This is a genomic window from Mycobacterium lehmannii, assembly GCF_002245535.1.
Lineage (GTDB): Bacteria > Actinomycetota > Actinomycetes > Mycobacteriales > Mycobacteriaceae > Mycobacterium > Mycobacterium lehmannii.
On the sequence record NZ_NKCN01000006.1, the window covers coordinates 114,318 to 229,479 of the forward strand.

Consider the following 115,162-nt stretch of genomic DNA (forward strand, 5'->3'; position numbering starts at 1 on the left):
GGCGAGGTCGGAGGAACCGGCGAAGGAGAACTCCACCCGAGTGCCGGGGTGGTCTTTTTCGAACTGCGCACCGATCTCGGTGAACGCCTTCTTCAGCGACGCCGCGGCGAACACCATGAGCGAATCACGTTCGGACCCTTGCCCGCATCCGGTGACCAGAGTCAAGAGCAGCGCGGCCAGAAGCAAGAGAGGCTTCACGACTGCTCCTCCCTTGCGGTCAGGCCAGGCTGGCGCGGTTGATCTTCTCCGCCGGACGCACGGTGATCGCCGCACCAAGCGGATCTCCGTCCGACATCAACGCCACGAGATCCTCCTGCTCGGAGATGGCGAGGAACCGCGAGTTGTCCGAATCCATTCTGCCGATGATGATCCCGGTGCGCACCGGCCAGTCGTAGCGAACGGAGTAGGTCTCGATCGTCGCGCGACCGTCGGGCCGCTCGGTCACCGGAACCTTCGGCAGTGCCGCGACGTCCGCGTCGAGGTTCTCGCTGTCGTTCGTCCGCCAGTCGACAGGCAGCGTCGAATAGATGCCGACCGAGTACTTGCTCATGGTGCCGCCATTTGCTCCCACGAAGCCGAAACGTCCCGGCTGATCGCGCATTTGGGAGACCGTCTCGGCGATGGCGTGCAGCGAGTAACTGTTCCCCGGGCCGCCGAAGTACGGCAGGCCGCCGGTCACAGTGAGGCCCCGCGGATCGTCTCCGTCGATGTCCAGCGCCTCGCAGGCGACATACACCGGGAAGGGAAAGCAGCTGTACAGGTCGAAGGTGGCGATGTCGTCGACACCGATCTGGGCCACCCGCAGGGCTTCTCGCACGGCGTGCACGGTCGCGGGGCTGGCGCCGAGGTCGACGCGGTCCAACAGGTCCTGCTCGGTCAGGTCCGAATGCCCGTGCAGGTATACCCATTTCTCCTCGGGCACCCCGAGTCGGCGTGCGGCCGCCACCGACATCATGATCGCGGCGGCGCCCTGGTTGACCTGATCGCGTGCCACCAGAAGACGGGGATAGGGGTCGCAGATCATCCGGTTGTCGTCGGTGACGGTGACGATCTCCTGCACTGAACGTTCGACCGGCGACGACGAAAACGGGTTCTTTGCAGCGACTTTCGACAACGGCGCGAACAGTTCGGCCATCTGCCTGCGGTATTCGGCGACGCCGAGTCCCAACCGGCTGCGACGCGCGTTGTCCAGCAGCCCGTATTGCACTGCGGCACCGGTTAATCCGTGCGATGCGGTGTACTCGGTGAAGTACTTGTGGATCTGGTGCCCGCGGTCCTCGAGCTGACCCTCGACGTGTTCGGTGAAGTCGGGTTTGGTCTGTCCTTGTTCGGCGGCGCGGCGCCAGTAGCGGGCCGTCGAACCCGGTTCGGAGCCGATCACCATCGCCACGTCGAACTCACCCGCCGCGATGGCGCTGCCCGCCTCGGTGACGAGCTTCTGCGGCCCCTGCCCGCCGACCGGTTCGAGCACGACACGGGCCGGATCGCCGCCGACGCGCCCCATCACCGACCGCGGATAGTTGTTCGACTTGCCCAGCGTCGCGGGCATCGGCCCGGAGATCTCGAACTGGCGCAGCGCGTACACCGTCTCGATGGCCTGCGCGGCCGCCGCGGCGTCGACTCCGGTGTCGGCGAGCGCGGCACGCACCGCCTCGGTCGCGAGGTCGACCGCCGACATGCCCCGATAGCCGGGATCGTCGATGCGCTCGGTGAACTGCCCGACGCCGACGATGACCGGGGTCCGGGAATCGACCATTACAGACCTCCTGACAACTGTTAGTTCGTCAGGCTAATCGAGCAGTAGAACGTGTTCCTAATCCTGCGGCGCACTTCACACCCGCGCAGGGCCTGCCACAAGCCGCGAGCGACCGCTTTTGCACACCAGACAGCGGCGTGTTGTGCACAGACACGGTCGCTCGCGCCAAAGAGAGTGGAGCGCGCGCTACAGGCTCTGCAGGATCTCCCGGGCCAGGTTGGCGGTCTCCGACGGTGTCTTGCCGACCTTGACGCCCGCGGCCTCCAGCGCTTCCTTCTTCGCGGCGGCGGTGCCCGAGGAGCCCGACACGATGGCGCCGGCGTGGCCCATGGTCTTGCCCTCCGGTGCGGTAAACCCTGCCACGTAGCCGACGACGGGCTTGCTGACGTTCTCCTTGATGTAATCGGCCGCGCGCTCTTCGGCGTCACCGCCGATCTCACCGATCATCACGATGACCTTGGTGTCGGGGTCCTTCTCGAATGCCTCGATCGCGTCGATGTGCGTGGTACCGATGACGGGGTCGCCGCCGATGCCGATGGCGGTCGAGAACCCGAAATCGCGCAGTTCGAACATCATCTGATAGGTCAGCGTGCCGGACTTCGACACCAGGCCGACCGGGCCCGGACCGGTGATGTTGGCAGGCGTGATCCCGGCCAGCGCCTCGCTGGGCGTGATGATGCCCGGGCAGTTGGGGCCGATGATGCGGGTCTTCTGCCCTTTTGCAACGTTGTAGGCCCACGCATACGCGGTGTCCTGCACCGGAATTCCCTCGGTGATGACGACCAGCAGCGGGATTTCCGCGTCGATAGCTTCGATGATCGCGTCCTTGGCGAACTTCGGCGGCACGAACACCACCGACACGTCGGCGCCGGTCTCCTTCATCGCCTCGGCGACGGAGCCGAACACCGGCAACTCGACGTCCTTGCCGTCCTTGTCCTTGTGCGAGACCGTCGTGCCGGCCTTGCGGGCGTTGACACCGCCGACCAGCTGCGTGCCGGCCTTGAGCATCAGCGCGGTGTGCTTGGTGCCTTCGCCGCCGGTGATGCCCTGGACGATGACCTTGGAGTCCTTGTTCAAAAAGATCGACATGAGGTGCGTCCCTTACTTGTTCGCCAGCTCGGCGGCTTTGTCGGCTCCGGAGTCCATGGTGTCGGCCTGAATCACCAGCGGGTGATTGGCCTCGGCCAGGATGCGGCGACCCTCTTCGACGTTGTTGCCGTCGAGACGGACCACGAGCGGCTTGTTGGCCTCGTCGCCGAGGATCTTCAGCGCGTTGACGATGCCGTTGGCGACGGCGTCGCACGAGGTGATGCCGCCGAACACGTTGACGAACACGCTCTTGACCTGCTCGTCGTTGAGGATGACGTCCAGACCCGCGGCCATCACCTCGGCCGAGGCGCCGCCGCCGATGTCGAGGAAGTTCGCCGGCTTCACGCCGTTGTGCTTCTCACCCGCGTAGGCGGTGACGTCCAGCGTCGACATCACCAGGCCCGCGCCGTTGCCGATGATGCCCACCGACCCGTCGAGCTTGACGTAGTTGAGGTCGTGCTCCTTGGCCTTGAGCTCCAGTGGATCGGTGGCGTCGCGGTCCTCGAACTCGGAGTGCTCGGGATGCCGGAAGTCGGCGTTGCCGTCGAGCGTGACCTTGCCGTCCAGCGCCAGGATCTGGTCGTCAGGAGTGCGCACCAGCGGGTTCACCTCCACCAGCGTCGCGTCTTCGCCGACGAACACCTCCCACAGCTTGGCGATCGTCACCGCGGCGGCGTCGAGCACCTCCTCGGGCAGATGGCCCTTCTTGGCGATTTCACGGGCGAACGCCTCGTCGACGCCTTTGGTCGCGTCGACGGGAATCCTGGCCAGCCGGTCCGGCTTGGTGGCGGCGACCTCTTCGATCTCCATGCCGCCCTCGACCGAGCACATCGCCAGGTACGTGCGGTTGGCGCGGTCGAGCAGGAAGGAGATGTAGTACTCCTCCGCGATGTCGCTGGCCTCGGAGACCAGCAGTTTCTTGACGATGTGGCCCTTGATGTCCAAGCCGAGGATGTTCTGGGCGTGGGTGAACGCGTCGTCGGCGGTGGCCGCGTACTTCACGCCGCCCGCCTTACCGCGGCCGCCGGTCTTGACCTGCGCCTTGACCATCACCGGCTTGCCGATCTCCTCGGCGATCGCCTTGGCGTCCTCGGCGGTGTCGGTCACCCGACCGGGTGTGGTGGGCACGTTGTGCTTGGCGAAGAGCTCTTTCGCCTGGTATTCGAAGAGGTCCATTGGCTGTGGAACGTCCCTGTCTCTAGCGCGTCGATTGCGGAGTTGTTGGGCCGAAGGCTCGGTGGAACTTTATCCACACGCCCAGAACGTGTTGGCACCGCCCACCGCTCATGTGGTAGATCTCACCAGCTCGGCTCAGTGATACAAATCACAATCTCCCGCGGAATAGGCTCTCGGCTTGCAGCCGTCGTCGCGAGTTGGTTAACGTGCCTCTGGTCTCGATAACGCTTTGGTCACGACAGGCAATCCCGCAGGCTTCTCGACAGGCAAGGACACCCCAGGTTGGCTTCGCACCGTTCGTCCGGATCTCATCGCAGATCGTCGACGAACCGGCAAATCAGCCGCCGTGCAAGCGAATCCCCCGCCGAAGTCACCGACATCATCCCGTTCAACGAGTTCGGCGATCTCGCTGACATCGACTACAGCGAGAACAGCGCGTTCGACCGCGAAGCCCAGGTCATCCACGCCCCCGAGCTCGATGACCTGACCGACACCGACGACCTCGTCCCGCTGCGTCTCGCCGTGCCATCGGAGTTCCAGTCCGGAGCCCGGTCTGGTGCAAGGCACGCGCGCCGCTCGCACGCCTACCGCGACAGCCACACCGACACCAGCGACGGCATGGACGCGACCGACGTCATCCGCATCGGCAACCGCACGCCTGCGCACCGCAAGCAGGAAGTTCCCGTCAAGGGTCGGCTGATGGTCGCCGCGATGGCCGTCGGCGCCACCGCCGCGGGCGCGTACTCGATGGCCAATGCGGCCCACGAGAAGTCCTCGGAGGCCGTCCTGGCCGTCGGCCAGTCCGCAATGGCCAACCCGGTGAGCGAGACGTCAGGCGGTATGCAGGTGGTCGCCGTGACACCGGCCGCCAGCTCGGCAATGCACACCGAGGAGATCCAGAAGGCGGCCGCATTCGCCCAGGAGCGCGCCGAGCGCGAAGCCCGGCTGCAGCGGCCGATGTTCGTGACGCCCACCACCGGCGTGTGGACGTCGGGCTTCGGTTACCGCTGGGGTGCCCTGCACGGCGGCATCGACATCGCGAACTCGATCGGCACGCCGGTGCTCGCCGCCTCCGACGGCGTGGTCATCTCGGCCGGGCCGTATGCCGGTTACGGCAACATGGTCAAGGTCCGCCACGCCGACGGCACCGTGACGCTCTACGGCCACCTCAGCTCGTGGTCGGTGGATGTCGGCCAGCGGGTGTGGGCGGGCGATCAGATCGCCAAGATGGGCAACACCGGCAACTCGACAGGCCCGCACCTGCACTTCGAGGTGCACCTGAACGGCACCGACCGCGTGGACCCCGTGGGCTGGTTGGCCAAACGCGGCCTGTCGTTCGGCAACTAGTCTGGCCGAGTGGCCAGCGACGACGATTCCGATCTGACACGCCAATCACCCCACTCCCCGTCGAGCGCGGAAACAGGCATCATTCGTCGACACCCTTCCGGTGAGATTCCGACCGGCCAGGACCCGCAGACGAGCATCATCCGGCGTCATCCGACTGGCTCGATTCCAATCGCCGGCCCGCCGACGCAGATGGCGGACGGCGGCGCCACGCAGCTGTCCGACCGCGCCGCGCCCGAGACGGCCTACATACCGCGCGCCCGCCCGGTCGCTGTCTCCCCGACGGGATCGCCGCCGGCCAACCCGAAGACCGCTATCGCCACCGCGGTCGGCAGCATCCTGACCGGATGGGCCACCGCAGTCATCGCCACCGATCTGATCACCGGCTGGTGGCGCACCGACCAATTGTTCTGCGTCGCGGTCGGCTTCCTGACCGCGATCTCGGCGGCGGCCCTCATCGCCGGGCTGATCGGACTGCTGTTGCGCCGCTGGGTGAGCCGCCTGCTGGTCATGGTGGGGTCGATGGTGGCGCTGCTGATCTTCTCCAGCCTGTTCGTGGCCGGGGCCAAGCTACCAGCCGTGGTGTATGCGATCCCGGTGTTGCCGATCGCGACCATCGTGCTCGCCGCCCTGCCCGCCACCGGACGCTGGGAGCGTTCTGGTTAGAGCTTGGTGATCGGCGCGTGGTTGTGCATCAGTTTGACCCGACCTGAGCTTCCGAAGTCGATGAGCGACATCGCCGACTCGCCGACGCCGCTCACCTCTTCCACCCGGCCCAACCCGTACTTATCGTGCGTGACCCGGTCGCCGGGCTCGAGCACCAGCAGCGGGCGCTTGCCCGCACCGGACCGCGTCGGCGACGGCCGCGGTGTCCCGAACCGGCCCGCCCCGCTCACGGGTGCGCTGAACGACGGTGTCGGGTCGGTGCGCCGCCAGTCGATCAGGTGTTGCGGAATCTCCTTGAGGAAGCGCGATTCCGGGTTGAGCATCGGTTGGCCCCATGACGAGCGGACCTTGGCTCGGCTCAGGTAGAGCCGCTGGCGCGCGCGGGTGATGCCGACGTAGGCCAACCGGCGCTCCTCGGACAGCTCGGCAGGATCGCCCAGCGCCCGCATGTGCGGGAACATGCCGTCCTCCCATCCGGTCACGAAGACGACAGGAAACTCGAGGCCCTTGGCGGTGTGCAGCGTCATCATCGTCACGACACCCGCACCGTGCTCGGGAAGCTCGTCGGCGTCGGCGACCAGTGAGACCCGTTCCAGGAACTGGGCCAGCACCCCGGTGTCGGGGATGTCCTCGTCCAGCTGCTCGTCATCGGCAAGCGCCTGCGCGTTGGCCAGGTCGGTGCTGAATTCGTGTGCAACGCTGACCAACTCGTTGAGGTTGTCCAGCCGCGCGAGATCCTGCGGATCGCTCGACGACTCGAGTTCGGCTCGATACCCGGTGCGGTCGAGCACCGCCTCGACCAACTCGCCGAGTTCACCGTCGAGGCGGCCGCGCAGATCGTCGAGCATCTCCACGAACGCCGAGATGCACTTCTCCGCACGGGAGTTGAGCATCGGCACCTTGCCCTCGGCGGCCGCCTGCAGGGCGTCGTTGAAGCTCAGGCCGGTGTTCTCGGCATACACAGCGACGCAGGCTTCGGCGCGGTCGCCGATGCCGCGGCGCGGAGTGTTCAGGATCCGACGCATGCTCACCGAGTCGCCGGGGTTGTCCAGCACCCGCAGGTACGCGACGATGTCGCGGATCTCCCTGCGTTCGTAGAACCGCACTCCCCCAACGACTTTGTAGGGGATTCCCGCACGGATGAACACCTCTTCGAGCGCGCGCGAGGAGTTGTTGGTGCGGTAGAACACCGCGACATCTGAGTAACTACCACCGTCGTCGACGAGCGCGTCGATCTCCTGGGCGACGAATCGCGCCTCGTCGTGCTCGTTGTCGGCGACATAGCCGACGATCAGCTCGCCCTCCCCCTCGTCGGTCCACAGCCGCTTCTCGCGGCGGCCGGCGTTGCGGGAGATCACCGCGTTCGCGGCGTTGAGGATGTTCTGCGTGGAGCGGTAATTCTGTTCCAGCAGAATGGTTGTGGCGTTCGGGTAGTCGCGTTCGAAATCCTCGATGTTGCGGATCGTCGCACCGCGGAACGCGTAGATCGACTGGTCGGCATCGCCCACCACGCACAGTTCGGCCGGCGGCACCCCGTCGACCGTTTCAGTTCCCACGAGTTCCCGCACCAGCACGTACTGGGCGTGGTTGGTGTCCTGGTACTCGTCGACCAGGATGTGCCGGAACCGGCGCCGGTAGTACTGCGCGATCTGCGGAAACGCCTGCAGCACAGCGACCGTCTCACCGATCAGGTCGTCGAAGTCGAGCGCGTTGGCCGCGCGCAGGCGGCGCTGATACTCGGCGTATACCTCGGCGATGATGCCGGGCAACTCCTCGCCCGCCTCCGAGGCCTCGGCCGCCGCCTGCTCCGGGCCGACCAACTCGTTCTTGTGGTTGGAGATGGCATTGGACAGCAGCCGCGGCGAATACCGCTTGGTGTCCAGGCCCATATCCTTGCCGATCATCAGCAGCAGGCGACGCGAGTCGTCAGCGTCGTAGATCGAGAAGTTCGAATTGAGGCCCTTGATCAGGGAGGCCTGGTTGCGCAGGATGCGCACGCAGGTGGAGTGAAACGTCGACACCCACATGGCGCGGGCGCGGGGCCCGACCAGGCCCACCACCCGCTCGCGCATCTCGGCGGCGGCCTTGTTGGTGAAGGTGATGGCCAGCACCTGCCCGACGCCGACGTCGCGGGCGGCCAGCAGGTAGGCGATCCTGCGGGTGAGCACGGCGGTCTTGCCCGAGCCGGCACCAGCGACGATGAGCAGCGGCGAGCCCTCGTGCAGGACGGCCTGGCGCTGCTGCGGGTTGAGCCCCTCGAGCAGTTGGTCGGATTCGGTGGCACCGTTCGGTGCGATCAGGTTCGGTGCGCTCATGTCGGTATCGAACTTACCGCCGTACAGGGACACGACCGCGGTCGAACCGCGCATCAACTCAGCGGTCGAACCGCCCACGGCTTTGCGCTGGCCCAGCGTTTGGTGGCACACTTTGTCCCGTGCTCAGCAAACAGCGATTCATCTACGGGTACCGATCCGCGGCACCCGTGGTCTAGCTGTTGCCGAGAGCTCCGCGAGGTGGTGAAACGCATGACGACCGAAACCGAGACTGTGCCCGATATCGATGACCTGCGCCGGGAGATCGACCGGCTGGACGCCGAGATTCTCGCTGCCGTGAAGCGCCGCACCGAGGTGTCGAAGTTGATCGGTCAGGCCAGGATGGCCTCCGGCGGCACGCGCCTGGTGCACAGCCGCGAGATGAAGGTCATCGAGCGCTACAGCGAACTCGGCCCCGACGGCAAAGACCTCGCGATGCTGTTGCTGCGGCTGGGCCGCGGCCGCCTCGGCCACTGACCTCCCGAGTGATCTCGGTGCACCACAAGTCGATCAGCGATCGGTAGCGCACCCAAGTCCCTAACGCAGCGCGTCGGTCAGCCACGGCGTCAACCACTCGACCGCCTCCGGCGTGGGATGCACACCGTCGCTGCGGATGCGGATCCCGTCGATCCAGTTGGTGTAGCCGCCGTTCGGGCCGAGCTTGCGGTTCAGGTCGAGCACGGTGACGTTCGAGCGGTACTTGACGGCGCTGCGCAGCAACGCGTTCCAGTCGTCGACCCGGTCGGGATCGTCCTCCGGGTACAGGCTGCCGTCGCGTTTCTCGGCACGGCGGTTGTAGGGCTCGGTCGTGACGACGACGCGCGCGCCGGTCGAGGACAGGATGTCGAGCGCGCGGTTGAGTTCGGCGCGGAGATAGGCGTCGTATGTCGGCTCGCCGATGTGGGTCCACCGGCCCTCGTTCATCCGGTCGACGACTTCCCACCGGCCCACGATCAGCAGCACCACGTCGGGCCGGTCGTGCTTGACCCGCTCCGACCACCTGCTCGGCCACGTGTCGCAGGCGGGCTTCTGGTTCAGCGTCTGGCCGACGTAGCGGTACGGTCCGCCGCGCGCGATGCCGCACCCGATCGTCGTGTAGTCGGTGAACCTCAGACCCGGTGTCTCCGGCAGGTAGCGCATCAACGTCCACGCCACCGAGTCGCCGAACACCGCGACGGTCCTGGTGTTCGGATCGCGGGCGGCGCTCCGCTCCACCGGGATCGGCACCTCCGGCGCCACCAGCGCCGCGGAGTCGATGCTCGAATCCTGAATCGGCGGGCCTGACGGCACGCCGACCGGCAGCACGGTCATCGTGATCACCGCGGCGGTGGCGGCCGTCGCACCGGCCAACGGCAGCATCGGCACGATCACCGGCCGCCAGCGCCGGATGGGCTGTTCGAGCAACCACCACGACAGCGCAGCGACCGCCAGCGTCGCCGTACACCGCACCGCGAACAGCGACCAGCCGGACCACCCGGTGCGCTCACCGTTGATCGCCAGGAAGATCGGCCAGTGCCACAGATAGACCCCGTAGGAGATCGCGCCCAGCCACACCAGCGGCCGCCACGCCAGGACCCGCGCGACCGGCCCTTCCTGATCCATCGCCACCGCACCGATCACGCAGGCGGCGGCGAGCGCGACGATGATCAGCAGGCCGTTACGGAAGTCGCCGGCGCTGCCGGTCGCCATGTGCACCGCGAACCCCAGGACGACGACACCGACGACGGACACCGCGCGGGCGACCCCCCGCAGCCATCGGGTCCTGATCACCGGCCCGGCCAGCGTCACGGTGGTCCAGTCCCGAACCAGCAGGGCGGCCGCCGCAGCGCCGACGAGCAGTGCCTGCGCGCGGGTGTCGGTGCCGAAGTAGATCCGGTTCAGCGTCCCGTCGTCGATCAACAGAATCGCCGCCGCCGCCGAGGCAATCGCCCCCGCGCCGGCGACACCCAGAACGGCCCACCGCAGATGGGTCGGGTCCCGACGACAGAAGACGAACGCGACGGCGATCAGCACCAGCGGCCAGAACAGGTAGTACTGCTCCTCGACGCCCAACGACCAGGTGTGCTGCAGCGGCGAAGGTGGTGCGCCCTGGGAGAAGTAGTCGGTGCGCTGGGCGACGAACGCCCAGTTGGCCACCCAGAAGAACGACGCGACGGCGTCGTCCCGCAGGTTGGCGATCGCCTCGGTCGAGAAGAACTCCCGCGCCGCCACCACCGCGAGCACCATCACCAGCAGGGCGGGCAGCAGCCGCCGGGCGCGACGTATCCAGAAGTCGCGCAGCCGGATTCGACCGGTGCGTGCGTGCTCGTCGAGCAGCAGCGAGGTGATCAAAAAGCCGCTGAGCACGAAGAACACGTCGACGCCGAGGAAGCCGCCGTCGACGCCGGGAATGCCGCCGTGGTCGGCGAGCACGAGTGCGACGGCGATGGCGCGGATGCCGTCGAGGGCGGGGATCTCGCCACGCCGATGCGCACGCGAGGAGGGATGTACTGACAGCGGGCGGCGATCAGCGGGCGCGACGGAGCGACGCGCATTCACTTGCGAAATCTTGCCCGTGCGAGCCGACGTGCCGCGGCAGGCGCGGCGGCGTGTCGAACTACTTCGTCAGCGCGATGTATTTCACCTCGAGGTACTCCTCGATGCCCTCGAACCCGCCCTCGCGCCCGAAGCCGGACTCCTTGACGCCGCCGAACGGCGCGGCGGGGTCGGAGACCACGCCGCGGTTGATGCCGACGATGCCGGACTCGAGGCTTTCGGCGACGCGCAGCGCGCGGTCCAGCGACTGGGTGTATATGTAGGCGGCCAGCCCGTACTCGGTGTCGTTGGCCGCGGCGACGCCCTCCTCCTCGGTGTCGAAACCGGTGATCGGCGCGACGGGGCCGAAAACCTCCTCGGACAGGATGCGGGCGCCGGCGGGCACGTCGGCCAGCACCGTGGCCGGGTAGAAGCTGCCGGGACCGTCGGGGGCGACGCCGCCGACCGCGACGGTCGCGCCCCGCGACACCGCGTCGGACACCAGATCCTCGACGGTGGCGACCTGCTTGGCGTTGATCAGCGGCCCGAGTGTGGCCGACTCGTCGATGCCCTTGCCGAGGGTGAACTCGCTCATCCGCTTGACCAGCTTGTCGGTGAACTCCGCGCGCACCGAGTTCGCGACGTGGAAACGGTTGGCCGCCGTGCACGCCTCGCCACCGTTGCGCATCTTGGCCAGGATGGCGCCCTCGACGGCGGCATCGACGTCGGCGTCGTCGAACACCACGAACGGGGCGTTGCCGCCCAGTTCCATCGACGTGCGCAGAAGTTTGTCGGCCGACTGTTTGACCAGCGTTTTGCCCACCCCGGTCGAACCGGTGAAGGTCAGCTTGCGCAACCGGCCATCGTCGATCAACGCGGCGGTGACGTCGCCGGCGTTCTTCGTCGGAAGCACCGACAGCACACCCTTGGGCAGACCCGCCTCGTCCATCAGCTTTGCCAGCAACAGCATCGTCAGCGGCGTGTCCTGCGCGGGCTTGACGATCATCGTGCACCCGGCCGCGAACGCCGGGCCGATCTTGCGGGTGCCCATCGCCAGCGGGAAGTTCCACGGCGTGATCGCATAGCAGGGCCCGACCGGTTGTTTGGTGACAAGGACACGTCCGCTGCCCGCGGGGCTCTGGGTGTAACGGCCCGCGACGCGCACCGCTTCCTCGGAGAACCAGCGGAAGAACTCGGCGCCGTAGGTGACCTCGCCCATGCTCTCGCGCAGCACCTTGCCCATCTCGAGAGTCATCAGCGTCGCGATGTCCTCGGCGCGTTCGGTGATCTTCTCGAACACCGCGCGCAGGATCTCGCCGCGCTCGCGCGAGGCGGTGGCCGCCCACTCGGCCTGCACGGCGCACGCGGCGTCGAGCGCGGCGATCGCATCGTCGGCGGTCGCGTTGGCGACGGAGGCGATCACCGAGTCGTCGGACGGGTCGAGCACATCGAAGGTGGACGCGCTCTCGCGTTCCTCACCACCGATCCACAGTCCGGTGGGCACTGACGACAACAGCTTCGCGGTATCCATAACTCTTCTGTACACCCTTGGCCATTTCGCCGCACTAGGGTCATGTTCATGAGTGCCGACTCCGACCAGATACCCGATATCACCGCGACTCCGGCGTGGCAGGCGTTGCAGCGGCATCACGGTGAGATCGGCGCGAAACACCTGCGCGAGTTGTTCGCCGAGGATCCGGCCCGCGGCACTGAGCTCGCCACGACGGTCGGCGACCTCTACATCGACTACAGCAAGCATCGGGTCACGCGCGAGACGCTGAGCCTGCTGGTGGATTTGGCCCGCGCGGCGCGCCTGGAGCAGAAGCGTGACGCGATGTTCTCCGGCGTGCACATCAACACCTCCGAGGACCGCGCCGTCCTACATACCGCCTTGCGATTGCCGCGCGGCGCCCAACTGGTCGTCGATGGGCGCAACGTCGTCGCCGACGTGCACGAGGTGCTCGACAAGATGGGTGACTTCACCGACCGGTTGCGCAGCGGCGAGTGGACCGGCGCGACGGGCGAGGCGATCAAGACCGTCGTGAACATCGGCATCGGCGGGTCGGACCTCGGACCGGCGATGGCCACCCTCGCGTTACGGCACTACGCCGACGCCGGCATCTCGGCGCGGTTCGTCTCCAACGTCGATCCTGCTGATCTGGTCGCCACCCTCGACGGGCTCGACCCTGCGACAACGCTTTTCATCGTCGCGTCGAAGACGTTCTCGACGCTCGAGACGCTGACCAACGCGACCGCGGCGCGCCGCTGGCTGACCGATGCGCTCGGAAACGCGGCGGTGTCACGGCATTTCGTGGCGGTGTCGACGAACAAGAAGCTGGTCGACGATTTCGGTATCAACACCGAGAACATGTTCGGATTCTGGGACTGGGTCGGCGGCCGGTATTCGGTCGACAGCGCGATCGGCTTGAGCGTGATGGCGGTGATCGGCCGCGAGCGGTTCGCCGAGTTCTTGTCCGGGTTCCACATTGTCGACGAGCATTTTCGCACCGCACCGCTGGAGTCCAATGTACCGGCGCTGCTCGGACTGATCGGGCTCTGGTACAACGAGTTCTTCAGCGCCGAAACCCGTGCGGTGCTGCCATATTCAAATGACCTGGCCCGCTTCGCCGCCTATCTGCAGCAGCTGACGATGGAGTCGAACGGCAAGTCGGTGCGCGCCGACGGTACGCCGGTGACCACGAACACCGGTGAGATCTTCTGGGGCGAACCGGGCACGAACGGCCAGCACGCGTTCTATCAACTGCTGCATCAGGGCACGCGTCTGGTGCCTTCCGACTTCATCGGCTTCTCACAGCCCACAGACGACCTGCCGACCGCCGATGGCAAGGGCAGCATGCACGACCTGTTGATGAGCAACTTCTTCGCCCAGACGCAGGTCCTCGCATTCGGTAAGACCGCCAAGGAGATCGCCGCCGAAGGCACTCCGCCGGATGTGGTGCCGCACAAGGTGATGCCGGGTAACCGGCCCAGCACGTCGATCCTCGCAACCCAGTTGACCCCGTCGGTGCTCGGACAGTTGATCGCACTCTACGAGCACCAGGTGTTCACCGAGGGAGTCGTCTGGGGTATCGACTCGTTCGATCAGTGGGGTGTCGAACTCGGCAAGACTCAAGCCAAGGCGCTGCTCCCGGTCATCACCGCCGACGGCTCCCCCACCGAACAGTCGGACTCCTCGACCGACGCGCTGGTGCGCCGGTACCGCAGCGAACGCGGCCGATCCGCCTGACTCAGCGTGCCGCGCGGGCCTTCACGAAGGAGCGCACACCGGCGATCAAGTACACCAGCAGCAGAACGAACATGATGGTGCTCGTGATGACGGCTGCGGGTCGCTCGGCCGTGCCCGCGAACACCTCGCCAAGACCGAACACGTTGCGTAGCGCCCCGAGCGCGGCGAGCAGCGCGATCACCAGGGCGGCGTGCATGGCGATCTTGCGGGCTTGATCGGAGCGACGCCCGATCAGGGCGGCGATGAGCAGGAGGATGCCGACGAAAGCCGGTATCAGCGCGGTGACGCTGACCGCCCCGCTGGCGAAGTACGCGATCACCCCTGTCGCGACGAGCAGTCCTCCGGTCCAGGTGGTCAGGGCGAGCATCGGGATCCTTTCTACGGCTGTCGCCGACGACTCTACCGACGCAGGGATTCTCAACGCGGTTCAGGCGTCGGGGTCGGGCCGGGACCAGCCCAGGATCATCGCCGGCGCGCAACCGCCGAACACCAGGACGGCCAACGACATCAGCGCGCCAGAGTAGGCCACGTCGGTGTCGGTGTCCTGCAGATAGATCGACGCGACGAGCAGGTAGCCGATCGGGATCAGCATCAGGTACTGGGTGATCGTCAGACCGATCGAGCGGGCGCTGTTGCGCTGCTGCACCTCGTACTCGTCGAGTGCGGCCTCCGGGGCGTCGCCCTGCCTGCCGGACACGATCTGAAGCATCGTCCACAGCGGGAGGAAGACGATGCACACCGACAGCCAGAGCAGGGGCGCCCACCGCAGCCCGAATGCGCTCAGGACGCTCACCGCCAACAGGGACGCGAACGTGATGGCCAAACCCACGACGAGAAGCCGCCGCCGGGACTGCGTGCGCCAGCCGGGAAGCAGATTCGCGTAGGTGCGCTCTCTTTTGAGGAACCGCCGGGTGCGGGACTCCTGGTAGCGGTCGAGCAACGTGTGGTCAGCCTGCGGGGTCGACGGGGACATCTCGGTCTCCTCCTTGCGATCGCGTGTTCGTGCGGTAGAGCTCGGTGGACAACGGGGTGAACTCCGTTCGGGAGAACACCGCCTCGACGGGGAGACCGAAGACATCGCAGATCCGGAATGCCAGGTCCAGGCTCGGATAGTGGTCGCCACGTTCGAGCGCGCCGACCGTCTGTGGGTTCACGTCGATCAGCTCCGCGAGCTCGGCTCGGGTCATCCGACGCTCTGCGCGCAGGACACCGATGCGGTTGTGGATGGGGAGCGTTTTGCCCCTTTTCACCGGACTCACACAACGTAGTGTTGGGAAAACCTAACAAAATGTCAAGCCTTCGGAACGTGACTAGTCGCGGGAGTGCGGATTCATACGTGACACGCCCTCGGCGGCGGACGAATCCGCACGGTCGGCGTTGTAGCCCGGATCCCTACAGAAAAGCAACGCGGCGCACGCTCAGCGAGGAGCGTGCGCCGCGTGGCTGGCGCTGGATGGAGCTAACTAGTGGTTACGGGGCAGGGATGTTGATGCAGCCGACGTTCGGCAAACATCCGCTCGCGCCACCGGGGCCGGCAGTCCCGCCGGGTCCGTTCGGAGCGAGCGACCCGCTAGCGCCACCGGGTCCGGCCGTACCGCCAGGGCCACCCGGGATTACACCGGAAGCGCCGCCGCCATCAGCGGTGCCTTGCGGGCCACCGGGGACGTTCACGTCCGCACCGCCACCGGGAGAAGCGTCGATGTTGCCGGTCACCGCACATGGGGTGCCGTCGGCATTCAGACACGGAGGAGGCGCCGGCTGCGCACCGGCCACCGGCGCGACGGCGAAGGCAACTGCCGCGGCGCCCGAGAACAACAGGGGCATCATCTTCGTCAGTTTCACGTTCATGTCCTGAGGGCTACCACGTCAGCGGCTTACTGAAACCTTCAAACTATCTCCGCCGGATGAGGGACCGGTCACAGCCTTCCGACTTGTTTCAACCCGGAAACGGTGTCCGACAGCGTTTCCTGCGGGTCGCGGTACGAGATTCCCAGTTCGGTCTCGCTGGGCGAATCGTCGGACGACGGCATCTGCGTGTAGTACTGCATCGCCGCCGCGGTGACCGGCGCGTCGAAGGGCAGGAGCGGGCCCACCACGTCGACCACCCTTCCGATGTTGCGCAACAACGTATCCGGCACCGGGTACACCCGCAGCGACGTGTTCGCCGCCTTCCCGATCATCGTCGCCAGGTCGGCGATCGGAACTCGCTTGCCGCCGGCCATATATCGGCGTGGCCCCTTGCCCGGCTCGAGCAGCGCCGCATGCAACGCAGCCAGGTCTCGAACGTCGACCACGATCCACGCGGCACCGCGGCCCGGCACCCCACGCATCTGGACCGCCGCTTGAACACCTTCTGCCGCTTCACCGAACTGGTTACCCGCCGGCGGCCCCAGCACCATGCCCGGGTACGTGATGCTCACCGGCGCACCCGCATCCTGGAGGCCTCGCGCATACTTCTCCACCTCCGCTTTCGACTTCCCGTAGCCGTCGGACCCTCCCACCACCGGGAGATCGGCATGAAGAACGCTGCAGTTGGGGTCGAACAGCGCCGTGAAGCTGGAGACGTGAATGATCGGGTCGAGGCCGCGCTCCGCGGCCACACCGAGCACGTTGTGGGCACCGTCGAGGTTGGTCCGCAGCATCTTGTCGGCCTGCCGGGGGTCCACTGAAACCATTGCTGCCGAGTGGATTACGGCGTCGCAACCATCCATCGCCGCGGCGGTCGACTCGGCGTCGGCGATGTCGCCGACGGCGTAGTCGTCGGTCGCGACGCCGATCTCCGCGGCGCTCGTCTTGAGCCGGGCCGGATCGCGAACCAGAAACCTCACCTGGTGGCCCGCATCGGCCACCGCTTTCGCCGTCCACGCCCCGACAAACCCGGTACCCCCGGTCAACAGCACCTTCATAGATACCTCCTCTAGGAACTAGCGCTGCGGGTTCCCCCAAGCGCCAGCCTCTACACGGAGGCTTAGGCGAACGGCTTCGTCAGATGCGGCGGCAGTACCCGCAGGACTCGGACCAGCGGGGCCCACGGCCACCACGGAACCGCCGCGCGTCCACTTTCGCGTTCGATCGCGGCGACCATTGCCCGCACGCCGGTTTCGTTGTCCACCATCAACGTCGTCGACTGCGATTTCGCCGTCATCTCCGACTCGATGTAACCGGGTTCGAGCACCGTGACCTTGATGGGCCCGCGCGCGTACTCCGCGCGCAGGGATTCCCCGAGCGACGACACGCCGGCCTTGCTGGCGGCGTAGGCGGCCTTGACGCCGGGCACGCCCTTGTTTCCGAGAACCGACGAAACCAGTACCAGGTGTCCACCGCCGGCTTTCTTGAAGATCTCGAGCGCGGTCTCGATCTGAACAAGTGCCGCAACGAGATTCGTTTCGATGGTGGCCTTGTTCGCCCACAGTTTGCCCGAGCCCAGCGGCGCACCCTTGCCCACGCCGGCATTGACGATGACGCGGTCGATGCCGCCGAGTTCGTCGCTGAGCTCGGCGAAGACCTTGGGCACCTGCTCGTGGTCGTTGACGTCGAGGGCTGCGACAGCGACGTTGATCCCGCGATGCCGCTCGAGCAGCTCGGCTTTGAGTTCATCGAGTCGGTCGATGCGCCGGGCACACAACGCCAGGTCACGGCCCTTTGCGGCGAACGCGCGGGCCATCCCGGCGCCCAGCCCGGAGCTCGCACCGGTGATCAGGATCTTCTGCCGACTCACCCCGACAGACTAAGCGAGGCGATCGCCGTCAGAATGGCGACATGGTTCTTGTGCGGACAGCGGCATTCCTGCTCGCGGCGCTCTGCGTCGCGCTCTCCCAGGCGGTCGCCGCCGCCCAACAGGCTCCTCCGCTGTACCGGCTGGTCGACACCGCCGCGCAGCGCCTGGCCACGGCCGACGCGGTCGCGGCCGCCAAGTGGATCAACGGCGGGCCGATCACGGACCGCCAGCGCGCCGATGCTGTCCTGGATGCCGTCGCCGCCGACGCCTCCGCGCGCGGCATCGACCAGGGGTATGTGCGCGCGATCTTCGCCGACCAGATCGACGCCACCGAGGGTGTGGAGTACACCCGCTTCGGCCAGTGGAAGTTCGACCCCGCCACCGCGCCCCGCACCGCGCCGGACCTGTCCGAGACACGTTCGCAGATCGACGAGTTCAACAAGGTCATGGTCGACGAGATTGCGCAGCAGTGGGATTCGTTGCGCGCACCAGGCTGCATGTTCGAGCTCAACAACGCCATCGACGCCGTCGCCAACGCCCGCCAGCTGGACCCGCTCTACCGGCATGCGTTGTCGGCGGCCACCCGGTCGTACTGCAAGCTCACTTGAGCAGTCGCGATAGTCGCCGGTCGGCGAGCACCTTGCCCCCCGTCTGGCACGTCGGGCAGTACTGGAAAGATTTGTCGGCGAACGACACTTCGCGCACGGTGTCCCCGCACACCGGGCACGGCAGGCCGGTTCTGGCATGCACCCGCAGCCCGGAGCGCTTCTCCCCCTTGAGCGTCGCGGCCTGCTGTCCGACCGAGCGAGTCACCGCATCGGACAGCACGCCGATCATCGCGTCGTGCAACGCCGACAGTTGCGCGTCGGTCAGCTTGGCCGCCGTCGCGAACGGCGAGATCCGCGCGACGTGCAGGATCTCGTCGCTGTAGGCGTTGCCGATCCCCGCGATCACCTTCTGGTCGGTGATCACGGTCTTGATCCGACCGCTGTTACCCGCGAGCAGCCCGGCGAGGTCGTCGGGCCCGAGCGACAGCGCGTCGGGCCCCAAGGTGGCGATGCCAGGCACCTTCGCCGGATCGTCGACCACCCACACCGCGAGCCGCTTCTGCGTGCCGGCCTCGGTGAGGTCGAAGCCCGCACCGGCGCCCGGAGTCCCTAGGTGTACGCGCAAGGCGATCGGACCCTTGCCCGGCTTCAGCGGCGCGGCCGCCAGCTTGTCCGACCACCGCAACCACCCGGCGCGCGACAGGTGGGTGATCAGGTGCAGCTCGCCGGCTTGGAGCCCGAGGTATTTACCCCACCGGTTGGCGTCGGTGACGGTCTGGCCGTGCAGCGCGGTGATCGGCGGGTCGAAGGTCTTGAGCACCGAGAACGCCGATACGTCGATGCGCCCCACCGTCTGGCCGACGGCGTGGCGGCGCAGGTGGTCGGCGAGTGCTTCGACTTCGGGAAGTTCGGGCATGGTTCCAGTGTGCCGGTCAATCGCGTCGCACGGCACCGCCGGTGACCAGCGACAGCAGCCAACTCACGATCGACAGCACGATCGCGGCCCAGATCGCCGTCCACCAGAAGTCGTCGATGTAGAGGCCCCAGTGCGTCGTGTGCTCGGTGATCCACGACGTGATCCACAACATCAACGCGTTGATGACGATGTGGATCAGGCCGAGAGTCAGGATGTAGAGCGGGATGGAGATGATCTGCACGATCGGCTTGATGATCGCGTTGACCAGACCGAAGACCACCGCGACGACGAAGATGATGCCGATTTCCTGCAGTTGCGATTCGGCCCCCACGAACCTGATTCCTGGAACGAGCAGCGTCACCACCCACAGCGCGATGCCGGTCAAAGCGGCCCGCAACAGGAACGACATCGCATTAGCCTAAACCAGTCGACGAACCAAGGGGGCAGCCGTGGATTTCGTACAGCGGACCGTGGATCTGGCACGACGAAACGTCGAGGAGGGTGGTCGGCCGTTCGCGACCGTCATCGCCAGAGACGGCGAGGTGCTGGCCGAGAGCGCCAATCAGGTTGCCCAGACGCATGATCCGACCGCACACGCCGAGATCCTGGCGATCCGGAAGGCGTGCACGAAGCTCGGCACCGAGCACCTGACCGGCGCGACCATCTACGTTCTCGCCCACCCGTGCCCGATGTGCCTGGGCTCGTTGTACTACTGCTCCCCCGACGAAGTCGTGTTTCTGACCACCCGCGACGACTACGCCCGCTACTACGTCGACGATCGAAAGTACTTCGAGCTCAACACCTTCTACGACGAATTCGCCAAGAACTGGGACGAACGGCGGCTGCCGATGCGCTACCAGCCCGAAGACGCCGCCATCGACGTCTACCGGTTGTGGATGCAGCGCAACGCCCCCGAGCGGTCCACACCCGGCTCCGGCGGCTCTTAACCGGTTGATCGCACGCAGTGGATGCGTGCAAGTAACCGGTTAAGCGGAACTCTCCGACCGCAGCAGATAGGTGTCCATGATCCAGCCGTGACGCTGCCGCGCGTCGGCGCGCATCCGAGCGATCTCGTCGCCGACATCGCCGACGGTGCCCGCCATCAGCAACTCGTCGGGTGTACCGAGATAGGCGCCCCACCAGATGCGGGTGTCGGGCGGGCACGTCAGGAACGAGCAGTCGGCGTCGAGCATCACCACCGCGCTCCCGGTCAGGCCGTGGTCGCGCAGTTGTCTGCCGGTGGTGACCAGCACCGGTTCGCCGACGTCGTTGAGGGGGATGCGATGTCGCGCGGTGAGCGCCTGGATCGCGGTGATGCCCGGGATGACGTCGTAGTCGATGTCGACATGCGTCGCGACGGTGTCCAGGATGCGCAGGGTGCTGTCGTAGAGCGACGGGTCGCCCCACGCGAGGAAGCCGCCAACGCCGTCGGGCGCGAGTTCGTTCTCGATCGCGTCGGCCCACACCCGCGCTCGCGCGGCGTGCCAGTCGGCCACCGCTTGCCGGTACGCCGGGCCGTCCGGGACGTCTCTGACCCGCGGCGGGTCGGACAGCTCGACGAAGCGGTATCCCGGCTCGCGGATGAAGCGTTGGCAGATGTGGCGCCGCAGCGCCACCAGGTCGTCCTTCGTTGATCCCTTGTCCATGGCGAAGAACACCTGAGTGTCGTTGAGCGCGGCCACCGCTTGGGCCGTGACGTGGTCGGGGTCGCCCGCGCCGATGCCGATGACGTGAATTCGACGGGTCACGCCCGCGAGTATGCCTTCAGTGTTTGCGGCCGCGCGAAAGTCGGAGCCGCCTGGCCCGCTTGGCGTCCTTCTTCTCGGCGGCCTCCTCCTTGCGTATGTTGTGGTCGTCCTTCGGTGGTAGCTGCAGCTCGTGCTCGGCGGGCAGACCGGCCTGCAGTTGACGGCCTCGCTCGACCTCGGCGTCCACCTCCGCGCCGAACAGCAGCGCCAGGTTCGTGATCCACAACCACAGAAGGAACACGATGACACCGGCCAACGCGCCGTACGTCTTGTTGTAGCTGCCGAAGTTGGCCACGTAGAGCCCGAACCCCAGCGACGCGAGGAGCCACACGACGATCGCGAGCGCCGCGCCCCCGCTGATCCATCGGAATCTCGGCTGCTGGACGTTGGGGGTGACGTAATACAGAATCGCGACCGCAAGCACGACAAAGAGCAAAATCAGCGGCCACCGAACCACGTTCCACGCCGTGACCGCCGCATCGCCCAACCCGATCGCATCGCCGAGCGCCTGGGCCACCGGTCCGCTGACCGCGAGCATGAACACCACGGCAGCCGCCATCATTAGACCGATCAGCGTCAGCAGCAGCTGCACCGGTCGCAGCTTCCACACCGGTCGGCCCTCGTCGATTTCGTAGATGCGGTTCATCGCGCGACCGAACGCACCGACGTAACCCGACGCGGTCCACAACGCACCCACGATGCCCGCCACCAACGCGAATCCGGCCGTAGGCGCATTGACGAGTTGTTCGATCGTCGGCCGCAGGGTGTCCAACGCCGACGCGGGCGCCACATCCGAGGCGATGTCGAGCAGCGCGTCCACCGTGCGCCTGCCCTGCCCGAACACGCCCAGCAACGACACCATGACCACCAGCGCGGGGAAGATCGACAGCACTGCGTAGTAGGTCAGCGCCGCGGCCAGGTCCGTGCACTCGTCTTTTTGGAACTCGCGCACCGCCTTGCGCATCGAATACAGCAGGGACGGCCGAGTGAGATCGGTCGGCGACTCGGGTTTGCGGGGGTCGTCCGGGTCAGGTGCCTGAGCGGTCCTGTCGTCCTCGTCGGTGCGCATACCACCCGATACCCCGACCCGCTCCCGGCAAACGCAACCGTTACCGCAAGTATCCGGTACCGCAGGTATTGACTGCTCGGCCCGGGCTGCCTACCTTGAATCCATGACGACTCCGGTCAGCAGCTCCCGCCCGACGCGCGAAAACTTCGCCGAACGCCTGCTCAAGGGCTCGGCCAAGAAGTCCTATGCCCCCGCCGTCGACATCGACTGGGACGCGCCCATGGACCCCGACAAATTCTTCCTGCCGCCGCACACCGTGACCCTCTTCGGCACGCCGATCTGGGACGCCATGACCCGCGAGCAGCAGATCGAGCTGTCCCGTCAGGAATTCGTGAACATTCTCTCGGCGGGAATCTGGTTCGAGAACATCCTGAATCAGGCGCTGTTGCGCGATCTGATGCACAAGGATGTGACAGCGTCGTCGACGCACTACTCCCTCACCGAACTGGGCGACGAGACGCGCCACATGGTCATGTTCGGCAAGGTGATCGAACGGATCGGCGCAGAGCCGGTACAGCCCCGCCGGTACCAGCGGATGATCATCAACGCGCTGCCACTGCTGTTTCGGGGACCGATCCTGTGGGGTGCGGCGTTGGTCGGCGAGGAGATCTTCGACGCGTTGCAACGCCAGATTCTGGAGGACCCCGACCTGCAGCCAATCGTCCTGCGCCTCATGCGCATTCACGTGACCGAGGAGGCGCGCCACATCCAGTACGCGCGCGACGGATTGCGCCGGACCAGACCGCACATGGGTGTTGTCCAGCGGTTCGTCATGAGCAACCTGCACGGGGTCGGCGGGCCGTTCTACCGCTATTTACTGACCATTCCCGTCCCGTACCGGCGCGTCGGGCTCGACCCCCGTGCCGCGCGGCGGATCGCAAGAGCCAACAAGCACCATCGAAGTCGGAAAGAGGCCGGCTTCGCACCGCTGGCAGCGTTCTTCGAAGACGTCGGCTTGATGGGACCGATCGCGCGCCGGATGTGGCGGCGCAGCGGGTTTTTGCCGCGGTGACCGAGCTGTACGACGGGGTTGCGGCCGTACGCATGCACGACACGGATCATGACGTACGGGTGCGCCTGACCGGTCACCTCGATCCGATCGACGGCCGATACCACTGGCGCGGAATGGTTTTCGACCTGCCATCCGATATGCGGCTGCCCGAGGCTGTGCGCATCTCGATCGATGACCGCACTGCCGAGGGGCAGCTGACCGAGGTGACGCCGTGGGGCACGCACTCCGTTACGGGCGTCGGCACGCCGCCGTACCCACTGGACTGCTAGCTCTCCGATTCGCGCTGCGCCTCAACGCGTTCACGTGTCGCATCCCCGCCGGGCTCACCGGCGAGCGCGGCATACACCTTGTCCGTCTTGGCTTCCGGCATCAGCGGCGGGAGCAACGGCGTCTTCGGGTCGACGACGGCCTCGATCACGGTCGGCCGGTCGGCTCCGAACGCCTCCCGCCACGCCGCCGGCGCCTGCCCGGACTCGACCACGCGCAACCCCTTCAACCCGAGCATCTCCGCGTAGTCGGCATAGGGGAACGGCGGGACATCCTGCGAAGCGGGAAAGCGCGCGTCGCCCTCCATTTCTCGTTGCTCCCAGGAGACTTCGGTCAGGTCCTGGTTGTGCAGGACCAGGATCACCATCCGTGGATCGGCCCAACCCCGCCACCGGTCGGCGATCGTGACGAGTTCGAGTAGCCCGCTCATCTGCATGGCGCCGTCACCGACCAGGGCAACGACCGGGCGCTCCGGTGCATCGAGCTTGGCCGCTATCCCGTACGGCAGCGCACACCCCATCGACGCGAGATAGCCGGACACATGCGCGGGCACACCGGGCGGCAACCGCAGGTGACGGGCATACCAGTACGTCGCAGAGCCGACATCGACGGCGACGCGAGCATTGTCCGGCAGATGGTCAGACAGTGTTCGCACGACGAATTCCGGGTTCGCCGAATCGGATTGGGCTTCGGCGCGTCCCTCGGACTCCCGCAGCCAATCGCCTGTCCATCCCTTAACCTGGTGCTGCCACTGGCGATCGGTCTTGCGGCGAACCAGGGGAGCCAGCCGCGACAACGTGTCCGCCGCATCACCGTTCAGCGCCACATCGACCGGATACTTCGCGCCCACGACCCGTGGTTCGATGTCGATCTGCACCGCGCGAGCCTGACCGGGCGCCGGATAGAACTCCGTCCACGGGTCGTTGCTTCCGACGATCAGCAAGGTGTCGCAGTTGGCCATCAGGTGTGCGCTCGCCGTCGTGCCCAGGTGTCCCATCACCCCGGTGTGCCACGGCGCCGACTCGTCGAGGACAGGCTTGCCGAGCAGCGAGGTCGTCACGCCCGCGCCGAGGAGGTCGACGAGCCGCGTGAGCTCGTCTTCGGCGCCCGCCGCGCCGCGTCCCACCAGGAGGGCAATCTTCGAGCCCTCGTTCAAAAGCTCTGCGGCACGGTCCAGGTCTGCGTCGTGCGCCACGACGTGCGCGCTGGTGTACACCGCCGCCGACGGGACCACACCGTGACTGTGCTCCAACTCCTCAGGCATCTCCGCCTTCTGGACATCGTGCGGCACGATCAGGCACGTCGGCGTGGACGTCGCCAACGCGGTGCGCATGGCGTTGTCCACCGCCATGAGCATCTGCTGCGGCGCGAACACGGTCTGGACGTACTGCGCGCATACGTCCTTGAACAATGCGTGCAGGTCGACCTCTTGCAGATAACCGCTGCCCAGCGCCGTCGACACCACTTGGCCGACGATCGCCACCACCGGACGACGGTCCAGCTTCGCGTCGTACAGGCCGGCGAGCAGATGGATCGCACCGGGGCCTTGGGTGGCCAGACAGACGCCGACCCCACCGGAGTACTTGGCATGTCCGCACGCCGCGAAGGCCGCGAGTTCCTCGTGCCGCGTCGAGACGAACTCCGGATCACCCGCCCGCGCCAGCGCACCGAGCAAGGTGTTCACGCCGTCTCCGGCGTAACCGAAGATCCGCTTCGTCCCCCACGCGCGCAACCGTGCCACCATCGCGTCCGCGACGAGCTCGGTCACCTCGTTGCTACTCGGGGTTCTCGTTGGTCAGCGCCTGGAAGCTCTTCGCCTGGCCGCGCGCCAGCGCCGCGCGCACCACGCCCACGAGCAGGCCCTGTATCGCGGCGGCGATGAAGACCTCTCGCGTCGAGCGGCTGAGGTCCTCCGGATCCGGCTCTTCGTCGTCCGGGTGCATCCGTTGCCAGATCTCGGTGAAGATCTTGCCGGCGATCAGACCGCCCGCGACGGCGCTCATCATCGACAGGGGTTTGTACATAGCTTTGGCCGCACTCACGGCGTCCAGATTCCCGATGCGCCAATACCTAAACCAAGAACTAGAACACGTTCTAGTATTTCCGAGTGCGGTTCACCTATGCCGAAGCGATGACCGATCCGACGTACTACATCCCACTGGCGCAGGCCGCGGAGGCGGCGGGCTATCACGCGATGACGATCGCCGACAGCGTCGCCTATCCGTTCGAGTCCGACTCCAGATACCCCTACACCCCCGGACGGCAGCCGCGAATTCCTCGACGGCAAGTCGTTCATCGAGGCGTTCGTGCTCGCAGGCGCGCTGAGCGCGGTCACCAGCACGCTGCGGTTCAACTTCTTCGTCCTCAAGCTCCCGATCCGGCCGCCGGCGCTGGTCGCCAAACAGGCCGGGTCGCTGGCGGCGCTGTTCGGGAACCGTCTCGGCCTGGGGGTCGGCACCAGCCCATGGCCCGAGGATTACGAGCTGATGGACGTGCCGTTCGCCAGGCGCGGCAAGCGCATGGACGAGTGCATCGAGATCATCAGGGGCCTGACCACCGGCGAGTACTTCGAGTTCCACGGCGAGTTCTACGACATCCCCAAAACGAAGATGACACCGGCGCCCACCGAACCGATCCCGATTCTCATCGGCGGGCACGCCGACGCAGCGCTCAAGCGGGCCGCGCGCAACGACGGCTGGATGCACGGCGGTGGCGACGCCGAGGAGCTGGACCGACTCCTCAAGCAGCTCAGGCAGTTTCGCGAAGACGAAGGCCGTACCGGGCCGTTCGAGATTCACGTGATCTCCGCCGACGCGTACACGCCCGACGGCATCAAACGACTCGAAGACAAAGGCGTCACCGACGTCATCGTCGGGTTCCGGATGCCCTACATCACCGGACCCGACGCGGAATCGCTCGACACCAAGATCCGTCACCTGGAGAAGTTCGCCGAGAAGGTCATCGCCAAGCTCTGACCGATTTGCGCACCGTTGAAGCGGGTAGACGACTCGCAATGCAGGGCGTCGAAGTGTCAACAGCTCCTTACGGTTCGGCAGTCGTCTTGAGCCCTCGCGGCGTGCTGGACGGCAGCACGTATCGCTCGCTGCGCGATCAGATCATCCAGACAGCGCTCGACGAACCGCAGGCAGTCTTGGTCGACATCGCCGGTATCGACGTTCCAGCCGCTTCGGCCTGGGCGGTGTTCAGCAGCGCCCGACGGCACGTCGACCGGTGGCCCGGCGTGCCCGTGGTGCTGCTGTGTGGGGATACTTCGACGCGCGCTGCCATCGATGACGCCGGCGTCACCCGCCACGTACCGGTCTTCGCCTGCGCTGGGTCCGCCATCGACCGACTCAATGCGACCAGCACGCCTCGGCTCCGCAGGCGGGCACGCGCCGAACTGCCCGCCGCACTACCCAGCCTTCAGCGAGCCAGGGAACTGAGTGCAGAGTGGCTGACGACCTGGGCCCGCACGGAGATGGTCTCGACAGTGAAGGTCGTGGTCACGACGTTGGTCGAAAACGTCCTGCAGCACACCGACAGCGCTCCCGGTCTGCGGGTGGAGTGCAGCGGTCACTCGGTGGCGGTCGCCGTCAACGACACAAGCCGCGCTCCCGCCCTGCTCAGGGAAGCGGCCACAGCCAAGGGACGACCGTCGGGGTTGCGGATCGTCGCGGCGCTCTGTCGCAGCTGGGGGAACGCGCCGACGACGTCAGGCAAGACGGTGTGGGCGGTGATCGGACCGGAGAACGTGACGCCGTGAACTGCTGCTGCTCAGCGTGATGTGCGGGCTCTGCCCGTACGTTTGTCGGTACAGCACCGCGAACCGACCCGTGTGCGCGAACCCCCACCTGGCCGCAATCTCGGTGACGGTGGCCCCTTGCGGTCCTGCTAGTAGTTCCCGGTGCGCGTAGTTCAACCGAGCCCTACGCAGATACCGAAGGGGTGTGGTGGCGAGGTGGCGCCTGAACATGTACTGCACCGCCCGGGGTGTGACGTGGACGGCTTCGGCGATATCGGCCAGGCCGATGTCCCTCTGCACATTCGCGTCGATGAACTCGATAGCACGACGAAGCAGAACCGGCTGGTGATCTGTGTGGTCGTGTGAGCACGAGCGAGGCACCCGCGCCGAGTTCGGAAACGTCGACAGCGTCACCGCGGCCAGCAGGCGCGTGGCGTGGCCGAGGATTAACGGTGTCGCCAGCGCGTCATCGGCGAGCACGTTTTCTTTCACGTACACGACCGTGTTCTTCCACAGCCGCGCTGCGGCGGCGCCGACCGGGGTCAAACGGAAGAAGCGGATCGGCCCCTCGACCTCACCGAAAGACATGCCGTTGGCTACGCCGACTACGAGCGAAGGATTCAACACGACCGCGGTCGCCCGCAGATCGTCGGAGCGTGCCACAAAGGGCAGATAAGGCTGCGACAGCAGCGCGACGTCATCCTCCGCGGCGCGGCACTCGAAGCCCTCACAGGCGCTGCTCACCCGCCCACCGGTTGGCCAGACGGCGACGACCTCGTTCGGTGCGTCGGCCCGGGCCTCCAGATGTCCAGCGACATATAGGTCGTCGATCGTCAATGGACCGACGGAGACGCGCGCGTGGCTTATCAGGACACCTTTGGACGAAGACCAAGATTGGTTAGATAGCTGTAGGCAGGCGCCGTAGGCGTCGCCAAGATACTGGTTCGCGGTTGCGGGATCGGTGATTTCGGTATGTGACCGTATGAGTGTGGGCGTGCCGGCGGCATCGGTTGTCGTCATTTTCAAGATCACCTTCAACGGGTGATGCAGTGAAGGGCTTGTGGCTGTACCCCCGGAACCTTCGACCCTACTCCTCTTTTCGTTTCTCGGATTCTGCGGACGAAAAGCGCAACCCCTTCGGTGCGGCTGCGAGTTCTGTCGCCTTACTCGGCGGATAGGAAAACCTTCCCCACTCGGCAATGAACTCTGGCGCTCTGGCGATTCCGGACATCAGGGACTCCCCGCGACGATGAAACCCGTCCCTTTTGAGCCAAGGAGCCCCATGACCGCGACAGCACCGACCGCAACCATCCGCCCTGATGAAACGGTGCGGCTGGGCCCCGGCGTTCTGCCGGTGCGGCCCCGGCCCGTACCCGTCGCTCGCCCCGAGGCCAAGACGACCCGGTTGCGTCCTGTCGCTGCGCCGACGAAGCCGCTGCCTAAGGCCGTCAGCGCCTTCGACGGCAAGACGGTCCGGCTGCGTGCCCTGGAACTGCCGGTCGTCGGCAAGGTCACCAACACCGTACGGGAGCGCTACTTGAACTTGAGCGCGGTCAAGAAGGCGCCGACCAAGTGGGACATCGCGCGGCTCTCGCTGGTGATGCTGCTGGCCTCGATGCCGATCCTGGGCATCTCGGTCGACGTGTTCGGCCTGGTTCCCCAGAACGTCACGTCGGTGGTGGTGATCGCGCTGTGCGCGGTGCTGGGCGCGCTCATCGCGTTCGCCCCGCACCGGATCGACATGATCGTGGGTCGCGGGCTGATCGCCGGCATGGTGGCCTGCATCGTCTACGACGCAGCCCGGCTGTTCGCGGTGCACGTGCTGGGGTTGATGGGCGACTTCATTCCCGTGATGGGATCTTTCGTCACCGGTGAGCCGGACACCGCGGGCAGCGCGGCCGTCGGTTACGTGTGGCGCTACATCGGCGACGGCGGCGGCCTGGGCGTGGCCTTCTTCGTCGTCGCGTTCGCGTTGGGCATCGACCGGTGGAGGAACGTCCACGCGGTGCTGGCATCGGTCGCCTTCGCGGTGTTCCCGACGTGGGCGGGGCTGATGGCGACGGTCGCGCTGGCTCCGCGCGGCGAGGAAATGATGTTCCCGCTGAGCGTCGCGACGGTGACGATCACTCTGGTCGGACACCTGATCTTCGGGCTGGTGCTGGGGCTGGCCTTCCTGAAGGCGCCACGCGGGCGGGACCGCAGCGAATGGCCCTGGCCGCCGCTGTTCGAGTCGGCCCAGGCCAAGCGGGTCATCCGCGCCTACAAGAGGTTCACCCACCGGCCGTGAGCGTTCGTCGACCAGGGACCTCCTGTCTGGGCCAGAATTGCCTGGATAGGAGGTCACCATGTCGTCCCACCTGGAAATCTCGAGACCCTCGGGGCGGGAGCTGGTGCCGCTGAGCGGTCAGCGGGTGACGCTCGGTAAGGCCTCCACCAACGCGGTGTCACTTGAGCACGACGAGACCGTCTCACGGTTGCACGCCGTTCTGGAGAACCTCGGATTCGCCTGGTCCATAAGGGATCTCGGAAGCCGCAACGGCACCTACCTGAACGGCGAGCGGATCAGCGCCGAACGCGTGCTGCGGTCCGGTGACGAGGTGCGTCTTGGCAAGTCGCGGTTGGTCTTCTGGGAGGTGAAAGACAGCGGGGACGGCAAGCTCGATGAGGAGACGGTGACCGCCCAGGCCGTCGAACCGCCGCCCCGGTTAACCCGCCGCGAACTCGATGTCCTCGTGGTGTTGTGCAGGCCCCTGGTTTCCGACGACCCGTTCCCCGAACCCGCATCGGTGCGCCGGATGGCGGGCGAGCTGTTCGTCACCGAGGCCGCGGTCAAACAGCATCTGCAGAACCTCTACGACAAGTTCGCCATCCCCGCCGAAGGCGATCGCCGGGTCCGGCTTGCCAACGAGGCGCTGCGGCGCGGCGCCGTCACGCTCGCACAACTGCGCGCTACGTGAAGTCGAGGGCCTCCACGGTGGCGACAGGTCCTTCGTGGGTCGGCCGGTCGGCGCCGCCGATGCAGTACACCGTCGAACCGACGGCGGCCACCACCTGGCCGTGCACCGGAGTCCCGATGGGCGCCGCCGTCGTCCACGTCCCGTTGGCGATGTCGTACATCTCGACCGTCGCCAGCACGCGCGTCGGCTCCTCTCCGCCCACCGCGACGATCCGGCCGTCGATGTAGGCGGCGCCGAAGCTTCCGCGGGCAGTCGGCATGTCCGTCAGCTTCTCCCACTCTCCCGACGACGGATCGAACCGCTCGAAGGCGGCGGTGTTCTCATCAGCGCTCAGTGACCGCCCTCCCACGGCGTAGACATAGCGGTCGTCGGACACCGCGGCCAGATGCTCACGCGCGGTGGGCATGTCGGCGGCCTGAGTCCAGGATTCACCGTCGAACACTTCCGTCGGTACGACGAGCTGTTTGTCGCTCTGCCCGCCGACGACCACCAGCTTGTCGCCGACGACGGCCGCCGCCGCGCCGGCACGGCCGTGCTGCAGAGCGGGGAGTTCGGTCCACTTGCCGTTGCGCAGTGCGAACACCTTGTCCGACGGCTCCCCGATGTTGTCGGTGGCGCCTCCGAGGACGACGACCTCCCCCTTGTAGGTGGCGGCTGTCGCGTGGTGCAGCCCGATCGGCAGCGACGGCGCGGGCTGCCAATCCTCCGTCTGCGCGTCGAAAGTCTCGACGGTGTCGAGGGTCTCGCCCTCACGGATACCGCCTGCAATCCAGATCTTGTCGTCGAGCACCGTCCACGCCATCATCAACCGCGCCGTCGGAGCGTCCGGAAGCGCCCGCCACTGCGCTGCCGGCTGCGGTTGGCGTGCAGGAAGTTTCAGCGACTCCGCCGACGAGGTGATCTTGCCGTCGCCGGCGCCCGTCGAGCCGCCGATCGCGTACACGCGACTGCCCACCGCGGCCACCGCCATACCGTGACGCGCGGTGCCCATGTCGGGCAGACCGGACCACGTCGTCGTCGACAGATCGAACGCGAGCACACTCTTGAGCGCTTGGCCTCCGGACATGCCGCCCACCACGACCAACCGGTCGTCGGTGGCAGCGATGCCGAAATCGCTTCGCGCTTCGGGGAGTTCGGGCAGGGCAGTCCAGGTGTCGGCGACGGAGTCGTACGCTTCGACGGCCGCCACGTCCGCGCTTCCCGTGGTGCCGCCGATCGCGTACACCAGTTTGTCGTCGGACGCCGCGCTCAGCATCTGACGCGGGGTCCGGATGGGTGCGCCGAGCTTCCAGGAGGTGCCGTCGAAGACCTCCGTGGTGTTCAGCAGCTTGCCCGCGGCGTCCACTCCGCCCGTGACGACGATCCGGTCACCGACCACGGCGGCGGCCGCGGCGGCCCGCGGTTGTAGCAGCGTCGGCAGTTCCGTCCAGCGACTGTTGACGAGGCGCCACACCCGATCGGTCGCGATCTTCGCGTCGGCCCCTTCCGTGCGCCATCCGCCGAGCACGACCGGGTTCTCCCGCCATGTCACCGCCATCGCGCGCTGCACGGGGACGGGCAGGTCCTCGCCACTTTTCCAGCTGTCGATTGCGGGGTCGTAGCCCTCGTGCCTGCCGCTAACGCGGCCATCGGCGCCGAGGCCGCCGAAGACCCAGATGGTGCCGTCGGCCTGGGTGGCGGCCACCGCGTCGCGGGCGGCGCGCGCGTCGGCGATCGGCCGCCAGGCCGGTTGTGCCTCGGCGACCTGCGGTGCGGGAGCAGCGGTTTGGTCGCCACCGGAGTCGCGCGTCCAGACGATCACGAAGACTCCGCTGACCACCAGCAGCAGTACCCCCACGATCGCGCCCGAGACGATCAGGACCCGTTTACGGTTCCACCGTCTCGGCGAAGAGGCCTCCGCTGACTCGGGCCGCACACCCGGCGACGGCTGCCAGGGCAGGCTCGTCTGACTGATGGACGCGGTGTGGGCGAACATCCCCGGCTCGGGCACGGGCCCGGCGGGTTCGCCGGACCGGGCGGGCCGCCGCGGCGGGGGCAGCGGCTCGGGTTGCGCGGATACGGACGGCTCGACGAGCTCGGAGATCGGCACCGCCTGCGTGCCTTCCGGCTGCTCCGGTGGGGCGCTCGGCTCGCCGAGCGCCATCACGTCGGCCGTCAACCCGTTGTTCCGCTGCGCCAACTGCAGTTCATGACCGAAGTCCGCAGCAGAGGCGTAGCGGTCGGCGGGCTCGCGGGCCATCGCCTTCTCCACCACGGCACACACATCGGCGGGGATGCCCTGGGGACGCAGATCCGGTATGGGCGTCGAGGTGATGCGCAGGTAGTGCGCGATGAGATCCTCGTCGTTCTTGCGCTCGTGCGGCGGCGTGCCCGCGATCAGCGCGTAGATCGAGGCGCCAAGCGAGTACACGTCGGCCTCGACGGTCGGTGGGTTGCCCTCGAGAACCTCTGGGGCGGTGTAAGACAGGGTGCCGGTGAAGAAGCCGGTGACCGTCTTGTACCCGCCGGCGATGCGGGCGGTCCCGAAGTCGCTCAGCTGTGGTTCGCCGTAATCGTTGAAGAGCACGTTGGCGGGTTTGATGTCGCGGTGCAGGGTTCCGGTCCGGTGCGCGGTTTCCAGTGCGCCACAGAGCTTCACGCCGATGCGCAGGGCCTCGGGCCATGCGATGCGGCCCTCGCGCCGCAACCGCTCCGCAAGCGATCCCTCGCGGTGGTACGGCATCACGATGAACGGCCGGTTGCTCTCGGTCACGCCGACCTGCAGGATGTTCACGATGTTCGGGTGCCCGGAGAGGGCACCCATGGCGTAGCCCTCGCGCAGGAACCGTTCCCGGTCGTCGTCGTCGAGATCGGACGCGAGCACCTTGATCGCGACGCTCCGCGCCAGCGACTGTTGATAACAGCGGTAGACGACGCCGCCGCCACCCCGGCCGATCTCGACGGCGTCGGTGAATCCGGCCGCCGCCAATTCAGTCGCTATTCCACCGGCCATGTGCCACCGCCCTCCGGTGAACTGCGGATCGTTCACTCTCAACGTACCGAGCAAGCGCGCGTCGGACGCGCGATTCCACGGTTCCGAAGGACGTCCATACTGCGGGGTACGGCGCGGCAAACACCCCTTGGATTGCGGTGGGTGGGCTTCGTCGCGCGGCGTCGCTCCGCGGCCGGGGCGAAGGCCATACTCGAGCGGTGACATCAGCCGCCGTCAGGATCGACGAGATCGAGGTTGCCGATCCGGCGGACGCATGGAGTCGGGCCGGTTTCACGATCAACGACGACGCGATCTGCCGGGTCGGCGGCGTCCGCATCCGGCTTGTCGGCCCCGAGCGCGGGCGCGGCATCGTCGGGTGGTCGTTGTGCGGCCTGCCGCCGGACGCCGTGCTCTCCGACGTCGACGGCATTCCGACGTCGAGGTCCAGCGCCGCTCGTGCCACGCCCGCTGAGCACCCGAACGGCGTCACCGCGATCGACCACGTCGTGCTGCTCTCACCCGATCTGGATCGGACCGTTCAGGCGCTCACCGCGATCGGTGTGGCCCCGCGACGGGAACGCGATGGTGAACTGGGCGGCCGGTCGATCCGCCAGATCTTCTTCCGGTTCGGCGAGGTGATCGTCGAGGTCGTCGGCTCACCGGGCACCACAAGCGAAGCGCCGTCGACGCTATGGGGGATCACCTACGTCGTCGCCGACATCGACGCGACTTCGGCGTTCTTCGGGGAGCGCACGGGGCCGGTCAAGGACGCGGTACAGCCTGGGCGCCGGATCACGACGCTCCGGCATCAGGCGTTGGGGATGTCGGTCCGGACGGCGTTGATCTCGCCGTCCGCGCGTCGCTGAGTCGACGTCTCGGGCTCGACGCTTATCCTCGTCGGGTGAGCCAGGACCCAGTCGTCATACACACCGACGGCGGCTGCAGGCCCAATCCGGGTCCCGGCGGTTGGGGCGCGGTACTGCGTCAGCGTTCGCACGTGCGGGAGATGTGCGGTGGCGACGCGCAGACGAGCAACAACCGGATGGAGCTCACCGCGCCGATCATGGCGTTGGAGGCGTTGACGCGGCCCGTCGTGGTGCACCTGTACACCGACAGCACCTATGTCCGTAACGGCATCACCAAGTGGGTGCTCGGCTGGGAACGCAACGGCTGGCTGACCGCCGCGAAGCAGCCGGTGAAGAACGTCGACCTCTGGACGAGGCTGCAATTGGCTTGCGCGCCACATCAAGTCGAGTGGTTCTGGGTGAAGGGCCATTCAGGGGTCGCCGACAACGAGTTGGCCGACCAGTTGGCGACGCGGGGAATGCAGGAAGCGCTGCGCGCACCTACTCCCAGGTGACCTCGTCGGGCTCCTTGTCGGGTCGTAACCCACGCCAACTCGGTTGACGCAGACGGTTATCCGAGGTGCGTTCGCTGTAGCGGACCTCGCCGACGAGTTCGGGCCGCACGAACGTCACACCCTTGGCGTCCTGGCGCGGAAGCCGTTCGTTGAACGGGCTCTCGTCGGTCTCCAGCGGTTTGAGGGTCTTCTTGAGTTCAGCGAGCGCTTTGTCCGTGAAACCGGTTCCGACGCGACCCACGAACTGCAGACCCCCGTCGGCCGGAATCCCGAGCATCAGCGAGCCGATCCCGCTCGAACGTCCGCCCTCCCCCTCTCGCCAGCCGGCGATCACCACTTCCTGTGTGTTCCAGACCTTGTCCTTGATCCATGCCTTCGACCGCCGCCCCGGCTGGTAAGTCGAGTCGCGTTTCTTGGCGACCACGCCCTCCCACCGCTTCTTGCGGGCGTACTCCATCGCCTCGGGGCCGTCGCCGGGCAACGGATCCGGGACGATCAGGCCGCCGCCCTCGGCGAGCGCCTCGAGTATCTTGCGACGGTCGGAGTACTTGGCGCGCAACAGGGAACGGCCGTCGAGGTGCAGGATGTCGAACGCCCAGAACTCCACGCGGGTCGACCGGGCACGGTTCTGCATCTCGGAGAAGCTCGGCACGCCGGACTCGTCGAGCGCGACGGCCTCACCGTCGATGATGACGTGGTGATCGGCGAGATCGGCTGCCACCGCCTCGAATTGGGGAAACTCGGCGGTGACGTCTCGGCCACGCCGGGAGCGCACCGTGAGCCTGCCGCGATCCGCGTCGATGATCACGCGGTAGCCGTCCCACTTACCCTCGAACGCCCACTGGTTCGCCTTGAGCTTGGCGACCGAGCCTTCCGTTGACAGCATCGGCGCGAGATCACCTGCTTGCGGGCGCTTCTGGTCCTTCATGCGGTGCGCGAGCCAGTTCTTGCCGTCGGTCTGGATCAGCGCATAGCGGCCGTCGACCTTCTTGCCGCGCAGGTTGATGATGACCTCGCCGCCCTCCGCGGCGCTGTCGGGTGGTACGTCGTTGAACTTCTCGGCCTCATAAGTGCCGGTGTCCCAGATGATCATCTTGCCGCCGCCGTACTCGCCCTTGGGGATCTCGCCGTGGAAGGTGAGGTACTCCAACGGGTGGTCCTCGGTGTGCACGGCGAGGTGGTTGACCGACGGGGTGTCGGGCAGGTTCTTCGGCACCGCCCAGCTGACCAGCACGCCGTCGCGTTCGAGCCTCAAGTCGTAGTGCAGCCGTCGGGCGTGGTGTTCCTGGATGACGAACTTGTCGTTGTTCCCCGTCTTCGGCGGCTTGTTCGGCACCGGCTCAGGGGTTTTCGACGCGTCGCGCATGCTGCGGTAGGTGGTCAGGCGATCCGGTACCGGTACCGCCTCGTCGAGCGGTGCGAGCAGGTCGCCCATCTCCTGCACCCGGTCGAGCACCTCATCGAAGTTGAGGTGCCGCAACTTCGGATCCTCGATCTCGTCCCAGGTGCGTGGTGCGGCGACCGTCGGATGTTCGCGTCCGCGAAGCGAATACGGCGCGATCGTGGTCTTGGCGCCGTTGTTCTGGCTCCAGTCGACGAAGACCTTGCCGGTGCGCACGCTCTTGGTCATGGTCGCGGTCACGCGTTTGGGCATCGTCTTCTCGAGCTGTTGTGCGACCCGCCGCGCGAGAACCGATGCACCCTGCGAGCTGATCGGTTCCTCGAGCGGGACGTACAGGTGCACCCCCTTGCTACCGCTGGTGAGCGGGAAGGTGGTCAACCCGATGTCGGTGATGAGGTCGCGCACCTCGTGAGCGACCTCGCAGAGCTGGCGAAAGTACACCCCCTCGCCGGGGTCGAGGTCGAACACGATGCGGGTCGCGGGGCCGGGCGTCGGTGGCCCGTCGTCCTTGCTTACGAACCGCCACTGCGGGACGTGCACTTCGAGCGCGGCCTGCTGCGCGATCCAGGCCAGACCCTCGGCCGTGTCGATCAGCGGATAGGTCGTCGTCCCCGAGCGATGCGTGACCGACGCGCGGTCCAACCAGTCCGGCGCCGACGAGGCGAGTTGCTTCTCGAAGAACGACGGCTCCTCGACACCGTTGGGCCAGCGCTTGCGGGTCACGGCGCGGCCCGCGATATGCGGGATCATCGCCTCGGCGATGCCGACGTAATAGTCGAACACCTCCGCTTTGGTGGTGCCCGTCGCCGGGTACAGCACCTTGTCCGGGTTGGTCAGCTTCACCCGGCCGAATCGATCCACAGTGTGAACGTATACCCGCTGCTACGTTGGATCCGTGGCGAGAATCTTCGCGGCGGTGCTGGTCGCGGTGGCTGCCCTGCTAGCGGCACCGCACGCCGCGGCAGATCCGCAGGATCTCGTCCCGCACTGCTCGGGTGACCAGACGCCGATGGACGACAACTGCCGCCCGCCGGCCCACCAGGAGTTCACCCACTCGCCCAGCGGCCTCGACCCGAATCTGCCCAGCGGCCTTGACCCAGGGAACGCGGCGGTCGTCGACTAGCGGCTAGCCCCGAATGCCACGGCTGCTAACGCCGCCGATTTCTGCGCCAGGGCTGCGATTTCGCGTTATCCACAGCCCTGCCGCAGAAATGGACGACGGGGTACGCGTTCTGTCGGCCGTCCCGTCCACGATCCGGACATGTGGCAACCGTTTCTGGGCAGCGAGGCGATCAGCGATGGCCGACTCACGCGAGGGCAACTGCGCTGGAACCACTCCGCCGTCCTGCCGCGGGTCTACCGCCCAAACGACGCTGAACGCAATATCCACTCCAATGCCGTCGCTGCGTGGCTGTGGACCGGTCGCAGAGGCGTGATCGCGGGGCGGGCCGCGGCTGCGTTCCACGGCGCAAAGTGGGTGGATGCGTCGACCCCGATCGAGGTGATCACCGCCCACACCCGCCCGCGCGAAGGCGTCATCGTCCACGAAGAACGGTTGGCACCCGATGAGTTCACCTACTTCGGGGAGATTCCCGTGACGACCCCCGCTCGGACCGCGTGGGATCTGGCTCGCCACCTTCCGCGCGACACCGCCGTCGCGCATCTGGACGCCCTGGCCGTCGCCACGGGGGTGTGCGCCGATGATGCGTTGGCGCTGAGCGATCGATACCGGGGCGCACGCGGAGTTCGTCGTGCCCGGACGGCGCTCCGCTTGATGGATGCAGGCGCGCAATCGCCCGAAGAAACCCGCCTTCGTCTTTTGCTCATCGACGCCGGATTGCCCACCCCGCGGACGCAGATCAGGCTCAGCGACGGCTACCAGGAGGCGTTTCTCGACATGGGGTACGACGATCCGATGGTCGGCCTGGACTACGACGGAGTTCACCACAGCGAGAACCGACGGCAATACGTGTATGACGTGGGTCGTGCCGCGTTCGTCGATCGCCAAGGCTGGATCGACATCCATGTGCTCAAGGAACACAGCCGGCGATACATCTTGCATCGCGTCTTCGACGCGTTCACCCGCCGTGGTTGGACCCCGCCGAAATCTGCAAGAGGGTCGCGGTGAGGCGAAAATCGCAACCCTGGTGCAGAATTCGGCGGCGCTGAAAGCCCCAGTCAGTCGATGCGTTCGCCGGTCTCCGGGTGGAACAGGTGCACGGACCCTTCCGGATGCCTGCGCAACCGCACCGTCTCGGCGAGTTTGGGCGCCGTGCGCGGATTGCAGCGCGCGACCAGCTCGACTCCCGAACCCGCGTGCGTGTAGAGGTAGGCCTCGCTGCCGAGGTCCTCGACCAGGTCGACGACGACTTCCACCCCGCCGGAGTCGGTGAGCTCCAGTTGTTCGGGCCGGATGCCGAGCGTGACCTCCGACAGGCCCGCGTCGCTCAACTTCGAAAGTCGCTCGCGCTCGAGAGGCAGCGTCGTGTCGCCGATGCGGACACCGTCGGGCGCGATCGGCAGCGTCACCAGATTCATGGCGGGTGAGCCGATGAAACCGGCCACGAACGCATTGGCCGGCCTGTCGTAGAGCTCGTTCGGGGCGGCGAACTGCTGCAGCTTGCCGAACCGCAGGACCGCGACCCTGTCCCCCATCGTCATCGCCTCGATCTGGTCGTGGGTGACGTAGACCGTCGTGGTACCGAGCCGTCGCTGCAGCGCGGCGATCTGGGTGCGGGTCTGCACGCGCAGCTTCGCGTCGAGGTTCGACAGCGGCTCGTCCATGCAGAACACCTGCGGCTCGCGCACGATGGCGCGGCCCATCGCGACGCGCTGCCGCTGTCCACCGGACAGCTTGGCGGGCTTGCGGTCGAGGAACTCCGTGAGGTCCAGGATCTTGGCCGCCTCTGCGACCTTCCTGCGCCGCTCGTCGCGCGAGACTCCACGCAGTTTCAGCGCGAAACCCATGTTCTCGGCGACGGTCTTGTTCGGGTACAGCGCGTAGTTCTGGAACACCATCGCGATGTCGCGGTCCTTGGACGGCACACCGGTCATGTCCCTGCCGCCGATCTCGATCGTGCCTTCATCGATGTCCTCCAGTCCGGCCAGCATGCGCAGGGCGGTGCTCTTGCCCGATCCGGACGGCCCGACCAGCACAACGAATTCGCCGTCGGAGATGTCGAGGTCGAGCGAATCGACCGCGAGCTTGTCCGAGCCTTCGTAGACGCAGGAGGCGTTGCGGTAAGTGATTGTTGCCATTGGTATCTCCGTGTCTCTCGTGATCGGGCCGGACGGATTACTTGATCGCGCCGAACGACAGTCCGCGCACCAGCTTGTTCTGGGCGATCCACCCGCACAGGATCACCGGCAGGGCGGCCATGGTCGCGGCCGCCGACAACACGGCCCAGTACTGACCCTCACCGGCGATGAAGCCGACGAGGTACACGGGCATGGTCTGGGCGTTCACCGCGGTCAGGTTCACCGCGAAGAAGAACTCGTTCCAGGCGAAGATCACGCAGATCAACGCCGTCGCAGCGATACCCGGCGACACCAGGGGCAGGATCACCTCGCGCACCGACCGCCACAGGCTGGCGCCGTCCAGGCTGGCCGCCTCCAGCAGTTCGCCGGGCACCTCGAGGAAGAACGACCGCATCATCCACACCGCGATCGGCAGGTTCATCGCCGTGTAGAGCACGATCAACGCCCAGATGTTGTCCAACAGCCCGATGTTGGACACGATCACATACAGCGGCAGGATCACCGCGACGACGGGCAGCATCTTGGTGCTCATGAAGAAGAACAGCGCATCCTGGGTCTTGCGGACCGGTCGCAGCGACAACGCGAATGCGGCGGGGACCCCAAGCACGAGCACGAGCAGCGTCGAAATCCCGGTTGCGAACAGCGAATTCAGCATCGCGGGCCCGATGCCCTGGTCGAAGACGGCAGAATACTGATCGAGCGTCGGGGAGAAGAACAGCTTCGGCGGGCTGGTGGCGGCGTCGGCCTCCTGCTTGAACGACGTCAACACCATCCAGAAGACCGGGAAGAAGAACCCGATCCCGACGAGCCACGCCACCAGCCCCCACGGACTGAACGTGCGGGACTTCTTCTTTTTCTTCGCGACGGGTTGCGGTGTGGCTGCGGTTTTCTCGACCGTGGTAGTCATGTCAGGCCACCTCTTCCTTCCCGGTGAACGACTTGAAGATCAACCGCAGCGCGAAGCTGGCGATGACGATCGTGAAGACGACCACCACCACTCCCATGGCCGCCGCCTGGCCGATGTCGAAGCCGAGGAACGCGCGCTGATAGATGTAGAACGGCAGGTTCGCGCTTGCGATCCCCGGTCCGCCCTGCGTCATCATGTAGATGGCATCGAACGTGTTGACCAGGAAGATCGCCCCGAGGACGACTCCCAACTCGATGAATCGCCGAAGGTGCGGCAGCGTCAACTCCCGGAAAAGCTGAAAGGCGTTCGCACCGTCGACTCGGCCGGCCTCCAGAATGTCGCGCGGCATCGACTGGAGACCGGCGAGGATCAGCAGCATCATGAACGGCGTCCACTGCCAGATCAGCATCACCATCACCATCGCCAGCGGAAACTGCCCGATCCAGTCCATCCGCTCGATCCCGACCAGCGACAGCAACCAGTTCAGGATGCCGTTGTTCGGGTCGAGGATCGTCGTCTTCCAGATCAGCGCGGCCGCAACGGGTGTGACGAGGAACGGCGTGATCAGCAACGTCCGCACGATCCCGCGGCCCAGGAACGCCCGGTCGAGCAGCAAGGCCAGGAGCAGACCGAAGAACGCGGAGATCAGCACCACCCCGACGATCAGCACCACGGTGTTGAGCGCGACGGTCCAGAACTGACTGTCCTTGGCCACCGTGACGTAGTTCTGCAATCCGATGAACTCACGTGATCCCGGGCGAACCAGGTTCCACGACAGCGTCGAGTAGTAGAGGGTGAACAGGAACGGAACCTGCGTCACGATGATCATGAAGATCAGCGCCGGCAACAGCGGACCCCGCCTACGCCAGGCTTCGGCCCGGCTCACCCCGGTTTCCTTCGCCTCCCGGATCCTGCGAACCCGTTCTGCCACCGCCGTTTCGCTGGCGCCGGCCGTGGTATCGGCGGTTACGGTCATCACTTCTCCTGATATGTCTTGCCGACGACCTCGGCGTACTGCTGCGCTTGGTCGAGCGCCTCGTTGACCGTCTTCTGACCGGCGATCGCGGCGCTGATCTGTTGGCTGACCCTGGTGCCCAGGTCCTGGAACTCAGGTATCGCCACGAACTGGATTCCGGTGTACGGAACCGGTTGCACGGTGGGCTTGTTCGGGTTGGCGTTCTGGATCGAACGCAACGTCAGCGGCCCGTAGGACCGCGAGATCTTCTCGTACTCCGGCAGTTCGGTGTAGGTGGATGTTCGGCTGCCCGGTGGGACCCTCGCCCAGCCGAGCTTCTCCCCCACCAGCTTCATGTAGTCCTTGCTCGTCATCCATGAGATGAACTTCCATGCGCCGTCGGGGTTCTTCGCCGACTTCGGGATCCCCAGCGCCCAGGTGTAGAGCCACCCGGAGTTCGGCTTCTCGGCGATGGGCGCGGGCAGATATCCGATCTTGCCGACCAGTTCCGGGTATTCCTGCGGATCTTCGAGGACCGACACCGCCGACGTGGCGTCATACCACATGGCGGTCTGGCCCTGGCCGAACAGGTTCGCGCACTCCTGGAAACCGGTGGAGGCGGCGCCCAGTTCTCCGGAGCGCTTGACCAGGTCGACGTAGAAGTTGACCGCCTTGCGCACCTCGGAGCTGTTGAGCTGTGCGTTCCACTGCTCGTCGAACCACCGCCCGCCGAACGTGTTGATCACGGTGTTCAGGGGCGCGAGCACCTCACCCCATCCCGGCTTTCCGCGAAGGCAGATTCCCGCGCGGTCACCGGATTTCAGGGTGTCGGCCCACTGCGCGACCTCCTGCCAGGTCGGCTGGTAGTCCGGTGACTGGTCGACCTCGATCCCGGCCTGTTCGAACAGGTCCTTGCGGTACATCAGAAACGACGACTCGCCGTAGAACGGGACGGCGTACATGTCGCCTTCGTACGACAGCGACTCGCGCAGCGACGAGATGAAGTCCTCCTCGTCGTACCCCGGTGTCTGCGAGGCGTATTCGGAGAGGTTCTGCAGCCAGCCGTCCTTCGCCCACTGCGGGGTCTCGAAGTTACTGATCATCACGACGTCGAACTCGCTTCCGCCCATCGCGGTCGACATGGTGATCTTGGCGCGGGCCTGGTTCTCCGAGAGCGTGACGAACTTCAGCTTCGTGCCGGGGTTGGCCGCCTCGAACTCCGACGACAGATCCCTGGCGTCGGTCATCTGCGAGTTCGACACCATGGCGATGGTGACCTGGTTGTCCGAGGCGCCCAAGCTGCCCGCTCCCGAACACCCGGAGGCCAGCACGACCCCGGACGCCGCGGCCACCGCCGCGAACCGCTTCATCATTGTCGGTCTCACCTGCGTCGTCTCCTCACTGCGCCAACAACCAACGCGCACAATCGATGTCACACACCAATAGCCGGGCCAGCCTCCCCCGCAGGACGGCCAGAGTGGCGTCGTATTTCGCGGCGCCGCTGGAGATCAGCAGCGTCTTCTCGCAGTTGCGGATGTCCTCGAGCGGCACCGACACCGCGCGCTGCTGGAGTTCGGTGTCGACGGGGACGCCGGCCGCGTCGAAGAACCGGCCGCCGATCTCACCCACCGCGCCGAGCGACTCCAACTCGTCGAGCATGCGGGTGTCGAGAAAGCTGCCCTCGAACAGGGTGGTCGACGTCGATACGGCGCCGACACCGAAGAGCATCATGTCCGCGTGCCGTCCCGCCTCCAACGTGCGGGAGATCACCGAATCGCTGCGCATCGACGCCACCGTCGACGGGTCGGCATACAGGGGTGCGGGCAGTCGTAACGTGCTCGCGCGCAACGTTTCCCCGCAGCGGCTCAAGATAAACTCGGTACCGGTCTGATAGGCCGCGGTCGACATGGCGCCGTCGAGTTGCACCACCGCGCGGCAGCTCGCCACCCCGGGAACCAACGCGTTGGCCACCGCGACCTGCTCAGGCCCCCAGGTGAACCCGAGGACGTCGCCGGGCGTGAGACGCCGCATCAGCAGCGCCGCCGCGGCCCGGCCAACGCTGGCGTATGCGACGGGCCGTCCGGTTGCGCCGATGTCGACGCCGTGGCCGGCGACCACCACCTCCGTCAGCCCGTAGCGCCGCTCGAGTTCTCGCTCATCCTCGGCGTGCAGGTCCTCACTCAGCCCGGCGGGCACGGCGATCTCGATGCGCACCAGTCCCCGGGCCTTTGCGCGGGCGATCAGTCGACCCGCAGTCGGGCGCGAGACACCCAGGCGGGCGGCGATCTCGGCCTGGGTCAATCCGTCGAGGTAGTACATCGTCGCCGCGCGCAGGGCCAGGCGGACGTCCTGCGTCGGCACCGCAGCCCCGGCGAGGTCACCGGTCGACGCTGGTGCGGTCACCGCCCTGCCCTCCTCGGACTGTGAGCATCTGCTCAGGGGTGCGATTAGATGCTCATCACGTTAACATGGTGGTGTGACGCACACAACACTCTCGCCGGACAGCCGGATGCGGGCGGCCGTGCTCGTCGAACCCGGGCGGATCGAATTGCAGGAGCGCCCTGTGCCCCGGCCCGCCCCCGGTGACGTGCTGATACAAGTCTCGTCGGTGGGTGTGTGCGGATCGGACACGCACTACTACCGGCACGGGCGAGTGGGCGGATTCGTCGTCGAGGCGCCGTTGATCCTCGGCCACGAGGCGGCGGGCACGATCGTCGACGTCGGCGAGAACGTCGACCGGACGCGCATCGGCGAACGGGTGTCGATCGAACCGCAGCGCCCCGACCCCCGCAGCGATGAAACCCGCCGCGGGCACTACAACCTGTGTCCGCACATGCGGTTCTTCGCGACCCCGCCGGTCGACGGGGCGCTGTGTGAGTACGTGACGATCGGCGCGGAATTCGCCCACCGCGTGCCGGACTCGATCTCCGATGAAGCGGCGGCGTTGTGCGAACCGCTCTCCGTCGGCATCGCCGCCGTCCGCAAGGCCGGTGTCGACGGACGGTCGCGGGTGTTGGTCACCGGGGCAGGCCCGATCGGCATCGTGGTGATCCAACTCGCGCGGGCCTACGGCGCGACGGACATCATCGTCAGCGATCCCGACGAGGCCCGTCGGCAACGGGCGATCTCGTTCGGGGCCACCGAGGTTCTGGACCCGACGACCCAGCCGATAGGCGATTTCGGGGTGGACGGATATATCGACGCCTCCGGTGCGCCGACGGCCGTGGCCGACGGCATTCGCGCGGTGCGACCCGCCGGCCGGGTGGTGTTGGTCGGCTCGGGTGCGGAGTCGATGGAGCTGCCCACGCAGCTGATCCAGAACCGTGAGCTGGTGCTGACGGGCGTCTTCCGCTACGCCAACACCTGGCCGACGGCGATCGCGCTCGTCGAGTCTGGCCAGGTCGATCTCGACGCGATGGTGACCGCCCGCTTCCCCTTGGAGCGCACCGCCGAAGCCCTCGACTCCGACCGCACGCCGGGTAGCGTGAAGTCGGTGGTGACGGTGTCATGAAACTCGACAACTCCACGCTCGCACAGCTTTCCACCGACAAGCCGACCTACGACCGATCCCAGATATCGGTCGGCATAGTGCATTTCGGAGTCGGCGGCTTTCACCGGGCGCATCAAGCGATGTACGTCGACCGACTCCTGGAGAAGGGGCTGGCCAAGGAGTGGGGCATCGCCGGCGTCGGCGTGATGCCTGCCGACCGCAGGATGGCCGACGTGATGGCCGCCCAGGACGGCCTGTACACCCTGCTGCTGGAGAAGCCCGACGGTACCCGCGAGGCGCGGGTGATCGGTTCGATCGTCGACTATCGCTACGCGCCCAATGACCCGGAAGCGGTGATCGAACTGTTGGCCGCGCCGAGCACGCGGATCGTCTCGCTGACCATCACCGAGGGCGGCTACAACATCGACAACCTCGGTGACGGCGTGAACGTCTTCGGCCTGGTGGCCGAGGCGCTGGCGCGCAGGCGCGACCGCGGCATCACCTCCCCGACGATCGTGTCGTGCGACAACATCGAGGGCAACGGCGACGTCGCCCGCCACGCGTTCACCACCTACGCCGAGCGGGTGCATCCCGGGCTCGGCGAGTGGATCGGCGCGCACACCACGTTCCCCAACTCGATGGTGGACCGCATCACACCGGTCACCACACCCGACGTGATCGACGTCGTGGCAACCGAATTCGGTATCGATGACCAATGGCCGGTGGTGGCCGAACCCTTCACGGCGTGGGTGCTCGAGGACGACTTCGCCGACGGGCGACCACCGTTGGAAGACGTGGACGTGCTGATGGTCGACGACGTCACCCCGTACGAGCTGATGAAGCTGCGGTTGCTCAACGCCGGGCACCAAAGCCTCTGTTACTTCGCGTATCTCGCGGGCTACCGGTTGGTGCACGACGCCGCGGGCGACCCGCTGTTCGCCGACTTTTTATTGGCATACATGGACGACGAGGCCACACCGACGCTCAAGCCGGTGGCCGGCATCGACCTGCCCGTCTACAAGCGCACGCTGATCGAGCGGTTCGCCAACCCGGGCGTCAAGGACACCATCGCCCGGCTGTGTTACGGCTCATCGGACCGCATTCCGAAGTGGCTGCTGCCCGTCGTCCGCGAGAACCTCCGAACGGGCGCGCCGATCCGGTTGTCGGCCGCGACGGTCGCCAGCTGGGCGCGCTACGCCGAAGGGGTCGACGAGCAGGGGCAGCCGATCGACGTGCAGGACCAGCTCGCCGACGTCCTGGTGCCGCTCGCCAGGGCTCAGCGCGACAATCCGACCGCATTCATCGAAAACACCGATCTCTTCGGCGATCTCGCCTCCGACCAGCGATTCGTCGACGCATACGTCTGGGCGCTGAACTCGCTGCACCGCGACGGCGCGCGCGCAACGCTGGAAGCGTTGATGCACAGGAACGAACCATGAGCACGGACCGTGCGCTGGTGATCGGCGAGGCGTTGATCGACATCGTCGAGCGTGGTGGCTCGACCACCGAGCACGTCGGCGGCAGCCCGCTCAACGTGGCGGTCGGGTTGGGCCGGCTGGGCCGCGGCGTCGACTTCCTGACACACATCGGCGACGACGAACGGGGGCGGCGCATCGTCGACCATGCCGAAGCATCCGGGGTGCAACTTGTCTCGGGAAGTACGGATGCGGCGAAAACCCCGACCGCGTTGGCCACGCTCGACGAGCAGGGTTCGGCGCAGTACGAGTTCGACATCGAATGGCAACTGACCGGCACACCGGAGGTCGGGCCGCCGACGGTCGTGCACACCGGTTCGATCGCGGCGATGCTCGAGCCGGGCTGCCGTGCCACCGCCGCACTGGTCGACACGTATCACCCGTCGGCCACCGTGACGTTCGATCCAAATGTGCGGCCCGCCCTGATCGAGGACGCCGATGCCGCGCGCACCCGCATCGACCGGCTCATCGAGCGCTGCCACGTGGTGAAGGCCAGCGACGAGGACATGCGGTGGCTCGACCCGGGCCGCACCCCCGAGCAGATCGCGGAGACGTGGTTGTCGCTGGGCCCGTCGATCGTCGCGGTGACGATGGGCGGGCAGGGGTCGTTCGCGCTGTGCGCGCAGGGCCTGGTGCGAGTGCCGGCGTTCGAGGTCGACGTCGTCGACACCGTGGGCGCCGGTGATGCGTACATGAGCGGTCTGATCGACGCGCTGTGGACGTTGGGGCTGCTGGGCGCCCAGCGGCGGCGTGACCTGGCGCGAATCAGCGCGGCCGACCTGACGCGTGTCCTGCGCACGGCCGCGACGTCGTCGGCGCTGACGGTCGCCCGCGCCGGCGCCGACCTGCCCGATCGCGGTAGCCGCGATGCGGCGCTGGAATCAGCCATACTGGGTTGATGCGTTCCATATGGAAGGGTTCGATCGCGTTCGGCCTGGTGAACGTGCCGGTCAAGGTCTACAGCGCGCAGCAGGACCACGACGTGAAGTTCCACCAGGTGCACGCGAAGGACAACGGGCGCATCCGGTACAGACGCGTCTGCGAGATCGACGGTGAGGAAGTCGAGTATCGCGACATCGCCCGGGCTTACGAATCCGACGACGGGCAGACGGTGATCATCACCGACGAGGACATCGCCACGCTGCCCGAGGAACGCAGCCGCGAGATCGAGGTGCTGGAATTCGTTCCCGCCTCCGACATCGACCCGATGATGTATGACCGCAGCTACTTCCTCGAGCCCGAGGGCAAGTCATCGAAGTCGTATGTGCTGTTGACCAAGACGCTCAAGGAAACCGACCGGGTCGCGATCGTGCACTTCGCATTGCGCAACAAGACGCGGCTCGCGGCGCTTCGGGTTCAGGACTTCAGCAAGCGCGACGTCATGGTGATCCAGACGCTGTTGTGGCCCGACGAGATCCGCGATCCCGACTTCCCGGTGCTGGACAAGGAAGTCGACATCAAACCGGCCGAGCTGAAGATGGCCACCCAGGTCGTCGACTCCATGACCGACGACTTCAACCCCGACCGCTACCACGACGAGTACCAGGAACAGCTGCGCGAGCTGATCCAGGCGAAACTCGAAGGCGGCGAAGCATTCACCACGGAGGAGCAGCCACAGGAACTCGACGAGACCGAGGATGTCTCCGATCTGTTGGCCAAACTCGAAGCCAGCGTGAAGGCGCGACGCGAAGGCCGCGGCGGGGCAAAGGGTTCCGACGACGACAAGCCGGCCAAGAAGTCGCCCGCGAAGAAGAGCGCCGCGAAGAAGGCCGCGAAGACGCCCGCCAAGAAAACCGCGAAGAAGTCGCCGGCCAAGAAGTCGACGGCGAAGAAGACCGCCGCCAAGAAGTAGCCGCCCGCCAGGACTCGGGGCGTCGTAGAACCACTGGTTCGCGAGACGTACACCAGGGCCGTGCTATCCGGTCCAAGCACGACCCTGGTGTACGTCTCGCGAAAATTAGAACGTGTTTCAGAAAGCCCTCACGCGCATCGTCGCGCCCTGCTACGGTTCGCCCGGCGAGGGAAGGACTCGAAACGTGATTCTTGACAGATTCCGGCTCGACGATCAGGTCGCGGTGGTCACGGGCGCCGGTCGCGGCCTGGGCGCCGCGATGGCGCTGGCATTCGCGGAAGCCGGTGCAGACGTGGTGATCGCGTCACGCACACAGTCGCAACTCGAGGAAGTCGCCGAGCAGATCAAGGGCGTCGGCCGCAGGGCGCACGTCGTGGTCGCCGACCTGGCCCACCCCGCCGACACCGCCACATTGGCCGGTGCCGCGATCGAGGCGTTCGGAAAACTAGACGTCGTCGTCAACAACGTCGGCGGCACCATGCCGAACGCACTACTGAACACCTCCACCAAGGACCTGCGCGACGCGTTCACCTTCAACGTGACCACCGCGCACGCGCTCACCACCGCGGCGGTTCCGCTGATGCTCGAGCACTCCGGCGGCGGCAGCATCATCAACATCACCTCCACGATGGGCCGGCTGGCCGGCCGGGGTTTCGCGGCCTACGGAACGGCCAAGGCCGCACTCGCCCACTACACCCGCCTGGCCGCGCTCGACCTGTGCCCGCGGATCCGGGTCAACGCGATCGCGCCGGGGTCGATCCTCACGTCGGCGCTCGACATCGTGGCCTCCAACGACGAGCTGCGTAAGCCGATGGAGCAGGCCACCCCGATGCGCCGGCTCGGCGATCCGCAGGACATCGCCGCCGCCGCGGTGTACCTGGCCTCGCCTGCAGGCAGTTATCTGACCGGTAAGACGCTGGAGGTCGACGGCGGTCTGACGGTGCCCAATCTCGACATGCCCATCCCGGATCTGTGAGAGGACTTCCATGACGATCAAAGTGGCCGCGGTCGGCACCGGCAACGTCGGCAGGCACGCGCTGACCCAGCTCATCAACGATCCGCAGTACGAGCTCACCGCTGTCTGGGTGTCGTCGGAGACCAAGGCCGGCAAGGATGCGGGTGAGCTTGCCGGACTGCAGGTCTCGACAGGCATCACCGCCACGACGGACCTCGACGCGGTACTTGCGACCCGACCCGAATGCGTGGTCTACACCGCGATGGCCGACAACCGGCTGCCCGAGGCGCTCGAGGACTACCGCCGCATCCTGGCCGCAGGCGTCAACGTCGTCGGCAGCAGCGCGGTCTTCCTGCAGTACCCGTGGGAGGTACTGCCCGACGAACTCGTCAAGCCGATCGAGGAAGCCACCCAGACGGGCGGATCGAGCGTCTTCGTCAACGGTATCGACCCCGGCTTCGCCAACGACCTGCTTCCGCTCGCGCTCGCCGGAACCTGTCAGAGCGTCGAGCAGATCCGGTGCATGGAGATCATCAACTACGACACCTACGACAGCGCCACGGTGATGTTCGACGTGATGGGCTTCGGCAAGCCGCTCGACGAGATCCCGATGCTGTTGCAGCCCGGCGTCCTGAGCTTGGCCTGGGGATCGGTGGTGAGACAGCTGGCCGCAGGACTCGGCATCGAACTCGACAAGGTGTCCGAAACCTATGTGCGCGAACCGGCTCCCGAGGATTTCGACATCGCAGCGGGCCACATCGCCAAGGGCGCCGCGGCGGCGTTGCGCTTCGAGGTCCAGGGCATCAAGGACGGCAAGGTCGCCGTCGTGCTCGAACACGTCACCCGGTTGCGCGATGACCTGCACCCGGACTGGCCGCAGCCCGCTCAGGAGGGTGGCTCGTACCGCATCGAGATCACCGGCGAACCGTCGTACACCGTCGACCTCTGCCTGAGCAGCCCGAACGGTGACCACAACCACGCCGGACTCGTCGCGACGGCCGCCCGTGTCGTCAACGCGATCCCCGCGGTCGTGGCCGCGCGGCCGGGCATCCGCACCACACTCGACTTGCCGCTGATCACCGGAAAAGGGTTGTACGCTGTGCGTTGAAGCCGGGGGTCGATCAGAATCGAGGACGTGCCTATGCGGACCACCCTTCGTTATCTCGCACCGCTGATCGCCGCCGGCGGCCTCGCCGCGGCACTCGCGGCGGCCTCACCTGCCGCCGCCGAACCGGCTCCGGCTCCGGCTCCGAACCCCACCCTGCCCCAGTGCGTCGACACCGGCGGTGCCCAGGCCATCGGCGGGTCCACCACCGAATGCGCGACGCCGGGCAACGTTTCGATCGACGCCACGCCCGCTCAGCAGGAGTACGTCGGCCCATGGGGAAGCATGTGGGAGGGCGACGGCTTCTTCTTCCCGTGACCGTTCGGGATTGACGCTCAACGTTATTCGCAGCGCTCGCCGTATACGCGGCCGCTGACCAGAAGTGCCCCTGGCCGAGGAGGCCAACCATGAAGGCCCGATTTCGTTATCTCACAGCGACTCTCGCGCTCGGCGTCATCGGTGCGTTAGCACCCGTCGCCGGCGCCGCGCCCCAGTGCACCAACATCGCCCCCAACACCACGCAGTGCCAGACCAACGGAAGTTCACAGATCGTCACGTCACCGTCGGTGCAGACCAGCCCCTACTGGGGTTGGCCGTGGGGCGGCGGCCTCGTCATCGGGCTCGGCGGCGGGCATAAATAGCCCCGCCCACCCCCGACGGCAGCGGTTTCGGCTAACCTAACTTTTCTATTCGCAACCCCGGATAGAAAGAGGGTGGGGTGGCCCAGAGCACCGACGTCAAGGCGCGCCCGAGTTGGCTGCTGCTCGGACCGGCGTTCGTCGCGGCCATCGCCTACGTCGACCCCGGCAACGTCGCCGCCAACGTCAGCGCCGGCGCCCAATTCGGTTTCCTGCTGATCTGGGTGATCGTGGCGGCCAACGCGATGGCCTGCATCGTGCAGTACCTCTCGGCCAAGCTCGGCTTGGTGACCGGCATGTCGCTGCCGGAGGCGGTCGGTAACCGGATGCGCCGCCGCACCCGGCTGACCTACTGGATGCAGGCCGAATTAGTCGCGATGGCAACCGATCTCGCCGAGGTCGTGGGCGGCGCTATCGCGCTGTATCTGCTGTTCGACCTACCGCTGCTCACGGGCGGCATCATCACCGGCGTCGTCTCGCTGGTGTTGTTGATGGTCAAGGACCGCCACGGCCAGAACTCGTTCGAACGGGTCATCACCGGACTGCTGGCAGTCATCGCGGTCGGCTTCTTGGCCAGCCTGTTCGTCGCTCCCCCGCCGCTCGACGAGGCGGCGACGGGGCTGGTGCCGAAGTTCGCGGGCACCGAGAGCGTGCTGATCGCGGCGGCGATGCTGGGCGCGACCGTGATGCCGCACGCGGTGTACCTGCACTCTGGCTTGGCCCGGGACCGGCACGGCCATCCCGACCCCGGGCCGATGCGGCGGATGCTGCTGCGAGTCACGCGCTGGGATGTCGGCATCGCGATGGTGATCGCCGGCGCGGTCAACCTGTCGATGGTGTTGGTCGCCGCGACGAACCTGCGGGGCCAGGAAAACACCGACTCGATCGAGGGTGCGCACGCCGCGGTCGGCGAGACCCTGGGGCCGACGATCGCGCTGTTGTTCGCGATCGGCCTGCTCGCCTCGGGGTTGGCGTCGTCGTCGGTCGGCGCGTACGCCGGCGCGATGATCATGCAGGGCCTGCTGCACCGCTCCATTCCGCTGGTGCTGCGCCGCCTCATCACGCTGCTGCCCGCGCTGGCAGTGTTGGCGATCGGCCTGGATCCCAGCCGGGCGCTGGTTTTGTCGCAGGTGGTGCTGTCGTTCGGGATCCCGTTCGCGCTGATTCCGCTCGTGCGGCTGACCAGCGACCGCGCCCTGATGGGCGCCGACGTCAACCATCGGGTGACGACGGCTATCGGGTGGGTCATCGCGGGCCTGATTACTCTTTTGAACGTGGTGTTGATCTATCTGACGCTGACGGGTTGATGCACACCTACTTCGCCTACGGCTCGAACCTCAACGTCCACCAGATGGCGTTGCGGTGCCCGGCCGCGGCGCATCCGCGGCCGGCGATGCTGACCGACCACGACTGGCTGATCAACGAGCGCGGCGTCGCCACGGTCGAACCGTTCCACGGGTCCGAAGTGCACGGTGTGCTGTGGCAGCTCAACGACCGCGATCTGGCGGTGCTCGACAGCGCCGAAGGCGTTCCGGTGCGTTACCGCCGCGACCGGCTCACCGTGCACACCGACGACGGGCCCGCAGAGGCGTGGGTGTACATCGACCACCGCGTCGAACCGGGTCCGCCACGACCGGGCTACCTCGAGCGCATCATCGACGGAGCCCTGCACCACGGCCTGCCATCCCGCTGGATCGATTTCCTCAAGCGGTGGGATCCGGCGCATTGGCCCGGCCGCTGCGGCCGATCCGATATCCCTGCCCCACAGTCGCTTTCGGAACTCCTGGCGCAGCCGGGCATCGTCGAGGAGCGGATCCTGCGGTCCCGCTTCGGTTTTCTTGCCATCCACGGCGGCGGCCTCGAGCAGATGACCGACGTGATCGCCGAACGCGCCGCCGACGCCGCGGGCGCCTCGCTGTACACGGTGCGCCATCCCGACCACTATCCACACCATCTGTCCTCGGCGCTGTACCTGGCGCGAGAGTCCGAACGTCTCGCGGAGTTCCTCGACCACGTCGACGTCGCGGTGTCACTGCACGGGTACGGCCGCGTCGGTCGCAGCACCCAGTTGCTCGCGGGCGGGCGCAACCGCGCACTGGCCGAGCACCTCGCCGAACACGTCGAAGTGCCTGGCTACCAAGTCATCACCGATCTCGACGCGATCCCGCGCGAACTGCGCGGGCTGCACCACGACAACCCCGTCAACCGCGTCCGCGAGGGTGGCGCGCAACTCGAGCTCACACCGCGGGTGCGCGGCATCAGCCCGCGCAGCCAACTACCCGGCGACGACGGGCTCACACCGGCGACCTCCGCGTTGGTCCAAGGGCTCGTCGCCACCGCGCAATCCTGGGAACTACGCTCGGCCTAGTGCGTATCGCAACCATCGCGGCCCTGCTTCTCCTTGTGCTGGCCGCCGCACCGGTTCATGCCCAGCCCGCCGCCGCCGACGCGACCCTCGAGCGTGCCGTCGCGGAGGAAGGTCTCGCCGGCGGGATCGTCGTGATCCGCGATGGAGCACACCTGACCCGGTACTCCGCCGGATATTCCGACCTCGACACCCAAGCCGCATTCGCACCGAACACCCACGTGCGTGTCGGTAGCATCACGAAAACCTTTGTGGCCGCGACGGTTCTGCAGCTGGTCGCCGAGGGCAGGGTCGGGCTCGACACACAGATCGAGACGTACCTGCCCGGCCGCATCCGGGGCGAGAACATCGACCCCACGGCCATCACCGTGCGCGAGCTGTTGCGCCACCAGAGCGGCCTGCCCGAATACTTCGACGACCTGACCGAACTCCCCGACCAGCCCGTGAACGGCGACCAACTGCTCGACATGGCGCTGGCCCGGCCCGCGCAGTTCGCCCCCGGCGCGACGATGAAGTACACCAACACCAACTACATCGTCGCCGGCCTGCTGATCGAGAAGGTGACCGGCAGACCGGCGACCGACGAGATCACCGCGCGAATCATCGCGCCACTGGGGCTGTTCGACACCTACTTCCCCGCGCCGGGCGAGCACGGCCTGCGGGTGCCGTTCGCCCACGGCTACGAACTGGTCGACGGCAGACGCACCGACGTCACCGACTTCAACGCCTCTGCGGCGTGGACGGCGGGCGGGTTGGTGTCGACGGACGAGGACACCACGGCGTTCATCACGGCACTGCTCGACGGGCGCGTGGTTCCCCGGCCTCAGCTCGACGAGATGATGCGGACCGTCCCCATGCCGGACGCCGACGGTCTGCTCGACTATGGGCTGGGTCTCGGGCGGGTGTCGTTGCCATGCGGCGTCACCGCGTGGGGCCACGGCGGCGACATCGCCGGGTATCACAGCTTCGCGGTCAAGACCTTCGACGGGCCTGCGATCTCGGTGACGCTGACGCAGTCGCCGGAGTCGACGGCGCCCGCCGAGGATCCGCGCGGAGATGTCCTGACGGCGCTCTACTGTCCCGCCTGAGACCGTCCGACCTGAGCACCCATCCGCCGCGCCTGCGGCTCCGAATACCTCCATGTGGATGGTTCCTACCTGTACCGCACCCGGACGGCGCATTTGCGTCGTGCGCCGGTGTACCACCATTTCGAGCATCATGGATACAGCTGGCTGGTCGACGTCGACCGGCTACCGCGGGTCCCATGGTGGCTGCGCCCCTTCGCGCGCTTCGACGCCCGCGACCACCTTCACGGCGCCCCGGGCGACTCGCTGCGCCAGCGCATCGACGCGTTCCTGTGGGATCGCGGTGTCGACCTGGGCGGCGGGCGCGTCACCGCGTTGCTGCAGGCGCGGGTGGCCGGCTACGCGTTCAACCCGGTGACGCTGTACTGGTGCCACGACACGGCAGGCGTCGTGCGCCACATCGTCGTGGAGATGCACAACCACCGCGGTGAACGGCACGCGTATCTGCTGCCGCCGAGCCCGGATGGGACGTCGATGGCGCCGAAGAGGCTGCGGGTGTCGCCGTTCAACGGCACCGACGGTCACTACCTGGTGCGCGCGCCGCACCCTGGCGACGAGGTGAACGTGACCGTATCGCTGCACCGCGGCAACGGCCCGGCGTTCATCGCCACGGTGCGTGGCGCACGCAGGCGCGCGGGTGTCGCCGAGGTGCTGCTGATGCAGGCGAAGGCCCCGCTGGCGCCGTTGATGACGGCGCTGGAGTACCGGCTCCAGCACCTCACGCTATGGCTGCGGCGTGTCCCCCTGGTGCGCGGCGCCGAAGCGGTCGGCGAAACTGTCGCTCCGACAGCAGCTTTCGTCGGCAACACCGCCAGATCGCGATATTCATGACGGTGCACACGCGGGTGGCTAGGCTACCGCTGGTGACCACGGACCTCGACGAGTTGCTTCGCCAGGTTGCCGAGGAGAACGTCGAGGCCTTCGCCACCTTCTACGACCGCACCCGTGCGCGGGTGTTCGGCCTGGTGACCCGGGTGCTGCGCGATCCCGGGTACAGCGAGGAGACCACGCAGGACGTCTACCTGCAGGTATGGCGCACCGCGGGAAGCTACGACCCTTCGGCGGGTTCCCCGCTGGCGTGGCTGATGACGCTCGCGCACCGCCGGGCGGTCGACCGGGTGCGGTCCGAGCAGGCGGCGACGCAGCGAGAGGACCGCTACGGCGCGGCCACCGTCGAACTGCCCTCCGATCACGTCGCCGATTCGGTGATCATGCGCGACGAGCGCCGCCAGGTCGCCAACTGCTTGGGATCGCTGACGGATGTGCAGCGTGAGTGCATCCAGCTGGCCTACTACGAGGGGCTGACCTACGCCCAGGTCTCCGAACGGCTGTCGGCGAACCTCGCCACCATCAAATCGCGGATGCGCGACGGCCTCCGCGGTCTCCGCAAGTGCTTGGGGATGGCATGACCGAGCCCATGGATAGCGACCTCGGCGCACTCGCGGCGCCCTACGCCCTGAACGCGATCTCCGATTCCGAACGTGAGGAAGTCGACCGCCGCGTCGCGGCCGCGCCCCCCGCCGTCGCGCAGGCCTTTGCCGAGGAAGTGCGCAATGTCCGGGAGGCCATGGCGGTCGTGTCGGCCGCCACCGCCGCCGAACCGCCTCCGCATCTGCGTGAGCGCCTACTGGCCGAGATCGGCGACGGACGAGCGGAACCGGTACGCCAGTTGCGGCCGCGTCCGACGCGTTGGCAGAAGACCGCGCTGGCCGCTGCTGCCGTGGTCGTGGTCGGCGCGGGAGCCCTGGGCGTCGGTCTGGCGCTGCGACCGGCCGACAAACCCTCGACCGCCGAGCAGGTGTTCGCCGCGCCCGACGTGCGCACCGTCTCGGGGGAGATTCCGGGCGGCGGCACCGCGACGGTGGTGTTCTCGCGCGAGAAGGATGCCGGGGTGCTGGTGATGAACAACGTCACCCCGCCGCAACCCGGCACCGTCTACCAGATGTGGCTGGTCGACGCGGAGGGTCCGCATCCTGCGGGCACTATGGACTCGCAGTCCGTGGCGCCGTCGACGACGGCCGTGCTGCCCGACCTCGGCGACTCGAGCACGCTGGCCTTCACCATCGAACCCCCGGGTGGTTCGGCGGAGCCGACCGGCGAGCCGTTCGCCGAGCTGCCTCTGGCCTAGTGGTCTGCACCGATTTCTGCGAGACGGTCGTGATTTCCGCGGAAGCACAGCCCTGGTGCAGATTTCGGCGTACCCCAGGCCGGTCGGCCTACGCTCCCGCCAGCGTCGCCTCGGCCGCCTCGGCCACGACGTCGCCCACGTCCCGGCGGCGCTGCCACGCCCGCCGCTGCCGGACGGCGCCGTTGCCCTGTTCGGTGACGCGGCGCAACTCGTCGAACACCAGGTCGTAGTCGCCAACGGCTTCGAGCGCGGGCCGTACGTGCTCGACGAGCCGGTCCAGCAGCTCTCGCGCGGGCACCCGCTGATGGCTTTCCAGCAGGTCGACCGCATCGCCGTCGAGGCCGTCGCGCGCGGACTTCCAGTACGCGGCCTTGAGCGCATGCGCGGCGAGCGGCGGTATCGGCTCGCCGCGCCGCTCATCCTCCAACGCCGTCATCACCGCGGCCCGGGTCAGCGCGGCCAGCAGGACGGTCTCGGCCGCCGTCGCCGGCACGTCGGCGACGCGCACCTCGATCGTCGGGAAGTTCTTCGACGGCCGCACATCCCAATAGACCATGCCGTCGTCGCGCATCGCGCCCGCCTGTTGCATCATCTGCACGACGGCGTCGTACTCGTCGACGGAGTCGAAGTGCGGCGGCGGGCCCGCGCTGGGCCACCGCGCCCACAGCACACTGCGCCAGCTGGCGTAGCCGGTGTCGGAGTTGCGGTAGATCGCGGAGTTCGCGCTCAGCGCCAGCAGGCTGGGCAACCAGGGCCGCAGCCGGTTGCTCACCCGGATCGCGGCTTCGCGGCTGGGCACCGCCACGTGCACGTGGCAGCCGCAGATGCCCTGCTCGTGCGCGATCATGCCGAACTTCTCGCCGATCTCCCGGTACCGCGGAGTGTCGGTGATGGGGAACTCCTGCGGAAGCGTGGGCGGCAGCCCGACGGCCAGCAGTTGGGCCCCGGCGGCGCCCGCGGCCTCGGCGGAAAGTCGGCGAAGCCGCAGCAGCTGGTCGCGCAGTTCGCGGGAGGAGGCGACCACCTCGCTGGTGGTTTCGACCTGGCAGGTGGTCAGTTCGAGTTGCAGCTTCACACCGCGCGTTACCGCCTCGCGGGCGACGGCCTCGTTGAGCGCGACAGGTTCCCCGCTCGCAGGGTCAACGAGCAGGAACTCTTCTTCGACGCCGATCGTGGGATGCGTGGCCATGGGTCAACTGGTGCCGAAATATTGATCCGGCCCGTCGGATGATTCACGACGGGCCGGATCGGGGCAATAAATCCTTCAAGTCTGGGGACTCCGATGATTCGAAGTCGGCGGCAGATGTATTGCCCGAAGCTTCTGCGCGCCAAACATCCTTTGTCGACCTGCGACCCTCCTACGATCGATCCGTGACCAAACCCTTCCGCTTCGGCGTCGGTCTGCAGGCCGCGCGCCGTCAGAAGTCGGTGCAGGACTGGGCGCGCCGTGCCGAGGACATGGGCTACGACATCGTCCACGTCGCCGACCACCTCTACACGACTGCGCCGTTCCCGATGATGACGGCAATGGCAATGGCGACCGAACGGCTCCGCGTGGGCACGTTCGTGCTCAATGCCGGCTTCTACCGGCCCGCGCTGCTGGCGCGGGAGGTGACCACGCTGCGTGATCTCAGCGGCGGGCGCTTCGACCTCGGGCTCGGCGCCGGCTATGTCAAGGAGGAGTTCGAACAGGCTGAGCTGCCGTATCCCTCGGCCGGTCAGAGAGTGGACTGGCTGCGCCACGTGACCGAGCACATGACCGAGCACGCGCCCGATGTGCCGATCCTCATCGCGGGCAACGGCGACAAGCTGTTGACGCTGGCCGCTCAGCACGCCGACATCATCGGGCTGACCGGGGGCGCCCCGATCACCGCGACGTCCGATCCGCTCGCCGACCGCATCGCGTTCGTGCGCCAAGCGGCCGGTGACCGGTTCGACGACCTCGAGCTCAACATCGCCGTCACCGCCATGCCGACCGACGATTCCGGCAGGCCCGACCTGTCGATCACGAGCCGGTTCCTCCCCCACTTGTCAGAAGAGGAGCTGCTGGCTACCCCCGCGGTGTTGTCGGGGTCGACGAGCGAGATCGCCGACACGCTGCGCGGCTACCGCGAGACGTACGGCATCAGCTACATCACCGTCCAGCAGCTGCACGCCGAGCCGTTCGCGAAGGTGATCGCCGAGCTTTAAGATTTTCGCGCTTGTGCGACAACGGATTCAACCGAGCGCACCACGAAGTCCGACCACTCCGGTTCGCGCACCGCGTCGTGGTATTCGTAGAGCTTCCACGGGCTGACGGTGTGGATCTCGCCGCGGGCGTTCTTGAAGTAGGAATGCTCGATCGACGGGTGCGACCAGACCGTCATCTTGATCGCCTCCTGTGACCGGCGACGCCAGTCGTCGGTGGCGTCGGCCTTCGGCTCGATCGAGTGCACCCCGTCGGCCAGGGCGCGCAGACACTGGCCGATGTAGCGCATCTGCAACTCGGAGTTGAAGATGAGGCTGCCGCCGTGCGCCAAATGTGTGCCAGGGCCATAGGTCAGGAAGAAGTTCGGGAAGCCGGGCACCATGATGCCTCGGTAGGCGTAGGGGCGGTCACCCCAGACGTCGCGCAGGTCGATCGGATTACCGTCGCCGTCGCGGCCGGTGATCCGCAGCGGCCACAGCACCTCGGTGGCGCGAAAACCGGTGGCGTACACGATGATATCGGCACGCCGTTCCTGACCGTCGGCGGTCACCACACCCGTCGGCGTGATCCGCTCGATCGGCGTGCGGACCAAGTCGACGTTGTCCCGGCGAAGAGTTCGCAACCAGGTGCCGTCGTCTTGCAGCGTGCGCTTACCCGTCGCGGGATAGTCCGGCAGAACCTTGGCGAGCAACTCTTCGTCGCCCTCGACCTGGGTGGTGATCCAGTCGGTGAACATCATCCGCGCGGCGGCGTTCATGTCGCTGACCGCGTAATCGCCTTGCTGGTAGGCGGGATCCACACGTGCGGCGTCCAAGCCCTTGTCGGCGCCCGGCCACAGCAGCAGGAACCGGTACCAGCGGCTGTAGAACGGCAGGTGTTCCATCGCCCAGCGGGTGCCGTCACCAACTTCCTTGTGGTACATCGGGTTCGGGAACATCCACTGGGCGGTGCGCTGGTAGACGTCGAGATGCTCGACCCGGTCGGCGATCGCGGGCGCGATCTGGAAACCGCTCGCGCCCGCGCCGATCAGCGCGACACGGCGGCCGGTGACATCGACGCCGTGGTTCCACGCCGCGGAGTGAAAGGCCGGTCCGGCGAACGTGTCAGCCCCTTCGATGTCGGGGATCTGAGGCCGGTTGAGTTGGCCGACCGCGCTGATGATCGCACGCACGGAGATTCTGGAAACCCGGCCGTTCTTCGCGCGCACGGCGACGGACCAGGCCCCCGAGTCGTCGTCCCATTCGGCCGACACCACCTCGGTCTCCCAGCGCACGTGCTCGCCGATGCCGTGTTTGTCCATCACGTCGACGAAGTACTGACGCAGCTCGGGCTGCTCGGCGAAGTAGTGGCTCCACTTGTTGCTGGGCTCGAAGCTGTAGCAGTAGAAGTGGTTGGCCACGTCGACGCGGGCGCCCGGATAGCTGTTCTCCCACCAGGTTCCGCCGGGTCCGGGGTTCTTCTCCACCACCGTGAACGGCAGGCCGGCCTGCTTGAGGCGGATGGCGGCGAGCAGCCCGGACTCGCCGCAGCCGATGACGAGCACGGGAAGCGTTGCCGCCGCGTCTGGATCGATGGGTTCGGGCTTGCGGGGGTCGACGCCGTCGAGGTCGAGTTCCTCGGTCAGCAGCGGCAGGTACTCCTCGCCGACGGGTTCGCATGCGGCCCAATACATCATCTGCTTGACGACGGACGCGTCCAGCGGTGCGGGTTCGGGGCAACCGCGGTCGCGGTAAGCGGTGATCACCTCGAGCGCCTCGGCCCTCGCCCGCACCTTGTCCTCTTCGGACATGAAGCCTTGCACCTCGTTGAGGAACAACCCGGCCTGGGCGTAGTCGCGGATGAAGCGGGTGTCGCCGGTGATGTGCACGAGGCTGAGCAACAGCGTCGGGACGCTGACGTCCTCAAGCGCCCGCTGGATTTCGTCGGTGGGCGTTGTGAACGGCGTGCCGGCGTAGCGACTGCGCACGACATCTCCTCCTGACCAGGACGGCCGCATCCAATTACGGAACTTACAGTAGCGTAATCGACCGGGGCCTCCGGCAGTGACGTTTGATTCGCAGCGCCGCGCCAGCCGGTAAGCTCCCAGCGGTCCGCCCTCGTAGCTCAGGGGATAGAGCACGGCTCTCCTAAAGCCGGTGTCGCAGGTTCGAATCCTGCCGGGGGCACTACGTGTTCTCGCAGCTCAGACGGTGTATTAGACCTCAGGTCAGCGGGGCGGACCACGTCAGGGTGGTTCCGCCGCCCGGGGCGTCCTCGACGATGAACCGCCCACCGACCTCCTCGGCGCGGGCGCGCAGGTTGGCCAACCCGCTGGGCGTCACGTCGGCGGCGATGCCACACCCGTTGTCGACGACCTCGATATGCAGATCGTCCCCAACGGTCACGCCGATCTGCAAAGTGGTGGCGTTCGCGTGCCGCACGGCGTTGCTGACCGCCTCGCGCACCACCGCTTCCGCGTGCTCGGCCAGTTTGTCGCTGACGACCGACAGCGGACCCGAGAATTTCGTTGTGGTGCGCATATCCGGGTCGGCGAACTGATCGATCGCCTCGTCGAGCCGCTGCCTCAGCGTGACACCCGGCTGAGCATGGTGCAGGTCGAAGATCGCGGTGCGGATCTCCTGGATGACCTCTTGAAGGTCATCAACACAGCCGGTGAGCCGCTCCTGCACCTCCGGCGTGCGCGCCCGTGGGATCGTCCCCTGCAATGCCAGGCCGACGGCGAACAGCCGCTGGATGACGTGATCGTGCAGGTCGCGCGCGATGCGATCGCGATCGGTCAACACGTCGAGCTCTCGCATCCGGCGCTGGGTGCTGGCCAACTGCCACGCCAACGCCGCCTGGTCGGCGAAGGCCGCCATCATGTCCATGTTCTCGTCGGTGAACGGCGACGCGCCGACCGGCCGAAGCGCAACCAGGACACCGGCGACGGCGTCGCCCACGCGCAGCGGTAGCAACAGCGCGGGACCCGTCTGGACCCCATCCACGCCGAGCCCGAGTCCCTCGAACCGCATCGGCGTGCGTTGGGTGAACGCGTGGCCAATCGGGCTATCCGCGACGGGAACCGCGTCCACATCCAGGGCGGTTCCTTCCCCCGCGGTTGCAGTGACGACCAGCTCCGTCGCTTCCATCGGCGGCGCATCGCCGTCCTCCGGAACGAACACCGCGGTCAGAGCGGCTCCGCTGAGCTGACGTGACTTCTCGGCGACCAACCGGAACACCCTCACCGGATCGGTGCCTGACAGCAGTTCGGTGCCGATGTCGCGGGTGGCCTCGATCCACGACTGCCGGTGCCTGGCCTGTTGGTAGAGCCGGGCGTTCTCGATCGCGATGCCCGCGGCCGCCGCGAGCGCCTGCACGAGGACCTCGTCGTCCTCGCTGAATGGCTGGCCACCCGCCTTCTCGGTCAGATAGAGGTTGCCGAAGACCTCCTCGCGGATGCGGATCGGCACACCGAGGAAAGTGACCATCGGCGGATGGTTCGGCGGAAAACCAACGGACACGGAATGGTGGGCGATGTTGTCGAGCCGAATCGTCTTCGGATCGTCGAGAAGCAGGCCGAGGACGCCACGCCCCTCCGGCAAGTGGCCGATCGCCGCCCGCGTTTCGTCATCGATGCCTTCGTAGACGAACTCGACGAGGTCGTGGCCATGACCCCGCACGCCCAGCGCCCCATAACGTGCGTCGACCAGCTCGATTGCGGTGTGAACGATCGTCTTGAGAGTCTGGTCCAGTTCCAACCCGGATGTCACGACGAGCATGGCGTCAAGTAGTCCGTCGAGTCGATCGCGTCCTTCGACGATCTCTTCGACGCGGTCCTGGACCTCCGAGAGCAACTCGCGAAGCCGCAACTGAGACAAGGTATCCCGAAGCGGACGCTCGCCGGCGTCTCCCCCGGATCGGGCTCTGTCCGTCACCGCTCTGCCGTCCCTCTTCGACAATCACCATCCCGCAGGGGCCGATGCTACGCGTCCGGCGTGGTCCGCACGCAAACTTGGCGGGCATGCTGGAACTGCGTAGCGGTCGACGAAGGGACGAAAGTCCCCCCGAAACGATCCCAAAGCACCTTCCCCGCCACCCGCTCTGCAACCACGATGACGGTATGGCTCGCAAGCGGTGGTTGGTCATGGAGCCCGTGGCGGGTGGAACGGCTCCGCCGTATCGCACCCGCGTGGCGGGCGCCGGCCGCCGCCTCCCCCAGACGCGGCTCCCCACTGATGCATTGATGTCCAGCACGCGTCACCGCACCCACATCAACCTCGAACGGCTCACCGGGATTCGGGAAAGGCGGGTGTCGGTCGGCGACGAGGACTCCTACAGTTTGGCGACCGCCGCTGCACTTGATTGTCTCGGCAAAGCGCACCGCGATCCCGCTTCGATCGATGTGGTGATCAGCTGCAGCATCACCAAGTTCCACGGCGGCCTGACGCAATGGGTCGAGCCGACGATGAGTAGTGCTGTCGCCCGGGCGGTCGGAGCCGATGCTGCGATGAGCTTCGACCTGTCAAACGCCTGCGCGGGGATGCTCTCGGGAGTCACCGTCGCCAACAACTGGATTCGCCAGGGAGTGTTCGAGCGCGTGCTGGTTGTGAGCGGCGAATACATCTCACAACTCGGCAAGAACGCGGCCCGCCACATCCGCACCATCATGAGCAAGGAGCTGGCATCGCTGACGCTCGGCGACGCCGGCGCCGCGCTGCTGTTGGAGCGGGCACCTGCCGGAGGCGGCGGCATCAGCTTGGCGGGATTCACCACGGTCGCGGACTACAGCCGACTGTGCCTCGGCTACCCGAAAGGCGCCGATCCCGGTGCGCGAATGTTCACTGATGCCAGGGGTATTCATCGGGCGGCGATGGACAACACCCCGATTCTGTTAGAAGAAGTACTCGATACGGCCGGCATCTCGTTACACGACATCGACCACGTCATCACCCACCAGACGTCGGCCCGCGCGATCCGTAAAGGGATGGCCCGCATGTCGGAGGTGTTCGGAGACTCCCCGCGTCACGACGCGGTGATCACCGTCGACCGATACGGCAATACCGCATCGACCACTCACACGGTTGCGCTGATCGAAGAGCTGGAGGCGCGGCACATCGAGCCGGGCGAGACGATCGCCCTCATCGCGTTGGCGTCGGGCCTGGAGATCGGCGTCGTATTGATGACTTTGGACGAGGAACTGGTGAGTCGATATGGCCACGGTAATTGACCGCGTCGAGTTGACCGAGGGGCTCTGGCGGCATCGACACAGCGCACTTCGCCTTGCGGTCAAGGCCTCTCGCGACTGCCTTCACCACGCGGAATGTCCAGCGTACGATGTCGATCTTCTCGTCAACGCGGGGATCTACCGCGACCGGAACCTCGGTGAACCGGCCTTGGCCGCCATGATCCAGCAGGATATCGGCGCCAACCCGGAGGCTCCTCACGCCGGCGCTCATGGGACGTTCTCCTTCGACGTCGTGAACGGCTCGTGCGGTGTTCTCACCGCGTTACAGGTTGTCGACGGATTCCTGCGGTCACATGCCATCGACCGTGCGCTCGTTGTCGCCAGTGATGCCGATCCAGGACACGGCCTGAGCGAACGATTCCCGTTCGCGCCGGCCGGTGGGGCGCTGCTGTGCAGCTGGACTGGCGACAATCGAGGATTCGGTCGCATACACTGGGCGAATCTCCCACAGGCGCGCGAAACATTCAATGCCACAGTGGGAATGATCGACCGGCGCAACGTCTTACGTTTCGATGTATCGGAGACGGCGGACGAGGCGTTGGCCGACGCGGCCGCAAGGGCGGCCGAACATTGCTTGAGCGCGTCGTCGATGACGGTCGACGACGTCGACGCGATCGTCGCTGCTCCCGCGCACGCTCCATACCGGACCGCCCTCGCGGCCAGGCTGAACGTCGAGCCCGAGCGGATAACCGTTTCCGGCGACACTCGTCTGCACACCGTGTCGCTCGTGGCCGCGCTTTCCGACGCCCTACGGGTGGTGCGGCCCGGCGCGCAGTTGTTGCTTGTCGCAGCGGGCGCCGGTGTCTCTGCAGGCGCGAGCCTCTATCAAGTGTGAACCTTCTCGGTTCGATCGGGCTCTTCGGGCATGAGGTGACTGTACCCGTCACGCACAACCGGGCCCTGGCACAGAGTTCCGTCCATCAGCCAAGCTCTCGCCGAATTCGACAGTGCCGCCGGCATGCAGGATGCGCGCCTCGCCGTGGCATTCCACCAGCACGGGTGCGGCATCGGCGGGCTCGGCGCTAAGCGTGGCGCTTCGGCCGAAGACCCCCAGCCGCAGCCGGTGCCCCCGATAGCGGAAGGTGAACTCCAGGTGGCCAAGCGATTTCGGCCACGATGGCCCGAGCGTGATGCGGTCGCGCCGGATCTCCAGCCCGGTGAAGCACCGCTGCAGTAGATCGATACTTCCCGCCATCGCAGCCAGGTGGATGCCCTCGGATGTTGTGCCCCCTTGGATGTCGACGATGTCGGAAGCGAGCGCCTGCCGGAAGAACTCCATCGCCTGATGCCGGTTTCCGCGAGCCAATACCCACGCGTGGACGACGGCGCTCAATGTCGAGCCGTGTGAGGTCCGCATCCGGTAGTACTCGGTGGTTCTGGGGATCTGCTCAGGAGTGAAGCGGTATCCGAGCCGGTCGAAGAGCTCGTAGAGTTCGTCGGCGGACAGCAGATAGAAGAGCATGAGGGCATCGGCCTGTTTGCATGCCCGATAGTTGTTGACGTTGTCGTTCTCGGCCTCCAAAATGCGGTCGAGCCGCTGCATGTTGTCGTACCGACTGCGGTAGCCCTCCCAGTCGAGTTCCTTGAGTTCTTCATAACCTTCGAATTGACTGATCACACCGTCATGGAAGGGCACGAACATCCGCCGGCTGACATCCTCCCAGAGTGCGAGGTCGGCGTCGCTGATGCCGAGCGTTTCCAGCAACGCAAGCCGGTAATACATCGGAATCCGTTCGAGGGCTTCAAGTGCCCTCATGATCACCCAAACCGTCATGACGTTGGTGTAGGCGTTGTTGTCGATCCCGTCGTATTCCCTTCCCGGGTAGCCGGAATGGAACTCGTCGGGTCCGATGACGCCGCGGATCACGTAGCGTTCCCTATCAGAGTCGTATTCGGCGAGGCTGACCCAGAATCGCGCGATGTCCGCGAGCATCTCGGCGCCGTAGTCGATCAGGAATCCGATGTCGCCCGTGACCTCGTAGTGCTGCCACACGTTGTAGGCGATGGCAAGCCCGATGTGGTGGGCGCGAGCGCTCGCATCTGGGTTCCACCGGCCGGATCGGGGATTGAGGTGTAGCCGCTGACTCTCCTCACGGCCGTCGCTCCCGGACTGCCACGGATACATTGCGCCCGCATAACCGGCCTCGACGGCGGCACGGCGAGCTTCGGCCAGCCGGCGGTAGCGGTACATCAACAGTGATCGGGTGACCTTGGGCAGTCGCATGTTCGTGACCGGAAAGACGAAAAGCTCGTCCCAGAACACGTGTCCCCGGTATGCCTCACCGTGGAGCCCACGAGCGGGGACGCCGACATCCAAGTCGGCGGTATGGGGCGAGAGTGTCTGCAGCAGGTGGAGTTGGTGCAGGCGCACAATGCGACGCAGGTCCGCGTCCGAACCCATCTCGATGTTGAATCGCTCCCACAGGTGCGCCCACGCCAGTTGGTGTCCCCGTTCGAGTTCGGCGTATCCACCAATCCGGCGTAGTTCACGTTCGGCCGCAGAAACCGGACCGGAAATTCCATGGTCGCGGCTGGTGTACAGAGTCACTACCTCTTCGAGGGTGACCGCTTGTCCCGCGCTGACATCCAGGGCGATATCACGCCCCACCCGCATTGAATCGACAACAAGGCGACGGGTCGACTCGATTCCGCCGCTCTGGCTGCGTACCGTGCTGCGCTTGGCGACGGCGACTTCGATGTTCGACTCGACGGTCCGCACCGCCAACAACACTGAGTTGTCAGATATCTCGCGGGTTTGGACGACGTTGACGTGCCGCGACGACAGTTCGCGATAGCGCTCGACTCCATGGTTGTGGATGTCGCCGTCGACGAGAGTGCGAAACTCGAGTCGTCCGGACCAGTCGTCGGCCTGCACTGTCGTCTGGATAGCGGCGGCGTGGGGAAGGTGCATCGCCACGAATCGGCTCTGCGACACACGGATGGTCCGCCCAGCCTGGTCGGCGAACGAGAACTCGCGCCACAGCGTTGCCCCGCGTAGGTCGATCGTGACCAGATAGGACGAGACGTCCACCTCGTCGATGTTCAGCCACGGCCCGTCGTCGATGCGAAAAGTCACCGGCAGCCAGTTCGGCAGGTTCACCAGGCTCTCGTTGTCGATCACCGATCCCGCCACCTGATCGGTCAGGCGGTTGTAGACGCCCGCGACGTAGGTCCCCGGGTAGTGAAAGTCTCCGGCACGGCATTCGGGTGCCGCTCCCCGCACGGCCATGTAGCCGTTCCCCAAGGTGCACAGCGCTTCTCGCAGTTTCTCGTCGGCTGCTTGGTAGCCACCGAACGTCAGTTTCCAGGGATCGTTCGACGTATCGCGCTCTGCGGCCAACTGGTCGGTGAGCCGTCCGAGGAATCGACACACGTGCTCTGGCCCCTCCAGGGTGAACCGCGCCGCCGATCGCCTGTCGCCCGATTCGTCGCTACGGACCGCAATGCCGATGCCCTTGTGGCGAACCGCGTCGAACGCATCTTCATCGGTCAGATCGTCACCGATGTAGATAAGTAACAGCGGCCGCGAGTCGTCGACCTGATCCACGATCCACTCCAGCGTCTTCCCCTTGTCCCAACCGACGTCGGGCCGAAGTTCAATCACCTTGCGACCGCCGCTGCTTCGTAACCTGTGATTCTGTCCCACTGTCCGTACTGCGGCGACCACTCGGTCAACATGTTCGGGCCTGACGTTGCGGTAGTGGACGGCCACCGAGAACCGCTTCTTCTCGATCACGAGCCCGTCGACACCGGCCAACCAGTCGCGCAGTTCTGCCGAAGCAGTGGCAAGGGTGCGAATCGCTTGTACCCCCGCCTCATTCTGATGATGCGAGCCGTCAGGAGCCACGAGCTCGAATCCGTGACTGCCGGCGTACCACAGCCCGGGCACGTCGACCCGCGACCGAATGTCGTCCAAACCTCGGCCGCTGATCACCGCGACCGGGCAGTGGGCGGCCAGAGACTTCAGCATCTCGCCCGCTCCGGGGATCAGGGTTGCCGCGTCGGGGTCGTTGACGATTTCAGAGATGGTTCCGTCGAAGTCCAGTAGTACCGCTGGTTGCCGGGTGTCTGCCAAGGGCGCGATCTGGCTGTAGGACAAGAGAGCGTCGGCCGTGGCAGAAAGGCGTTGATAGCCGTCGCGGACCGTCACCTCGACGAGGTCGTCAACCACCACATCGGCACCGGCACGAAGCAGCGCTGCACCGTCTTGGGCGGGGTCCACCGCGACCACCAGCCCGAATCCGCCGTCGCGGCCCGCCGTCACTCCCGCGATGTCGTCGTCGACAATGACGCAGCGTGCAGGAGCTACCCCAAGGCTTCGCGCCACGTGGTGTAGGGCGTCACGGTGTCGGCCCCCCGAATCGGGTATGTCGGGAACCGACGAACGATCGATGCATATGGCGAACAGGTCGGAACCTGTTGCCGCTCGGAAGATCGCGCTGCGATCGTCCGATGAGACGACAGCGGTTTCGATGTCGGCGGACCGGAGTTGGCGGGCCAGCTTGATGGTGGAATCGGCCACCGGCAAGCGGTCGGTCGGTGTTGTGACGGTTTCGGCCACGACGCCGTCGAGGTCGAAGATCACCGCGTCGTGGTAACGCGGGTCAACGAAGACCGGAAGCTTCATCGCCCCTCCTCCGAAAAGAGATTCGGTACTGAGGTCATCGTTTCGACGGGGCACGCGGAAGGGTCAGAAGTCACATCATCGACCGGTTAGGGACTTAGGCCCGTCCGCGGTCGGGACGTTGGTCCTCAACGTCATGGCCCTCGGATGGTACGTCGAACATGCTGTCCAGAGCAGGATGAGACCTATGGACGTTCGAGACGATCTCACCTTCATCCGCGATATCTCCGCGCTGACGATCGCCGATGCCGAAGAGGCCGGAGGCAAGGGCGCCAACATGGGCGAGCTGGTCGCCGCCAACCTGCCGGTTCCACCCGGATTCGTTCTGCTGCGGGATTGTTACCGCCAGTCCATGAGGTCCGGCGGGGTCGAAGCAGAGCTGAACGCGTTGCATCGAGAGGCGCTTGACGCCGTCGTCGACACCGCGCGGCTCACCGAGTTGTCGGAGCGCATGCAGGGCCTGGTGCACAAGGCCGGTGCCGGCGACGAGGTGCGACGGCTGATCCTGTCCGCTTACCACGGCATGGGGCCGGGCGCGGTGGTTGCGGTACGTTCCTCGGCCACTGGCGAGGACGGCGCGGACGCCTCGTTCGCGGGCATGAACGCCACCATCACCAACGTCACCGGCGACGAGGCGCTGGTGGAGGCGGTGGTGCGGTGCTGGATGTCGTTGTTTAGCCCGCGCGTCATCACCTACCGCTCGAGCCGCGGCTTCACCAGTGATCCGGCAATGGCTGTCGTCGTGCAGGAGATGGTTCATTCGGAAAAGGCCGGAGTCGCGTTCACCGCCGACCCCAGCAACGGCGCCCAGGACCGAGTGGTCATCGAGGGCGCGTTCGGTCTCGGCGAGGTCGTGGTGTCCGGAGAGGTCGAACCCGACACCTACATCGTCTCCAAGGAGACGATGCAACCCCTCGATGTCCGACTGGGTCACAAGGCGTTCAAGATCGTACGGGGCGAGGATGGGCACGATGCCGTCGTCGACCTCGACGAGTCGCAGGCCGATGCCCGCGTACTGACCGACGGGGAATTGAGATCGATAGCCGAACTGGCCATGGCGACCGAGCGGCACAACGGTTGTCCACAAGACACCGAGTGGGCGATCGCGGGGGGTAAGACCTATCTGGTTCAGGCGCGGCCGATCACCACGCTGGGCCACACCACTCCCGCCGCCGCAGACAAACACCTGGTGCTGGCCCGCGGCCTCGCCGCGGCGCCCGGGATCGCTTCGGGAAAGGTGCGGGTGCTGGAGTCACCCGACGAGGGCGCTCAGCTGCAGGAGGGCGAGATCCTCGTCGCGCAGATGACTAATCCGGACTGGTTGCCGACCATCCGACAAGCGGCGGCGCTGGTGACCGACACCGGCGGCATGACGTGCCACGCCGCAATCGTGGCTCGCGAATTGAGTGTGCCGTGCGTCGTCGGCACCCGGACTGCGACGAGAGACCTCCACGACGGTACGACGGTCACGGTCGACGGCGCCCGCGGTGAGGTGGTGTCCGGCCGGGTGCGGCCTTCGTCGACGACATCGGCGACCGAGCAGCGCTCCCCGAGCCGGCCGCACAGCGAAACCACCGGCACGAAGGTCTATGTCAACCTGGCCATGCCCGAGGCCGCCGAAACCGTTGCCGCACAAGCGGTCGACGGTGTGGGGCTGTTGCGTGCCGAATTCATGCTGACCGATGCGCTGGCCGGCCGTCATCCCCGTGACCTCATCGCCCACGGGGAGCATCGCACGCTTGTGGACAAGTTGGGGACGTCTGTCGGGCGGATCGCCGCGGCGTTCGCCCCGAGGCCGGTCATCTACCGGGCAACTGACTTCCGCACCAACGAGTTCCGGGGCCTGAAAGGCGGCGAGACCTACGAGCCGGTCGAACACAACCCGATGATCGGCTATCGCGGCTGCTACCGATATGTGAACGAGCCGGATCTGTTCGCGCTGGAACTGGAGGCGCTGGCGCGAGTCCGCGAACAGTCCCCGAATGTCGGGCTGATGATCCCGTTCGTCCGCACCAAATGGGAATTGGAGGCTTGCCTCGAGCTCGTCGATGCCAGTCCGCTCGGGCGCCAGCGCGGCCTGCACCGTTGGGTGATGGCCGAGGTGCCTTCGGTCGTGCACTGGCTTCCCGAATACATCGGGATGGGCATCGACGGTGTGTCGATCGGAAGCAACGACCTGACTCAGCTGATGCTCGGAGTCGACCGCGATTCCGATGTGTGCGCTGAGTTGTTCGACGAATCCGACCCCGCCGTTCTCGATGCCATCGGCCAGATCATCAGCACAGCAAGGAAATACGGCATTACCTCGTCACTGTGCGGTCAGGCGCCGTCCACGAACCCGGCATTCGCCGAACACCTGGTGCGGTTGGGCATCACGTCGGTATCGGTCAACCCCGATGCCGCAGATACCACCCGGCATGTCATCGCCGCAGCCGAGCGGCGGCTGCTGCTCGAAGCCGCACGGTTGAGTTGAGGCGGGCATGAAACCAGCCGACGACAAGGCCCTGAGGTGACCAAGGCGGAGCACGACGAGGAGACCGAGGAGTCGCGCGACACGATCGTGTGGGGTTTCTTCCGGTCGGAATTCGCCGGACCGATCTATGTCGACTGGCCTATCGACCGGCGCCTGGACGGCTACCTGTTACATCATGGACCGGCCGAACTTCTCATCGACGGCTCCGCCTACGACGAGTTGCTCGAGCAGGTCATGGCCAACATCGGGTTGGCGCAGCGCAAGGGCATCCTGCCACCGATCAAAGAAATCCGTCATGATTAAGCCGGTCGTGTCGATTGACGGCATCGACAGCGAACGGCTCGCTGAGGCGTCGAGCGGCGTTCGGCCATCGCCGCGGTGACGCCGGCGATGTCTGCACTTACCCGGGGGATCGGGCGTCAAACGCCGTCAACTGCTTCGCCATCACAGCCTCCGCCGACGGCCATGCGAAATATCCGGTGTGCCTCGTCCACCGAGTCCGCGAGCGGACGGGCGGTGTCGAGTCGGTGGGCTCGATCGGGGACCGCGTCGCCACCGAGCGCAACGGCGATCTGTGGTGTCGCATCCGAACTCGACGACCCTCTGGCCACCACCCGCTCAGCGGCTTCCGCCGACGACAGCGAACAGACGAAATGAACCACGGCCGATGAGGTTTCGGCAGCCAGTCGATACGCCCTCTCCTGCCGATGCGTATCGCGCCAGGTGCCGTCGAGCACGACGGTCTCACCGGCGGACAGCAGAGCGCGAGCTCGACGCAGCACCTCGTCGTAGACCGCGCGCACGTTCTCGGGTGCATACAGTCCCACACCCAGTTCGCCCGCCCGGCCCGCGATGACTCCCGACCGTTGTAGCTCGCGCCGCACCTCATCCGTAGAAATGACCCGGGCGTTCACCCGTTCGGCCAATCCGTGCGCCACCGTGGTCTTGCCGGTTCCCGGGCCGCCGCCGACGATGACCAACCCGACGGTGCACGACCGCAGGTGGGTCAGGGCGATGTCGAGATGGCGTATCGCGTCGGCCACCGCTTCCGGGTGCCCTTGATCGACGCGGATGCAGTCCACCTTCGCCCGCACCACGGCGCGGTACGCGACGCTGAAATCCCTCAAGGACCTCGGTGCGGGATCGTCAGCCCGCCGGAGGTACTCGTCGAAGAAGTTATCAGCGAGGTCCTTTCGGCCGAGGAACTCCAGGTCCATCGCGAGAAAGGCGGCATCGTCGACACCGTCGACGTAGCGCAGTCGATCGTCGAACTCGAGGCAGTCGAGCAGTACCGGACCGTCTGGCATGCAGAAGATGTCCTGTGTCTGCAGATCCCCGTGACCGTCGACGACGCGTCCCGCCGCGATCCGCTGTTCGAACAACTGGTCACGGCCGGCCAGGTACCGGTCGGCCAGGCCCGTGACCTCGCGAAGCGTCGTCTCCGGAATGACGCTGTCGACGTAACGCTCCAGCTCACCAAGATTCTGGTGCCAGCGCTCGAAAATCACGGCAGCCGTCGCTTGTTCGTCAATCTGTGGGCCGCGTAGCGCGTTTCGGTGGAACTGCGCCAACCGGTCTGCGATGGCGGTGAGGCATCCGTCGACGGGATCGCCGTTGCGTACCAGCGCGGCAAGCCGCGCGGATTCCGGGTAGCGTCGCATCACGATGACCGGTTCGGGAGGTTCACCCGGCGTGGCGAAGTGGCCCACGCCGAAATAGCTGTCCGGCGCCAACCTGCGATTCAGTTCCACTTCGCGTTGACACGCCTGCTCGCGACGTTCGCGGGTGCTGAAGTCCAGGAAGTCCGTGACGATCGCTTTCTTCGTCTTATACGCCCGGTCCCCGATGAGAGCAACCAGCCCCGTGTGGGTCTCATGGATCTCCGCGTGGAGGTTCCCGTTGCCGCTGAACGGGTCTCGGCGGGTGCTCGCGGTAACCGACGCGGTCGTCATACCTCAACCCTCTCGCAGCGACGCTCTCGGCAACAGGGCCGGAAGACCCTTTACCGCAGCCGGCGCATCATCGATGCGGTCGACAGACCATGACCGGAACGGTGGCGTGTTGCAACAGATTCAACGCCGTCGACCCCAGGATGGCGCTGGTGAGCACAGTCTTCCCGTAGCTTCCGACCACAAGCAGCTGCGCACCGTCGGCGCTACATCGATCCATCAGTGCTACAGCGGGTTTCGCGTTCTCGACGTAGCACGGAGCGGACACCTGTGTGTAGCGCTGGTTGTATCGGTCGACATCGCTTGTCAGCTGTGCCCACTCCGCCGTCGCCAACGCATCCCAGTCGATCAGCAGAGGCAGTCGCGCGGCCACCGCGCGCAGCGGCGACGACCACGACCGCACGGCCGCCAACTTCGCATTGAACCGTTCGGCGAACTCGAACGCGTTCTCCAGAGCGGCCAGAGACGACGGTGTTCCGTCCACCCCGACGACTACCGGATCGTCCGTCGGCACGACGTTCGACCCTCGCCAAGCGACAACGGGGCAGTCCGCGCGCGTCGCCACCGCCAGTGTCGTCGAACCCAGCAAAAGCGCACCCGCAGCGGTGACTTCATCGTTTCCCACCACGATCATCCGTGCGGTCTTGCCCAGTTGCACCAGCACCTCGGCGACCGGAACATCGGTGGACAGAGTCGTCACTTCGAGTTCGTTGTGGTCCGAACGCACGATCTCCTCCGCGCGGCGCAGAATAGCGTCGGCACTCTCGCGCTGGTGCTCGAGGACGGCCGCTCGCATCGCGGCGACAGTGTCGGTCAGGTTGTGCCCGACGGCCGGCAGCGCATGCACGATGTGCAACGACGTTTCGTACGCCGAAGCCACTGCGCCCGCCCATCGCGCCGCGTTGACCGCGCCATCGCTGCCGTCCACGCCGACCACAACCGCACCTGTCCGCATCGTGACTCCTGTCATCACCTTCGAGGTTCGTTCGCTCCTGAAGTGATGATGACCGGTGTCGCATGCCCGGCGTAGAGGCGAAAGTCCCTGGACTTCAGCGCCGAGCGATGATGACCGGCATGCGTGCGGCCTGCGCGACGGCCGAGCTCACCGATCCGAGCAACATCCCGGCGAACCCGCCGAGGCCCCGGCTGCCCACCACGAGAAGCTGGGCCCGTTCGGATTCCTCGAGCAGCCGGCGAGCCGGATTGCCGGGGCCGACGATGCGCTGAACGGCGACATCGGGATAGCGCTCGCTCCAGCCGGCAAGGCGCTGCGCGAGCTCCTCATCCGCCCGCGCACCGCCGTCTCGGACGCCGAAATCTCCGGTGCCCGTCCATGTGTGAACGGCTAGCAGCTCCACCCCGCGTCGATCGGCCTCGTCGAAGGCGATCTCTGTCGCGAACTCCGAGGCGGGTGAGCCGTCGATGCCGACCGCCACCGGGGCCGTCGCCGGATGATCCATCAGGGGGTCCTCGTCGTGGATCACCGCCACCGGGCAGCGCGCATGGTGCACAAGACCGGAGCTGACCGAACCGAGAAGCAGACCTTTGACACCTCCGAGGCCGCGGCAGCCGACGACGGTCAGCTCGGCGCCTTCGGACAAGTCGACGAGCGACGAAACGGTGGCGCCGGCGAGAATGCGATGGTCGACCTCGATGCCGGGTGTGGCGCCGATGGCATCACGAACGAGCCCGAGAGCGTCCTCGATCACGGCCTTCCCGCGGCGCTCCCGCTCGGCGGCGAACTGACCCGACATCGGGAGGTCCACCCACGCGCCATTCGTGTTCGAGGGCAGCACGTGGACGACGGTCAAGGGCACACCGCGCAACGCTGCGTCGCGGGCCGCCCAGTCAGTCGCCGCTCGGGAGGCCGGCGACCCGTCCACTCCGACCACGACGCCGCGCGCGCCGGGCGTCGCTGCGGTTGCGCTCATCTGACCCTCCTGGTGGGGCGTCGATTACGCCCCGCCCACAATGCTCGCCGGGGCGGCGCGCGAACCGAAGAGTCGAAAGTCACCAGCCGCCGACGAAGGATCCTGTCGGCCGCATCCCTGGTCTCAGATACCGCTGCGCGTGTCGATGACGCGCTGCGCGACGTCCGCGAGCTTGACGTTGCTGTCCTGTGAGAGCTGTTTGAGCATCTCGAACGCCCGCACCTCGTCCACGCCGTATCGCTCCATGATGATGCCCTTGGCCTGGCCGATGCGATCCCTGGTGGCCATCGCCGACTTCAGCTGTTCGCCTTCCCGGCTGGCCAGCAGTGCCGCGGCGGCGTGCGCGGCCAGAACTGTGCCGATCATCTCGTCGTCAGCGTCGAAAGCGCGCGCTTTGAAGCTGAACATGTTCAGCGCTCCCGCGGTCCGATCGGCCGTGTACAGCTTGATCGACAGTCCGCTGAGCACACCGTGCTCGACCGCGGCGGCCGAATACAGCGGCCAGCGGCCCTCAGTACGGAAGTCGTCGGTCCGCAGAATCGACTCGTCCAGCGCGGCCTCCACGCAGGGGCCCTCGCCGAACTGCATCTGGATTTCGTCGAGCGTGTGCGGCAACTCCGACGTGCCCGCGAGCGATTCGAACCTCCCTCCCCGGCCGATCAGAAGCACTCCCACGGTGTCGGCGCCCGGAATCAGCTCACGCGCGGTGTCGGTGACATCGTCGAGCACCTCGTTGACCGTGCTCGGCGGGGCGGAAGCCCGCGCCAACTCGGCCATTCGCTCGGCCAGGTCATGGGTGCGGGAGGACGGGGTCATGCCCGGAAGTCTTCCCCTTCGAGCGTCGGAGTACACGATTGTTTGCGGTTCGGGTCAGTGGGCATGTCGTGAGCAAGCTCGGGTGACGGTCGACCGTTTCTCGCGCCGAGGTCTCGTCGGTTAAGACAGCAGCCGACGGGGCCGACCTCTACGCCGCCCGCCGCACAGTCGCTCTCTTAGTTGTAGTAGCGTCGCGGCTGTGGGCGCACCCGATGTCTGGATCCTTGGCGGCTATCAGAGCGACTTCGCCAGGAATGTCACGCGCGAGGGACGGGATTTCGCCGACCTGACCAGTGAAGTTGTCGAGTCGACACTGGCGGCGGCCAAGCTCGACGCCCGCGATGTCGAGGTGGTGCACGTCGGCAACGCGTTCGGCGAACTCTTCGCGTTCCAGGGCCACCTGGGGGCGATGCCGGCCTCGGTGCACACCGGGTTGTGGGGCAAACCGGCGACACGGCACGAAGCCGCGTGTGCGTCGGGCAGCGTCGCCGCGCTGTCTGCCATCGCGGATCTGCGGTCGGGGGCCTACCGGTCGGCGCTGGTGCTCGGTGTAGAGCTGGAGAAGACCGTCGCAGGGGATACCGGCGCCCGGCACCTCGGCGCCGCCGCGTGGACCGGTCACGAGGGCGCCGATGCGACGTTCATGTGGCCACACATGTTCGACCGGGTGGCCGCCGAGTACGACCGGCGCTACGGCATCGACGAATCGCACCTGCGCGCCATCGCGGCACTGAACTTCACCAACGCGCGAGCTAACCCGCATGCGCAGACTCGCGGATGGAACGTGCCGGATCCGCTGACCGACGACGACTCCACCAACCCGGTCGTGGAAGGACGGTTACGCCGATTCGACTGCAGCCAGCTAACCGACGGCGGCGCCGGCATCGTCCTGGCCACCGACGAATTCCTTGGCGACCATCCGGGCTTGCGTCCGCTCGGCCGCATCGCCGGCTGGGGCCACCGGACGGTGGGGCTGGGCCTGCAGCAGAAACTCGACCGTGCCGCCGACGATCCGTACGTGCTGCCGCATGTGCGGGGTGCGGTGCTCGACGCCTTCGGCCGCGCTGGCGTCACGCTCGACGACGTCGACGGGTTCGAGGTCCACGACTGCTTCACCCCCAGCGAGTACCTCGCGATCGATCACCTCGGTCTCACCGGGCCTGGCGAATCGTGGAAGGCCATCGAGAACGGCGAGATCGAGATCGGCGGACGGCTGCCGATCAACCCCAGCGGCGGCCTGATCGGTGGCGGCCATCCGGTCGGCGCCTCCGGGGTGCGGATGCTGCTCGATGCGGCCAAGCAGGTCAGCGGCGGCGCCGGCGACTACCAGGTCGAGGGCGCAACGACGTTCGGCACCTTGAACTTCGGCGGTAGCACCGCCACCACCGTCAGCTTCATCGTCGGGAGGGCATGACATGGGAAGCGCGAACGTGGAGATCGTCGGCAAGTACCTGTCGACGCTTCCGGACGACGACGACCACCCGTACCGCACCGGACCGTGGCGTCCCCAGAACACCGAATGGGACGCCGACGATCTCGCGGTGGTCGAGGGCGAGATCCCGTCCGACCTGGACGGTGTCTACCTGCGCAACACCGAGAATCCGCTGCACCCGGCGCTGAAGTTCTACCACCCCTTCGATGGTGACGGAATGGTGCACATCGTCGGGTTCCGCGACGGAAAGGCGTTCTACCGCAACCGCTTTGTCCGCACCGACGGCCTGCTCGCCGAAAACGATGCAGGCGGTCCGCTGTGGCCTGGGCTGGCCGAGCCCATCGAACTGGCCAAGCGTAATCACGGCTGGGGCGCACGGACTTTGATGAAGGATGCGTCGAGCACCGACGTCATCGTCCATCGCGGTGTCGCGCTCACCAGCCACTATCAGTGCGGCGATCTGTACCGGATCGACCCCTTCTCCGGCAACACCCTCGGCAAAGAGGATTGGCACGGGAGGTTCCCCGCGGACTGGGGCGTTTCGGCACACCCGAAGGTCGACGACCGCACCGGCGAGCTGTTGTTCTTCTCGTACAGCAAGCAGGACCCCTACCTGCGCTACGGCGTCGTCGACGACGGAGGCAACCTCGTCCACCTCACCGACATCCCGCTGCCCGGCCCGCGACTGCCGCACGACATGGCGTTCACCGAGAACTACGCGATCCTCAACGACTTTCCGATGTTCTGGGATCCCACGCTGCTCGAAGCCGGCATCCACTTCCCGGGCTTTCACCCTGACATGCCGTCGCGGTTCGCCGTGGTCCCCCGCCGCGGCGGACCGGCCGACATCCGGTGGTTCGAGGCCGACCCGACGTTCGTGCTGCACTTCACCAACGCCTACGAGGACGGTGACGAGATCGTCCTCGACGGCTTCTTCGAAGGCGACCCGTCCCCGGTCGACACGAGGGCAGGCGACCGATGGCAGCGGGCATTTCGGTTCTTGGCGTTGGACCGGCTGCAGACCCGGCTGCACCGCTGGCGGTTCAACCTCATCACCGGGCAGACCACCGAGGAGCAGCTGACCGACTTCATCACCGAATTCGGCACGATCAACAGCGGTTACGCCGGGCTCCCCTACCGCTACACGTACGCGGCCACCGGTAAGCCGGGCTGGTTCCTGTTCGACGGGTTGGTCAAACACGATCTGCGCACCGGCGCCGAACAGCGGTTCAGCCTCCCAGACGGTGTGTACGGCAGCGAGACCGCGATGGCACCCAGGTCGAATGTCGCCGTCCCGGCTCCGGGAATCGACGGCACCGCCGAGGACGACGGCTACCTCGTCACGCTCACCACCGACATGAACGCCGACGCCTCCTACTGCCTGGTGTTCGACGCGGCCCGGGTCGACGACGGCCCGGTATGCAAACTGGCTCTACCGGAACGCATCTCCAGCGGGACACACGCGACGTGGGCTCCGGGATCGGAACTGCGGAGGTGGCGGGAAACCGATTCGGCAGCCGAGGCCGTCGGCCTGTAGGTGGCCCCGCCCGAGTCCGTGCCCGAGCCGAACGCCGTCGCCCGCATGCTCGGCTTGCTCGGCGACGAGTGGACTCTGCTCGTCATGCAGCAGTCGCTGCTGGGGGCGACCCGGTTCGGTGACTTCAAGTCTCGCCTGCCGATCTCCAACAATGTGCTGACAACCCGACTCCGAACGCTGACCACCGCGAGACTGCTCGAGCGTCGCCAATACCAGGAAGGGCCACAGCGTTTCGAGTACATCGGCACACCGCGCGGCCGGTCGCTGTGGCCGGTGCTGCTTTCGATTTGGGAGTGGGAGCGCCACTGGGTCCCCGACCACGCCGAGCCGCTGCCCGCCATGCGCCATGCCGCATGCGGCGCCGATTTCACACCGATGGTGACGTGCCGCTCGTGCGGCGAGACTGCCGGCGACAAAGACGTTGTCCCCCAATGGGGTCCGAGTGGGTCGTGGGAGCGGTCGGTGCCCTCGGCCACCGCGACGCGCAGGCGCTCGGAGGCCGATCAACACACGGCCGCGGGCCTGTTCCCGCAGACGATGAGCATCATGGGAAACCGCTGGGGGTTCGCACTGCTGGTGGCGGCATTCGTCGGAGTTCGGCGCTTTACCGACTTCCAGGCTCAGCTCGGAGCGCCCCCCGGATCGATCGCCGACAGGCTGACCACGTTCTGCGCCAACGGGGTGCTCGCCGACGTCGGCGACCGATACGAACTGACCGACAAGGGTCGCGCCCTGTTTCCGATTCTGATCTCCGCCCTGCAGTGGGCCCAGCGCTGGTTCACCGACCCCGACGGCCCCGCGGTCCTGCTGACGCACACCGCCTGCCGGCAGGACTTCACCGCCGTCTTCGCATGCGACCGATGCCGTCGACCACTGATCGGCGCGCAGGTCTCAGCCGTCGAAATCTCGCAAAAAACTTCTAGCACTCTTGGGTGGTGAGTGCTAACATCGCAGGTGCGCACAGTGATTTGGCTGCCCGCCAGGGTGGCGGGCTCTGAGTGATATAGGAGGTGAATTGCTGTGCTTCGCTTTGATCCGTTCACCGAACTTGATGCTCTGACCCGGGGTCTTCTGACGAACCAGACCGGATCAAATCGTTCCCCCCGGTTCATGCCGATGGACCTGTGCAAGGTCGACGACCACTATCTGCTGACCGCCGATCTGCCCGGCGTTGATCCCGGCTCAGTGGATGTCAACGTCGACAACGGCACGCTGACGATCTCGGCACACCGCACCGCACGGTCGGACGACGGTGTGCAGTGGCTGGCCAACGAGCGGTTCTTCGGCACCTACCGCAGGCAGCTGTCCCTCGGCGAAGGTGTTGACGCGTCGAAGATTTCGGCGACCTACGAGAACGGCGTGCTGTCCGTGACCATCCCGATGGCCGAACGCGCCAAGCCGCGCAAGATCGACGTCGCCCACGGCGGCGGTCAGAAGTCGATCGAAACCACGACCGTCGAAGCCGAGTAACCGCGCCTAACTGCAACTGCGGTCAGATCGCCTGCGATCTGGCCGCAGTTCGGCATGTCTACGCGCCCCTCTACGGCAGATTTACGCATCCGCGCCGATGTTTCCCCATGCTCACGGCCACAGGCTGGCTAGCATGACTGGAATCGACGCGGCGCCGTTGAACTGGAGCGACTTGGGCGTGAGCGAGCTGGTACCGACCGGGACGGTGACGCTGCTGCTGGCGGACGTCGAGGGGTCGACCCGGCTCTGGGAGAGCCAGCCCGATGAGATGACGGCGGCCTTCGCGACCCTCGATCGAACGCTGGCCGAGGTCGTCGGCGCGCACGACGGGGTTCGGCCCATCGAGCAGGGTGAGGGCGACAGCTTCGTCATCGCCTTCGGTCGCGCAAGCGACGCGGTGGCATGCGCCCTTGACCTACAGCGAGCCTCACTGGCGCCGATCCGGCTGCGGGTCGGCCTGCACACCGGCGAAGTGCAATTGCGTGACGAGGCCAACTACATCGGCCCCACCATAAACCGCACCGCGCGTATACGCGATCTTGCGCACGGCGGGCAGACCGTCTTATCGGGTACGACAACCGATTTGGTGTCTGACCGGTTGCCGGTCGGCGCCTGGCTGGCGGAACTCGGGATGTACCCTGTCCGCGATCTGCCCCGTCCCGAACGCGTCGTGCAACTCTGTCATCCCGACATTCGCAATGAGTTTCCTCCGCTGCGTACCGCTAAAAGCTCACGCTCACACAACCTTCCGGCACAACTGACCAGTTTCGTCGGCCGGGCGCAACAGCTGGAGGAGGTATGCCGGCTGCTTGTCGACAATCGCCTTGTCACCCTGACCGGAGCGGGCGGCGCCGGTAAGACACGCCTCGCCATCGAGGCCGCGAATGCATTGTCCGAGGAATTCGATGACGGGCTGTGGTGGATCGACTTGGCCGCCATCGCCGATCCAGCCGTCGTCACGCTCACGATCGCCCGCACGCTGGGGCTGCCGGATCAACCCAGACGCTCCCCGTTGGAGACGGTGCAGCGCTTCGTCGGCGAGCGCGAAATCCTTCTGCTGCTGGACAACTGCGAGCATCTCTTGGACGCATGCGGTGACGTGATCATACGATTGCTGAACAGCTGCCCGCAGTTGACGATTCTCGCCACCAGCCGTGAAACGATCGCCGTGTCGGGTGAGGTCACCTGGCGAGTGCCCTCGCTGACGTTGGAGGACGAGGCCGTAGCGTTGTTCATCGAACGGGCTCAGCGAGCGCGGCCTACCTTCCACGTGACGGGCGACGACCTAGCACTCGTAGTGGACGTCTGCCGACGACTCGACGGAATGCCGCTCGCGATCGAGTTGGCGGCGGCGCGGGTCCGCGCTCTGTCGCTGCACCAGATCACCGACAGCCTCAACGACAGGTTCCGGCTCCTCACCGGCGGCGCCCGAAACACCATGCGCCGCCAGCAGACCCTGCGGGCCTCCGTGGACTGGTCGCACGCACTGCTCACCGACGCCGAGCAAGTCCTGTTCCGCCGACTGGGCGTATTCATGGACGGGTTCGACTTCGATGCCGCACAAGCTGTCGCCGCCACCAACGAAGCCGAGCAGTTCCAGATTCTCGACCAGCTCAGCCTTCTCGTCGACAAGTCCCTCGTCACCGCTGACGAGGAATCGGGCGCGATGCGGTATCGCCTTCTCGAGACGGTCCGTCAGTACGCACTCGAAAAGCTCGCCGAGTCCGGCGAGGCGACCCTGATGCGCGCGCGCCACCGTGACCACTACGTCGCCACCGCGGTCCGTCTCGAGGGTGAGGATCGGCTCATCGGTTGGGCCGAGCAGGAGACCGGAAACCTGCGCGCTGCCCACGCCTGGAGCATCGACTGCGGGGAGTTCGAACCCGCACTCCGGTTGATCTCCGCGCTGCAGAGGCTGTGGGAGAAGCGCGGGAGGATGCGCGAAGGCATCGCCGCGTTCGATCTCGCGTTCAACGACAAGCGTTATCGGGACGACGACGTCGCTGCCGCGGTCTGGATACGCGCCGTCGCCGACAGAAGCATTCTGACGGCCTGGACCGCCGACTCGGCGAGCTTGGAGCGCGGCGAGGAGGCGCTGGCCGCCGCTCGGGAATTGGGTGACCAGGGGTTGATTGTGTCTTGCTTGGCGGCTTGCGGCGGCCTCGCCTACTACAGCCCCGCGGTGTCGCAAGCGTATTGGGTCGACGCGATCGATCTCGCACGGAAGGCAGATGACCGGTCGAAGCTGTGCTACTACCTCAGCTGCCTGGCCGTCGCAACGAATGTGGCGGGGCAACCGCTCGCCTCGCAACTGGCGGCGGAAGAGGGGCGTCTCGTCGCCGACGCGATCGGCGACGACTTCGTGTCGCGACACTGCAGGATATGGCTGGCAGTCGCATTCGCCTGGCGAGGCGGGGCAACCGACGGTGACGTGGTGATCCGCGCTGTCAGCGAAGAGGCGCACGCCGCCGGTGAACCGATGCTCGAATTGTTCGCCCTCACGTGTGAGAGCAACTCATTCGCCTACCGCGGCACAGTTTCGGCATCGCGGGCGAAGGCCAAACAGGCACATGAAGTCTCGATTGCGATGGGCGGATTCCACGACAATACGGTGCACATCACCTTGGCTCTTGCAGACTTGGCCGCCGGAGATGCCGCCGCGGCGAAGACCGCGTGCGAGGCGGCGCTGGCGCTTACCACCCCCGACCAGATGCCCTACATACGAGCCCTCACGCCGATGACCGTCGCACTTTTGAGTTGCGGTGAACTCGCCGCCGCCAGGCGGTGGGCCGACGAAACCGTAAAAATGACGAACGGTAACTACCAGATGAACGCGCTGGTGGCGCGAGCTCACGTAGCGCTTGCCCAGGGCGAACGCAACCAAGCCGAGCGGGACGCCCACGACGCCCTGGTGCTCGCACTGGCGACCAGCGCGTTCTTGCATGTTCCTGAGGCGTTCGAAGCTCTGGGACGTTGTGCGGCTGAGTTTGGCAATCATCGGCACGCGGCCCGGCTTTTCGGCGCGGCCGCGGCCGCCCGGACGGTGATGGGCGTAGGTCGATGGCCGGTATACGCGATCGGATACGACGACGCGGTCGCACAGTGCCGAAAAGCCATGGGGGAAGACGACTTCAAGGCCGCCTGGACCGAGGGTTCGGCCATGTCGACCGAGGAAGCCATCGCTTACGCCCAGCGCGGGCGGGGGGAACGGAAGCGGCCCGCGAGCGGCTGGGAGTCGCTCACGCCCACCGAGCGCGACGTCGTCCGCCACGCCGTCGACGGCTTGGGCAACAAGGACATCGCCGAGCGCATGTTCATCTCGCCGCGCACGGTGCAGACGCATCTGACCCACGTCTACGCCAAACTCGGATTCACCTCGCGGATTCAGCTCATTCAAGAAGCCGCGCGTCACGCGTGACGGCTCAACCGGTACCGCAGGTTGTTGCGCACGGCGGGCCATTCGATGTCGAGGATCGAATAGACCACGGTGTCGCGGCGCGACCCGTCGGGCAGCACCTGATGGCTGCGCAGGATCCCGTCCAGCTTGGCGCCGAGACGCTCGATCGCTTCTCGGCTGGCCGCGTTGAAGAAGTGTGTGCGGAACTCGACTGCGAAGCAACCCAACTCGTCGAAAGCGTGGCCGAGCATCAACAGCTTGGTCTCGGAGTTGACGCCGCTGCGCCGTGCGGCCGCCACGTACCAGGTGTTGCCGATCTCGAGTCGCCGGTTGACGCCGTCGACGTTCATGTAGCTCGACGACCCGACCAGTGTTCCGTCGTGGCGGCGCACCACGAAGGTCAACCCGCTCTCGGGCGCCTGCACCGCCAGCCTGGCGTCCACCCACCGCTCGACGGCGTCGGGTGCGGGCGCCGCGGTGAACCACAGCCGCCCGAGTTCACCGTCGGACGCGACGGCCGCGATCTCCGAAAGGTGTTCACGCCGCAGCGGTTCCAACGTCACCCATCGATCCCCGGTCAGAACAACCGGTTCGACGAACCCGGGCGCGCCGCCTACGAGACCGTCGCCCACGAGGCCACCATCGCCCACACCGACAAGACCACCGCGACCACGGCGACGGCGGCGCCGAGGTAGAGCCCGTAGCCGGCGGACACCGGTGAATAAACGTAAAGCCGGTAATACCAGAGGGACAGGACCACCAGAAGCACCGAAATCGCCAACGCCGCAGTCGATGCGATGCGAGCCGAGAACCCCCTGGCCGACATCGCACCGGCGACGATCAGCAACGACGCCAGCAGCACGATCAACTGGCCAACCCCGAATCCGGGCTTCGGCGCGGGCAGGTCGCCGAAGATGCCGCCGATCGCGCTGACCCGGCCGCCGTTGGCGGTCTGCCACGGCAGCCATGCGCTCACCGAGACGATCGCCCCGCACACGGCGACCAGCCATCCGGGGCGCACTCGCGACATAACACGAGCCTATCGGCTGGATCGCAGGGCACCGGTCTCTAGTCTGGAGTGTCCGACACCGAAAAGGCAGGTACTGGAATGACCGATCTTCCGGAATGGGCCCTGCGCCTCGACCTGTCCCCGCATCCGGAGGGCGGCTGGTACAGGGAGACGTGGCGCAGCGACCTGACCGTGCCGCAGTCCGCGCTGCCGCCGGACTACACCGGCCCGCGCAGCGCGGGTACGGCGATCCTGTTCCTGCTGATGCCCGGTCAGCAGTCGGCCTGGCACACCGTGCGCAGTGCCGAGCTGTGGCTGTTCCACGCGGGCAGCCCGCTACTGCTCGAGGCCGGGCCCGAACAAAGCAGTGCCACAACGCATCTTCTGGGTGTCGACATTCTCGCAGGCGAGCAGCCCCAGTTCGTCGTGCCGCCGGGCCACTGGCAGCGCGCCCGACCCCGCGACGACGAGCCGAGCCTGGTCAGCTGTGTGGTGGTGCCGGGATTCGACTTTGCCGACTTCGAACTGGCAGCGCCGACGGCCTGAAGTCACAGCCGGCCCGCCCGCAGCCTGTCCAGCATCCGGCGGTCCCGCTTGGTCGGTCGGCCCGCACCGCGGTCGCGGGCGGCGAACTGCACCGTTTCGGTGACCGCAGGCTTGGGTGTCCGGTCGAGATAACACGTCGACGCGTCGGCCGCGCCCACCCGCTTCTGGATCACCCGCAGCACCTCGACGACTCGAGTGGTCTGCCCGATGCGGGCCCGCACCTCGTCGCCGGGCGATACCGGGGTGGCCGGCTTGGCGGGCCGCCCGTTGACCCGAACGTGCCCGCCCCGGCATGCCTCGGCGGCATCGGGCCTGGTCTTGGCCAACCGGACCGACCACAACCACCTGTCTACGCGGGTCGACTCCACGCCACCATCATGAACCCTTCGACGGCTACCTTATTGTGACCTTAGATAGACCTTATTTTTCTTAGAAATAGGTGTACGGTTGGGGCCACGCGGGCGCGCAGCGACGGAAGGAGCCCGACATGGATCACCAACCCGAACGAATCGTCCTGGTCACCGGCGGCTCGAGGGGCCTCGGCGCGCGGGTCGCACGTCAGCTCGGCAGCGTGGACACCCACGTCGTCGTGACGCGCGACATCTCCGACGAGGTCGAATCCGCGGAGGTGATCGACGGCATCGCAACGCGCTTCGGTCGGTTGGACACCTTGATCCTCAACTCGTCGGATGCGCTGGACACCGGCGCTGATCCCGAGTGCGCGATGCGCCTCAACCGCGACGCCCAACGCCGGCTCGCCCTGGCGGCCCTGCCGCTGATGCCCGTCGGCGGACGGATCGTCTTCGTCACCAGTCATCAGGCCCATTTCTTTCCCGACAAGGCGGTGCCCAAGGGCTACACGGCCGTCGCGGCGAGCATGCGGGCCGGCGAAACAGCCCTGCTGACAAGGCGTTCGGAGTTCCGCCAGGCCGGCGTCCAACTCACGGTGGTGTCCGGCGACATGAGCCATATGACCTTCGCCGACGCCGTCGTCGACGCGGCCACCACGCCGAACCCGGCGAGCATCGTCTTCGTCGGCAGGACCGACTACCTGATGACGGCCTGACGCTGGCTCACTGCAGCGAGGACAGGTTGAAGACCGCCCCGGTGCAGTCGGCCACCGCGGCCAACCGCCCGTAGGGCGTGTCTTCGGCGCCGCGAATAACGCTGCCGCCGTTGTCGAGGACCAACTGCACGGTCTTGTCGACGTCGTCGGCGCCCAGGAAGAAGTTCCAGTTCGACGGCTCCCCTTCCGGAAGGAAGGCGCTGCCGTCCATCAGTCCGAGCAGCGCCTCACCGTCGAAGTTGGCCGTGCTGTAGCGTAATTCGTCGGTGTCGGACACGGCCTCGATCTGCCAGCCGAACAGGTCGCGGTAGAACTGCAGCGACGTGGCGTAGTCGCGGCCTGTCCATTGGAAGTACACCGGCGCGCCGTGTTCGTTGATGACCTCGAATCCGCGGTGTCCGTTCGGCTGCCACAGCCCGACGAACGCGCCGCTGGGGTCCGACAGCATGCCCATCCAGCCCTTGTCCTTGATCTCCATCACGGGCGCTCCGCACGTCGTCGCGCCCGCAGCGATCGCCGCGTCGAGGGTGGCCTTGGCGTCGGTGGTGTGGAAGTAGGTGGTCCAGCCGTCGGGGCTGTTCCACTGCGGGTCGTTGAACATCAGGCCGGCGACCGGCCTGCCGTCGCGGGAGGCGGTCACGTAGCCGCCGAATTCGGGGCCCGACGACTCGAACGTCCAGCCGAACACCTCGCCGTAGAAGGACTGCGAGCGTTCGACGTCCGAGGACGCCAGATCCATCCAGGTCGGGGCGCCAACGGGGGCGCAATTGCGGACGGGCACGATAGGTCTCCTTCTGGGTCGGTGGTCAGTCACCGATGCAGACCGCCGTCGCCGCCGAAACTCATCGCGCCGTCAGCGCGCGACTCCCAGGACGCGCAGCGCGTTCTCCTTGTAGATCAGCGACTGCACCGCCGGGTCGATGTCGAGGGTGTCGAAGTCGGCGCGCCACCGGTCGATCTGGATGTAGGGGAAGTCGGTGCCGAACAGGACCTTGGTGCGCAGCTGCCTGCTCATGGCGCGGACCAGCTGCGGCGGGAAGTACTTCGGGCTCCACCCGGACAAGTCGACGTACACGTTGGCCTTGTGCGTGGCGATCGCGATCTGCGAGTCGACCCACGGCACCGCGGGGTGGGCCATCACGATCGTCAGATCCGGGAAGTCGGCGGCGACGTCATCGAGCAGCATCGGATCGGAGTAGCGCAGCTTGATGCGGTGCCCACCCGGCAGCCCCGACCCCATCCCCGTCTGCCCGGTGTGGAACAACGCGGGCAGCCCGGCCTCGGTGATCGCCTCGTAGATCGGGTAGAAGCGACGGTCGTTGGGCTCGAACGCCTGCATGCTCGGATGGAACTTGAAGCCCTTGATCCCGTAGTCGCGGACGAGTTCGTGGACCCGGTGCACCGCCCGGCGCTCGTGCCACGGGTCGACGCTGCCGAACGGGATCAGCACGTCATTGTTTCGCGCAGCACCGGCGACGAGGTCCTCGATCGAGTTGGGTACGTGGCGCATCGCCGTCCGCGCGTCGATGGTGAACACGACGGCGGCGGTGTTGTGCTGCCGGTACAGGTCGGCGACCGCGTCGACGCCTGCCGTCGCGCCCGGTGGCATCTTGAAGTACTTCTCGGTCGCCTCCACGAGCTCGTCGACGTAGGCCTTGTGGCCGTGGCAGTCGATCTCGACGTGGGTGTGGATGTCGATCGCCGCGATGCGGTCGAAATCGATGCCGTATTCGTACTTCTCGCCGCGTACCGTCACCCACGTGACGATATATGCGCTGAACCTCTTCGACGTCGCCGACCGCGACGAGTACCTCGCCTATTCGAAACGCTCGCCCGCGGAGGTCGCCAAGCACGGCGGTCGCGTCGTCGCCCTCGGACAATTCAGCGAGGCCGTCCTCGGCGACATCGAGCCACGGAAGGTGCTGATCCTCGTCGAGTGGGACTCCAGGGACGCGTTCGACGGTTACTGCAACGACCCCGATCTGGCCGACCTGCACGCGCACCGGGAGAACGGGTCATCGTCGTACATCTGGCACCTGTTCGACCGGTTGGACGATCTGCGGCCGCTACTCAAGACGTAACGCAGCGCCGAGAGTCGGGTTTCTGACGCATTTCGGGCGATTTCCGGTCAGAAACCCGACGCTCGGCGAAAGGTTGCCGCTCGGCGAAAGGTTGCCGCGCCGACGACTTACCCCGCTGCGGCCTCCGGCGCATAACCGAGCGCGGCCTTGATCTCCAGGAACTCGTCGAACGCGAAGTGTCCCCACTCGCGTCCGTTACCGCTGCGCTTGTAACCGCCGAACGGAGCGGCCATGTCGAAGCCGTGGTTGATCGCGACCGAGCCGGCCCGGATCCGCCGCGCCACCGCGCGGGCCTTGTCCAAGTCGGCGCCCGAAACGTAGCCCGCCAGACCGTATTCCGTGTCGTTGGCGATCTCGAGGGCCTGGTCGAGGTCGTCGTAGCCGAGGATGCACAGCACCGGGCCGAAGATCTCCTCGCGGGCGATCGTCATGTCGTTGGTGACGTTGGCGAACACTGTCGGCTTCACGTAGTAGCCCTTGCTCAGACCCTCCGGTCGACCGGTGCCGCCGATGACGACGGTCGCGCCCTCGTCGATGCCCGACTGGATCAAGCCCTGGATCTTGTCGAACTGCGCCTTGGACGCGACCGGGCCGATCGCGGTCTTCTCGTCGGGATCGCCGACCTTGACCCCGCCGGCCACCTCGCGGGCGATCTCGATCGCCTCGTCCATGCGGGAGTTCGGCACCAGCATGCGCGACGGCGCGTTGCAGCTCTGGCCGCTGTTCATCATCATCACCGAGACACCCGCAGTCACGCTCTTGGCGAAGTCGTCATCGTCGAGCACGATGTTCGGGCTCTTGCCGCCGAGTTCCTGGGTGACGCGCTTGACGGTCAGCGCGGCGTTCTTGGCGACGTCGACGCCGGCCCGCGTCGACCCGGTGAACGACACCATGTCGATGTCGGGATGGGCCGACAACGCAGCGCCGACGCCCGGCCCGTCGCCGAACACCATGTTGTACACCCCGGCGGGAACGCCTGCCGAGTCGAGGATCTGGGTGAAGATCTGGCCCGAGTACGGTGCGACCTCCGACGGTTTGAGCACCATCGTGCAGCCCGTCGCCAACGCGGGGAACACCTTGCAGGCGATCTGGTTGATCGGCCAGTTCCACGGCGTGATCAACCCGCAGACCCCGATCGGCTCCTTGACCACGAGGGTGGCCCCGTGCTGCTCCTCGAACTCGAAGTTCTTCAGCACGTCGATGGCCGTGGCGAGGTGGCCGAGTCCGAGGTTGACCTGGGGGCCTGCCGCCAGCGACGCCGGGGCGCCCATCTCCTCGTTGACCGCGTCGGCGAGGTCACCGGCGCGCTTCTGGTACTCGCCCATGATCGCCTGCAACAACTCGAGGCGCTCGTCGCGGCTGGTCTGCGACCAGGTGTTGAAGGCCCGGCGGGCCGCCTGCACGGCCACATCGACGTCGGCCGCGGAACCGATAGCGATCTTGCCGGAGGCCTCCTCGGTGGTCGGGTTGTCGACCTCGAGGGTGTTGGGCCGGATCGGGTCGACCCACTGGCCGTCGATGTAGAACTTGAGATATTCGCGCATGTCCCCACTCTTCCCTAGAACTTGACCATATTCGCGGTTCGACCGCGGGCGCTACTGGGTGCCTTCTGCATACCAGGTGCGGAATCGGTCGTACTTCGGCATCTCCTCGGAGTTGGCCTTCGGGTCGATGCAGACGTGGACGACGGCGGTCTTGCCGCTGGCGAAGGCCCGCTTGATCGCCGGGCCGATCTCGTCGTCCTTCTCGACGTACTCGCCGTGGCACCCGAACCCCTCGGCGACCTTGTCGAGCCGGACGTCCTTGCTCCAGTGCACACCCGGTTGCGGCGACGGCTGCTCGAACGTGCGCTTGTAGACGCCGACCTCCAAGCCCCATTGGTGGTCGACACCGACGACACAGACCAGCGGTACGTTCTCCCGGACCGCGGTCTCTAGTTCGGCGATGTGAAAGAGGAACGCCGAGTCGCTGGTGAGCAGCATGACCGGACGCTCGCGCCCCTCGGCGACCGACGCGCCGACCGCATACGGCAGACCCGTGCCGAGATGCCCGAAGTTCTGATTCCAGATCACGTCTCGCGGCTTGGTCTGCGAGTACGTCCACTGGAAGATCACCGTGGCACCCCCGTCGCGGACCAGGATGCCGTCCTCGGTGCATTCGTCGAAGGCCTTGGTGGCCTCGACGACGTAGCGGGCCGGGTGGATCGGCGCGCGACCGCTCGGCGCTTCGGCGGCCACTCGGGCGATCTCGGCGGCGTCGGCCTTGATCAGGGCCTCGAAGTCGGCCGACGGAGTGCGCGGATTGTCACGCAGGGCCGCGACCAGCTGCGGCACCACGCCTCGAAGGTCGCCGACCAGCGGCACGTCGATCGGGCGGTTCACCCCGATTGCGGTCGGATCCTGTTCCACGAGAACCCATTTGCGGTTGGCGTCGTTGCCCGCCCAGTGCTGGGTGCGGCCGTAGTGCATGGGCTCGCCGAGCTCGGTTCCCAGCGCCACGCACAGATCGGACTTCTCGACGGCCTCGTTCGCCGCCGGAGAGAACAGGTACGGGAAGGTGCGGTCCTGCAGGCCGGGGATGAACGAGGTGCCGCCCGACGTCTGGATCACCGGGCAGGCCATCAGCTCTGCCAACTCCCTGACCTGCTCCTGGGTGCGCGAGGTGTGAACTCCGTGACCCACCAACAGGACCGGGCTCTTCGCCTCGCGGATCAGCTTGACCGCCTCGGCAACCTCACGTTCGCCGGCGCCCTGGTTGACGAGCCGATACCGGTGCGGCGGCAATGGATCCGGCACGTCGAGCTCTTCGAGGATGACGTGGGACGGGTACTCGATATAGCACGGGCCGGGGGTGCCCGACATGGATTGGCGGATGGCTTCGCGGATGATCTCGTCGGTCTGGTCGGCGTATTCGATCGAGCTGCTGAACTTGACCGAGTTCTTGAACAGGTCCTCCTGCTGGACGAACTGGATGCGCCCGCGCCGCACCCGCCGTTCGGTGATGCGAGCACGCTGGCCGCCGAGGAAGATGACCGGCGAGTTCTCGACCAGCGCGCACTGGATCGCACCCGCGATGTTGGCCATGCCCGGCCCGAGCGTTCCGATGCACAACCCCGGCGTGCCCGTCATCCGCGATGCCGCCTCGGCCATGAACCCGGCGCTCAGCTCGTGGTGCGGTGCGACCACCGACCAGCCGCGCGCGTCAGCCTCGGTGAACATGTGCACGAAGTTGGGGTCGGGAATGCCGAACAACGTGTTGATGCCCTCCGCCTCGAAGAGGTCGAGTATGCGCTTGTATACGGGTACACCCACGGGAAACTCCTTGATTTCTCTATAGATAGCGTTGTGCTAGTCGTTCTCGGTGTGCTGACGGAGAGCCGAACAGTGATCGGTTGAGGGTGGCGCGCTTGAGGTAGACGTGGATACCGCTCTCCCACGTGTATCCGATGCCGCCGTGCAACTGCATGGCCTTGCCGGCGATGTCGACGGCGGCCGCGCACGTATACGACTTGGCCATCGAGACGGCGGCCCCGGCTTCCGGCGCGTCCTCGGCGACCGCTCGGACGGCGGCATCGACGAGTTGGCGCGACACGGAGATGCTGACGAGCATGTCGGCGCATGCGTGTTTGACGGCCTGGAAGGAGCCGATGGCCCTGCCGAATTGCTGACGCACCTTCACATATCCGACGGTGGCGGCGAGCATGGCCTCGCTCAGGCCGAGGCTGTCGCAGGCGATCGCCGCGGCGGCCCGGTCGTGTAACCGCTGCACCGCAACCGCGGGATCATCGGTGAACGGCAGGGTTTCGGTGATCGCAGCGTCCGCGTCGATCGCGGCGAGGTTGCGCGTCTCGTCGACGACGGGCCGCGGCGTGGCCCGCTGCTCGGTCACGGCGATGCCGCGGTCGGTGACGAACAGGATGCGGTCCGCGCCGTCGGCGTCGGGGACGAAGTCGTACGGTTCCAGCGCGACGGCGACCCGGGTCGCACCGCTGGCCAGTTCGGCGAGCATCGTGTCGCGGGTGTCGCTGGGCTGCACCGCGTTCAGCGCTCCGACGGCAAGCACCGCACCGCCGAGGAGGCCGGTGGCGCTGGCGGTGCGGCCGATCTCCTCGCAGATGACCGCGACTTCGGCGAACGACGCACCCGCCCCGCCGAGCTGTTCGGGCACCTCGAGCCCGACCCAACCGGCCTCGACCAACGTGGACCATTCGACGCTGCGGTCCTTCGCGAGCAGATCGCCTGCCACGGAGCGCAATTCGTTGTGGAATTCGGTGAAGTCGGTCATCAGACGGCACTCGGTTCTCGCGGCAGGCCCAGGCCCCGCTCGCCGATGATCGTGCGCTGGATCTCGCTCGCGCCGCCGGGGATCGTCCATTCCCACGATCCGATGAAGTCGAGCACCCACGCCCCGGACTCCCAGCCGCTGGAGGCCGGTTTGGCGAGTTCGGTGTGTGCGGGCAACCCGCCGATCTCCGCACCGAAGTCGGTCATGCGCTGCAGTAGCTCGCTGTAGAACAGCTTGACGATCGAGGCGTCGGCCGGACTGGCGGTACCGTTCTCGTTATCCTCGACCACCTTTCGGCACAGTCCGCGTAGCCCGGTGATCTCGGTTTCGAACTGCGCGAGCCGGTCGGCGACGATCGGGTCGTCGACTGGCGCGCTTTGCACCAGCCAGCGGAAGCCGGCGTTGCCGAGGCGCTCGGCGAGTTCCAGCATCGTCATACCGCGCTCGGCGCCGAGGGTGGCCTGCGCGACCCGCCAGCCGTCGTTCTCCGCCCCGATCAGGTTGGCGGCCGGGATCGACACGTCGTTGAGGAAGATCTCGCAGAAGTGGGAGTCGCCGATCGCATTGCGGATGGGACGCACCTCGACGCCGGATGTGGTCATATCGAGAAGGAAGTACGAGATTCCCTTCCGCTTCGGCGCATCCGGGTCGGTGCGGGCCAGCAGCAGGCACCAGTCGGCGTGCTTGCCTCCGCTGGCCCACAGCTTCTGCCCGTTCGCGATGTAGGCGTCGCCGTCTTTACGCGCGGTGGTGCGCAGGCTGGCCAGGTCGGATCCGGCCTCGGGTTCGGAGAAGCCCTGCACCCAGATCTCGCCGTCGAGGATCGCGGGCAGGTGCCGTTGCCGCTGCTCCTCGGTGCCGGCGACCAGCAGGGTCGACGCGGCGTGGTGGATGCCGACGAACGCGAGCACCAGCCGCGGCGCGTCGTGGGCGGCCAGTTCCTGGTACAGCACCACCTGCTCGGCCACCGACATGCCGCCGCCCCACTCAGCGGGCCAGTGCGGGACGGCGTAGCCGGCGCTGTGCAGTTCGGCGAACCACTGCTTCTGGAAGGCCACGAACTGCTCATCGTCTGCGCCGGTCTGGGTTTCGCGCCAGTCCGGTGGGATGTGCTCGACGCACCACTGCCGCACCTGGTGCCGAAACTGAACTAGTGCTCGACTTTCGGACGCTTCTTGATGCATATCTTCAGATTCGGCGCTCATTGCCGCACCGCCTTGGCCCGCAGGTGGTCCAAGACGCGCGCGACGGCCAGACCGTCGTCGAACGACGGGGTGATCTGCGTACCGGTGCGCAACGCCTCGGCGACGTGTCCGAAGAAGACTGACAGCGCGGGCGGGGGTGAGCGTCGCGGCGGCGGTGCGAACTCGGTGGTCTCGGGATCGGCGCCGATGCGTCGCACCACCAGCGTCGTGTCGGCCGTCAGTTCGACGGTGGCGTCGCTGCCCAACAGCGTGACCGACGGCGGTGAAGGGACCGCGGCCGCGAACCCGGTGTCGTGAGTAGCGGTGCAGCCGTTCGCCATTGCGAACCACGCCGCGTACGCATCCTCGGCGGTGGCCTGCTCGGGTGAGCCGTCGATGCGGGTGACGCCGCCGCAGTCGGTGATCTCGCTGCCGAAGAGCCACCGGGTGAAGTCGATCAGATGGGAGCCGTAGGCGCCGATCCAGCCGCCGCCCAGGTCGCGGTCGTTGATCCAGCCGAACTTTCGGCCACGCAGCCCGCTTCCGAAGAACGTCCAGTGCAGGTGCCTGGGTGTGCCGATCGCCCCGCTGTCGGCCAGTTCTTTGAGCCGCGTCCACGACTCGTTGAACCGGAACTCGAAGTTGAGGAAGTGCAGCACACCTGCGTCGCGGGCCATGTCGCGCATCTGTGCTGCCTCGTCGGCGTTGCGGCCGAATGGTTTGTCGCACAACACCGCATGCCCGTGCTCGAGCGAACCGGTGACGTGCTCGAGGTGCAGGAATGGCGGCGAGTGCACGGAGACCAGGTCGACGTCCGAAGCCAGCGCGGCTTTGACCGCGTCCTCGTCGCGGGGGCTGACGACCTCGACGTCGAACCCGGCTTCGGCGTATGCGGGAGCCGCCGCGTGCTTGCCGAAACCGGTGCCGATCACCGCGACCCTCATGCGTACAATCCCGTCAGCCCCGCGCGGCCTGCGGTGCGGGTCAAGGCATCTCGGGTTGCAGACAGCCCGAGCGGAAGCCGCCGCAACGGTTGGCTGTAGCGCGACAGCCACGACAGGGTGGTTTCGTCGCAGAAGCCGACCGCGCCGTGCAGTTGGTGGCAGACGCGGAACACGACTTCGGCGGCTTCGAGCGCCGACAACCGCAGTGCGAGTGCGTCGGTGAGTGCCTCAGGGCGGTCAGTAGCGATGCTCCACAGCGCGTATTTCGCGAGAATGTCCAGTCCGCTGCGTTCGACTTCGGCGTCGGTCAGTTGGAACTGCACACCCTGAAACGACGACAGCGTCTGCCCGAACTGCTTGCGCAGGCTGACATGCGCGACCGTCAGTTCGATGGCTCGGTCGAGCATGCCCAGCAGCGTCCAGCACCCCAGCACCAGTGCGAGCGCGACGTCGGCGGCGCCCTGCTCGTCGAGGTGGGAAGTCTGCAGTTCGCAGACGAAGCCCGGCCCGACGGGCCCGATCCCGGTCACCGTGCTGCGGGCGCCGCCCAGGGTGACGGTGGTCCAACGGTTCTCGAGCCCACCGACGGCCGCTGCGGGCCGGTTGCCGGCCACCACGATCAGGCCGTCGGTGTGCAGGTCGGTCGGGGCGGCCAGCCGTTCGGCGACCGGATACGGCAGCGCCCAGTAACCCGCGCTGCGGCACAGCGCCGCCGCGGCTTCCAGGCCGTCGGCGTCGCTGCGCGCATCGAGGTCCCAGGCGCCCAGACCGGCCAGCACCGGCCCGACCAGCGACTCACGCGCCTCGGGTTTGGCCTCGGCCTGCTGGACCAGCTCATCTCCACCGGCGGCCTCGAACGCGCGCAGCGCCTGGCGGCCATACTCGGCGGCGTCCTCAGACAGCTCGAGATTCACCGCGCCACCGCCAGCATCGCGCGCGACAGCAGGATCCGCTGCATCTCAATGCTCCCCGACGACACCGTCGAGGCCTGTGAGTACTTCCAGTGGTCTTCGACCTCGCCGAGGAACCAGGCGGCCCGCGGGTCGTCGTGGGACACCTCGGCGGCGATGTCCATGAGCACCTCGGCGCTGTCCTGGTCGAGCGTGGTCACCGCGATCCGGTAAGCCGCGGCGTCACCGGGTTGGATGCGTCCGCTGCTCTGCAGCGACACCACGCGGTAGGCCATCAACCGGGCCCGCCGACAATGCGTCAACATCCGCATCCACCGGCCGCGCAACTCTCCCGGCAGGTCATCCCACCGGTCGCCGAGCACCGCGGGTGCTGCGGCCAGCAGCCGTTCACAGCGCGCGTAGCGGGCGATGCCGACGCGTTCGAAGGCCATCACGTCCTGCACCACCGACCAGCCCGCATCCACCGTCCCGAGCACATCGGCCTCGGTGACCCGCAGATCGTCGAAGAACACCTCGTTGAGGTGATGCGGGCCCATCATGCAGCGGATCGGCCGGACCTGGATCGCCGGATCATCCATCGGCACAAGAAAAATCGTCAGTCCCTGCTGCTTGCGCTCACCGCGCGACGTGCGGGTCAGCAGGAAGCACCACTGCGCCATCGTCGCATACGACGTCCAGATCTTCTGCCCGCTGACCAGCCAGCCATCACCGTCGGGACGCGCCGTGGTGCGCAGCGACGCCAGATCCGAGCCCGCCTCGGGTTCGGAGAAACCCTGACACCAGATCACTTCACCGCGCGCGATCGGCGGCAGGTGCGTGCGCTGCTGGGCTTCGGTGCCGTGGCGCATGATGATCGGACCGACCCAGTTGACGCCCATGTACTGGGCGCCGCGCGGTTCGTGATGCGCCCACATCTCCTCGCGGACCACGGTCTGTTCCCACACCGACGCCCCACCACCGCCGAACTCTTTGGGCCAGGCCAGGCACAGCAGCTCACGCTCGGCCAGCATCCGGCAGAACCGCTGCGCGACCTCGAGATCGGCGGGGTCGTCGGTGAACGCACCCAGATAGTCCTCGGGCACATGCTCTTTGACTAACGCGCGCAGTTCGCCGCGCAACTCCGCAGCCTTGGCGCCCATCGCGAAATCCACGCCTACCCCACCCCCGAGGCGCCGACGCTACGGTTTTTGACGAGATCCGCGCCGTTTCCGTCAGAAACCGCAGTCTCGGCGGGATCGATGAGGCCCAACTCGTCGAGCACCGCGTCGGTGTCGGCGCCCAGCGTGGGGGCGGGGCCCGCGACCTTGCCCGGTGTGCGGGAGAACCACGTCGGCACCCCCGGAAAGCGCACCGGCCCGTCCGCGGTCTCGACGGTCTCGAAAAGCCCGACCGCGTTCAGGTGTTCGTTGTCGAACAGCGCGTCGGGAGTGTTCAGCGGCGCGGCGGGAATCTCGAGTTTCCGGAAAAGATCCAGCCATTCGGCGGTGGTGCGCTCCTTCATGGTCTCAGCGAGCAGCCCGTAGACGACATCGATGTTGTGCGCACGCTTCTCGAGGGTGGCGTAGGACTCGTCGTTCCACGCCGGACTCACCGCGCTGATGAACGCGTTCCAGTGTTTGTCGTTGTAGATCAGCGCGGCGATGTAGCCGTCGCTGGTGCGGTACGGCCTGCGGTTGGGCGCGACCGTGCGCGGATACACCGCGGGCCCCAGTGGGGGGTCGAACATGGCGCCGTTGGCATGTTCGACCAGCATGAACGACGCCATCGTCTCGAACATGGCGACCTCGACCTCTTGCCCCTCCCCGGTCCGCTCGCGATGAAACAAGGCCATCATCGTCGCGTAGAGGGCCGTCAGCCCGCCGACCTTGTCGGCCATGATCGTGCCGACGAAATCGGCCTCACCGGTCAATTGCTGTTGTACCGCGGGCAATCCGGCCTCGGCCTGAATGGTGTCGTCGTACGCGGGGCGGTCGCGGTCGGGCCCACGGCGGCCGTAGCCGTAGCAGTTCGTGTAGATGATCGCGGGGTTGACGGCGGCGACGTCGTCGTAGCCGAAGCCGAGCTTGGCGACCGCCTTGGCGCGCATGGAATGGATGAACACGTCGGAGCGCTCGATGAGCGCCCGCATCGCCGCCTTTCCGGCTTCGGTCTGCAGGTCCAGCACCACGCTGCGCTTACCACGGTTGACGTTGACGAACACCCCACTCATCCCGGGCGAAGGGCCAACGGAGATGAAGCGGGTGTTATCACCCTGCGGCGGTTCGACTTTGATGACGTCAGCACCCATGTCCGCCATGATCTGGGTGCAGTACGGCCCCATCACCATCGCGGTGAGGTCGACGACACGCACCCCGGCCAGCGGCCCGCTAGGCATGGACACCGCCCTTCTGCGCCATGGCGAAGCTGTACTTGATGTGGTCGTTGTGCCCGTCGGGCACGACAGGGAACACCACGGGTTCGGACAGGTCGCGGATCGCGGCGATCTGCGCGCCGACCTCCTCGATCGACCACGACGGCCGGTAGACGCCGGGGGTCTCCGCGACCACGGCCCGCGCGATCCGGCCTGCCAGCGCGATCAGCGCTTCACCGGTGATCGAACATGATTCGTGTGCCAGCCATCCCACCGCCGGTGCGACCAGCTCCGCGCCCATCGGCGGATACGCCGACGTGTCGATGCCCTCGGCCATCCGTGTCACCGCAGCGGGCACGATCACGTTGCTCTTGACGCCGTGCGCGGCGCCCTCCATGGCCGCGACGTTGGACAGGCCGATCACGCCCGCCTTGGCCACCGCGTAGTTGGCGACGCCGTGATTGCCGTAGAGACCACCGATCGAGGACGTCAGCACGATGCGGCCGTATCCGGCGTCGCACATCGACGGAAATGCCGGGCGCACAACGTGAAAAGCACCACGGAGGTGGACGTCGAGCACCGCCTCGAAGTCGTCGTACGTCATCTCCGCAAGTGGAGCCCGGCGCACGATGCCTGCGTTGTGGATCAGGATGTCGATGCGTCCGTAGCGTTCGAGGGCGGATTCGACGATCGCCTTGCCGCCGGCCGGGGTGGCCACCGAATCGGTGTTCGCCGCGGCGTCGCCTCCGGCAGCGACGATCTCGCGCACCACTTCTTCGGCGGGCCCGGGCGCCTTAGATGGCGGGTGGACGGGGTCGTACTCCTCACCCGTCAGGCTGCCGCCCGGATCGTTGACGACGACCTTGGCGCCCCGCTGCGCGAGCAGCATGGCGTATGAGCGGCCCAGGCCCCTGCCGCCACCGGTCACGACGGCCACCTGACCGTCGAAGCGCAGCTCACTCATCGCGCATACCTGCGATTTGTGTGCGAGAAGGAGCGCTCACCGCTCCCGAACGCACACAAATCGCTACTTCTCGAGTACCAGGCCATCGAGATCGCCCTTGTCGCGCCACTCCTTGAGCAGATCGCCGAACGCGTAGAAGCCCGGGCCGTAAGGCTCGCCGAGGTGTGAGCGGATGCCCTCACCGCCACCGCCGCCCTCGTTGTTGTAGTAGCCCGGAGTGCAGGATGCGTCGAAAGCCGAGTTGTCGACCGCGGATTCGCGGATGGTCTGGCACCACTGCTCCTGCGCATCGTCGGTCGGCTCGACGACCGTCGCGCCCCGCTTCAACGCCTCGGCGATGATGTAGGCGATGTGCTCGCCCTGCAGTTCGTAGTTGGCCGCGATGTTGGCCGAGATGCCGACCTGGGTGAAGCCCGTGAAGAACTGGTTCGGGAAGCCGCGGCTGGTCATACCGTGCAGCGTCTTGTAGCCGTCGTGCCAGTAGTCGTAGAGCGACAGCCCGTCGCGGCCCTCGATCGCGTCGATCGAGTAGCGCCTGCTGATCTCGGTGGTGATCTCGAAGCCGCTGGCGTAGATGATGCAGTCGACCTCGTATTCCTGGCCGTTGGCGACGAAGCCCTTCTCGGTGATCCGCTCGACCCCTTTGGTGTCGGACACGTCGACCAGCGTCACGTTGGGCCGGTTGAAGGTGGGCAGGTAGTCGTCGTTGGACAGCGGTCGCTTGCACAGGAAGCGGTAGTACGGCTTGAGCGCCTCGGCCGTGTCGGGGTCGTCGACGGTCTCGGCGATCCGGCGGCGCAGCCGCTCCATGATCTTGTAGTCCTCTTCCTCGCGGATCGCCATGAACTGCTCGGGCGTCAGCGTCGACGGGTCCTCGAGCGAGAGCACCCGCGCGGCGGTGTTGCGGCCGAGTTCGGTCCAGAAGTCGCACACCAGATCCGGCTGACCGGGCGCCATCCCCTCGAACGTCCACGAGTGGAAGTTGCGCTGGCGTTCCTTCTGCCAGCCGGGCTGCAGCGTCTTCACCCAGTCGGGGTTGGTCGGGGTGTTGTTGCGCGCGTCGACCGTCGACGGGGTGCGCTGAACGACATACAGGTGCTTGGCATCTCGGGCCAGGAACGGCACCACCTGGATGCTGGTGGCGCCGGTGCCGATGATCGCGACACGCTTGTCAGCGAGCTTGTCCATGCCGCCGGTGTAGTCGCCGCCGGTGTAGTCGTAGTCCCACCGCGACGAGTGGAAGCTGTGTCCCTTGAAGTCCTTCATGCCCGGGATGCCCGGCAGCTTCGGTCGGTGGAACGGCCCGGATGCCAGCACCACGAACCGCGCGCGGATGTCGTCACCGCGGTTGGTGGCCAGGCGCCACCGCTGAATCTCCTCGTCCCAGCGCATATCGCGCACCTGGGTGGAGAAGATCGCCGAGTCGTAGAGCCCGAAGTGCTTGCCGATGCGCCTGCAGTGTTCGTAGATCTCGGGGCCGTCGGCGAACTTCTTGCTCGGGATGTAGTCGAGCTCTTCCAGAAGCGGTATGTAGCAATAGGACTCGTTGTCGCATTGGATGCCGGGATACCGGTTCCAGTACCAGACCCCGCCGAAGTCGCCGCCCAGCTCGATGATCCGGACGTCTTCGACGCCGGCCTTCTTCAGATGCGCCGCCGACAGCAGCCCGCCGAAGCCACCGCCGAGCACCGCGACGTCGATGTCCTCGACGATCGGGTCTCGCGGCGCCACGGGCGTATAGGGGTCGGTCTCGTAGTAGCCGGCGAAGTCGTCGGTCAACTCGACGTACTGCTTGGAGCCCTCGGGCCGAAGCCTTTTCGCGCGCTCCTGGGCGTACTTCTCCCGCAGTGCATCGATGTCGATGTCGTCGGGGGTTTCTGTGGGCCCGCAGGTGTCGGTCCCCGAATCGGACAAAGTCATGGCTCAGAGCTCTTTCGGTTCGCCGGTGCCCATGTACTTGGACAACTGATAGTGAAGGTTCACGGTGCTGCGTTCGCGGTACGGGTTGGGCTTGGTCCCCGGGAAGCCCAGCGACTTCATGCCCTGCTGCACCGCGGCCATGTTCGAGAAGTCCTGGGGAAGCACCGAAAGCCAGTTCGGGCTGTCCTTGGGCGTGTACTCCCAATGCGTCTGCGGCTCTTGACCCTTCGGGAACAGCTCCAACGTCGCCACTTCGAATATGCACTTGTTCGGATCGTAGCTCGGGTGGGGCCGAGCGCCGTAGCACAGCGCGGTCGTCAGGCCCTGGCCTACCTGGAAGTTGGGGAAGATCTGCCACGCCGTGCCCGCCTGCCCGAGAATGTCGGGCGGAATGGTCGGCCACACGACGCCGCGGGCCTCGTCGTCACGCCTGGCCGATGCCAACCAGTGTTCGAGAACCTTGTCCGGAGGTGTGCCCTCGGGCAGTTCGTCGACCAGCCTCTTGGCCGCGTTCACCAGCGTCTCGGTGGTGGTCGCGTTGGTCTGCTCCCACGTGTACATCTGCATCTCGGCGGTGGAGACGCGGGGGTCGTCGCCGGTGCCCAACCGGATCTTGGACTTGGTGGCCTCCATGTCTTTTGGCGCGTCGTATCCGATGTTGCTGTGCCTGCCCTGCACCTTGGCCCAACCCTTGAACTCGCCGAACTTGTTGAACTCCGGATGCGTGGTAAACACGTGGTAGGTCTCGTTGAAGGCCTCGAGCGCGACCTTCCAGTTGCAGTCGAAGTACAGCCATTTGCGCCACTTGTAGCGCATGTTCTCCAGCCCGAACGGATCGAGGATCTTGGCGGCCGGGAACAGGTAGTCGGCAAGCGGTTCGCAGTCGGGATCCATGTTGATGAACAGCCAGCCGCCCCACGTGTCGACCTGGACGGGGACGAGGTGGGTGTTCTGCGGGGTGAGCGCGCCGTTCCAGTCGTCCTGTTCGCGGATATGGGTGCAGGCACCGTCGAGTCCGTATGTCCAGCCGTGGAATCCGCAGACGAACGACTTGCGGGCACGGCCGACGGCGTTCTTGTCCCCGTCGGGGGTGTCGACGAGGCGGCGGCCGCGGTGCATGCACACGTTGTGGTGCGCCCGAAACTCGTCTGCCCCGGTGCGCACCACGATGATCGAGTCATCGAGGACGTCGTAGGTCAGGTAGCTGCCGACCTCGGGAAGCTCCTCGACGCGGCCGGCCTGCTGCCATACCTTGCGCCACAACTTATCCCGCTCGGCGCGCGCATACTCCTCCGAGACGTACGCCTCCACCGGGATGGTCATCGGTTCGCAGAGCTCTTCTGGTGCTTCAATCCTCGGCTGCGTATCGGTCATTTCAAACTCCTTAGAACCGACTGATTTCTGCGCGGAAGGTTTCGTCTTTGAGGAACAGCGACGTGTTGTCGGCACCGAGGTGCGTCCACTTCAGGTTGAGTCCACCGTCGACGAGAAGCGTCTGTCCGGTGATATAGCTCGACAGGTCCGACAGCAGAAACAGGATCGCCCCCGCCTGCTCTTCGGGCCGGCCCCGCCTGCCCATCGCGATCGCCCGCCGGTCCCGGTCGGGGTCGACGTCGACGTAAGTGCGCGACGCGGCGGTCTCGGTCACCCCGGGCGCCACGGCGTTGACGCGGATGTTGTCGTGGGCCAACTCGGCGGCCATGGTGCGCGTCATCGCGACCACCGCCGCCTTGGCCGTGCCGTAGGCGATGTGGAACGGTGCGGTGTTCATCCCGCTGATCGACGACACGGAGACGACCGAGCCCTTCAGGCCGCGGGCGCGGAGTTCTCCGCATACCGCCTGGCTCATGAAGAACGCCGTCTCGAGGTTCGCGGTGAACAACTCCCGCCAGTCCGCGCGCGTCACCCGGGTCGACGGCATCCACGTCGACGGCGCGGCGCCGCCCGCGATGTTCACCAATCCGTACAGATCGCCCTCGGTTCGCCGGACCTGTTCCATCACGGTGGCGATGCCGTCGTCGGTGGAGGCGTCGGCCGACACTGCGACGACCGCCAGGCCCTGGTCGATGAGCGGGCCGACATGTTGGTCGAGGTTCTCTTTCGATCGGCTGACGGCCACCACCGTGGCACCGGCCTCGGCCGCCATCCGGGTCACGGTGGTGCCGATTCCGCCGCCGCCCGCACCCGACACCACCACGATTCGGCCGTCCAGCCTCAAAAGGTCGACCATGTTATTTGTCCGGACAACGAGTGTTGCTCTCCATGTTGCAGAACACTATTCCCCAGCGCGAATCGGCCCGTCAAGGGCGAAGCAACTTCTTTCGCGGCCTATTGTCTGGACTAAGCAGCCTTGCTAACGTGCCAGGTCATGACGCAATCGGCGACGGGGTCCCTGCAGCAGTCTCGCTATCCGGGCGGAGATCCGACAGCCGCGGCCGGGTGGCGCGTCGAGCGGATCACCGCCCCCAGCCGGCTGTTCGGTGCCAACGGTCTGCGCACCGGCCCGGACGGCCGCGTCTACGTCGCCCAGGTGACGGGCAGCCAGATCAGCGCGCTGGATCTGGGCACGGGAAACCTCGAGACGGTCAGCGCCAAGGGCGGCGACATCATCGCCCCCGACGACGTCGCCTTCGACAGCGACGGCAACTTGTTCGCGACCGAGGTGATGGACGGACGGGTCAGCGTGCGTGACGCCGCGGGCCGCACGCGCGTGCTGCGCGACGACCTGCCGTCCGCCAACGGCATCACCGTGCATCAGGATCGCTTGTTCATCAACGAGTGTCGCGACGGCGGGCGGCTGATGGAACTCGACCGCGGCACGGGCGCCGAGCGGATCCTGTTGGAGGGCCTACCTTCACCGAACGCCATGGAGGTCGGCCCCGACGGTTTCCTGTACTACCCGTTGATGACGGCCAATGAGATCTGGCGAATCGACCCCACTGGCGGTGAGCCGCAACGGGTGGTCGGCGACCTCGGTGTGCCCGACGCGGTGAAGTTCGACCCGCAGGGCAATCTCGTCTCGACGCAGGTGGCCAGCGGCCACGTGCTGCGGATCGATCCGCGAAGCGGCGAGAAAACCCTTCTGGCGCAGCTCAGCCCGGGATTGGACAACCTGACCTTCCTCGGGGACCGCCTGTTCGTCTCGAACTTCACCGGTGAGATCACCGAGATCGTCGGCGTGGGCGAAACCCGCACGCTGCTCGGCGGCGGGCTGAACTGGCCGCTCGATCTGGCGGTGGGCGAGGACGGCCTCCTCTACGTCGCTGACGGCACCTACTTCTACACCGTGGGCGATGGCGGGTCGCTGCAGACCGTCGGCATGCTGTTCTCCCCCGGCTACCCGGGCTTCCTCCGCGGGCTGGCTCCGGTTGCAGGCAATGCGTTCGTGGTGGCCACCTCGGGTGGCCAGATCGCTCGGTACCGCCCCGCCGACGGCGAAACCGATTATCTGGCAGACGGTTTCGACCAGCTCTACGGTGTCGCCGTCGGGCCGGGTGAGCGGATCGTGTTCACCGAGCTCGGCACGGGGCGGGTGCATGCGTTGGCGTCGGGCAGCGCCGAGGTGCTGGCGTCGGATCTGCGGGATCCGGTTGGCGTCGCATTCGACGACGACGGTCGGCCGCTGGTCGCGGAGTCCGGGGCGGGACGGGTGATCGCGGTCGGCGATACGACCGAAACCGTGGTCGACGATCTGTCGCGCCCGCAAGGCATCGCGGTCGTCGACGGCGTGCTCTACATCGTCGACGCGGGCGCCAAGGAGGTGATCGCGGTGAACCTGAACACCAACGCGCGCACCACGATCGCTTCGGATCTGCCGGTGGGGCCGCCGCGAGGTGTGGAGCCCAAGCCGCTCAAAGGGATGCCGCCGTTCTCCGGACCACAGGGGCCGTTCGCCGGTATCACCGTCGGCCGTGACGGCACCTTGTACGTGTCGGCCGACGGCGAGGGCAGCGTACTGGCGCTGCGGCGGACATGACCGTCAGCCCCACCGACCATCGCTACCTGCAGGTGGCGCGCACCCTGCGTAAGGAGATCGTCGACGGGATCTACCCCGTCGGCTCACAGCTGCCGACCGAACAACAACTGTGCGAACGCTTCGCGGTCAGCCGCTACACCGTCCGTGAGGCACTTCGCCGGCTGCGGGAGGACAACCTGATCGCGTCGCGGCCACGGGCAGGCACCCTCGTGGTCCCTCGTCCCGCTTCCAATTCGTATGCGCAAGATGTTGTTTCGATCGACGACCTGCTGGCGTTCGCGGCCGGCGCCCAGCTCACGATCGAGTCGAACGCGATGGTCACCGTCGACGATGAGCTGGCCGACCGCACCGGGCTGGAGGCAGGCACGCAGTGGCTGGCTGTCCGCGGCTGCCGGCAGAACGAGGGCAGCGACACACCCGTCTGCACCACCGAGTACTACATCAATCGCGCGTTCGCGGCGGTCGGACGCCTGTTGCAACGTCATTCGGGACCGATCTTCCCGCTGATCGAGGACCTGTTCGGGGTCAGCATCGTCGAGGTGCATCAGGAGATGGCGGCCATCACCGTGTCGCCGGACCTCGCCAAGGCGCTCAAGGTCGATGCGGGCAGCGCGGCTCTGGAGATGCGCCGCGCCTACACCACGTCCGACGGCGAGATCGCGCAGGTGACCATCAACACCCATCCGTCGTCGCGGTACCGGCACTCGATGACGATGCGCCGGATCAAGGGTTAGGCCGGGCGGTGCGTGTCGACGAGAAGCGCAGCGCCGATGCCTACCGGCGTGACCTGTGGGTGCACGACACGCTGGCCGACGCGCTGCGCGACGCGGCGACTTCGACTCCCGACCGAATAGTGTTGGTGGACGGCGATATCCGGCTCACATGTCGCGAGCTGTATGACCGCGCCGTGGCCCTGGCGCACGCGTTGATGTCGCGCATGCCTGCGGGCAGTGTGGTGTCGTTCATGCTGCCGAACTGGCACGAGGCCGCGGTCATCTACCACGGCGCGACGCTGGCGGGCATGGTGGTCAACCCGATCCTGCCGTCGCTGCGCGATCACGAGTTGACGTTCATCCTGCACGACGCCGACGTCCGGGCGGTCTTCGTGCCGTCGGCGTTCAACAAACACGATTACGTGGCGATGCTGGACCGGGTCACCGGCGCGATGTCCGCCCCACCCGAAGTTGTCGTCGTGCGGGGAGACGCCGGCGACCACACACCGTTCGAATCGCTCGTCAGCGGCGCGGGCACGGGTGTCCTGCCGGTGCTGAACGCCGACACGGTGCGCATGATCCTCTACACCTCGGGGACCACCGGCCGGCCGAAAGGCGTCCTGCACACCCACAATTCGATCCACGCGTTGATCCGTCAGATCGGCGAGCACTGGCGCGTGGCGGCCGGCGACACGTTCCTCGTGCCGTCCCCGATCGCGCACATCGGCGGGTCGATCTATGCGTTCGAGTGTCCCCTGCTGCTGGGCAGCACCGCCGTGCTGATGCAGCGCTGGGATCCGGATGCGGCGGTGACGTTGATGCTCGACGAGCGGGTCACGCACATGGCGGGGGCCACGCCGTTCCTCGACGGGTTGCTCGTCGCTGCCGAGCGGGCCGGAACACGACTGCCCGAGCTGAAGGTGTTCATCTGCGGTGGCGCGTCGGTCCCGCCGTCACTGATCCGCAGCGCCACCGCCTATTTCGCCAAGGCGGCGGTGTCCCGCGTTTACGGTTCGACCGAGGTCCCGGTGACCACGGTCGGCTCACTCGACGACACCGAGCACGCCGCCGACACCGACGGCAGGCCGGGTATCGCCGACATCGAATTGATAGACGGCGAGATCCGCGCTCGCGGGCCGCAGATGCTCGTGGGCTACCTGCATCCCGAAGACGAGACCGACGCATTCGACGGCGACGGCTACTTTCGCACCGGCGACCTCGGTCGGTGGGTCGACGACGGCTTCCTCGTCGTCACCGGCCGCGCCAAGGACATCATCATCCGCAACGGCGAGAACATCTCACCCAAGGAGATCGAGGACATTCTCATCGGCCATCCGGGCGTCGCGGAGATCGCCGTCGTCGGCATACCCGACGAGCGGACCGGTGAGCGCGCGTGCGCCGTCGTGGTGGCCAGTGACCAGCCGCCGCCGGATGTCACGGCCATGCGGACGATGCTCGAGGAGCACGGGGTCGCGCGGTTCAAGGCACCCGAGCAGGTGGCGGTGTGGGAGTCGTTGCCCAAGAACGACGCCGGAAAAGTGTTGAAGCATCGCATACGAGCGGCGCTGATATGACCGCGGACGCGAGGAGCAAGAATGGTTCAGGTAGCGATCGTGACCGGGGCGAGCAGCGGCATCGGCTTCGGTTGTGCGACCAAACTGGCCGAGGCGGGCATGGCGGTGCTGGGCACCGGCCGCGACGAGACGAGGCTAGCCGGGTTGACGAAGGCCGTCGGTGACCCCGATCGCGTCGCGACGGTTGCGGTCGACCTCACCGCCGACGACGCTCCGCAGCGGATCGTCCAGACCGCACTCGACCGTTGGGGTCGCATCGACTTCCTGGTCAACAACGCCGGCGTCGGCAGCCCCAAGCCGTTGCACGAGACCGACGACGAATCCCTGGACTACTTCCTGGGATTGATGCTGCGGGCGCCGTTCCGGCTGGCCCGCGACGTGATCACGCACATGGAGGCCGGCTCGGGGATCGTCAACGTGACGTCGACCTTCGCCGTTGTCGGCGGCCTGCGCGGTGGCGCGTACTCCGCGGCCAAGGGCGGGTTGACCTCGCTGACTCAGCACATCGCATGCCAGTACGGACCGCAGGGAATCCGGTGTAACGCAGTGGCTCCCGGGGTGACGCTGACGCCGATGGTGGCGACGCGACTCGAAGATGAGCGGTTCCGCAAGATCAACACCGAGATGACCCCGTACCCGCGGTTGGGCGAGGTGAACGACATCGCCAGCACGGTGGCGTTCCTGTGTTCGGAGGGTGCGAGTTTCATCAACGGGCAGACGATCGTCGTCGACGGGGGTTGGAGTTCGACGAAGTACCTGTCGGACTTCGCGCTGAACGCTGAATGGGTGGCCCGGCAGTGAACCTGTTCGCCCTGCTCGATCAGGCCGCGAGCCGCTTCGGTGACGGTGGCGCGGTGTATCACGGTGAGCGGCAACACCAAACGTGGGCGCAGTTGCGGGACCGAGCCCTGCGGTTGGCCGCCTCGCTGGGCGCGCCGGGCACCCGGATCGCGGTCGCCAGCGAGAATTGTCCGGAGATCATCGAGCTGATGTTCGGGGTGTGGGCCGCCGAATGTGTGTATGTGCCCATCAACTACAAGCTGCACCCGCGCGAGATGGTGCAGATCCTCGAGGATTCCGGCGCCGCGCACGTGTTCGCCTCGCCGAAGATCGCGTCAGCGCTCGAATCGGAGACGGGGGTCCCGGTAACGGTCGTGGGTACCGACGGCTACGAAACCTGGTTCAGCGCAGAGCCTTCGGAACCTCCGACCACCGATCCGGAGGCTTTGGCCTGGCTGTTCTACACCAGCGGAACGACCGGCAAGTCCAAGGGCGCGATGCTGTCACACCGCAACCTGATGGCGATGACGGTGTCACACCTGGCCGACTTCGACTCTCCCGACGAGAACTGCGCCCTGGTGCACGGCGCGCCGATGTCGCACGGTTCGGGGCTCTACATCCCGCCGTACGTGCTGCGCGCGGCGCGCCAGGTGATCCCCGAGTCGGGGGCGTTCGAGCCGAACGAGTTCCTCGACCTGTGCGAGCACCATCCCGGGTGCAGCGCGTTCCTCGCGCCCACCATGGTGCAACGCCTGGTGCAGACCGGTCGCGATTGTCCGCCCAATCTGCGGACCATCGTCTACGGCGGCGGCCCGATGTATGTCGAGAGCCTGAAGAAGGCGATGGCCGCGTTCGGTCCGGTCTTCGTGCAGCTGTACGGCCAGGGAGAAGCGCCGATGACCATCACGGGGTTGCGCCGAGCCGATCACGTCGGCGCCGACGACGCCGTTCTCGGATCGGTCGGCTATGCGCGCTCCGGGGTGGACGTGGCGGTGCGCCGGGCCGACGGAACACCTGCCGATGTCGGTGAGATCGGCGAGATCGTCTGCCGCGGCGACGTCGTGATGTCGGGCTACTGGCAGAACCTCGAGGCCACCGCCGCGACGCTGCAGGACGGCTGGTTGCACACTGGCGACATGGGCTCGTTCGACGACCGCGGCCTGCTCACGCTGCGCGACCGGTCCAAGGACGTCGTGATCAGCGGGGGCAGCAACATCTATCCCCGCGAGGTCGAGGAAGTGCTCCTCGAACATCCGGGGGTCGTCGAGGCCGGCGTGGTCGGCGCGCCGGACGAGGAGTGGGGCGAGGTGGTGGTCGCGTTCATCGTCGGGTCGGCGTCGGCCGACGAGTTGGATGCTCACCTGCTCGACCGCATCGCCCGGTTCAAGCGCCCGAAACGCTACGAGTTCATCGACGAGCTGCCCAAGAACAGCTACGGCAAGGTGCTCAAGCGGGAGCTGCGCGACCGGGTGCGATCAGTGCCGCGGTAGCACCGTGTCCGTCATCACAGATGATCGTGGTTTGGAGCCGATTCCGTCGGGGTATCAAGCGGGCTGCTCTACCGAAGGATGACGATGACCGACCACATGCCGACCGCCGACGGGTCGCCCGCCTCCGACGGGCTGGCCACGCTGGCGCTGCTTCTGCATGCGATGGCGTTGTTGGCCTCGACTGCCTGCCTTGCCGCGTTCCTCATCGGGCATTCGACCGTCGCGCTGGCGGCCGGAGTTCTCGCGGTGCTGCACCTCGTCGGCGCCAGAGCCACCGTCTTCCTCGACAGCAGCCTCGAGAAGCGCCGCCTCGGCCGAGAGGCATCGGCCCGGCCGTTCGGCGAGTACGCCCTGGCCGCCGGCTCGCTCTGACGCGAAGAACCGACCCGCCTACTGGGCCGGCGCGAACACCGACTTGAACCGGTTCAGCGACTCCTGGATATCGCTTCTGAGGGCTCCGGCGACCACCATGCCGATGGGACCGAACAGCGCGGGACCGCCGAGATGCACGTCGAACGTGACCGTCGATCCGGTGGGCTCCTTCTGGGCCGGTCGCACCTTGCCGATCAGCTTGACCTTCACGCCGCCCTTACCGTCGCCGTTGAGCGTCATCGCCTCCGGCGGACGGTAGTGCACGATGGTCCACTTGATCCGGTTCGGCATGCCCTTGACTTCGACGATCGACTCCAGCGTCGTGCCCTTCTCGAGCGTTTCGGGCAGCTTGGTGCGCCACACCCGGTGGATGCTCAGCCACTCCTTGTAGCGGGCGAGGTCGGATGCGCACGACCAGGCCTGCTCCGGCGGCAGGGGGACGTCGACGGATACGGAGAGTTTGGCCATGGCTCAGGGCTGCGGTGGCTGCTGCTGCGGTGGCGCCTGGGGCGGTTGCTGCTGCGGCGGAGCCTGGGGCGGTTGCTGCGGTGCGCCCTGCGCGGACGGGTTGTCCTTGTTCACGTAGTTGCGCGCCGCGTCCTGGACCTTGTCGACGTGCTGAGCGTATTTGCCCTGCGTCTTGCGGTCGACGATGTCACCGGCCTTGTCGATCGCGGTGTCCACCTTGTCGGCGTTGCGGGCCAGCAGATTCTTCACCTTGTCGAGAAATGCCATGCACTAGAGGCTACTCGGCACGCCACAGCCGACGTCGCTCTCCCAGCACCGCGCCCTGCACCCACCAGATCACCTCGATCGCGGCGGCGGCGACCACGCCGATTCCCAGCGCGATCGACGTCGTCTTGGCGTTGGAGATGTCGAGCATGAACAGCTCCTGCGCCAGCGGTATGGAGAAGATCAGGACGTAGGCCAGGCCGGAGACGACGACCAATGCGACCCGCCACCACTCGTACGGCCGCGCCACGACCGCGAGAACCCAGATCGCCCCGACCAGCAGGGTGATCAAAGCCGCGGTCGAGGCCTGGGTCTGCTCGACGGCCGTGGCTTCGCGACCCTGGTACGCGGCCAGATACGAGACGAACGTCGCGACACCGATGACCAGCCCCGACGGCAGGGCCGCCGTCATCACGCGTTTCACGAATCCGGGGTACGCGCGCTCCTTGTTCGGCGCCAGCGACAGGATGAACGCCGGGATGCCGATCGTGAACCACGCCGCGATCGTGACGTGGATCGGCTGGAACGGGAACAGCAGCGGGTCGGTGCCGAAGAACTTCGACGCCAGGCCGGCCAGGCCGACGAACGTCGCCAGCAGCACCGAGTACACGGTCTTGGTCAAGAACAGGTTCGAGACGCGTTCGATGTTGCCGATCACCCGCCGTCCCTCACCGACGACATACGGCAGCGTCGCGAACTTGTTGTCCAACAACACGATCTGGGCCACGGCGCGCGATGCCGAGCTCCCCGACCCCATCGCGACACCGATGTCGGCGTCCTTGAGCGCGAGTACGTCGTTGACCCCGTCACCGGTCATGGCGACCGTGTGCCCGCGGGACTGCAGGGCGTGCACCATCGCCCGCTTCTGGTCGGGGCGGACCCGGCCGAAGGTGGTGTGCGACTCCAGCGCATCGGCCAGCTGGTCGGTGACCTCCGGCAGGTTCCTGGCATCCATGCACTCGCCGTGCAGGCCCAGTGATCCCGCGACCGCCCCCACGGACACCGCGTTGTCACCGGAGATGACCTTGATCGAGACCTTCTGGGAGGCAAAGTAATCGAGGGTGTCGCGCGCGTCGGGCCGCACGCGCTGTTCGAGGACGACCAGAGCGGCGGGGGTCACGGTCCCGGGAGCGTCGGGGTGGTCGACGGGCAGGTCGCTGGCCCCCAACAGCAGCACCCGCAGCCCGGAGGAGCCGATCCGTTCGGCCTGTTCGGCGATCGGGGAGCCCGGTGCGCACAGCACGTCGGGGGCGCCGATCACCCAGTTGCCGTGCTCGCCGTAGGACGCGCCGCTCCACTTGGTGGCGGACTTGAACGGCGCGGTGGCCGTCGCCGTCCACCCGGGCGGCATCTTGTACGCCTCGGCGATGGCCTGCATGCTCGCGTTCGGGCGGGCGTCGTCGGCGGCCAGCTGCGCCAGAATGTTTGCCACGTCAGCCTCGTCGAGCCGCTCGAGATCCGAGACGCGCATACCGTTCTCGGTCAGTGTGCCGGTCTTGTCGGCGCAGACGACGTCGACGCGGGCCAGGCCTTCGATCGCGGGCAGCTCGTTGACCAGACACTGCCTGCGGCCCAGCCGGATCACGCCGACCGCGAACGCGATCGACGTCATCAGAACCAGGCCTTCGGGCACCATCGGCACCAGCGCACCCACCATCGCCAACACTGACCGCTTCCAACCGGATTCGGTGGTGAACAGCTGGGTGTAGATGGTCAGCAGCCCGGCGGGGATCAACAGGTACGTGATGAACTGCAGGATCTTGTTGATGCCGCTGCGCAGTTCGGAGTTCACCAGGGTGAACTTGCTGGCCTCCTCTGCAAGCTTGGCCGCGTACGCTTCCCGGCCGACCTTGGTGGCGCGGTAGGCTCCGCTGCCCGCGACGACGAAGCTGCCCGACATGACCTGGTCGCCAACGTCTTTCGCGATCGGGTCGGCTTCCCCGGTGAGCAGTGACTCGTCGACCTCGAGGTTGCTGTCCTCGACCACCTCACCGTCGACCACGATCTGATCGCCGGGCCCGAGTTCGATGATGTCGTCGAGGACGATCTCGCTGGGACTGAGCTGCTGGGTGGCGGCTCCCCCACCGGTCTGCCTGCGCACCAACGGTTTCGTCTGACCGACGATCGCGAGCTTGTCCAGCGTCCGCTTGGCGCGCAGTTCCTGGATGATGCCGATGCCGCTGTTGGCGATGATCAGCAATCCGAAGGCGCCGTTGATGATCGAGCCGGTGGACAGCACGATGATCAGCAGCACGCCGAGGATGGCGTTGATGCGGGTGAACACGTTGGACCGCACGATGTCGGATACGCTGCGCGCCGCCCGCGTCGGGACGTCGTTGGTCTTGCCGTCGGCGATGCGTTGGGCGACCTCGGCTTCGGTCAGCCCGGCGGCCTGGATTTCGGGTGCGGCGGTCACTTGACGAACGTGCCCTTCTTGAACGTGTCGTAGTACTCCAGTATGAGCTTGTCACGGTCGACCCCATCGAACACCGCGGTGGAAACCGTTCCCGGCGGCGCGTTCTCGGTGACGAAGGAGAACGTGAAGGTGTTGCCGTCCCAGTGCTCGAGCGGCACATCGAGCTTCGAGCCGAGCGCCAGCCGCAGCTCGCCGTTGCGTTCGATGACCCGGGCGGGCCCCCAGTAGTCGTTGCGGTAGGTGCCGACGTACGACGCGAGCGGCGCAGCGGGTACCGGGTTGGCCGGCGGCTGCTTGCCGACCAGGGACCCGACCGGCTTCTCCATCTCGGCGAACGCCCCGCTGTAGAGGCCGTACCAGTCCTCGCGCACCTCGCCGAACTGCACCAGGTCGGCGAACTGCGCGGCCAGCGATTCGGGGACACCCGAAGGGGTGGCGTTGGTGAGCGCGACGATCGCGACGTCGGCCGACGGCAGGATCAGGAAGGTCGTGCCGGCGCCCAGCTCGAAGGCGCCCGAATGGCTCAGCTCCATGCGCGCCGCCGACGTCGAGCTGACGTTGAAGCCGAAGCCGTAGAAGCCCGACCTGGCCGCGGGTTCGGTGGCCGGGCTCGACACGATCTGCGGGGTGAGCGCGGGCAGCAGGGCCTTCGGGGCGACGATCTGTCTGCCCTCATGGTTGCCGTTGGCGAGCACCATGGCCAGCCATCGGGTCATGTCATTGACCGACGAACTCGCACCGCCCGCCGGGGCTTCCGGGTCGGCGTCACGGACGAACGCCGGTTCGTAGCGCTCGTCCATGTGGATGTGGCCGACCGCGCGGTTCGGTCGGGCCCGATAGTCGGTGAACCGGTAGCTGGTCTGCCCCATGCCGAGCGGACGGAACAGCACCTCGTCGGCCAACACCTCCCACGGCTTGCCCGCACCGACCGCGACCGCCTCGGCGCCCGCTGTATACCCGAAGTTGGTGTAGGCGTAGGAGATCCGGAACGGGTCCAGCGGAAGCTGGCGCAACCGTTCCAGCACCTGCCTGCGGTCGTACCCGAGGTCTTCGAGCATGTCGCCGGCGTGGTCGGGCAGCCCAGACCGGTGCGACATCATGTCGCCGACGGTGACCATCGAGGTGACCACCGGGTTGGACAGCGCGAACCACGGCAGCTCGGACACGATCGGGGTGTCCCAGCTGACGGCGCCCACACCGACCTGGTGGGCAACCACGGTCGCCGCCAGAGACTTCGACACCGACGCGAGCTGGAACACCGTGTCGGGGTCGACCCGGTTCTCGTCCCCGTCGGGCTTGGTGGCGTCCTTGACTCCGAACCCCTTGGCATACACGGTCTTTCCGCCGTGGACGACGGCGACCGCCATACCGGGGATTCCGGACTTCCGCATCAGGTCCTCGGCCATGCCGTCGAGTTCGGCCACCGCGTTGTCCACCGCGTTCTCCGGAAGGGGCATCGCGGGCACCAGCGGCGGGGGCACGTCGGGCTGCGCACCCGGGGCGGCCGGCGGGGACGGCGGAGCGGGTTCGGGGCGATCGGCACCGCAGCCCGCGACGAGCAGCACCCCTACGACGGCCACCCTGGCCAGTGCTTTCATGAGCTGAACGGTAACCCGGCGAGCGCGCTGTTGTGGTGCTCGAATCGCCACTGGGTATGCAAAATGCCCGGGCAGGCGGGGCTAGAACCGCCACCACGGGTCGAGCGCCGGCGCCGCGTCCAACCTGACCCGTTGCCCGGGCTTGGGCACCGCGATCTGCACCTTCTCCGCGTCGGCCGCCCGCAGCAGCCGCTCGACCGGTTCGGCCCACGGGTGTGGCGCGAGCCGGAAGGTGGCCCAGTGGATCGGCACCAGCAGCCCGCGGTCGGCTTCGGCGACGTCCAGGTGCGCCTTGACCGCCTCTTCGGGGTTCATGTGGATGTCCGGCCACGCCGGGTGGTAGGCGCCGACGGGCAGCAGCGTCATGTCGAACGGCCCGTGGTCCATGCCGATCTGGGCGAAGCTCTTGGTGTATCCGGTGTCGCCGCCGAAGAAGGCGCGGTGCCGGGGGCCGATGATCACCCAGGATGCCCACAGCGTGGTGTTGCGGGTGAACTGGCGACCGGAGAAGTGCCGCGCCGGGGTGCACACCAGGGTGAGCTCGCCGATCGTGTGGCTCTCGTTCCAGTCGAGTTCGACGATCCGGCTCTCCGGTATCCCCCATTTGCGCAGGTGCGCCCCGATGCCGAGCGGAACGACGAACGGCGCCCGCTGAGTGCGGGCCAGGCCGGTGATCGTGTCCATGTCGAGGTGGTCGTAGTGGTCATGGCTGACGATGATCGCGTCGACGGCGGCCAGCGCCTCGAGCGGAGCGGGCACCTCGTGCATCCGCTCCGGACCGACCGTCTGAGACGGTGAGCACCGGCGGCTCCACACGGGGTCGGCCAGCACGCGGTAGCCGTCGAGCTCGACGAGCGCCGAGGAATGTCCGAACCAGCACGCCGACACGTGCGTCGAGTCGAGCTCGGTCGGTGACGGGGTGACGACGGGAATCTTGCCGTCCGGTTTGGCGACGCCGCGCGATCCGATCAGCTCACGCACCAGCAGTCGCTGCTGTTCGGCGTCGATGCTCATCATCGACGCCGGTTCGAGGTTGACGAACACACCGTCGCGGTAATTCGGGGAGTGCCGTGCGACGCGTTCGATCTCGGTGGGCGAAGCGCCCAGCGCCGCGGGTGCGCCCTGCAATGCGCGTACCAGCCATCCGCCGGCCAGCAGTGAGGCCGTGCCGAAGCCGAGGCGCA

105 protein-coding genes, 1 tRNA gene and 2 pseudogenes (1 of these 108 running past the window's edge) are annotated in these 115,162 nt (G+C 66.8%); 50 read left to right on the plus strand and 58 right to left on the minus strand.

Annotated elements, in window-relative coordinates; translation table 11 throughout:
- The 4 genes from modA to sucC form a co-directional block, all read right to left on the minus strand.
- Positions 1–117, minus strand: the 5' end (the start) of a protein-coding gene (gene modA, locus CEX87_RS09410) for a molybdate ABC transporter substrate-binding protein (RefSeq protein ID WP_094286983.1). Its footprint begins 546 nt before the window's first position; the window shows 117 of its 663 coding nt (coding positions 1–117); its start codon is at positions 115–117; the stop codon falls past the left edge of the window.
- Between the two features lie 100 nt (positions 118–217).
- Positions 218–1,756: an acetyl-CoA acetyltransferase gene (locus CEX87_RS09415; protein ID WP_094286862.1), complete on the minus strand. Its 1,539-nt coding sequence runs from the start codon at positions 1,754–1,756 to the stop codon at positions 218–220.
- A 186-nt stretch (positions 1,757–1,942) separates the two neighbouring features.
- Complete coding sequence (gene sucD / locus CEX87_RS09420; protein ID WP_064399497.1) at positions 1,943–2,845, minus strand: succinate--CoA ligase subunit alpha; 903 nt, start codon at positions 2,843–2,845, stop codon at positions 1,943–1,945.
- A gap of 12 nt (positions 2,846–2,857) precedes the next feature.
- Positions 2,858–4,021 carry an ADP-forming succinate--CoA ligase subunit beta gene (sucC, locus tag CEX87_RS09425; protein ID WP_064399496.1) on the minus strand — a complete coding sequence of 388 codons (1,164 nt, stop codon included), beginning with the start codon at positions 4,019–4,021 and terminating at the stop codon, positions 2,858–2,860.
- 282 nt (positions 4,022–4,303) lie between these two features.
- Between sucC and CEX87_RS09430 the strand changes: the two genes are divergently transcribed.
- A complete protein-coding gene (locus CEX87_RS09430) occupies positions 4,304–5,368 on the plus strand; it encodes a M23 family metallopeptidase (RefSeq protein ID WP_064399495.1) in 1,065 nt (354 codons plus the stop codon).
- Between the two features lie 9 nt (positions 5,369–5,377).
- Entirely contained in the window at positions 5,378–6,031 is a 654-nt protein-coding gene (locus CEX87_RS09435) for a hypothetical protein (protein WP_416171895.1), read from the plus strand.
- Here the strand turns inward: CEX87_RS09435 and pcrA are convergent.
- On the minus strand, positions 6,028–8,346 hold the full coding sequence (gene pcrA, locus CEX87_RS09440) for a DNA helicase PcrA (RefSeq protein ID WP_064399613.1): 2,319 nt from the start codon (positions 8,344–8,346) through the stop codon (positions 6,028–6,030). The genes CEX87_RS09435 and pcrA overlap by 4 nt on opposite strands.
- Before the next feature lie 198 nt (positions 8,347–8,544).
- Between pcrA and CEX87_RS09445 the strand changes: the two genes are divergently transcribed.
- Entirely contained in the window at positions 8,545–8,820 is a 276-nt protein-coding gene (locus CEX87_RS09445) for a chorismate mutase (protein ID WP_269845533.1), read from the plus strand.
- A 60-nt stretch (positions 8,821–8,880) separates the two neighbouring features.
- On the opposite strand, the gene CEX87_RS09450 is transcribed toward CEX87_RS09445, so the two are convergent.
- On the minus strand, positions 8,881–10,881 hold the full coding sequence (locus CEX87_RS09450) for an acyltransferase family protein (protein ID WP_416171896.1): 2,001 nt from the start codon (positions 10,879–10,881) through the stop codon (positions 8,881–8,883).
- Between the two features lie 58 nt (positions 10,882–10,939).
- Entirely contained in the window at positions 10,940–12,388 is a 1,449-nt protein-coding gene (locus CEX87_RS09455; protein ID WP_094286863.1) for an NAD-dependent succinate-semialdehyde dehydrogenase, read from the minus strand.
- A gap of 48 nt (positions 12,389–12,436) precedes the next feature.
- On the opposite strand from CEX87_RS09455, the gene pgi reads away from it, so the two are divergent.
- Entirely contained in the window at positions 12,437–14,104 is a 1,668-nt protein-coding gene (pgi, locus tag CEX87_RS09460) for a glucose-6-phosphate isomerase (protein ID WP_064399610.1), read from the plus strand.
- A 1-nt stretch (position 14,105) separates the two neighbouring features.
- Here pgi and CEX87_RS09465 read toward each other — a convergent pair whose 3' ends face one another.
- From CEX87_RS09465 to CEX87_RS09490, 6 genes are all read right to left on the minus strand, one after another.
- Positions 14,106–14,471, minus strand: a complete 366-nt coding sequence (locus CEX87_RS09465; RefSeq protein ID WP_064399493.1) for a hypothetical protein — start codon at positions 14,469–14,471, stop codon at positions 14,106–14,108.
- A gap of 60 nt (positions 14,472–14,531) precedes the next feature.
- A complete protein-coding gene (locus tag CEX87_RS09470) occupies positions 14,532–15,077 on the minus strand; it encodes a hypothetical protein (RefSeq protein ID WP_064399492.1) in 546 nt (181 codons plus the stop codon).
- The gene (locus CEX87_RS09475; RefSeq protein ID WP_064399491.1) at positions 15,052–15,363 is read right to left on the minus strand and encodes a helix-turn-helix transcriptional regulator; all 312 of its coding nucleotides are present in this window, start codon (positions 15,361–15,363) and stop codon (positions 15,052–15,054) included. The genes CEX87_RS09470 and CEX87_RS09475 overlap by 26 nt, the downstream gene beginning before the upstream one ends.
- Positions 15,364–15,574: 211 nt before the next feature.
- On the minus strand, positions 15,575–15,952 hold the full coding sequence (locus CEX87_RS27500) for a hypothetical protein (protein ID WP_066841574.1): 378 nt from the start codon (positions 15,950–15,952) through the stop codon (positions 15,575–15,577).
- A 68-nt stretch (positions 15,953–16,020) separates the two neighbouring features.
- Positions 16,021–17,010: an NAD-dependent epimerase/dehydratase family protein gene (locus CEX87_RS09485; protein WP_064419003.1), complete on the minus strand. Its 990-nt coding sequence runs from the start codon at positions 17,008–17,010 to the stop codon at positions 16,021–16,023.
- Between the two features lie 62 nt (positions 17,011–17,072).
- A complete protein-coding gene (locus CEX87_RS09490; protein ID WP_064419002.1) occupies positions 17,073–17,822 on the minus strand; it encodes an SDR family oxidoreductase in 750 nt (249 codons plus the stop codon).
- Positions 17,823–17,863: 41 nt separating this feature from the next.
- On the opposite strand from CEX87_RS09490, the gene CEX87_RS09495 reads away from it, so the two are divergent.
- Positions 17,864–18,430 carry a chorismate mutase gene (locus tag CEX87_RS09495; protein ID WP_094286864.1) on the plus strand — a complete coding sequence of 189 codons (567 nt, stop codon included), beginning with the start codon at positions 17,864–17,866 and terminating at the stop codon, positions 18,428–18,430.
- On the opposite strand, the gene CEX87_RS27505 is transcribed toward CEX87_RS09495, so the two are convergent.
- The 3 genes and pseudogenes from CEX87_RS27505 to CEX87_RS09505 form a co-directional block, all read right to left on the minus strand.
- Entirely contained in the window at positions 18,423–18,890 is a 468-nt protein-coding gene (locus tag CEX87_RS27505) for a zinc finger domain-containing protein (protein ID WP_233151333.1), read from the minus strand. The two genes, CEX87_RS09495 and CEX87_RS27505, sit on opposite strands and share 8 nt — an antisense overlap.
- Positions 18,891–19,043: 153 nt before the next feature.
- Positions 19,044–19,286: pseudogene (locus CEX87_RS27510) on the minus strand (DNA-formamidopyrimidine glycosylase family protein); the annotation flags it as partial.
- A 16-nt stretch (positions 19,287–19,302) separates the two neighbouring features.
- Positions 19,303–19,695: a phage holin family protein gene (locus CEX87_RS09505; protein ID WP_064399488.1), complete on the minus strand. Its 393-nt coding sequence runs from the start codon at positions 19,693–19,695 to the stop codon at positions 19,303–19,305.
- 40 nt (positions 19,696–19,735) lie between these two features.
- Between CEX87_RS09505 and CEX87_RS09510 the strand changes: the two genes are divergently transcribed.
- Complete coding sequence (locus tag CEX87_RS09510; RefSeq protein ID WP_094286865.1) at positions 19,736–20,233, plus strand: nucleoside deaminase; 498 nt, start codon at positions 19,736–19,738, stop codon at positions 20,231–20,233.
- A 39-nt stretch (positions 20,234–20,272) separates the two neighbouring features.
- Here CEX87_RS09510 and cobF read toward each other — a convergent pair whose 3' ends face one another.
- A complete protein-coding gene (cobF, locus tag CEX87_RS09515; protein WP_094286866.1) occupies positions 20,273–21,034 on the minus strand; it encodes a precorrin-6A synthase (deacetylating) in 762 nt (253 codons plus the stop codon).
- 16 nt (positions 21,035–21,050) lie between these two features.
- Complete coding sequence (locus CEX87_RS09520; protein ID WP_094286868.1) at positions 21,051–22,103, minus strand: YihY/virulence factor BrkB family protein; 1,053 nt, start codon at positions 22,101–22,103, stop codon at positions 21,051–21,053.
- Between the two features lie 103 nt (positions 22,104–22,206).
- Here CEX87_RS09520 and CEX87_RS09525 point away from each other — a divergent pair, with 103 nt between their 5' ends.
- Together CEX87_RS09525 and CEX87_RS09530 are read left to right on the plus strand one after the other, a co-directional pair.
- Positions 22,207–23,115 (plus strand): AurF N-oxygenase family protein, encoded by a 909-nt coding sequence (locus tag CEX87_RS09525; RefSeq protein ID WP_094286870.1) that lies wholly within the window; start codon positions 22,207–22,209, stop codon positions 23,113–23,115.
- The gene (locus CEX87_RS09530) at positions 23,112–23,384 is read left to right on the plus strand and encodes a DUF4873 domain-containing protein (protein ID WP_233151323.1); all 273 of its coding nucleotides are present in this window, start codon (positions 23,112–23,114) and stop codon (positions 23,382–23,384) included. Before CEX87_RS09525 ends, CEX87_RS09530 begins: the two co-directional genes overlap by 4 nt.
- Here the strand turns inward: CEX87_RS09530 and CEX87_RS09535 are convergent.
- Positions 23,381–25,150: a thiamine pyrophosphate-requiring protein gene (locus tag CEX87_RS09535; RefSeq protein ID WP_094286874.1), complete on the minus strand. Its 1,770-nt coding sequence runs from the start codon at positions 25,148–25,150 to the stop codon at positions 23,381–23,383. The genes CEX87_RS09530 and CEX87_RS09535 overlap by 4 nt on opposite strands.
- 7 nt (positions 25,151–25,157) lie before the next feature.
- Positions 25,158–25,424 carry a DUF4235 domain-containing protein gene (locus tag CEX87_RS09540; RefSeq protein WP_064399482.1) on the minus strand — a complete coding sequence of 89 codons (267 nt, stop codon included), beginning with the start codon at positions 25,422–25,424 and terminating at the stop codon, positions 25,158–25,160.
- Positions 25,425–25,489: 65 nt separating this feature from the next.
- Here CEX87_RS09540 and CEX87_RS09545 point away from each other — a divergent pair.
- Positions 25,490–26,357 (plus strand): annotated as a pseudogene (locus tag CEX87_RS09545) (TIGR03619 family F420-dependent LLM class oxidoreductase).
- An 86-nt stretch (positions 26,358–26,443) separates the two neighbouring features.
- Entirely contained in the window at positions 26,444–27,145 is a 702-nt protein-coding gene (locus tag CEX87_RS09550; RefSeq protein ID WP_233151324.1) for a sulfate transporter, read from the plus strand.
- Here the strand turns inward: CEX87_RS09550 and CEX87_RS09555 are convergent.
- Complete coding sequence (locus CEX87_RS09555; RefSeq protein WP_233151325.1) at positions 27,095–27,961, minus strand: helix-turn-helix transcriptional regulator; 867 nt, start codon at positions 27,959–27,961, stop codon at positions 27,095–27,097. The two genes, CEX87_RS09550 and CEX87_RS09555, sit on opposite strands and share 51 nt — an antisense overlap.
- Before the next feature lie 445 nt (positions 27,962–28,406).
- On the opposite strand from CEX87_RS09555, the gene CEX87_RS09560 reads away from it, so the two are divergent.
- Positions 28,407–29,411, plus strand: coding sequence for a hypothetical protein (locus CEX87_RS09560; RefSeq protein WP_094286876.1), 1,005 nt, complete (start codon positions 28,407–28,409; stop codon positions 29,409–29,411).
- A gap of 58 nt (positions 29,412–29,469) precedes the next feature.
- Positions 29,470–30,081 (plus strand): FHA domain-containing protein, encoded by a 612-nt coding sequence (locus CEX87_RS09565; RefSeq protein ID WP_066807837.1) that lies wholly within the window; start codon positions 29,470–29,472, stop codon positions 30,079–30,081.
- Here CEX87_RS09565 and CEX87_RS09570 read toward each other — a convergent pair.
- Positions 30,074–33,073 carry a serine/threonine-protein kinase gene (locus tag CEX87_RS09570; protein WP_094286987.1) on the minus strand — a complete coding sequence of 1,000 codons (3,000 nt, stop codon included), beginning with the start codon at positions 33,071–33,073 and terminating at the stop codon, positions 30,074–30,076. The genes CEX87_RS09565 and CEX87_RS09570 overlap by 8 nt on opposite strands.
- Before the next feature lie 197 nt (positions 33,074–33,270).
- Between CEX87_RS09570 and CEX87_RS09575 the strand changes: the two genes are divergently transcribed.
- On the plus strand, positions 33,271–33,918 hold the full coding sequence (locus CEX87_RS09575) for a VOC family protein (protein WP_066807835.1): 648 nt from the start codon (positions 33,271–33,273) through the stop codon (positions 33,916–33,918).
- A 35-nt stretch (positions 33,919–33,953) separates the two neighbouring features.
- On the plus strand, positions 33,954–34,412 hold the full coding sequence (gene rnhA / locus CEX87_RS09580) for a ribonuclease HI (protein ID WP_066807833.1): 459 nt from the start codon (positions 33,954–33,956) through the stop codon (positions 34,410–34,412).
- On the opposite strand, the gene CEX87_RS09585 is transcribed toward rnhA, so the two are convergent.
- Positions 34,399–36,675: an ATP-dependent DNA ligase gene (locus CEX87_RS09585; protein ID WP_094286878.1), complete on the minus strand. Its 2,277-nt coding sequence runs from the start codon at positions 36,673–36,675 to the stop codon at positions 34,399–34,401. The genes rnhA and CEX87_RS09585 overlap by 14 nt on opposite strands.
- A 34-nt stretch (positions 36,676–36,709) precedes the next feature.
- On the opposite strand from CEX87_RS09585, the gene CEX87_RS09590 reads away from it, so the two are divergent.
- A complete protein-coding gene (locus CEX87_RS09590) occupies positions 36,710–36,937 on the plus strand; it encodes a hypothetical protein (protein ID WP_198957191.1) in 228 nt (75 codons plus the stop codon).
- A 138-nt stretch (positions 36,938–37,075) separates the two neighbouring features.
- Positions 37,076–37,942 carry a hypothetical protein gene (locus CEX87_RS09595; protein ID WP_094286880.1) on the plus strand — a complete coding sequence of 289 codons (867 nt, stop codon included), beginning with the start codon at positions 37,076–37,078 and terminating at the stop codon, positions 37,940–37,942.
- Positions 37,943–37,992: 50 nt separating this feature from the next.
- Here CEX87_RS09595 and CEX87_RS09600 read toward each other — a convergent pair whose 3' ends face one another.
- From CEX87_RS09600 to CEX87_RS09620, 5 genes are read right to left on the minus strand one after another with little or no spacing between them, the layout of a single operon-like run.
- Positions 37,993–39,072 (minus strand): ABC transporter ATP-binding protein, encoded by a 1,080-nt coding sequence (locus tag CEX87_RS09600; RefSeq protein ID WP_094286882.1) that lies wholly within the window; start codon positions 39,070–39,072, stop codon positions 37,993–37,995.
- A gap of 37 nt (positions 39,073–39,109) precedes the next feature.
- Positions 39,110–39,979, minus strand: coding sequence for a carbohydrate ABC transporter permease (locus CEX87_RS09605; protein ID WP_094286884.1), 870 nt, complete (start codon positions 39,977–39,979; stop codon positions 39,110–39,112).
- A 1-nt stretch (position 39,980) separates the two neighbouring features.
- Positions 39,981–40,955 (minus strand): carbohydrate ABC transporter permease, encoded by a 975-nt coding sequence (locus CEX87_RS09610; RefSeq protein WP_094286886.1) that lies wholly within the window; start codon positions 40,953–40,955, stop codon positions 39,981–39,983.
- A complete protein-coding gene (locus CEX87_RS09615; protein ID WP_094286888.1) occupies positions 40,955–42,307 on the minus strand; it encodes an ABC transporter substrate-binding protein in 1,353 nt (450 codons plus the stop codon). The genes CEX87_RS09610 and CEX87_RS09615 overlap by 1 nt, the downstream gene beginning before the upstream one ends.
- A 25-nt stretch (positions 42,308–42,332) precedes the next feature.
- Positions 42,333–43,337: a sugar-binding transcriptional regulator gene (locus CEX87_RS09620; protein WP_269845534.1), complete on the minus strand. Its 1,005-nt coding sequence runs from the start codon at positions 43,335–43,337 to the stop codon at positions 42,333–42,335.
- A 106-nt stretch (positions 43,338–43,443) separates the two neighbouring features.
- On the opposite strand from CEX87_RS09620, the gene CEX87_RS09625 reads away from it, so the two are divergent.
- The 14 genes from CEX87_RS09625 (at position 43,444) to CEX87_RS09690 (ending at position 56,027) form a co-directional block, all read left to right on the plus strand.
- On the plus strand, positions 43,444–44,445 hold the full coding sequence (locus CEX87_RS09625) for an NAD(P)-dependent alcohol dehydrogenase (protein ID WP_094286892.1): 1,002 nt from the start codon (positions 43,444–43,446) through the stop codon (positions 44,443–44,445).
- Positions 44,442–45,863, plus strand: coding sequence for a mannitol dehydrogenase family protein (locus CEX87_RS09630; protein WP_094286894.1), 1,422 nt, complete (start codon positions 44,442–44,444; stop codon positions 45,861–45,863). The genes CEX87_RS09625 and CEX87_RS09630 overlap by 4 nt, the downstream gene beginning before the upstream one ends.
- Positions 45,860–46,798 (plus strand): carbohydrate kinase family protein, encoded by a 939-nt coding sequence (locus CEX87_RS09635; RefSeq protein WP_064418981.1) that lies wholly within the window; start codon positions 45,860–45,862, stop codon positions 46,796–46,798. The genes CEX87_RS09630 and CEX87_RS09635 overlap by 4 nt, the downstream gene beginning before the upstream one ends.
- Entirely contained in the window at positions 46,798–47,751 is a 954-nt protein-coding gene (gene ku / locus CEX87_RS09640) for a non-homologous end joining protein Ku (RefSeq protein WP_094286896.1), read from the plus strand. Before CEX87_RS09635 ends, ku begins: the two co-directional genes overlap by 1 nt.
- Positions 47,752–47,935: 184 nt before the next feature.
- On the plus strand, positions 47,936–48,727 hold the full coding sequence (locus tag CEX87_RS09645; protein WP_094286898.1) for an SDR family oxidoreductase: 792 nt from the start codon (positions 47,936–47,938) through the stop codon (positions 48,725–48,727).
- Between the two features lie 10 nt (positions 48,728–48,737).
- Positions 48,738–49,814: an NAD(P)H-dependent amine dehydrogenase family protein gene (locus tag CEX87_RS09650; protein ID WP_094286900.1), complete on the plus strand. Its 1,077-nt coding sequence runs from the start codon at positions 48,738–48,740 to the stop codon at positions 49,812–49,814.
- 33 nt (positions 49,815–49,847) lie between these two features.
- Complete coding sequence (locus CEX87_RS09655) at positions 49,848–50,129, plus strand: hypothetical protein (protein ID WP_094286902.1); 282 nt, start codon at positions 49,848–49,850, stop codon at positions 50,127–50,129.
- A gap of 89 nt (positions 50,130–50,218) precedes the next feature.
- Positions 50,219–50,452, plus strand: coding sequence for a hypothetical protein (locus CEX87_RS09660; RefSeq protein WP_094286904.1), 234 nt, complete (start codon positions 50,219–50,221; stop codon positions 50,450–50,452).
- 77 nt (positions 50,453–50,529) lie between these two features.
- Positions 50,530–51,756: an Nramp family divalent metal transporter gene (locus tag CEX87_RS09665; RefSeq protein ID WP_094286906.1), complete on the plus strand. Its 1,227-nt coding sequence runs from the start codon at positions 50,530–50,532 to the stop codon at positions 51,754–51,756.
- Positions 51,756–52,817 (plus strand): poly-gamma-glutamate hydrolase family protein, encoded by a 1,062-nt coding sequence (locus tag CEX87_RS09670; protein ID WP_094286908.1) that lies wholly within the window; start codon positions 51,756–51,758, stop codon positions 52,815–52,817. Before CEX87_RS09665 ends, CEX87_RS09670 begins: the two co-directional genes overlap by 1 nt.
- A complete protein-coding gene (locus CEX87_RS09675) occupies positions 52,817–53,902 on the plus strand; it encodes a serine hydrolase domain-containing protein (protein ID WP_233151326.1) in 1,086 nt (361 codons plus the stop codon). The genes CEX87_RS09670 and CEX87_RS09675 overlap by 1 nt, the downstream gene beginning before the upstream one ends.
- Positions 53,903–53,956: 54 nt before the next feature.
- Positions 53,957–54,730, plus strand: a complete 774-nt coding sequence (locus CEX87_RS09680; RefSeq protein WP_094286910.1) for a DUF1365 domain-containing protein — start codon at positions 53,957–53,959, stop codon at positions 54,728–54,730.
- Positions 54,727–55,308: a sigma-70 family RNA polymerase sigma factor gene (locus CEX87_RS09685; protein WP_066807805.1), complete on the plus strand. Its 582-nt coding sequence runs from the start codon at positions 54,727–54,729 to the stop codon at positions 55,306–55,308. Before CEX87_RS09680 ends, CEX87_RS09685 begins: the two co-directional genes overlap by 4 nt.
- The gene (locus CEX87_RS09690; RefSeq protein ID WP_094286912.1) at positions 55,305–56,027 is read left to right on the plus strand and encodes an anti-sigma factor; all 723 of its coding nucleotides are present in this window, start codon (positions 55,305–55,307) and stop codon (positions 56,025–56,027) included. The genes CEX87_RS09685 and CEX87_RS09690 overlap by 4 nt, the downstream gene beginning before the upstream one ends.
- 88 nt (positions 56,028–56,115) lie before the next feature.
- Here CEX87_RS09690 and CEX87_RS09695 read toward each other — a convergent pair whose 3' ends face one another.
- A complete protein-coding gene (locus CEX87_RS09695; protein WP_094286914.1) occupies positions 56,116–57,216 on the minus strand; it encodes a glutamate--cysteine ligase 2 in 1,101 nt (366 codons plus the stop codon).
- Positions 57,217–57,398: 182 nt separating this feature from the next.
- Between CEX87_RS09695 and CEX87_RS09700 the strand changes: the two genes are divergently transcribed.
- Positions 57,399–58,217, plus strand: a complete 819-nt coding sequence (locus tag CEX87_RS09700; protein ID WP_094286916.1) for an LLM class F420-dependent oxidoreductase — start codon at positions 57,399–57,401, stop codon at positions 58,215–58,217.
- Here the strand turns inward: CEX87_RS09700 and CEX87_RS09705 are convergent.
- Positions 58,214–60,181, minus strand: a complete 1,968-nt coding sequence (locus CEX87_RS09705; protein ID WP_233151327.1) for a flavin-containing monooxygenase — start codon at positions 60,179–60,181, stop codon at positions 58,214–58,216. The two genes, CEX87_RS09700 and CEX87_RS09705, sit on opposite strands and share 4 nt — an antisense overlap.
- A gap of 126 nt (positions 60,182–60,307) precedes the next feature.
- Between CEX87_RS09705 and CEX87_RS09710 the strand changes: the two genes are divergently transcribed.
- Positions 60,308–60,380, plus strand: a tRNA-Arg gene (locus CEX87_RS09710).
- 36 nt (positions 60,381–60,416) lie between these two features.
- Here the strand turns inward: CEX87_RS09710 and CEX87_RS09715 are convergent.
- A complete protein-coding gene (locus CEX87_RS09715; RefSeq protein ID WP_198957192.1) occupies positions 60,417–62,129 on the minus strand; it encodes a GAF domain-containing sensor histidine kinase in 1,713 nt (570 codons plus the stop codon).
- Positions 62,130–62,314: 185 nt separating this feature from the next.
- Here CEX87_RS09715 and CEX87_RS09720 point away from each other — a divergent pair, with 185 nt between their 5' ends.
- A complete protein-coding gene (locus tag CEX87_RS09720; protein WP_174523468.1) occupies positions 62,315–63,421 on the plus strand; it encodes a 3-oxoacyl-ACP synthase III family protein in 1,107 nt (368 codons plus the stop codon).
- A complete protein-coding gene (locus tag CEX87_RS09725) occupies positions 63,405–64,274 on the plus strand; it encodes a 3-oxoacyl-[acyl-carrier-protein] synthase III C-terminal domain-containing protein (RefSeq protein ID WP_064399452.1) in 870 nt (289 codons plus the stop codon). Before CEX87_RS09720 ends, CEX87_RS09725 begins: the two co-directional genes overlap by 17 nt.
- A gap of 48 nt (positions 64,275–64,322) precedes the next feature.
- On the opposite strand, the gene otsB is transcribed toward CEX87_RS09725, so the two are convergent.
- A complete protein-coding gene (otsB, locus tag CEX87_RS09730) occupies positions 64,323–68,066 on the minus strand; it encodes a trehalose-phosphatase (protein WP_094286918.1) in 3,744 nt (1,247 codons plus the stop codon).
- 184 nt (positions 68,067–68,250) lie between these two features.
- On the opposite strand from otsB, the gene ppsA reads away from it, so the two are divergent.
- A complete protein-coding gene (ppsA, locus tag CEX87_RS09735; protein ID WP_094286920.1) occupies positions 68,251–70,536 on the plus strand; it encodes a phosphoenolpyruvate synthase in 2,286 nt (761 codons plus the stop codon).
- Positions 70,537–70,572: 36 nt separating this feature from the next.
- Positions 70,573–70,839 carry a hypothetical protein gene (locus CEX87_RS09740; RefSeq protein WP_064399449.1) on the plus strand — a complete coding sequence of 89 codons (267 nt, stop codon included), beginning with the start codon at positions 70,573–70,575 and terminating at the stop codon, positions 70,837–70,839.
- A gap of 116 nt (positions 70,840–70,955) precedes the next feature.
- On the opposite strand, the gene CEX87_RS09745 is transcribed toward CEX87_RS09740, so the two are convergent.
- From CEX87_RS09745 to CEX87_RS09760, 4 genes are all read right to left on the minus strand, one after another.
- The gene (locus CEX87_RS09745; protein ID WP_094286922.1) at positions 70,956–72,488 is read right to left on the minus strand and encodes a bifunctional aminoglycoside phosphotransferase/ATP-binding protein; all 1,533 of its coding nucleotides are present in this window, start codon (positions 72,486–72,488) and stop codon (positions 70,956–70,958) included.
- Positions 72,489–72,555: 67 nt separating this feature from the next.
- Positions 72,556–73,440 carry a universal stress protein gene (locus tag CEX87_RS09750; RefSeq protein ID WP_064399600.1) on the minus strand — a complete coding sequence of 295 codons (885 nt, stop codon included), beginning with the start codon at positions 73,438–73,440 and terminating at the stop codon, positions 72,556–72,558.
- A gap of 94 nt (positions 73,441–73,534) precedes the next feature.
- Entirely contained in the window at positions 73,535–74,416 is an 882-nt protein-coding gene (locus tag CEX87_RS09755; protein ID WP_064399447.1) for a universal stress protein, read from the minus strand.
- A gap of 123 nt (positions 74,417–74,539) precedes the next feature.
- Positions 74,540–75,232, minus strand: a complete 693-nt coding sequence (locus CEX87_RS09760; protein ID WP_064418967.1) for a GAF and ANTAR domain-containing protein — start codon at positions 75,230–75,232, stop codon at positions 74,540–74,542.
- A 199-nt stretch (positions 75,233–75,431) separates the two neighbouring features.
- Here CEX87_RS09760 and CEX87_RS09765 point away from each other — a divergent pair, with 199 nt between their 5' ends.
- From CEX87_RS09765 to CEX87_RS09785, 5 genes are all read left to right on the plus strand, one after another.
- Positions 75,432–76,646, plus strand: a complete 1,215-nt coding sequence (locus tag CEX87_RS09765) for an acetyl-CoA acetyltransferase (protein ID WP_064418966.1) — start codon at positions 75,432–75,434, stop codon at positions 76,644–76,646.
- Between the two features lies 1 nt (position 76,647).
- Positions 76,648–78,201: a carotenoid oxygenase family protein gene (locus tag CEX87_RS09770; protein ID WP_094286924.1), complete on the plus strand. Its 1,554-nt coding sequence runs from the start codon at positions 76,648–76,650 to the stop codon at positions 78,199–78,201.
- 45 nt (positions 78,202–78,246) lie between these two features.
- Positions 78,247–79,140, plus strand: a complete 894-nt coding sequence (locus CEX87_RS09775) for a winged helix-turn-helix transcriptional regulator (RefSeq protein ID WP_094286995.1) — start codon at positions 78,247–78,249, stop codon at positions 79,138–79,140.
- 81 nt (positions 79,141–79,221) lie between these two features.
- Complete coding sequence (locus tag CEX87_RS09780) at positions 79,222–79,671, plus strand: Hsp20/alpha crystallin family protein (protein ID WP_094286926.1); 450 nt, start codon at positions 79,222–79,224, stop codon at positions 79,669–79,671.
- Positions 79,672–79,804: 133 nt separating this feature from the next.
- Positions 79,805–83,089: a LuxR family transcriptional regulator gene (locus CEX87_RS09785; RefSeq protein WP_094286928.1), complete on the plus strand. Its 3,285-nt coding sequence runs from the start codon at positions 79,805–79,807 to the stop codon at positions 83,087–83,089.
- Here the strand turns inward: CEX87_RS09785 and CEX87_RS09790 are convergent.
- On the minus strand, positions 83,080–83,700 hold the full coding sequence (locus CEX87_RS09790) for a GNAT family N-acetyltransferase (protein WP_094286930.1): 621 nt from the start codon (positions 83,698–83,700) through the stop codon (positions 83,080–83,082). The two genes, CEX87_RS09785 and CEX87_RS09790, sit on opposite strands and share 10 nt — an antisense overlap.
- Positions 83,682–84,098, minus strand: a complete 417-nt coding sequence (locus CEX87_RS09795) for a hypothetical protein (protein WP_094286932.1) — start codon at positions 84,096–84,098, stop codon at positions 83,682–83,684. Before CEX87_RS09795 ends, CEX87_RS09790 begins: the two co-directional genes overlap by 19 nt.
- Positions 84,099–84,176: 78 nt before the next feature.
- Between CEX87_RS09795 and CEX87_RS09800 the strand changes: the two genes are divergently transcribed.
- Positions 84,177–84,623: a cupin domain-containing protein gene (locus CEX87_RS09800; protein ID WP_094286934.1), complete on the plus strand. Its 447-nt coding sequence runs from the start codon at positions 84,177–84,179 to the stop codon at positions 84,621–84,623.
- A gap of 2 nt (positions 84,624–84,625) precedes the next feature.
- Here CEX87_RS09800 and CEX87_RS09805 read toward each other — a convergent pair whose 3' ends face one another.
- Positions 84,626–84,991 (minus strand): RNA-binding S4 domain-containing protein, encoded by a 366-nt coding sequence (locus CEX87_RS09805; protein WP_064399439.1) that lies wholly within the window; start codon positions 84,989–84,991, stop codon positions 84,626–84,628.
- Positions 84,992–85,110: 119 nt separating this feature from the next.
- Here CEX87_RS09805 and CEX87_RS09810 point away from each other — a divergent pair, with 119 nt between their 5' ends.
- Complete coding sequence (locus CEX87_RS09810) at positions 85,111–85,689, plus strand: SDR family oxidoreductase (RefSeq protein WP_064399438.1); 579 nt, start codon at positions 85,111–85,113, stop codon at positions 85,687–85,689.
- Positions 85,690–85,696: 7 nt separating this feature from the next.
- On the opposite strand, the gene CEX87_RS09815 is transcribed toward CEX87_RS09810, so the two are convergent.
- The gene (locus tag CEX87_RS09815; RefSeq protein ID WP_094286936.1) at positions 85,697–86,470 is read right to left on the minus strand and encodes a VOC family protein; all 774 of its coding nucleotides are present in this window, start codon (positions 86,468–86,470) and stop codon (positions 85,697–85,699) included.
- Between the two features lie 72 nt (positions 86,471–86,542).
- Entirely contained in the window at positions 86,543–87,445 is a 903-nt protein-coding gene (locus CEX87_RS09820) for an amidohydrolase family protein (RefSeq protein ID WP_066807799.1), read from the minus strand.
- 4 nt (positions 87,446–87,449) lie between these two features.
- Between CEX87_RS09820 and CEX87_RS09825 the strand changes: the two genes are divergently transcribed.
- Positions 87,450–87,770 carry a DUF1330 domain-containing protein gene (locus CEX87_RS09825; protein ID WP_174522797.1) on the plus strand — a complete coding sequence of 107 codons (321 nt, stop codon included), beginning with the start codon at positions 87,450–87,452 and terminating at the stop codon, positions 87,768–87,770.
- 107 nt (positions 87,771–87,877) lie between these two features.
- On the opposite strand, the gene CEX87_RS09830 is transcribed toward CEX87_RS09825, so the two are convergent.
- The 12 genes from CEX87_RS09830 to CEX87_RS09885 form a co-directional block, all read right to left on the minus strand.
- Positions 87,878–89,314 carry an aldehyde dehydrogenase family protein gene (locus CEX87_RS09830; RefSeq protein WP_094286940.1) on the minus strand — a complete coding sequence of 479 codons (1,437 nt, stop codon included), beginning with the start codon at positions 89,312–89,314 and terminating at the stop codon, positions 87,878–87,880.
- Positions 89,315–89,365: 51 nt separating this feature from the next.
- Entirely contained in the window at positions 89,366–91,081 is a 1,716-nt protein-coding gene (locus CEX87_RS09835; protein ID WP_094286942.1) for a thiamine pyrophosphate-binding protein, read from the minus strand.
- Between the two features lie 19 nt (positions 91,082–91,100).
- The gene (locus CEX87_RS09840) at positions 91,101–92,054 is read right to left on the minus strand and encodes an acyl-CoA dehydrogenase family protein (RefSeq protein ID WP_094286944.1); all 954 of its coding nucleotides are present in this window, start codon (positions 92,052–92,054) and stop codon (positions 91,101–91,103) included.
- The gene (locus tag CEX87_RS09845) at positions 92,054–93,259 is read right to left on the minus strand and encodes an acyl-CoA dehydrogenase family protein (RefSeq protein ID WP_094286946.1); all 1,206 of its coding nucleotides are present in this window, start codon (positions 93,257–93,259) and stop codon (positions 92,054–92,056) included. The genes CEX87_RS09840 and CEX87_RS09845 overlap by 1 nt, the downstream gene beginning before the upstream one ends.
- Positions 93,256–94,182 (minus strand): Gfo/Idh/MocA family protein, encoded by a 927-nt coding sequence (locus CEX87_RS09850; protein WP_064399431.1) that lies wholly within the window; start codon positions 94,180–94,182, stop codon positions 93,256–93,258. Before CEX87_RS09850 ends, CEX87_RS09845 begins: the two co-directional genes overlap by 4 nt.
- Complete coding sequence (locus tag CEX87_RS09855; RefSeq protein ID WP_094286948.1) at positions 94,179–95,096, minus strand: acyl-CoA dehydrogenase family protein; 918 nt, start codon at positions 95,094–95,096, stop codon at positions 94,179–94,181. The genes CEX87_RS09850 and CEX87_RS09855 overlap by 4 nt, the downstream gene beginning before the upstream one ends.
- The gene (locus tag CEX87_RS09860) at positions 95,093–96,232 is read right to left on the minus strand and encodes an acyl-CoA dehydrogenase family protein (protein ID WP_198957196.1); all 1,140 of its coding nucleotides are present in this window, start codon (positions 96,230–96,232) and stop codon (positions 95,093–95,095) included. Before CEX87_RS09860 ends, CEX87_RS09855 begins: the two co-directional genes overlap by 4 nt.
- Before the next feature lie 14 nt (positions 96,233–96,246).
- Entirely contained in the window at positions 96,247–97,467 is a 1,221-nt protein-coding gene (locus CEX87_RS09865; RefSeq protein ID WP_094286952.1) for a CaiB/BaiF CoA transferase family protein, read from the minus strand.
- On the minus strand, positions 97,460–98,407 hold the full coding sequence (locus CEX87_RS09870) for an SDR family NAD(P)-dependent oxidoreductase (RefSeq protein ID WP_064399427.1): 948 nt from the start codon (positions 98,405–98,407) through the stop codon (positions 97,460–97,462). The genes CEX87_RS09865 and CEX87_RS09870 overlap by 8 nt, the downstream gene beginning before the upstream one ends.
- Positions 98,408–98,470: 63 nt before the next feature.
- Positions 98,471–100,327 (minus strand): flavin-containing monooxygenase, encoded by a 1,857-nt coding sequence (locus CEX87_RS09875; protein WP_094286954.1) that lies wholly within the window; start codon positions 100,325–100,327, stop codon positions 98,471–98,473.
- 3 nt (positions 100,328–100,330) lie between these two features.
- On the minus strand, positions 100,331–101,701 hold the full coding sequence (locus tag CEX87_RS09880) for an aromatic ring-hydroxylating oxygenase subunit alpha (protein WP_094286956.1): 1,371 nt from the start codon (positions 101,699–101,701) through the stop codon (positions 100,331–100,333).
- 10 nt (positions 101,702–101,711) lie between these two features.
- A complete protein-coding gene (locus CEX87_RS09885; protein WP_094286958.1) occupies positions 101,712–102,557 on the minus strand; it encodes an SDR family NAD(P)-dependent oxidoreductase in 846 nt (281 codons plus the stop codon).
- Positions 102,558–102,695: 138 nt separating this feature from the next.
- Here CEX87_RS09885 and CEX87_RS09890 point away from each other — a divergent pair, with 138 nt between their 5' ends.
- The 6 genes from CEX87_RS09890 (at position 102,696) to CEX87_RS09915 (ending at position 109,232) form a co-directional block, all read left to right on the plus strand.
- On the plus strand, positions 102,696–104,303 hold the full coding sequence (locus CEX87_RS09890) for an SMP-30/gluconolactonase/LRE family protein (protein WP_094286960.1): 1,608 nt from the start codon (positions 102,696–102,698) through the stop codon (positions 104,301–104,303).
- Complete coding sequence (locus CEX87_RS09895) at positions 104,300–105,037, plus strand: GntR family transcriptional regulator (RefSeq protein ID WP_064426429.1); 738 nt, start codon at positions 104,300–104,302, stop codon at positions 105,035–105,037. Before CEX87_RS09890 ends, CEX87_RS09895 begins: the two co-directional genes overlap by 4 nt.
- A gap of 8 nt (positions 105,038–105,045) precedes the next feature.
- Positions 105,046–106,590 carry an AMP-binding protein gene (locus CEX87_RS09900; protein ID WP_094286962.1) on the plus strand — a complete coding sequence of 515 codons (1,545 nt, stop codon included), beginning with the start codon at positions 105,046–105,048 and terminating at the stop codon, positions 106,588–106,590.
- Positions 106,591–106,611: 21 nt separating this feature from the next.
- Positions 106,612–107,391 (plus strand): SDR family NAD(P)-dependent oxidoreductase, encoded by a 780-nt coding sequence (locus CEX87_RS09905; protein WP_067396666.1) that lies wholly within the window; start codon positions 106,612–106,614, stop codon positions 107,389–107,391.
- Positions 107,388–108,860 carry an acyl-CoA synthetase gene (locus CEX87_RS09910; RefSeq protein ID WP_094286997.1) on the plus strand — a complete coding sequence of 491 codons (1,473 nt, stop codon included), beginning with the start codon at positions 107,388–107,390 and terminating at the stop codon, positions 108,858–108,860. The genes CEX87_RS09905 and CEX87_RS09910 overlap by 4 nt, the downstream gene beginning before the upstream one ends.
- A gap of 84 nt (positions 108,861–108,944) precedes the next feature.
- Positions 108,945–109,232: a hypothetical protein gene (locus CEX87_RS09915; RefSeq protein WP_142301078.1), complete on the plus strand. Its 288-nt coding sequence runs from the start codon at positions 108,945–108,947 to the stop codon at positions 109,230–109,232.
- A gap of 18 nt (positions 109,233–109,250) precedes the next feature.
- Here CEX87_RS09915 and CEX87_RS09920 read toward each other — a convergent pair whose 3' ends face one another.
- From CEX87_RS09920 to CEX87_RS09940, 5 genes are all read right to left on the minus strand, one after another.
- Entirely contained in the window at positions 109,251–109,700 is a 450-nt protein-coding gene (locus CEX87_RS09920) for a type II toxin-antitoxin system Rv0910 family toxin (RefSeq protein WP_064412203.1), read from the minus strand.
- Positions 109,701–109,703: 3 nt separating this feature from the next.
- Positions 109,704–109,967 carry an antitoxin gene (locus CEX87_RS09925; RefSeq protein WP_067396662.1) on the minus strand — a complete coding sequence of 88 codons (264 nt, stop codon included), beginning with the start codon at positions 109,965–109,967 and terminating at the stop codon, positions 109,704–109,706.
- A gap of 10 nt (positions 109,968–109,977) precedes the next feature.
- Positions 109,978–112,362 (minus strand): cation-translocating P-type ATPase, encoded by a 2,385-nt coding sequence (locus CEX87_RS09930; RefSeq protein ID WP_416171897.1) that lies wholly within the window; start codon positions 112,360–112,362, stop codon positions 109,978–109,980.
- Positions 112,363–112,376: 14 nt separating this feature from the next.
- Positions 112,377–113,978 (minus strand): serine hydrolase, encoded by a 1,602-nt coding sequence (locus CEX87_RS09935; RefSeq protein ID WP_094286965.1) that lies wholly within the window; start codon positions 113,976–113,978, stop codon positions 112,377–112,379.
- An 81-nt stretch (positions 113,979–114,059) separates the two neighbouring features.
- Positions 114,060–115,162, minus strand: a 1,103-nt coding sequence (locus CEX87_RS09940; RefSeq protein ID WP_094286967.1) for an MBL fold metallo-hydrolase, incomplete at its 5' end; no start/stop codon positions are given.

Coding starts and splice junctions, on each gene's coding strand:
- CEX87_RS09785 (WP_094286928.1), top strand. CDS start 79,805: ATGACTGGAATCGACGCGGCGCCGTTGAACTGGAGCGACTTGGGCGTG.
- CEX87_RS09755 (WP_064399447.1), bottom strand. CDS start 74,416: ATGAGCGCAACCGCAGCGACGCCCGGCGCGCGCGGCGTCGTGGTCGGA.
- CEX87_RS09860 (WP_198957196.1), bottom strand. CDS start 96,232: ATGGGCGCCAAGGCTGCGGAGTTGCGCGGCGAACTGCGCGCGTTAGTC.
- CEX87_RS09935 (WP_094286965.1), bottom strand. CDS start 113,978: ATGAAAGCACTGGCCAGGGTGGCCGTCGTAGGGGTGCTGCTCGTCGCG.
- CEX87_RS09495 (WP_094286864.1), top strand. CDS start 17,864: ATGGTTCTTGTGCGGACAGCGGCATTCCTGCTCGCGGCGCTCTGCGTC.
- CEX87_RS09750 (WP_064399600.1), bottom strand. CDS start 73,440: ATGCGGACAGGTGCGGTTGTGGTCGGCGTGGACGGCAGCGATGGCGCG.
- CEX87_RS09650 (WP_094286900.1), top strand. CDS start 48,738: ATGACGATCAAAGTGGCCGCGGTCGGCACCGGCAACGTCGGCAGGCAC.
- CEX87_RS09840 (WP_094286944.1), bottom strand. CDS start 92,054: ATGACCGACTTCACCGAATTCCACAACGAATTGCGCTCCGTGGCAGGC.
- CEX87_RS09810 (WP_064399438.1), top strand. CDS start 85,111: ATGGATCACCAACCCGAACGAATCGTCCTGGTCACCGGCGGCTCGAGG.
- CEX87_RS27500 (WP_066841574.1), bottom strand. CDS start 15,952: ATGAACGTGAAACTGACGAAGATGATGCCCCTGTTGTTCTCGGGCGCC.
- CEX87_RS09775 (WP_094286995.1), top strand. CDS start 78,247: ATGCTCGGCTTGCTCGGCGACGAGTGGACTCTGCTCGTCATGCAGCAG.
- CEX87_RS09875 (WP_094286954.1), bottom strand. CDS start 100,327: ATGACTTTGTCCGATTCGGGGACCGACACCTGCGGGCCCACAGAAACC.
- CEX87_RS09890 (WP_094286960.1), top strand. CDS start 102,696: ATGACGCAATCGGCGACGGGGTCCCTGCAGCAGTCTCGCTATCCGGGC.
- CEX87_RS09850 (WP_064399431.1), bottom strand. CDS start 94,182: ATGAGGGTCGCGGTGATCGGCACCGGTTTCGGCAAGCACGCGGCGGCT.
- CEX87_RS09610 (WP_094286886.1), bottom strand. CDS start 40,955: ATGACCGTAACCGCCGATACCACGGCCGGCGCCAGCGAAACGGCGGTG.
- CEX87_RS09870 (WP_064399427.1), bottom strand. CDS start 98,407: ATGAGTGAGCTGCGCTTCGACGGTCAGGTGGCCGTCGTGACCGGTGGC.
- CEX87_RS09695 (WP_094286914.1), bottom strand. CDS start 57,216: ATGGCCACGCATCCCACGATCGGCGTCGAAGAAGAGTTCCTGCTCGTT.
- CEX87_RS09615 (WP_094286888.1), bottom strand. CDS start 42,307: ATGATGAAGCGGTTCGCGGCGGTGGCCGCGGCGTCCGGGGTCGTGCTG.
- CEX87_RS09925 (WP_067396662.1), bottom strand. CDS start 109,967: ATGGCATTTCTCGACAAGGTGAAGAATCTGCTGGCCCGCAACGCCGAC.
- otsB (WP_094286918.1), bottom strand. CDS start 68,066: ATGAAGCTTCCGGTCTTCGTTGACCCGCGTTACCACGACGCGGTGATC.
- CEX87_RS09560 (WP_094286876.1), top strand. CDS start 28,407: ATGACCGCGACAGCACCGACCGCAACCATCCGCCCTGATGAAACGGTG.
- CEX87_RS09885 (WP_094286958.1), bottom strand. CDS start 102,557: ATGGTCGACCTTTTGAGGCTGGACGGCCGAATCGTGGTGGTGTCGGGT.
- CEX87_RS09720 (WP_174523468.1), top strand. CDS start 62,315: ATGGCTCGCAAGCGGTGGTTGGTCATGGAGCCCGTGGCGGGTGGAACG.
- CEX87_RS09655 (WP_094286902.1), top strand. CDS start 49,848: ATGCGGACCACCCTTCGTTATCTCGCACCGCTGATCGCCGCCGGCGGC.
- sucD (WP_064399497.1), bottom strand. CDS start 2,845: ATGTCGATCTTTTTGAACAAGGACTCCAAGGTCATCGTCCAGGGCATC.
- CEX87_RS09725 (WP_064399452.1), top strand. CDS start 63,405: ATGGCCACGGTAATTGACCGCGTCGAGTTGACCGAGGGGCTCTGGCGG.
- CEX87_RS09415 (WP_094286862.1), bottom strand. CDS start 1,756: ATGGTCGATTCCCGGACCCCGGTCATCGTCGGCGTCGGGCAGTTCACC.
- CEX87_RS09635 (WP_064418981.1), top strand. CDS start 45,860: ATGAGCACGGACCGTGCGCTGGTGATCGGCGAGGCGTTGATCGACATC.
- CEX87_RS09565 (WP_066807837.1), top strand. CDS start 29,470: ATGTCGTCCCACCTGGAAATCTCGAGACCCTCGGGGCGGGAGCTGGTG.
- CEX87_RS09670 (WP_094286908.1), top strand. CDS start 51,756: ATGCACACCTACTTCGCCTACGGCTCGAACCTCAACGTCCACCAGATG.
- CEX87_RS09760 (WP_064418967.1), bottom strand. CDS start 75,232: ATGACCCCGTCCTCCCGCACCCATGACCTGGCCGAGCGAATGGCCGAG.
- CEX87_RS09595 (WP_094286880.1), top strand. CDS start 37,076: ATGTGGCAACCGTTTCTGGGCAGCGAGGCGATCAGCGATGGCCGACTC.
- CEX87_RS09690 (WP_094286912.1), top strand. CDS start 55,305: ATGACCGAGCCCATGGATAGCGACCTCGGCGCACTCGCGGCGCCCTAC.
- CEX87_RS09505 (WP_064399488.1), bottom strand. CDS start 19,695: ATGTCGTTCCTGTTGCGGGCCGCTTTGACCGGCATCGCGCTGTGGGTG.
- CEX87_RS09895 (WP_064426429.1), top strand. CDS start 104,300: ATGACCGTCAGCCCCACCGACCATCGCTACCTGCAGGTGGCGCGCACC.
- pgi (WP_064399610.1), top strand. CDS start 12,437: ATGAGTGCCGACTCCGACCAGATACCCGATATCACCGCGACTCCGGCG.
- CEX87_RS09485 (WP_064419003.1), bottom strand. CDS start 17,010: ATGAAGGTGCTGTTGACCGGGGGTACCGGGTTTGTCGGGGCGTGGACG.
- sucC (WP_064399496.1), bottom strand. CDS start 4,021: ATGGACCTCTTCGAATACCAGGCGAAAGAGCTCTTCGCCAAGCACAAC.
- CEX87_RS09465 (WP_064399493.1), bottom strand. CDS start 14,471: ATGCTCGCCCTGACCACCTGGACCGGAGGACTGCTCGTCGCGACAGGG.
- CEX87_RS09800 (WP_094286934.1), top strand. CDS start 84,177: ATGACCGATCTTCCGGAATGGGCCCTGCGCCTCGACCTGTCCCCGCAT.
- CEX87_RS09880 (WP_094286956.1), bottom strand. CDS start 101,701: ATGACCGATACGCAGCCGAGGATTGAAGCACCAGAAGAGCTCTGCGAA.
- CEX87_RS09745 (WP_094286922.1), bottom strand. CDS start 72,488: ATGACGACCGCGTCGGTTACCGCGAGCACCCGCCGAGACCCGTTCAGC.
- CEX87_RS09830 (WP_094286940.1), bottom strand. CDS start 89,314: ATGCGCGAATATCTCAAGTTCTACATCGACGGCCAGTGGGTCGACCCG.
- CEX87_RS09905 (WP_067396666.1), top strand. CDS start 106,612: ATGGTTCAGGTAGCGATCGTGACCGGGGCGAGCAGCGGCATCGGCTTC.
- CEX87_RS09525 (WP_094286870.1), top strand. CDS start 22,207: ATGACGACTCCGGTCAGCAGCTCCCGCCCGACGCGCGAAAACTTCGCC.
- CEX87_RS09915 (WP_142301078.1), top strand. CDS start 108,945: ATGACCGACCACATGCCGACCGCCGACGGGTCGCCCGCCTCCGACGGG.
- ku (WP_094286896.1), top strand. CDS start 46,798: ATGCGTTCCATATGGAAGGGTTCGATCGCGTTCGGCCTGGTGAACGTG.
- CEX87_RS09605 (WP_094286884.1), bottom strand. CDS start 39,979: ATGACTACCACGGTCGAGAAAACCGCAGCCACACCGCAACCCGTCGCG.
- CEX87_RS09685 (WP_066807805.1), top strand. CDS start 54,727: ATGACGGTGCACACGCGGGTGGCTAGGCTACCGCTGGTGACCACGGAC.
- ppsA (WP_094286920.1), top strand. CDS start 68,251: ATGGACGTTCGAGACGATCTCACCTTCATCCGCGATATCTCCGCGCTG.
- CEX87_RS09455 (WP_094286863.1), bottom strand. CDS start 12,388: ATGGATACCGCGAAGCTGTTGTCGTCAGTGCCCACCGGACTGTGGATC.
- pcrA (WP_064399613.1), bottom strand. CDS start 8,346: ATGAGCGCACCGAACCTGATCGCACCGAACGGTGCCACCGAATCCGAC.
- CEX87_RS09845 (WP_094286946.1), bottom strand. CDS start 93,259: ATGAGCGCCGAATCTGAAGATATGCATCAAGAAGCGTCCGAAAGTCGA.
- CEX87_RS09470 (WP_064399492.1), bottom strand. CDS start 15,077: ATGTCCCCGTCGACCCCGCAGGCTGACCACACGTTGCTCGACCGCTAC.
- CEX87_RS09795 (WP_094286932.1), bottom strand. CDS start 84,098: ATGTCGCGAGTGCGCCCCGGATGGCTGGTCGCCGTGTGCGGGGCGATC.
- CEX87_RS09600 (WP_094286882.1), bottom strand. CDS start 39,072: ATGGCAACAATCACTTACCGCAACGCCTCCTGCGTCTACGAAGGCTCG.
- CEX87_RS09570 (WP_094286987.1), bottom strand. CDS start 33,073: ATGGCCGGTGGAATAGCGACTGAATTGGCGGCGGCCGGATTCACCGAC.
- CEX87_RS09920 (WP_064412203.1), bottom strand. CDS start 109,700: ATGGCCAAACTCTCCGTATCCGTCGACGTCCCCCTGCCGCCGGAGCAG.
- CEX87_RS09520 (WP_094286868.1), bottom strand. CDS start 22,103: ATGCGCACCGACGAGGACGACAGGACCGCTCAGGCACCTGACCCGGAC.
- CEX87_RS09625 (WP_094286892.1), top strand. CDS start 43,444: ATGCGGGCGGCCGTGCTCGTCGAACCCGGGCGGATCGAATTGCAGGAG.
- CEX87_RS09660 (WP_094286904.1), top strand. CDS start 50,219: ATGAAGGCCCGATTTCGTTATCTCACAGCGACTCTCGCGCTCGGCGTC.
- CEX87_RS09865 (WP_094286952.1), bottom strand. CDS start 97,467: ATGCCTAGCGGGCCGCTGGCCGGGGTGCGTGTCGTCGACCTCACCGCG.
- CEX87_RS09630 (WP_094286894.1), top strand. CDS start 44,442: ATGAAACTCGACAACTCCACGCTCGCACAGCTTTCCACCGACAAGCCG.
- CEX87_RS09770 (WP_094286924.1), top strand. CDS start 76,648: ATGGGAAGCGCGAACGTGGAGATCGTCGGCAAGTACCTGTCGACGCTT.